This is a genomic window from Streptomyces antioxidans, from assembly GCF_000968685.2.
GTDB lineage: Bacteria > Actinomycetota > Actinomycetes > Streptomycetales > Streptomycetaceae > Streptomyces > Streptomyces antioxidans.
This window is the reverse complement of sequence record NZ_LAKD02000102.1, coordinates 1-115,343: the sequence shown is the minus strand read 5'-3', so window position 1 is coordinate 115,343 and position 115,343 is coordinate 1. Positions and strand designations below refer to the sequence as shown.

Below are 115,343 nucleotides of genomic sequence, written 5' to 3'. Positions count from 1 at the left end.
GATACGGCGGCTCCGGCCGCCGGTGCGCCTCGACGAAGGCCCGCGGCGAGCGGAAGCCGCGCGAGAGCACCGCGTGTCCGGCGGCCGACCAGCCCAGCCACCCGGTGACGGCGACGACGTCCCCGGGCTGGGCACCGGATCGGGTGACCGGCTCGTGGTTGCGCAGATCGCCCAGGGCGGTGATGGCGACGGTGATGGTGTCCCCGCGCACGACGTCACCGCCCACCACGGCCGCGCCCGCGACCTGGCATTCGTCCCGGATGCCGTCCATCAGCTCGGCCGGCCAGGTCACCGGCAGATCGGCGGGGACCACCAGACCGAGCAGCAGGGCGGTCGGCACGGCGCCCATGGCCGCGATGTCGGCCAGGTTCTGGGCCGCCGCCTTACGGCCGACGTCATAGGCGGTGGACCAGTCACGGCGAAAGTGCCTGCCCTCCAGCAGGACGTCCGTACTGGCCACGACCCTCCGGTCGGGCGCAGCCACGACCGCGGCGTCGTCACCGGGCCCCAACCTCACCGCCGGGGTGGTGGTGAGCCGGGAGGTGAGCTCTCTGATGAGCCCGAACTCCCCCAACTCGCCCACGGTGCCCTTCATCCCATCGCCCCTTCGTGCTCGTGAACACTTACCGCCGCGCCGCGCTCCCCGCGCGGGTCTCCCCGCGCCGCATGGCGACGCGGTACCGTGGCGTCCCTTCTTTCCACATGATCCTCGTAGCCGCCCTGGAGGTTCCGTGGTACAGGCGTACATCCTGATCCAGACCGAGGTCGGCAGGGCCTCGACCGTGGCCGACATCATCACCAAACTTCCCGGGGTGATACAGGCGGAGGACGTGACGGGTCCCTACGACGTGATCGTGCGGGCCCAGGCCGACACGGTCGATGAGCTCGGCCGCATGGTGGTCGCGAAAGTCCAGCAAGTGGAAGGGATCACCCGAACCCTGACCTGCCCGGTCGTCCATCTCTAGCTCCCCCGTATGATCGCCCGGTGAATTCCGCATACCGTAATCCCACTCGACGGCTCGTCCCGCTGTCCGCCGCGGCGGCCCTGGCCCTGATGCCGGTGGCCGGGTGTTCCTTCACCGGGGACTCCGACGACACCAAGGCGTCCGCGGTTCCCAGCCCGGCCCCACGAGCCGCCGCGATGTGCCGGACGCTGCACAAGGAACTGCCCGACGCCGTGAACGGGCTGAAGCGGGGCACCGCCGACCCCTCCTCGGACTACACGGCCGTGTGGGGGGACCCCGCCGTGCAGCTGCGCTGCGGGGTCCCCCGGCCGGAGGCGATGGGCTCCAAGACCGCGTCGGCCGAGGTGAACGGCGTCGAGTGGCTCCCGGAGAAGCGGGACGATGGCTACCGCTTCACCACCGTACTGCGCCGGGCCTATGTCGAGGTGACCGTGCCCCGGAAGTACTCCCCCGAGGTCAACCCCCTACTCGACCTCGCCCGCGCCGTCAAGAAGTCGGTCCCGAAGGGCGTGGCCTAGCGCAGCCCCGTACGGCTGGCGCCGCCGTACGACCGCCGCCGCCGTCCCGCTAGCGCAGCCCCGTCGAGCGGCGCAGCGCGGCCTCCAGCAGCCGGTCCACCAGCTCGGGGTAGCTCACACCGCTTTCCTGCCACATGCGCGGGTACATCGAGATCGGGGTGAAGCCGGGCATGGTGTTGATCTCGTTGATCACGAACTCACCGCTGTCCAGCAGGAAGAAGTCGGCCCGCACCAGCCCCTCGCAGGACGCCGCCTCGAAGGCGGCCACCGCGAGCTCCTGGACCCGTCGGGTCTGCTCCTCACTCAGCGGCGCGGGCACGATGCCGTCCGCCGCGTCGATGTACTTCGCCTCGAAGTCGTAGAAGGCGTGGGAGGAGACCGGCGGGATCTCGGCGGGCACGCTGGCGCGCGGCCCGTCCTCGTACTCCAGCACCCCGCACTCGATCTCGCGGCCGCGCAGCAGCGCCTCCACGATGACCTTCGGGTCGTGGCGCCGGGCCTCCTCGACGGCCGCGTCCAGGTCCGCCGGGCCCTCGACCTTGCTGATGCCGAAGGACGAGCCGGCGCGCGCGGGCTTCACGAAGAGCGGCCAGCCGTGCTCCTCGGCGAACTCCACGATCCTGCGGCGGGCGGCGGAAGGTTCCTGCTCCCAGGCGCGGGGGCGGATCACCTCGTACGGGCCGACGGGCAGCCCGAAGGAGATGAACACCCGCTTCATGTACTCCTTGTCCATGCCCACGGCGGAGGCGAGCACCCCGGCGCCCACGTACGGCACCCCGGAGAGCTCCAGCAGTCCCTGGAGGGTGCCGTCCTCGCCGTACGGGCCGTGCAGCATGGGGAAGACGACATCGACGTCGCCCAGCGCCTTGGGCACCGCCCCCGGCTCGCTGTAGACGACCTCGCGGTTCCCCGGGTCGACCGGGAGGACGACCGAGCCCTCGCTGGACTCGGCGAGCCGTTCGACGCTGGGCAGCTCGCGGTTGGCGATGGCCATCCGCTCGGGCTCGTCGGCGGTCAGCGCCCAACGGCCGTCCGTGGTGATGCCGATCGGCAGCACGTCGTACTTCTCGCGGTCGATGGCGCGCAGCACGGCGCCCGCGGTGACCACCGAGATGGCGTGCTCGGAGCTGCGGCCGCCGAACACGACGGCGACGCGCGGCTTCCGCCGCTCGCCTCCGGAGGAAGCCGGGACAGGGCCTGGGGAAGGGGTCTGGCTGCTCATATCGCGTTGAGGTTACCTTGCGGTCCGCATGGCGTCAGTGCCGCTCGGCCTTGGCACTGCGGGACATCAGCTCTTTGAGTGCGACGAGGGGCTGTTTGCCGTCGTGGACGATCTCGACGACGGTCTCGGTGATGGGCATGTCGACGTCGTGGCGGCGGGCGAGATCCAGCACCGACTCGCACGACTTGACGCCCTCCGCGGTCTGCTTGGTGACCCCGATGGTCTCCTCCAGTGTCATCCCGCGCCCCAGGTTGGTGCCGAAGGTGTGGTTGCGGGAGAGCGGTGAGGAGCAGGTGGCGACGAGGTCGCCCATGCCCGCCAGGCCCGCGAAGGTGTGCGCGTCGGCGCCCATCGCCAGGCCCAGCCGGGTCGTTTCGGCGAGGCCGCGGGTGATGAGCGACGCCTTGGTGTTGTCGCCGAGGCCCATGCCGTCGGCGATGCCGACGGCCAGCGCGATGACGTTCTTCACCGCGCCGCCCAGCTCGCAGCCGACCACATCGGTGTTGGTGTACGGGCGGAAGTACGGGGTGTGGCAGGCGGTCTGGAGGCGGCGGGCCACGCTCTCGTCGGGGCAGGCCACCACGGAGGCGGCGGGCTGCCGGGCGGCGATCTCCTTGGCGAGGTTGGGGCCGGTGAGCACCGCGACGCGCTCCGCGGGCGCCTTGGCGACCTCCTGGACGACCTCGCTCATCCGCTTCGCCGTGCCGAGTTCCACGCCCTTCATCAGGGAGACCAGCACGGTGTCGGCGGCCAGCAGCGGGGCCCAGTCGGAGAGGTTGCCGCGCAGCGTCTGGGAGGGCACGGAGAAGACGGTGAACTCCGCGCCGTCCGCGGCCTCGGCCGGGTCGGCGGTGGCGCGCACACCGTCGGGGAGCCGCACCCCGGGGAAGTAGTCGGGATTGGTGCGGCCGGTGTTGATGGCCTCCACGAGACCGGTCCGGCGCCCCCACAGCGTCACCTCGCACCCGGCGTCGGCGAGCACCATCGCGAAGGCGGTGCCCCAGGAGCCGGTGCCGAAGACGGCGCAGCGCGTCACTTGCTCTCCTCATCGGCCAGCGGGAGCGGCGGGCCGTCGGTGCTGGACCGGGTGGGCCGGTCATACCTCTGAACGGGCGCCTGCTCGCCGCGCACCTCGGAGAGGAGCTCGGTGATGGCGCCCATGATGGTGTCGGTGGCCGCCCTGAGGACCTCGGCGGTGGGCTCCTGGCCGTAGAACTCGGACAGGTCCACCGGCGGGCCGGCGTGCACCCTGAGCGTCTTACGGGGGAAGAGACGGACCCGCTTCTCCTTGGCGTACGGCGGCACGGCCTCGTTGGCGCCCCACTGGGCGACGGGGATCACCGGGGCCTTGGTGAGCAGCGCGACCCGCGCGGCGCCGGTCTTTCCGCGCATGGGCCACAGGTCGGGGTCGCGGGTGAGGGTGCCCTCGGGGTAGAAGGCCACGCACTCCCCCTTGTTGATGGCGTCCACGGCGGACCGGAACGCGTTGGCGGCGTCGGTGGACTCGCGGTAGACGGGGATCTGGCCGGTGCCGCGGAGCATCGCGCCCACGAAGCCGCCGCGGAAGAGGGCGGCCTTGGCGAGGAAGCGCGGCACCCTTCCGGTGTTGTACTGGAAGTGCGCGTAGGAGAGCGGGTCGAGATACGAGTTGTGATTGATCGCGGTGATAAATCCACCGTCGGCGGGAATGTGCTCCATTCCGTGCCAGTCCCGCTTGAACAGAACCACCAGCGGCGGTTTGCACAAGACCGCTGCCATGCGGTACCAGAAGCCGATTCTGCGGCCGGACACTCGGAACATCCTCTCTTGGACCCTGCTGACCTGCTGGTTGCTGCCGTCCCCTGCAGCCGCACAAGTGTCGCTCCAGGCACCCCGTCTGTCGAGGACACCGTAACCCCGCACGTCTTCGACGAGCCGGGCAGCGGGTCAGAATGAGGCCCGTGGGAAGAAACGGAGCCCCTGTGACCTGGACCCTCGTGGTGCCGCTGAAGCCCTTGGCACGGGCCAAGACCAGGCTCTCCGACGCCGCCGGGGACGGTCCCCGGGCCTCGCTCGCCCTCGCGTTCGCCCAGGACACGGTGGACGCGGCGCTGGCGAGCCGGTGGGTGCGGGGGGTGACCGTCGTCACCGACGACCCGCTCGCCGGACGTGAGCTGTCCGCCCTCGGCGCCCGGATCCTGCCCGACTCCCCGGGCCGCGGCCTGAACGCGGCGCTGGCGCACGGCGCCCGCGCGGTCCGCGGGGAGCGCCCGGAGGCCGCCGTGGCGGCACTGAACGCCGATCTCCCGGCGCTGCGGACCGTGGAGCTCGACCTGGTGCTCGAAGCCGCCACGGGCTTCTCACGCGCTTTCCTGGCGGATGCCGCGGGGGTGGGCACCACGCTGCTCTCGGCGGCGTCCGGCGCCGAGCTGGCGCCCGGCTTCGGGGGCCCGTCACGGGACCGGCACCGGGCCTCGGGGGCGCGGGAGATCGAGCTGGCCGGGGTGGACTCGGTGCGGCGCGACGTGGACACGGCCGGGGATCTGCGCGCCGCGGTGGCCCTGGGCGTGGGCGCCCACACCAGGGCTAGGCTGGCGGACATGCAGGGAACCGCCTATACGTACGACCCCGAGACCCGCGCCGGCAGCGTGCTGCTGGACGACGGCACCCCGCTGCCGTTCGACACCGCGGCCTTCGACGCCGGGGGGCTGCGGATGCTGCGCCCGGGGCAGCGGGTGCGGATCGAGGTGGCGGGCGAGGGCGAGCAGCGCCGGGTCGTCTTCGTCACGCTGCAGACGTTCTGAGCGCCGTAACACGGCGTTCTGAGCGCCGTAAGGCGGCGAGCCCCGCGGATGAACCCGGGCCTCGCGGAGGTCAGGCGCGCGAACTCCCGGGATACCGGGCGCCGGCAGCACCGCGGGCCGGGCTCCCTCGGGGAGCCCGGCCCGGCGCGGATGCGGTGGGGCGCCTGAGCGCCACCGGCTAGCGCTTCCTGGCGGTGGTCTTCTTCGCGGTGGTCTTGCGGGCGCTCGTCTTGCGGGCCGGGGCCTTCTTCGCCGTGGCCTTGGCGGGAGCCTTCTTCGCCGTGGTCTTCTTGGCGGGGGCCTTCTTGGCCGTCGTCTTCTTCGCGGTCGCCTTCTTGGCCGTCGTCTTCTTGGCCGGGGACTTCTTCGCCGTCGTCTTCTTCGCGGTCGCCTTCTTGGCCGCGGCCTTCTTCGCCGCCACCTGGAGGCTGCCCTTGGGGGCCTTCTTCACGGCGACCTCCCCGCCGCGCGGGAGCTTCTTGGAGCCGCTCACCAGATCCTTGAACCCCTGGCCGGGACGGAAGCGGGGCACCGAGGTCTTCTTGACCCGCACGCGCTCCCCGGTCTGTGGGTTACGGGCGTACCGGGCGGGCCGTTCCACCTTCTCGAACGAACCGAATCCAGTGACCGAAACTCGCTCCCCGGTGACGACCGCCCGGACGATGGCGTCCAGGACGGCGTCTACGGCATCGGCGGCCTGCTGACGGCCGCCGACCTTGTCGGCAATCGCTTCTACGAGCTGCGCCTTGTTCACGTCTTCCCCTTCGGAGGCATTACCGGAATCAATGTGTTCAAGCCTTTTCGCACGTTAGGCAGATATATACCGCAAATCAAACACGAAACGGGCTAATCACCCTTGTGCCGCAACGCACTCGATCGTCACGGACTTCCGTCGGTGTCGGGATCTTCGGGGAAACGCCCCTGGTCGAGGTCGTTCATGAACCGCTCCAGACGCGTTGCCGCATCTGCGAGATCGTGTTTGGCCGCTGAGGTCATGACCAGCAGCTTCCGGGACAGCGCCATCCGTACGCCCTCCGGGACTTGCAGTGTGCGCACTCTTGCGTGCGCTTCCTTGAGCCGGTCGGCGACGATGCCGTAGAGCTCGAGTTGGCCGTCGCGTTCCATGCACTGATTGTGCCATCTGAGGCGAGTTGTCGCTTCACGGGGCCTCAACATGCCGATGCGCCGCCGGTCCGAGGACCGGCGGCGCATCTTGCCAAACCCGCTCTGTGCAGGGAGAACCGGGGGGTCAGACCTCCGCGGTGCTGGGCTTGAAGGACGGACGACGCGCCTCGTACGAGGCGATCGAATCTTCCTCCCTGAGGGTGAGGCTGATGTCGTCCAGCCCCTCCAGGAGTCGCCACCGGGCGTTCTCGTCAAGCTCAAAATCAGCCGTGATGCCCTCGGCCCGTACCTGGCGCTCGACGAGGTCCACGGTGACCTCGGCGGTGGGGTCCGCCTCGACCAGCTTCCACAGCCGGTCCACCGTCTCCTGCGGCAGCACGACGGTCAGCAGCCCGTTCTTGAGGGAGTTGCCGCGGAAGATGTCGGCGAAGCGGTTGGAGATGACGGCCTTGAAGCCGTAGTTCTGCAGCGCCCACACCGCGTGCTCGCGCGAGGAGCCGGTGCCGAAGTCGGGACCGGCCACCAGAACCGTTCCGCCCTTGTGCTCGGCCTTGTTGAGCACGAACTCCGGGTCCTTGCGCCACGCCTCGAAGAGGCCGTCCTCGAAGCCGTCGCGGGTGACCTTCTTGAGCCAGTGCGCCGGGATGATCTGGTCCGTGTCCACATTGCTGCGGCGCAGCGGGACGGCCCGGCCGGTGTGCGTGGTGAATGCTTCCATGACTGCTCAGGCCCCCACGGGAGTCGATACGGCGGCGTCGGACAGGTCGGCGGGCGAGGCCAGATGGCCCAGCACCGCGGTGGCGGCGGCGACCTGCGGCGAGACCAGGTGGGTCCGGCCGCCCTTGCCCTGCCGGCCCTCGAAGTTGCGGTTGGAGGTGGACGCCGACCGCTCCCCGGGAGCGAGCTGGTCGGGGTTCATGCCCAGGCACATCGAGCAGCCGGCGTGCCGCCATTCGGCCCCCGCGGCGGTGAACACCTTGTCCAGCCCCTCCTCGACGGCCTGGAGGGCGACCCGGACCGAGCCGGGGACCACCAACATCCGTACGCCGTCGGCCACCGCACGGCCGGACAGCACCGAGGCGGCGGAGCGCAGGTCCTCGATCCGCCCGTTGGTGCAGGAGCCGACGAAGACCGTGTCCACCTTGATGTCGCGCAGCGGCTGACCGGCCGTCAGGCCCATGTACTCCAGGGCCTTCTCGGCGGCGTAGCTCTCGCTGGCGTCCTCGTAGGAGGCCGGGTCCGGGACCGACTCCGACAGCGGCGCGCCCTGGCCGGGGTTGGTGCCCCAGGTGACGAACGGGGCGAGCGCGGAGGCGTCGATGACCACCTCGCGGTCGAAGACCGCGTCGTCGTCGCTGCGCAGGGTGCGCCAGTACGCGACGGCGGCGTCCCAGTCGGCGCCCTGGGGGGCGTGCGGGCGGCCCTCCAGATAGCCGAAGGTGGTCTCGTCCGGCGCGATCATGCCCGCGCGGGCGCCCGCCTCGATGGACATGTTGCACACGGTCATCCGGGCCTCCATCGAGAGCTTCTCGATGGCGGGGCCGCGGTACTCGATCACATAGCCCTGGCCGCCGCCGGTGCCGATCTTCGCGATGATCGCCAGGATCAGGTCCTTGGCGGTGACGCTCTCGGGGAGCTCGCCCTCGACGGTGATCGCCATGGTCTTGAACGGCGCGAGCGGCAGCGTCTGGGTGGCCAGCACATGCTCGACCTGGCTGGTGCCGATACCGAACGCGAGCGCGCCGAAGGCGCCGTGGGTCGAGGTGTGGCTGTCACCGCAGACCACGGTCGTCCCCGGCTGGGTCAGTCCCAGCTGCGGTCCCACCACGTGGACGACGCCCTGCTCGACATCGCCGAGCGGATGCAGCCGGACGCCGAACTCCGCGCAGTTCTTGCGCAGCGTCTCCAACTGGGCGCGCGAGACGGGGTCCGCGATCGGCTTGTCGATGTCGAGGGTGGGGGTGTTGTGGTCCTCGGTCGCGAGGGTGAGATCGGTACGACGGACCGGGCGGCCGGCCTTGCGCAGGCCGTCGAACGCCTGGGGGCTGGTCACCTCGTGCAGCAGATGCAGATCGATGAAGAGCAGGTCAGGCTCGCCTTCGGCGCGCCGGACGACATGGTCGTCCCAGACCTTCTCCGCGAGTGTCCGTCCCATCGCTTTCCCTCCGGCCGGCGCCAGTGCCGGCCCAAACTCGAGTCGAGTGCGTGCCCTGGTCCGCGGGCCCGCCATTTACAGGGTGGCGGGTATCCCAGGAAATTGAACTTGCGTTTCACACTGTGAGACGTGAGTATCGTCCCATGGACAACACTAGTGGCGTCGGCGTTCTCGACAAGGCGGCTCTGGTTCTGAGCGCCCTGGAGTCCGGTCCGGCCACCCTCGCCGGGCTGGTCGGGGCGACCGGCCTCGCCCGCCCCACGGCACACCGGCTGGCGGTGGCACTCGAGCACCACCGGATGGTGGCACGCGATATGCAGGGGCGCTTCATCCTGGGACCCCGGCTGGCCGAGCTGGCGGCGGCCGCGGGCGAGGACCGGCTGCTCGCCACGGCCGGGCCCGTGCTCACCCACCTCCGGGACGTGACCGGCGAGAGCGCACAGCTCTACCGGCGCCAGGGAGACATGCGCATCTGCGTCGCGGCGGCCGAGCGGCTGTCCGGACTGCGGGACACCGTGCCGGTCGGCTCGACGCTCCCCATGAAGGCCGGGTCGGCCGCCCAGGTGCTGATGGCCTGGGAGGAGCCCGAGCGGCTGCACCGCGGACTCCAGGGGGCCCGCTTCACCGCCACGGCCCTGTCGGGCGTACGGCGGCGGGGCTGGGCCCAGTCGATCGGCGAGCGGGAGCCCGGCGTGGCGTCCGTCTCCGCGCCCGTGCGCGGCCCGTCCAACCGCGTGGTCGCCGCCGTCTCGGTCTCCGGACCGATCGAGCGGCTGACCCGCCACCCGGGCCGGATGCACGCCCAGGCGGTCATCGACGCGGCGGGGCGCCTCACGGACGCCCTGCGGCGAGGGAATTAGGCCGAGGGAACCAAGGCGAGGGAAGGCAGCAGGCCCGTGGCCGCGTTACGCCTCCTTCAGCGCCAGCCGGTCGGCCGCGCGGTCGCCGCGGCGGCCGACCGGGGCGACCCCCGTGGCCTTGCCCAGGCCGAACGCGGGCATGTTGATGTAGATCGCCTCGTGCGCACCGGCCGGTACGACATAGGTCTCGTGCCAGAAGCCGACCTTGCCCCGGCCCTCCCGCAGCCTGCGGTTGAACGCCGCCCAGGCGGGGCGGTGCTCCTTGTCCTGGGCCACCGAGTACTCCAGCAGCCGCTCGTGCGAGTCCCAGTACTGGACCACGTAGAGCACCCGCGGCGGGCCGAACAGCACCTGGTGGCCCAGCATCCCGCTCCCCTCGTCCCGCGACAGCTCGCGGAGCATCCGCGGCATCGCGCGGAAGACCGGCAGCCAGCTCCGCAGCGCACGGAAGCGGTTGATGCGCATGCCGATCAGGAAGACGGTGACCTCCCCCTCGGCCTCGGCGGTCATACGGCCGGCCAGCAGCTCGGCACCCATGGCGATCCCCTCGTTCCACACGTCCGGGATAGACTTGGATAGCGGCGCTATCCATTACTTAGATAGTGCCACTCTCCAATGGAAGGTGCAACAGGGATGCGACTGGCGGAGCTCAGCGAGCGCAGCGGAGTGCCCACCGCGACGATCAAGTACTACCTGCGCGAGCGGCTGCTGCCGCCGGGAGAGCGGATCACCGCCACCCAGGCCGAATACGGCGAGGAGCACCTGCGCAGACTGCGCCTTGTGCGCTCGCTGATCCAGGTCGGCCGGATGCCGGTGGCCACGGCGCGCGAGGTGCTGGCGGCGGCCGAGGACGAGTCGCTCAGCCAGAACACCCGGATGGGAGCCGCGGTCTGGGCGCTGCCGCACGGCCCCGAGCCCGACGAGGACGATCCGCACGCGGCGCGCGCCCGTGCGCAGGTGGACACCGTGGTGCGGCGGATGGGCTGGTCCCACGGCCAGGAGCTGGGCGACACCTCCCCCGCCTACCGGATGCTGGTGGCGGCCATCGCCTCCCTGGACCGCCTGGGGTATCCGCATGACACCGAGCACCTGCTGGTGCACGCCCGGCTGGCGGGCGAACTGGCCGTCGCCGACCTGGACCTGGTGGAGACCTACGACACCCCGCCGGAGCGGATCGAGGCGGTGGTGGCGCTGACGGTGCTCTATGAGCCGGTGCTGCTCAGCCTGCGGCGGCTCGCGCAAACCGAGGAATCCAGCCGTCGCTTCGGGAAGTGAGCAGGCGCCAGGGGCGCGAGCGGCAGACAAGAAGCCCCCCGCTGTCGCGGAGGGCTTCTCGCCGGTACCCCCGACCGGATTCGAACCGGCGCTACCGCCTTGAGAGGGCGGCGTGCTAGGCCGCTACACAACGGGGGCCTGAATCAGCACAAGTGCTGCGCTGGGCTACCAGGACTCGAACCTAGACTAAATGAACCAGAATCACTCGTGCTGCCAATTACACCATAGCCCATGGTATAGACCAGTACCCCCGACCGGATTCGAACCGGCGCTACCGCCTTGAGAGGGCGGCGTGCTAGGCCGCTACACAACGGGGGCCCTAGCGATCTCCGCGAAACGAAGAGATCCGTACCCCCGACCGGATTCGAACCGGCGCTACTGCCTTGAGAGGGCAGCGTGCTAGGCCGCTACACAACGGGGGCTTGGTCCTGCTTGGATCAAGAGATCCACCCGGCATCCAGGGAATCTCTTGCTGGGGTACCAGGACTCGAACCTAGACTAAGTGAACCAGAATCACTCGTGCTGCCAATTACACCATACCCCACCAAAACGCCACCCCCGTAAGGGGTTTTGTTTGGTTTACGCCTCCGGTCCGACCTCTCGGCGGCCCGTCCGGCGCAGGAAGAACATTACCCGATGGTGGACGGGCCACCAAAACGAGTATCACCGCGAGTGGCGCCGCCTCGCGGGCGCGGACGGCGCCTCACTCACCCATCCGGTCCGGCCACTCACCTAGCGGTCCGGCCACTCACCTACCCGGCCAGCTTGGCCAGCGCCGCGTCGACCCGGGCCAGCGTGCGCTCACGGCCCAGGACCTCCAGGGACTCGAACAGCGGCAGCCCGACCGTACGCCCGGTGACCGCGACGCGCAGCGGCGCCTGCGCCTTGCCCAGCTTCAGACCGTGCTCCTCACCGGCCGCGAGGACCGCGGCCTTCAGGGTCTCGGCGTCCCAGTCCGCCCCGGCGAGCCGGGTGCGTACCGAGGCCAGGAGCGCGTCCGCGCCCGGCTTCATCGCCTTGGTCCAGGACGCCTCGTCGGCCACCGGCTCGTCGAGGAAGAGGAAGTCCACGTTGGCGGTGATGTCGGACAGGACCGTCAGCCGGGTCTGGGCCAGCGGGGCCAGCGCCTCGAAGGCGGCCGGGTCGAAGGCCTCCGGGGCCCACGGTGCGTGCGGGGCCCGCAGCCAGGGCTCGCAACGCTCGATGAACGCCTTCAGATCCAGCATCCGGATGTGGTCCGCGTTGATCGCCTCGGCCTTCTTGAGGTCGAAGCGCGCCGGGTTGGCGTTCACCGCCGAGAGCTCGAACGCCTCGACCATCTCCGCCAGCGAGAAGACGTCCCGGTCGGAGGAGAGCGACCAGCCCAGCAGGGAGAGGTAGTTGAGCAGCCCCTCGGGGAGGAAGCCGCGCTCCCGGTAGAGGTTCAGCGAGGCCTGCGGATCGCGCTTGGAGAGCTTCTTGTTGCCCTCGCCCATGACATACGGGAGGTGGCCGAAGGCGGGCACCGTGCCGCCGCCCACACCGATCTCGGCGAGCGCGCGGTAGAGCGCGATCTGCCGCGGGGTGGAGGAGAGCAGGTCCTCACCGCGCAGTACGTGCGTGATCTCCATCAGCGCGTCGTCGACGGGGTTGACGAGCGTGTAGAGGGGGGCGCCGTTGGCCCGCACGATCCCGTAGTCCGTGACGTTCTCGGGGGCGAAGGTCAGCTCACCGCGCACCAGGTCGGTGAAGGTGATCGGCTCGTCCGGCATCCGGAAGCGCACGATCGAGGTGCGCCCTTCGGCCTCGTACGCCGAGATCTGCCCGTCGGTCAGGGTGCGGCACTTCCCGTCGTAGCCCGAGGGCCGGCCGGCCTTGCGGGCCGCCTCGCGGCGCTCCTCCAGCTCCTCGGCGGTGCAGTAGCAGCGGTAGGCGCGCCCCGTCTCCAGCAGCTTCTCCGCGACCTCGCGGTAGAGGTCCATCCGCTGCGACTGGCGGTAGGGCGCGTGCGGACCGCCGACCTCCGGGCCCTCGTCCCAGTCGAAGCCCAGCCAGCGCATGGCGTCCAGCAGCTGGGTGTAGGACTCCTCGGAGTCGCGCGCGGCGTCGGTGTCCTCGATGCGGAACACCAGGGTGCCGCCGTGGTGACGGGCGAAGGCCCAGTTGAACAGGGCCGTGCGGACCAGGCCGACATGGGGGTTGCCGGTCGGCGAGGGACAGAAACGAACCCGCACGGGGGCGGAGGAGGGTGCGCTAGCCACGCTTGATCACCTTGTTGGTGAGAGTGCCGATGCCTTCGATGGTGACGGCGACCTCGTCGCCGACGGAGAGCGGGCCGACGCCCGCCGGGGTGCCGGTGAGCACGACGTCGCCGGGGAGCAGCGTCATCGCCTCGGTGATGTGCACGATCAGGTCCTCGATCGGGCGCACCATCTCGCTCGTACGGCCGAGCTGGCGCTGTTCACCGTTGACGGTGCACATGATGCCGAGGTCGCCGGCGCGCGTCAGATCGATATCGGTCTCCACCCAGGGGCCCAGCGGGCAGGAGGTGTCAAAGCCCTTGGCCCGCGCCCACTGCTTCTCGCGCCGCTGGGCATCGCGGGCCGTGATGTCGTTGCCGCAGGTGTAGCCGAGGATGACGTCCTGGACGCGGTCACGCGGAACCTCGCGGCACATCCGTCCGATCACCACGGCCAGCTCGGCCTCGTAGTGCACCTCGGAGGAGAAGGAGGGGTACGCGACCGGGTCGCCGGGGCCGACCACGGAGGTGGACGGCTTGAAGAAGACGACCGGCACGTCGGGGACCTCGTTGCCCAGCTCCGTCGCGTGCTCGGCGTAGTTGCGCCCGATTCCGACGACCTTGTTCGGCAGGACGGGCGGCAGCAGCCGGACCTTGCTCAGCGGGACCTTCTGGCCCGAGCGCTCGAATTCGGCGAAGGGGTGACCCTTGATGATGTCGAGGACGGGGCCGTCCGGATCGGACGGTTCGCCCTCCACCACGCCGAAGGCGACGTTGCCGTCGATGGAGAATCTGGCGATGCGCACGGGAAGCCTTGGCTCCTGACTGAACTCGCTGGAGACTGACGCCCCAGGCTATCGCTCCGCGTCCCGCGCGCCGCCGCCCCGCCCGCCGCCGGTGGTGACGCCGCCCACCACCGCCCCGGGGGTCAGTTGCCCAGGGTCTCGGTCAGCACGGTGCGCCTGGGGTTCGCGGTCCGGTTGGGGAGCTCGACGCGGTGCTCCGGCTGCTCCTCGGGCGCGTCGGTGCTCTCGACCTCCTCGGCGATGTCCTTGGCGTCCTTGAGCTCTTGGACGTCCTTGACATGGGCCAGGGTGGTGCGCCGCGGGTTGGCTATGGAGCGGAACATCATCGTCGTCTTCACTGGGGTGTACGCCTCGCTCTTGTCGTTCGTTCCGGCTATGTAAAGCGTCAGGCTAGAGGCGGCCTTGCCCATCGATTCGCAGGAAAAGTCGCCACCAGCATGTGATATTGCTCACGGACGATCAGGCAAACGCGACATAGAAGACAGTTACCCAATCGCGCTAAACGGACATCGCATACCCGAACCTGACGTTCCGCTCTTGATCATCGCTAGCCGGACACTCGATTGTGGCCTTCGATTCGTACCCGAAAGTCCGTTATCGCCGACAAGGCTTTCTACGTCCCGTAATAAAGTCCGCACGGAGCGTCACACACATCACAGCCTTATCCATTGCCCTTGTTGCAGCATCCGGCACTGTGCTGGAATTCCCGGGACCGCCGCGGGAATCACCGGCGCGCACGGGGGCGCAAACTGCAGGAGGCGCCGAGCGGCGGGGGGCTCCTCTTGTCGACACGAAAGGATGCGCGCCGGTCACTCACGACCGACAGGGGGGATCGCGGTCCCCCACGACTCGACACCGCTCCGCCGCTCCGCCGGTGGGGCGCCTGGTCCAGAGGTTGCGACGCTAGTGCAGGGACGTATCAAGAGGGATGGTATGGGAGCTCCCCAGGCCCACCAGGGCCAAGGGGAAGCTTCGGCGGACCCGGAGCCGCGCGGCGCGACCGACCGCGGCGGCTCCTCGCCTCAGCGCGCCCAGGGGAGCAACGGCAGGACGCTGAGCGATCAGGGGCCCGAGGCCGGTTCCGGTGCGCAGAGCGCTACCCGGATCAGCGCGCCCAGCGGCGGTGGTGGCGGAGATGCCACGGCGCCGTCGGCCAAGGCGAAGCCCTCCGGCCCCAGCGGGCCCGGCAGTCGCATGGCCCTGCGCAACTGGCGCATCAGTACCCGCCTGGTCTCCCTGCTCGCGCTCCCGGTGGTCGCCGCGACCACGCTGGGGGCGCTGCGCATCGAGGGCTCGCTGGACAACATCCAGCAGCTGGACCAGATGAAGCTGCTCACCGAGATGACGCAGCAGGCCACCCAGCTGGCCAGCGCGCTCCAGGAGGAGCGCGACAAGTCGGCCAGCCCACTGGCGGGCAAGGGCAACGACAAGGACGACCGGGTCGTCTCCACCCGCGAGGACACCAACCGCGCGATCGCGGCGTTCCGCGAGGCCACCCACCAGGTCGACCCCGGTGACCAGTCGCTCGCGGGCGTGCAGTCCACGCTCGTCAACATCGACCGCCAGCTGGGCAAGATCAACGAAGTCCGGGACACGGCCTACGACAACAGCCAGTACTACTCGCTGACGGTCCAGAACTACAACGAGCTGATCAACTCGCTGCTGCTGCTGTCCCAGGACATGGCGCAGGCGACCAGCAACCGCGCGATGATCAACAATACCCGCGCGCTCGCCACCTTCTCCTCCGCGAAGGAGTACGCCTCCATCCAGCGCGCGCTCATCAGCGCCGCGCTCGCCGACCCGAAGGGCGCCGACTTCTCCGCCAACGACCGCCGGTTCGCCAGGACCGCGGTGGACAAGGAGAACGAAGCACTCGGCCGCTTCAAGCAGATCCGCCAGGGCAACTCCGAGGACCTGCTCGAACCGCTGGACAGCCGCCCCGACATCAAGGCGGCGACCATGTACGCCGACCGCGCGGTGCGCGACCCCGAGGGGCTCAAGGCGGAGAAGCGGACCGATCTCGACTGGTACGACCAGGACAGTATCAAGATCGAAGAGATGGGCAAGATCGAGGAGACGCTGCTCAGCGAGATGCAGCAGAAGGCTCGTGAGCTCCGCGACTCCGCCCAGCAGGACGCGATCCTCAACGGTGCGCTGATCCTGCTGGTCCTCGGCGTCTCCCTGGTCGGCGCCTTCGTCGTCGCCCGCTCCATGGTCCGCTCGCTGCGCCGTCTGCAGGACACCGCGCAGGAGGTCTCCCAGAAGCGGCTGCCCGAACTGGTCAAGCAGCTCTCCGAGTCCGATCCGCAGGACGTGGACACCTCGGTCGAGTCCGTCGGTGTGCACAGCCGGGACGAGATCGGAAAGGTGGCCGCGGCCTTCGACGACGTGCACCGCGAGGCGGTCCGGCTCGCCGCCGAGCAGGCGCTGCTGCGGGGCAACGTCAACGCGATGTTCACCAACCTCTCGCGCCGCAGCCAGGGCCTCATCCAGCGCCAGCTCTCGCTCATCTCCGAGCTGGAGAGCCGCGAGGCCGACCCGGACCAGCTCTCCTCGCTGTTCAAGCTGGACCACCTCGCCACCCGTATGCGCCGTAACGGCGAGAACCTCCTGGTCCTCGCGGGCGAGGAGCCCGGCCGCCGGTGGACCCGTCCGGTGCCGCTGGTGGACGTGCTCCGCGCGGCCGCCTCCGAGGTGGAGCAGTACGAGCGCATCGAGCTCAGCTCGGTCCCCGCGACCGAGGTCGCGGGCCGGGTCGTCAACGACCTCGTCCACCTGCTCGCCGAGCTGCTGGAGAACGCCACCTCCTTCTCCTCGCCACAGACCAAGGTCAAGGTCACCGGTCACGCACTGCCCGACGGGCGGGTGCTGGTCGAGATCCACGACACCGGTATCGGGCTCTCGCCCGAGGACCTGGCGGCGATCAACGAGCGGCTGGCCTCCCCGCCCACCGTCGATGTGTCGGTCTCCCGGCGCATGGGCCTGTTCGTGGTCGGCCGCCTCTCGCTGCGCCACGGCATCCGCATCCAGCTCAGGCCGTCCGACTCGGGCGGTACGACGGCGCTGGTCATGCTGCCGGTCGATGTCGCCCAGGGCGGCCGGAAGCCGGCGCCGCAGGCGGCGGGTGGCAAGCCGGGCCAGGGCGGTCAGGGCGTCGCCGGCGGTGGCGCGCAGGGCGAAGGCGCGGGGCTGCTCGGCTCGGCGCCCTCCCGGCGCCAGGTGCCGGGCTCCGGTTCGCGCGCCGCGCTGCCGGGCAACGGCACCATCGGCGGACTGCCGACCCGGCCGCTCGGCACGGGTGCGGGCTCCTCGGGCGGCGCTTCCTCCGGTGGCACCAACCTCTTCGAGAGCGGACGGCCTCCCGGCCCCCGGACCAACGCCCCCTCGGGCCCCGGCGGTCAGCAGGGCGGTCAGGGCGCCCCCTCCGGCCGTCCCCCGCTTCCGACCCGCGGCGAGAACCCGACCGTCGCCCCGCCGACCGGCGCCCCGGCCCGGGCCGACGGCGGCGACCAGGGCGGCCGTCCGCAGCTGCCCACACGCGGCCCCGCGCCCGAGCTTCCGGCCCCCGCGCAGCCCGGCACCAGCTGGGGGGCGCGCCGCGCGTCCGGCCAGGACGACTGGCCGAGCGCTCCGCGCGACGCCGGGGACACCCCGCGCGGGCACGAGGAGTACGAACCCACCGGCCAGTTCGCCCGTCCGGACCTCGGCGGCCCGGCGGGGCGGCGCGATCCGTTCGGCAACCGCGGCCCCGGCGACACCGGCGAGCTGCCGCAGGTGACCGACGGCCCCAGCATGTTCGAGCCGCGCCGCGCGCCCGGCGGGCCGCAGGCCGGGCAGGGGCCGTCCGACAGCGGCCAGTTCAACCGCCCCGACTACGGCCGGGGCCCGGGCGACACCGGCGAGTATGCCCGCCCGGACTTCGGCCAGGGCCCGGGCAGCACCGGTGAGTACGCCCAGCCCCGGTTCGAGGACGCCGCCCCGCGCGGTGGCCGCGGGCCCGGCGACACGGGCGAGTTCCCCCGCCCCGACTACGGCCGCGGCCCGGGCGACACCGGAGAGTTCCCCCGTCCGAACGTGGGCGGCCCCGGCGATACGGGCGAATTCCCGCGGCCCGACTACAGCCGCGGGCCCGGCGACACCGGAGAGTTCCCCCGCCCCGACTACGGCCGCGGCCCGGGCGACACGGGCGAGTTCCCGCGTCCGGACATGAGCGGCACCGGTGAGTACGCGCTGCCCCAGGACCCCCAGGGCGAGTCCGGCCGGCGTAGGAACGACCCGCTGCCGCCCGCCGCCGGTCCCGGCGACGGCCGTACCCCGATCTTCGACACCATCGAGTCGACCTGGCACCACCCACAGGTCGTGGACCCGGGCAACTCGGGCCCGCGGGACGGCGGCCGGTCGTTCCCGTCCGCGCCCTCCGCACCCGGGCCCTCCCCCAGCCGTCCCGCCTCGGCCGTACCGCCCCCCGCTCCCCGCGAGCCGCAGCCCGCGTCCCAGGGCGCGGGGGAATACTTCGCCGGATCGGGCGCCCCTGCGGGCCCGGGCGGGGCCGGACTCAACGGCCGGAGCACGGGGTCCCACTGGCGTACGTCGCCCCACAACGACGAGCGCTGGCGCCGCGCCGAGCAGATCCGCGAACCCGCGGCCGGGGGCATCACGTCATCCGGGTTGCCGCGGCGGGTGCCGCGCGCAAACCTCGTGGAGGGCGCAGCTCACCAGCAGCCGCAGCAGCCCGAAAGGACTGGGCCGCAGGTGTCTCGCGCACCGGATGACGTACGCGGAAGGCTGACCAACCTCCGCCGTGGGATCCAGCAGGGTCGCCGGGCCGGTACCGGACACGGCGACAACCATGATCGCGGCATTGGCCCGACTTACCAGCAGGAGCGTTAGTTGAGCCCGATGAGCCAGGCGGCGCAGAATCTGAACTGGTTGATCACCAACTTCGTGGACAACACCCCCGGGGTGTCCCACACCGTGGTGGTCTCCGCCGACGGACTCCTTCTGGCGATGTCCGAAGGCTTCCCCCGTGACCGAGCCGACCAGCTGGCGGCCGTGGCCTCCGGCCTGACCTCGCTCACCTCCGGAGCCTCCCGCATCTTCGAAGGCGGCGTGGTCAACCAGACCGTCGTCGAAATGGAACGAGGCTTCCTCTTCATCATGTCGATCTCCGACGGATCCTCCCTCGCCGTACTCGCCCACCCCGAGTGCGACATCGGCCTCGTCGGCTACGAGATGGCCCTCCTGGTCGATCGCGCGGGCAGCGTCCTCACCCCGGACCTGCGCGCCGAGCTCCAGGGCAGCCTGTTGAACTGATCCAACGACCATCCGACGCCAGCCCGCCCGGCCACCCGACCGGGCGGCCCTCACCGGCACCGACCGACGGCACCACCGTCACCTTGTTGTCCGACCGGAGGATCCATGACCCCGCCCCCCGCCTCGCCCGGCCCGTACGGCGGCCATCACCAAACGCCGTACGGGGGTGAAGGCGACCAGCCATTGGTGCGCCCCTATGCCATGACCGGTGGCCGGACCCGACCCCGCTACCAGCTCGCCATCGAGGCGCTGGTCAGCACCACGGCCGACCCCGTACATCTGCAGGGGCTCCTTCCCGAGCACCAGCGGATCTGCCATCTGTGCCAGGAGGTCAAGTCGGTCGCCGAGGTCTCGGCGCTGCTGAGCATCCCCCTGGGTGTGGCACGGATCCTGGTGGCGGACCTGGCGGAGGCCGGCATGGTGGCGATCCACCAGCCCGGGGGCGGTTCGGAAGCGGGCGGCACTCCGGATGTGACACTGCTCGAAAGGGTGCTCAGTGGACTTCGCAAGCTCTAGCGGCGCTCCCCCCGCCCGCGCGACCACCTCGGCGAAGATCGTGGTGGCGGGCGGCTTCGGCGTGGGCAAGACCACGTTCGTCGGCGCGGTCTCGGAGATCAATCCGCTGCGCACCGAAGCCGTGATGACATCGGCCTCGGCGGGGATCGACGATCTGAGCCACGTCCAGGACAAGACCACGACGACCGTGGCGATGGACTTCGGCCGCATCACGCTCGACGACGACCTGATCCTGTATCTGTTCGGCACCCCCGGCCAGGACCGCTTCTGGTTCATGTGGGACGACCTGGTGCGCGGCGCGATCGGCGCCGTGGTCCTGGTGGACACCCGGCGGCTGGCCGACTGCTTCCCCGCCGTCGACTACTTCGAGAACTCCGGGCTGCCCTTCGTCATCGCCCTCAACGGCTTCGAGGGCCAGCAGCCCTACAACCCCGAAGAGGTCCGCGAGGCGCTGCAGATCGGCCCGGACACCCCCATCATCACCACCGACGCCCGCCACCGCAGCGAGGCCAAGAGCGCGCTCATCACCCTGGTCGAGCACGCGCTGATGGCCCGGCTCAAGTAGGGGTCGGCGAAAGGGAAGTTGTCGGAAAACCGACGTAGGGCGGGCCGTGTCCAACGACACGGCCCGCTCGTCATTCATAACGTTTCGACAGAGATATGCACCGGCCCTCGATACGGAGTGCGATCGGGCAGCTCCGGTGCGCACTCAAATAGTTCGGTATTCGGCACGTCTCAGCCATAACGCCCCTTTTTTCTCTGGTCTAGACAACGCACTGAACGTTTTGCGCACTGTTTGGAAAGCACCCACGCGGCGTGCTGGAATTCGCTGAACTGGGCAGTCAGGGCTCAGCTGGGAGCGGCACGAATGAGGTGCCGATGCCGAGAGGTTGTTGGTCGAGTGAGGCGAAGCAAACCGGACCCCGCGCATGAGGCGCGCGGGAACTTCAGCCCGCCGCCGCGTACAGACACGGCGGCGCCGTCCGCCGTGGCAACGGAGCCGCCAGCACCCAGCGGTCGCCGGATCTCCCCTCGGAACTGGCGGGTGCGCCGCCGGCTGTACGCGATCCTGCTCATCCCCGTGCTCGTCGCCCTGGTCTTCGGTGGCTTCCAGGTCGCCGCATCGGTCTCCACCTGGAACGAGGCGCGGGACGCCGAGCGCACCGCCCGGGTCGTCCGGGCCGCCACCAGCTACGCCCACGCCCTGATCAACGAGCGCGACCTGACCGCGGGCCCGCTGCTCAGCGGCACCAACGAGGCCACGGTGGCCAAGGCCCGGGCCGCCAGCGACGCGGCGAAGAGGGATTTCGACGAGGCCGTCGCCGACATGCCGCAGACGGCGAGCCTGAAACGCCGCCTCAAGGCGTTCAGAGACAGCGAACCGCAGCTGGCCGCCCTGCGCCAGAGCGCCTACACCGACCGACTGAACGGTGTGAAGACCGAAGAGGGCTATGTCACCGTCGAGCACGGGCTGACCGAGTTCGCCAATGAACTGGGCCTGGGCACCGGCAACATCACGTCTTACGGACGTACCGTCTACGCGGTATCCCTGGCCAAGGGCGCGGAGTCGCTGCAGCGCTCCATCGGCACCCATCTGCTGGTGCGGCCCGGCCCGTCCGAGACCGACCGCAAGACCCAGCTCACCGCCTTCACCTCGTACGTCTACCTCGAGCGCATCGCGTTCGGGGAGTTCGAGGCCGCCGGGACCCCGCAGGACGTGACCCGGCTCGAGGACACCCTCGCCGCGGCGGAGAAGCGTGCGCAGACGCAAATCGCCGAGGCGAAGCGCAAGGCCGAGGCGGCCGGGAAGAAGTTCGTGGCGCCGCCCGACATGGACCAGATGCTCAAGGCCATCGGCAGCGGCGCGAGCCCCGCGGCGCTGGACACCCAGGGGATCACCCCGGACACCTGGTTCAACGCCTCCACGCTCAAGTTCAACGCCTACCGGGACGTCGAGCAGACCCTGGTGAACAAGGCCGTTGCCGAGGCGGCGCAGATCTCGTCGGACGCCCGGCGCGACGCGATCGTGAACGGCGCGATCGTGGTGCTGGCGCTCCTCGCCGCCTTCTTCGTGGCCGGGCGGATGGCCCGCTCGATGAGCCATTCGATGGGGCAACTGCGCAACGCCGCCTTCGACGTCGCCGAGAAGCGGCTGCCGGCGGTGGTCGACCAGCTCTCCCGCACCGACCCCGGACGGGTGGACACCCGGGTCAGCTCGATACCGATCAACACCCGGGACGAGATCGGCGAGGTGGCCCGCGCCTTCGACCAGGTGCACCGCGAGGCGATCCGGCTCGCGGCCGAGCAGGCGATGCTGCGCGGCGGCGTCAACGCGATCTTCACCAACCTTTCCAGTCGCAACCAGGGACTGATCGAGCGGCAGCTCACCCTGATCTCCGAGCTGGAGAGCCGGGAGGCCGATCCGGACCAGCTGGAGCACCTCTTCCGGCTGGACCACCTGGCCACCCGCATGCGGCGCAACGGCGAGAACCTGCTGATCCTCGCGGGCGAGGAGCCCGGCCGCCGCTGGAACCAGCCGGTGCCGCTGATCGACGTGTTGCGGGCCGCCTCCTCCGAGGTGGAGTCCTACGAGCGGATCGAGCTGGCCGGGATCTCCGAGGGCGAGATCCACGGCACCGCGGTGACCGACCTGGTGCACCTCCTGGCCGAGCTGCTGGAGAACGCCACCACCTTCTCCTCCCCGCACACCAAGGTGCGGGTCACCTCGACCCGGCTGCCCGATGGCCGGGTGGTGGTGGAGATCCACGACAAGGGCATCGGGCTGACCGCCGAGGACTTCGCCGACATCAACCACAAGCTGGCCCATCCGCCGACGGTGGACGCCTCGGTGTCCCAGCGCATGGGCCTCTTCGTGGTCGGCCGACTCGCCGACCGGCACGGCATCCGGGTCCAGCTGCGCCCCTCCGGGGAGCAGGCGGGCACCACCTCGCTGGTGATGCTGCCCGAGGCGATCACCCATGGCGGCGGCGGCGAGGAGCTGCCCCAGGACGACTTCACGGTCTCCCGGATCGTCCCCGAGCCGCGGCCCGAGCCCGCCTACGAGGACGTGGCCGAGCTGTCCTCGCGCACCGCCGCCGAGCTGGGCTTCGACGACTCCGCCTACGACCGGGACCAGGGGCAGAACCAGTTCCAGGGCCAGTACAGCGGAATGGGGGCCACCCCGGCCGAGCAGGACCCCCGGCAGGACCAGGCGGCCTCCGACCCGCTGGCGCAGTCCGGCTACCAAAATTCGGCCTTTGCGCAACCGGAAGCGGACTACACAACTCAAACGGAATCCGAACAGCAGCCGTACATCGGCTATAACTCACCCTCCCAGCAGGGAGAGTGGGGCGATTCCGGATCTTTCGAGATGCCCTTCGCGCCGCAGTTCGGGACCGAAGCGGAATCGGGACCCAGCGCTCCCGAAGTTTCTCGTGACCGCGTAGAGTTCCACCGTCCGGGCCCTTCCCCGAGTGGCATCCACTCCATGACCGACGCGGGGCTTCCGCGGCGTGACAAGCAGTGGCAGCCGTCCGGGGACACCGGGGCACAGGGGATGGTCGGGGACCCGGCGGCGCCCGCGGCGCCGGAGCGGCCCCAGCAGGCCCCCCAGCAGCAGGAGGACGGTGCCCCGTGGCAGTCGGAGAACGACCAGCGCTGGCACCGTGCCGAGCGGCTGCGCGAGCCGACGGCCGGCGGGGTCACATCGTCCGGCCTGCCCCGCCGGGTGCCCAAGGCCAATCTGGTCGAGGGCGCCGCGGAGCCGACCGGACAGGGCGGCCCCCAGGTCTCCCGCGCCCCGGAGGACGTCCGCGGCAGGCTGAGCAACCTGCGCCGCGGCGTCCAGCGGGGACGTGACGCGAGGCCCGGTACCCCCGGGCGTGACCAGCATGACCGACAGGGCTTCGGCCCCGGCAGCACCTACGATCAGGAGCGTTAGTGTGAGCCCGATGAGCCAGGCGGCGCAGAACCTGAACTGGTTGATCACCAACTTCGTGGACAACACCCCCGGGGTGTCCCACACCGTGGTGGTCTCCGCCGACGGACTCCTTCTGGCGATGTCCGAAGGCTTCCCCCGTGACCGAGCCGACCAACTGGCGGCCGTGGCCTCCGGTCTCACCTCGCTCACCTCCGGAGCCTCCCGCATCTTCGAAGGCGGCGTGGTCAACCAGACCGTCGTCGAAATGGAACGAGGCTTCCTCTTCATCATGTCGATCTCCGACGGATCCTCCCTCGCCGTACTCGCCCACCCCGAGTGCGACATCGGCCTCGTCGGCTACGAGATGGCCCTGCTCGTCGATCGCGCGGGCAACGTCCTGACCCCCGATCTGCGTGCGGAATTGCAGGGCAGTCTTCTCAACTAGCAAACATGGAGTGCGTTTCGCGCCACCGCGCCATAGGGTGCGGTGGCGCGACCGGCAAGACAGGCGAGTTGGAGGAGGACACGTGGCAACGCCCCCTAGCGGATATCCGTACGCCCACGGGCAGCCGTCCGAGCCGCGCGGAGAAGGCCCAGTCAAGCGCTACAACTTCCCCTCCGCACCCAGCCGCCAGGCCCGCTCCCCACAGCAGCCGGAGCCCCAGCGGGAGCAGCAGCCCCCGCGACGGCAGCAACAGCGGCCCCAGCAACAGCCGTACACGCCCTCCTACGCGCCTCCCGGGCCGTCGGAGGGGTCCTGGTACGACGCGCCGCCCGCGCCGCGTATCGAGCCCGTACAGCCGCCGGAGCACCCCGCCCCGGAGCCTTCCTCCCCCGCGGGCGGCACTCATAACCCTCTGGTGCGCCCGTACGCCATGACAGGGGGCCGGACCCGGCCCCGGTACCAGCTCGCCATCGAGGCGCTGGTACACACCACGGCCGATCCCGCCCAGCTCCAGGGCCAACTGCCCGAGCACCAGCGGATCTGCCATCTGTGCCGCGAGATCAAGTCGGTCGCCGAGATCTCCGCACTGCTCACCATTCCCCTCGGCGTAGCCCGCATCCTCGTAGCCGACCTGGCCGAGGCGGGGCTCGTCGCGATTCATCAGCCCGGCGGCGACGAGTCCGCCGGCGGTCAGCCTGACGTGACACTGCTCGAAAGGGTGCTCAGTGGACTTCGCAAGCTCTAGCGGTGCAGCCCGCTCCACCACCTCCGCGAAGATCGTGGTGGCGGGCGGCTTCGGCGTGGGCAAGACCACGTTCGTCGGCGCGGTCTCGGAGATCAACCCGCTGCGCACCGAAGCCGTGATGACCTCCGCCTCGGCGGGGATCGACGATCTCACCCACGCGCCGGACAAGACCACCACCACGGTGGCCATGGACTTCGGCCGCATCACGCTGGACCAGGACCTGATCCTGTATCTGTTCGGCACCCCCGGCCAGGACCGCTTCTGGTTCATGTGGGACGACCTGGTGCGCGGTGCCATCGGCGCGGTCGTCCTGGTGGACACCCGCCGCCTCGCCGACTGCTTCCCGGCGGTCGACTACTTCGAGAACTCCGGGCTGCCCTTCGTCATCGCCCTCAACGGCTTCGACGGGCACCAGCCCTACAACCCCGAAGAGGTCCGCGAGGCCCTGCAGATCGGCCCCGACGCGCCGATCATCACCACCGACGCCCGCCACCGCAGCGAGGCCAAGAGCGCGCTCATCACCCTGGTCGAGCACGCGCTGATGGCCCGGCTGCGCTAGCCGAGGCCGACGGCGGAAGCCAAAATCCCCTGCTCTCCGGAGGAGAACAGGGGATTTGTGCGTTTCGGCGGGCCCTCTCAGGCGTCCGGGCGGTGTGCGGCCTTCAGGTCCGGGCGGTGTGCGGCCGTCCGGGCACGGCTGCGCCCGCGGGCGCCCTGGCCGCTCAGCCCTGCCAGCTGTGCGGCGCGCTGAACGCCGGGCGGCGCTCCAGACGGCGCCAGCGGGCGGCACTGCGGCTGGGGCGGGTGGAGCCGGCGGCCCGGTGGGTGCCGGCGGCCGCGCGGGCGAGCAGCACCGCGGTGACCGCGGCCAGTTCCTCGGCGTCGGCGTGGCCCTTCTCGACCCGGACCAGGGTGGCCGCCGCCGCGGCGGCGGGATCGGCGATATCGCTGGATGTGCTCACGGTTGTCTCTTCTCCCTTGTCGCGCGGATCCCGCGCGAGGTCATGAACGTGAGGGTTACTGCGGCGGGTTGCCGTGCTTGCGGGACGGCAGGTCGGCGTGCTTGTCGCGCAGCATCGCCAGGGACCGGATCAGGACCTCACGGGTTTCGGCCGGGTCGACCACATCGTCGACCAGCCCCCGCTCGGCCGCGTAGTAAGGGTGCATCAGCTCGGACTTGTACTCCTTGACCATGCGGGCGCGCATGGCCTCGGGGTCGTCAGCGTCGGCGATCTGACGGCGGAAGATCACGTTGGCGGCGCCCTCGGCACCCATCACCGCGATCTCGTTGGTCGGCCAGGCGTAGGTCAGGTCGGCCCCGATGGACTGGGAGTCCATCACGATGTAGGCGCCGCCGTAGGCCTTGCGCAGGATCACGGAGATCCGCGGCACGGTCGCGTTGCAGTACGCGTACAGCATCTTGGCGCCGTGCCGGATGATCCCGCCGTGCTCCTGGTCCACACCGGGCAGGAAGCCGGGCACGTCGAGGAAGGTGACCAGCGGGATGTTGAAGGCGTCGCACATCTGGATGAAGCGCGCGGACTTCTCCGACGCCTCGATGTCCAGCACCCCGGCCAGCGACTGCGGCTGGTTGGCGATGATGCCGACCACCTGGCCGTCGAGCCGGGTCAGCGCGCAGATGATGTTGGTCGCCCAGCGCTCGTGGACCTCGAGGTACTCGCCGTCGTCGACGATCTCCTCGATGACCTTGCGCATGTCGTACGGCCGGTTGCCGTCGGCCGGGACGAGGTCGAGCAGCGAGTCGCCGCGCCGGGAGGCCGGGTCGTCGGACTCGACGGCCGGCGGGTTCTCGCGGTTGTTCTGCGGCAGCAGCGACAGGAGGTAGCGGACCTCCTCCAGGCAGGTCTCCTCGTCGTCATAGGCGAAGTGGCACACGCCCGAGGTCTCGGCGTGCACATCCGCGCCGCCCAGCCCGTTCTGGCTGACCTTCTCGCCCGTCACCGCCTGGACCACATCGGGTCCGGTGATGAACATCTGCGAGGTCTCCCGGACCATGAAGACGAAGTCCGTCAGCGCCGGGGAGTACGCCGCGCCGCCCGCGCACGGGCCGAGCATCACGCTGATCTGGGGGATGACACCGGACGCCTTGGTGTTCCGCTGGAAGATGCCCCCGTAGCCGGCGAGCGCCGAGACGCCCTCCTGGATGCGGGCACCGGCGCCGTCGTTGAGGGACACCAGCGGCGCCCCGGCCGAGATGGCCATGTCCATGATCTTGTGGATCTTGGTCGCGTGGGCCTCCCCCAGCGCCCCGCCGAAGATCCTGAAGTCGTGTGCGTAGACGAACACCGTCCGTCCGTGGACGGTCCCCCAGCCGGTGACGACACCGTCGGTGTAAGGCCTCTTGGCCTCGAGACCGAACCCGGTCGCACGATGCCGCCGCAGCGGCTCCACCTCGTTGAAGGACCCGTCGTCAAGCAGCAGATCGATCCGCTCGCGAGCCGTCAGCTTCCCCTTGGCCTTCTGGGCCTCGGTCGCCCGCTCGCTCGGGCCGCGCCGAGCCTGCTCGCGAATCGCGTGCAGCTCGGCGACGCGCCCGCGAACGTCACTCGCCTCAGCAGGCGCACCTTCGAGATTGGTCATGCAATGACGGTACGTTCCCGGACCCCCGGAAACGCATGTCAATTCCCTACAACGTCGGGGGCGTTTTGGTGGGCAGGCGGAACAGAACTGGACAGCGGCTTTCTCACTACCTGGTGTCCCAAAGGACTATCGGCCCTGTTGGCACCCCACAAACCTCCAGGCCGCGCCCGTGCGGGGGCCGCACGCGACCACCCGGATGGGCGGCGTCCGCCGGAGCGGCCGTGCGGCCGGACCGGGCAACGGAGCGGGTCCGCCCGCGCTCCGCTGCCCGCACCCTACTCCGGCGGCGGCCGGAGCCGCACCATCCGCATATCCCGCCGCCCGGCCGGCGTCACTCCCGGGGGTCCACCCCGGCCCGCAGCAGCCCGTAGGCGTAGGCGTCGTCCAGGGCCTGCCAGGACGCGGCGATCACGTTCTCCCCGACGCCCACGGTCGACCACTCCCCCTGGCCGTCCGCGGTGGAGACCAGTACCCGGGTCGTGGACTCGGTGCCGTGCTTGCCTTCCAGGATGCGGACCTTGTAGTCCACCAGCTCCATCGTCGCCAGCTGCGGGTAGATCCGCTCAAGGCCCACCCGCAGCGCCCGGTCCAGCGCGTTGACCGGACCGTTGCCCTCCGCCGTGGCGACGATCCGCTCGCCCTTGGCCCAGAGCTTCACGGTGGCCTCGTTGGCGTGGGTGCCGTCCGGGCGGTCCTCGACGATCGCCCGCCAGGACTCGACGCGGAAGAAGCGGCGGGGACGGCCCTCGACCTCCTGGCGCAGCAGCAGCTCGAAGGAGGCGTCGGCGGCCTCGTAGGTGTAGCCCGCGAGCTCCCGCTCCTTGACCCGCTCCACGATCCGGCCCACCAGCGCCCGGTCGTCGCCGAGGTCGATGCCCAGCTCCTTGCCCTTGAGCTCGATCGACGCCCGTCCGGCCATGTCGGAGACGAGCATCCGCATGGTGTTGCCGACCCGCTCGGGGTCGGTGTGCTGGTACAGATCCGGGTCGATCTTGATCGCGGAGGCGTGCAGTCCGGCCTTGTGGGCGAAGGCGGAAACACCCACATAGGGCTGGTGAGTGGACGGCGTCAGATTGACGACCTCGGCGATCGCGTGCGAGATCCGGGTCATCTCCTCCAGGGCGCCCTCCGGCAGCACCCGGCGGCCGTACTTGAGCTCCAGGGCCGCGACGACGGGGAAGAGGTTGGCGTTGCCCACCCGCTCGCCGTAGCCGTTGGCCGTGCACTGGACGTGGGTGGCGCCCGCGTCCACGGCGGCGAGGGTGTTGGCGACCGCGCAGCCGGTGTCGTCCTGGGCGTGGATGCCCAGCCGCGCCCCGGTGTCGGCCAGCACGGTGCGGACCACCGCGTCGATCTGGCCGGGGAGCATGCCGCCATTGGTGTCGCAGAGGATCACCACCTCGGCGCCCGCCTCATGGGCGGCGGAGACGACCTGCTTGGCGTAGGGGGCGTTGGCGCGGTAGCCGTCGAAGAAGTGCTCGCAGTCGAGGAAGACCCGGCGGCCCTGGGACCGCAGATGGGCGACGGTGTCGCGGACCATCGCGAGGTTCTCCTCGAGCGTGGTGCGCAGGGCCAGCTCCACATGGCGGTCGTGGGACTTCGCCACCAGGGTGATCACCGGCGCCCCGGACTCCAGCAACGCCCTGACCTGGGCGTCGTCCTCGGCGCGCACTCCCGCCTTGCGGGTGGCGCCGAACGCCACCAGCTGGGCGTGTTTGAAGTCGATCTCGGCGCGGGCCCGGGCGAAGAACTCCGTGTCGCGCGGGTTGGCGCCGGGCCAGCCGCCCTCGATGAAGCCCACGCCGAAGTCGTCCAGGTGACGGGCGATGGTCAGCTTGTCCGCGACCGTGAGGTTGATGCCCTCGCGCTGCGCTCCGTCGCGCAGGGTGGTGTCGAAGACATGGAAGCTGTCGTCGGGCAGATCCTTCATGGTTGGTCTGGCTCCTGTCGGATGGATCTCGGTCTACCGGAATATCCGGTTCCGCGCCCTCCTATGATCCCTCGCGCTTCGCCTCCGGCGGGATGGCCCGGAAAACGAAAAGACCCCTCGCGGGTGCGAGAGGTCTGCGCGCGGGTCTGGGGCACGATGGCCGCCCCGTACCGGGTCGTACGGGCGGTCACTGCGGACCGGCGCGCCTGCTGCCCATAATCATGGCGAACGAGAGCACGGGGGAAGTCTGGCACATTCCGACCCCCGCGCTCCCATCCGTCTCACCATGCGAACCTCCGGTGTCAACCAGGTGACGCCCGAAGGCGGCCCGGGGTCAGCCCAGGGGGTGCATCCAGCCGCGCGGGTCCGGCGCGGCGCCGGTCTGGATGTCCAGCAGCGCCCTGCGCAGCCGCATCGTCACCTCGCCCGGCTCCCCGTCGGCCACCGTCCAGCTCGCCCGGGTGGACTTGACCGAGCCGACCGGGGTGATCACGGCCGCCGTGCCACAGGCGAAGACCTCGGTGAGGGTCCCGTCGGCGTTGCCCTCGCGCCAGTCGTCGACGGAGATCCGGCCCTCGCCGACCTCGTAGCCGAGGTCGGCGGCGATCTCCAGCAGCGAGGCGCGGGTGATCCCCGGCAGCAGCGAACCGGACAGCTCGGGGGTCACGATGCGGTTCCCGTACACGAAGTACAGGTTCATCCCGCCCATCTCCTCGATCCAGCGGCGCTCGGTCGCGTCCAGCCAGACCACCTGGTCACAGCCCTGCTCGGCGGCCTGTGCCTGGGCGACCAGGGAGGCCGCGTAGTTGCCGCCGGTCTTGGCCGCGCCGGTGCCGCCGGGCGCGGCGCGGACGTACTCCTCCGAGAGCCAGACCGAGACCGGCTGCACACCGCCGGGGAAGTAGGCCCCGGCCGGGGAGGCGATCACCACGAAAAGGAACTCGTTCGCGGGCCGGACCCCGAGCCCGACCTCGGTGGCGAACATGAAGGGCCGCAGGTAGAGGGACTGCTCCCCGTGGCCAGGCACCCACGCCTTGTCCTGGGTGACCAGCGCGTCACACGCCGCGATGAAGGTCTCGACGGGGAGCTCCGGCATGCCCATGCGGCGCGCGGACGCCTGGAACCGCTCGGCGTTCTGGTCGGGGCGGAACGTGGCCACGCTGCCGTCCGGCCGGCGGTACGCCTTGAGCCCCTCGAAGATCGTCTGGGCGTAGTGCAGCGTCATGTTCGCCGGGTCGAGCGACAGCGGGGCGTACGGCACGAGCTGGGCCTCGTGCCAGCCACGGCCCTCCGTCCACTTGACCGTCACCATGTGATCGGTGAAGTGGCGGCCGAATCCGGGGTTGGCCAGGATCTTCTCCCGCTCGGCGGCGGGAAGGGGGTGGGAGGAGGGCTTGAGCTCGATCGTGGGCGTCGTCATGGCAGGTAGTCCTTCACCTTCGATTGTGGCGGACCGCGCTCGCACCATCCTGCCCGCAAGCGGTATGAGGACGTCCAAGCTCTTCTTCACACAGCGGCCCCACCGGGGATTATCTCCTAGGTGGGGCCGGGGAAGGAGCGTGGTGCAACGCGCGGCCCAAGGTCGATGGTCGCACCCAGCCGCGCGCTGGCACAGGCTGGGGTCAGCCGGATACTCGGGCGGCGAGCGCGTCGCCGATCTCGTCGGTGGTGCGCGGCCCGGCCGCGTCCCGCTCGGCGAGGTCCGATGCGACGGCGGCCTCGATACGGGCCGCCTCGTCCCCGTGGCCGAGGTGCGACAGCAGCAGGGCCACCGACAGCACGGTCGCCGTCGGGTCGGCCTTGCCGGTGCCCGCGATGTCCGGCGCGGAGCCGTGGACCGGCTCGAACATCGACGGGAAGGCGCCGGAGGGGTTGATGTTGCCGCTCGCGGCGAGCCCGATACCGCCGGTGACGGCGGCGGCGAGGTCGGTGAGGATGTCACCGAAGAGGTTGTCGGTGACGATCACGTCAAAACGCTCCGGCTGGGTGACGAAGAAGATCGTCGCGGCGTCGACGTGCAGATAGTCGGTGGTGACCTCGGGGTACTCCTGGCCGACCCGGTCGAAGGTGTTCTTCCACAGGTGGCCGGCGTGCACCAGGACGTTGTTCTTGTGCACGAGGGTCAGCTTCTTGCGCGGACGGGCGGCCGCGCGCTGGTAGGCGTCCCGTACCACCCGCTCGACCCCGTGGGCGGTGTTCAGGCTGACCTCGGTGGCGACCTCGTCCGGGGTGCCGGTGCGCATCGAGCCGCCGTTGCCCACGTACGGGCCCTCGGTGCCCTCGCGGACGACCACGAAGTCGATGTCGGGGCGGCCGGCCAGCGGGGTCGGGGTGTTCGGGAAGAGCTTGGACGGACGCAGGTTGACGTAGTGGTCGAAGGCGAAGCGCAGCTTGAGCAGCAGCCCGCGCTCGAGCACGCCCGAGGGCACCGACGGGTCGCCGATGGCGCCGAGCAGGATCGCGTCGTGGTCCTTCAGCGACTCCAGCTCCGCGTCCGGCAGGGTGTCGCCGGTGGCGTGCCAGCGCTGGGCGCCGAGATCATAACTCCGGGTCTCCAGCTTCACGTCCTGCGGAAGGGCGGCGGAGAGGACCTTCAGACCCTGTGCCACGACTTCCTGGCCGATACCGTCACCGGGGATCACTGCGAGGCGAATGCTGCGAGACATACCCGGACCCTACTCCTCGTCCCATGGGTTGACATAGGCATTCCATCATTCGGACGGCCGCCCAGCGGCAATCACCCGTTCACCCCCTGTATGGTGCGCCGTTGACCGCTCGGGGGACATTCCGGTCCATGGACACACCACGGTTCGGCGTACCGGAGCGGCTCGCCCAGCGGATGACCACGGCGGAGCAGCACGAGTATCTGCGGGCCCGGCTCTCCCGCCGCCGGGTGCTGCGCGGGGGCGCCGCCACGGCGGGCACGGCCGCGGGCGCGGGGCTGCTGGGCGGCGCGGCGTGCGCCGCCGACACCAGGAAGCCGGCGCCGGCCGCGAGCCCGAAGCCGGGGGCCGCCACGGTGAGCGGCGCGCTGGTCGCCCCGTTCGGCCGTCATCTGGCCTTCGGTGCCGAGCCGCGGACCCAGATGCGGATCTCCTGGCAGGTGCCGTTCGCGGTGCGCGAGCCGTACGTGCGGATCGGCACCAGCCCGCTGGAGCTCAGCCGCAAGGTCGAGGCCGAGGTCCGCCATCTGCACACCCCGTCGCTGGGCGACCGGCTGCCCGCGGTCGACCAGTTCTATCTGCACGCCGCGGTGGACGGTCTGCGCCCCGGGGTCACCTACTACTACGGCGTGGGCCACGCGGGCCGCGATCCGGCAGAGCCGCGTCACTTCGCGTCCGTGGGCACCTTCCGCACCGCGCCGGACCGGCCCGGGACGTTCGTCTTCACCGCCTTCGGGGACCAGGGGGTGAGCTATGACGCGCTCGCCAACGACCAGTTGATCCTCGGCCAGAACCCGGCGTTCCACCTGCACGCCGGGGATCTGTGCTACGCGGACACCACCGGCCACGGGAAGAAGTCCGACCTCTATGACGCCCGGGTCTGGGACTCCTTCCTCGCCCAGACCGACGCGGTCGCGGCGAGCGTGCCGTGGATGGTGACGACCGGCAACCACGACATGGAGGCGTGGTACTCCCCCGACGGCTACGGCGGCCAGCTGGCCCGCTGGTCGCTGCCCGGGAACGGCCCGGACCCGCGCAAGGCGCCCGGCGTCTACGCGTTCGTCTACGGGAACGTGGGCGTGGTCGCCCTGGACGCCAATGACGTGTCGTACGAGATCCCCGCCAACAAGGGGTACACCGGCGGTGCGCAGACCCGCTGGCTGGACCGGAAGCTGGGGCAGCTGCGCAACCGGCCAGGCGTCGACTTCCTGGTGGTTTTCTTCCACCACTGCGCCTACTCCACCACCAGCGCCCACGCCTCGGACGGCGGGGTGCGCGACGCATGGGTGCCGCTGTTCGACAAGCACCAGGTGGACCTGGTCATCAACGGCCACAACCACGTCTACGAACGGACCGACGCGATCCGGGGCGGCAAGGTCGCCCGCCGGGTCCCGGTGGACGGGAGCGCCGACGCGGTGCGCGACGGGATCGTCTACGTGACGGCGGGCGGGGCGGGCGCGAAGCTCTACGAGTTCCCGGTGCCCGACAGCCACCGGGGGCACATCAAGGACCTCGACGAGGTGAAGACCTACCACTGGAGCGAGGACGGCGGGAAGAACCGGGACAGCGCGGAGTGGTCCCGGGTCCGCTACACCGGCTTCTCGTTCCTCGCGGTGAAGGTGGAGCCGGGCCCCCGCCCCCGGCTCACGGTCACGGCCCTGGCGGAGTCGGGCGAGCGGGTGGACCGCTTCGAGGTCACCCGGCCCCGGCGCCCGTGAGAGGTCACCCGGCCCGGCGCCGCCGGTGCGGGGTCACCCCGCCCTGCGTCAGTGACCGGTCACGCCGCCGTTGTCCCGGCGGTCGAGGGCGCGCTGGAGCGCGGCGGCCGCCTTCTTGCGGTCGGTGTCGTCGGTCTTGCGGCGGAGCCTGCGGACAGTCGTCTCGGCCATGATCACATCTCCTCTGCTGAACCCGGTGGACGCCCGGGAGGAAGGAAAGCTCTCCGAGAAAGTGGCTGCCGGAAGGGGCGGGGGCCTGGGTGCGGCAGGGGTCACCTGCGCGATGTGCACCGGCCGCGGCCGCCATCGCTGGATGCAGCGAGACGTTCGGCTTCCACAAAAGTAAGGCAGCGGAGCGTCAGTGTCTGCACAATTAGTCGGACGTCCTACTATCTGAGACGCGAACAGCGTGACATCGGCCACTGACCCAGGGTGATCACCTATCGGCACCGGGCCGAGGGTCGAGGCCGACCCCCGTCCGACCTCGACCAACGGCGGTCGATCGCACGTCCGTGGGCGTCCCCGCGCCTGGTTACCCACGTAAACTGCGGTAAATAGTGCCTACTTGACTGCTTGACGCTAGCACCGCCGCACATCGGGCGTCCACAGATTTCCCCCTACGCGCCCCCGGACAGCGCCGCGCCCCCGGACCGCTTCGGTGCGGTACGGGGGCGCGGGTCACCAGGGCCCGAGGGTCAGCCCATGTGCGGGTAGCGGTACTCGGTCGGCGGGACCAGGGTCTCCTTGATGGAGCGGGTGGAGGTCCAGCGCATCAGGTTCTGCTTGGCGCCCGCCTTGTCGTTGGTGCCGGAGGCGCGGCCGCCGCCGAAGGGCTGCTGCCCGACGACGGCACCGGTCGGCTTGTCGTTGATGTAGAAGTTGCCGGCCGCGAACCGCAGCGCCTCGCAGGCGGCGGCCGCCGCCGCGCGGTCCTGGGCGATGACGGCGCCGGTCAGCCCGTACGGGGCGGCCGACTCCATCTGCCGGAGCATCGCGTCGTACTCCTCGTCCTCGTAGACCAGCACCCCGAGGATCGGGCCGAAGTACTCGTCCTTGAAGATCTCGTTCTCCGGGTCGGTGGAGACCAGCACGGTCGGGCGGACGAACCAGCCCTCGCCGTCGTCGTAGGAGCCGCCCGCGACGACCTCGATCGTGGGGTCGGACTTCGCCCGGTCGATCGCCGCCTTGTTCTTGGCGAAGGCGCGCTCGTCGATGACCGCGCCCATGAAGTTGCCGAGGTCGGCCACGTCGCCCATGGTCAGCCCGTTGACCTCGGTGGCGAACTCCTCCTTGAGGCCGTTCTCCCACAGGGAGCGCGGCACATAGGCGCGGGAGGCCGCGGAGCACTTCTGGCCCTGGAACTCGAAGGCGCCGCGGGTCATCGCCGTCTTGAGCACCGCCGGGTCGGCGGAGGGGTGGGCGACGATGAAGTCCTTGCCGCCGGTCTCACCGACCAGCCGCGGATAGGTCTTGTAGTTCTCGATGTTGTTGCCGACCGTCTTCCACAGGTACTGGAAGGTGCGGGTCGAACCGGTGAAGTGGATGCCCGCGAGGTCCGGGTGGGCCAGCGCCACCTCGGAGACCTCCTTGCCGTCGCCCGTGACCAGGTTGATCACACCCTTGGGCAGCCCGGCCTCCTCCAGCACCTCCATCAGCAGCACGGCGGCGTGGGTCTGGGTCGGGGACGGCTTCCAGACCACCACATTGCCCATCAGGGCGGGGGCGGTCGGGAGGTTGCCCGCGATCGCGGAGAAGTTGAAGGGGGTGATCGCATAGACGAACCCCTCCAGCGGCCGGTGGTCGGTGCGGTTCCAGACCCCGGGCGAGTTGGTCACCGGCTGCTCGGCCAGGATCTGGCGGGCGAAGTGGACGTTGAAGCGCCAGAAGTCGATCAGCTCACAGGGGGTGTCGATCTCCGCCTGCTGCGCGGTCTTCGACTGGCCCAGCATGGTGGACGCGGCCAGCGTCTCCCGCCAGGGGCCGGAGAGCAGATCGGCGGCCTTGAGGATGACCGCGGCACGGTCGTCGAAGCTGAGCGCGCGCCACGCCGGGGCAGCGGTCAGGGCGGCGTCGATCGCGTCCTGCGCGTCCGCCCGCGTGGCGTTGCCGTAGGTGCCCAGGCGGGCGGAGTGTTTGTGCGGCTGGACGACGTCGAAGCGCTCCCCCGCCCCCATCCGCTTCTGGCCGCCGATGGTCATCGGCAGATCGATGGGGTTCTCGCCGAGCTCCTTGAGCTTGGTCTCGAGGCGGGTGCGCTCCGGGGTGCCGGGGGCGTAGGTGTGCACCGGCTCGTTCACCGGCACGGGGACCTGGGTGACGGCGTCCATGATGGCCGTTGTCTCCTTCGATCGTCGGGGGCGTCGGGGGTTTACGAGGTCTGGATCCCGGAGCGGTCAGCGGCGGCCGACCAGCGAGCGCAGGAAGAAGGTGAGGTTGGCGGGGCGCTCCGCGAGGCGGCGCATGAAGTACCCATACCAGTCTGTGCCATACGGGACATAAACCCGCATACGGTGACCCTCCGCCACCAGCCGCTCCTGCTCGGCCGCACGGATCCCGTACAGCATCTGGAACTCGTACTCGTCCAGTTTGCGCCCGAGGCGGTGGGCCAGGTCCTGGGCGATGGCGACCATGCGCGGATCGTGCGAGCCGATCATGGGATAGCCCTCACCGGCCATCAGGATCTTCAGACAGCGCACATACGAGCGGTCCACCTCGCGCTTGTCCCGGAAGGCGACGCTCGCCGGTTCGTTGTACGCGCCCTTCACCAGCCGTACCCGGGAGCCTTCCCCGGCCAGCGCCCGGCAGTCGTCCTCGGTCCGGAAGAGATAGGACTGGAGGACCGCCCCGGTCTGCGGGAAGCGGGTGCGCAGCTCCCCGAGGATGGCGAGGGTGGAGTCCACCGTGGTGTGGTCCTCCATGTCGAGGGTGACCGTGGTGCCCGCCGCGGCGGCGGCCTCCACGACCGGGGTCACATTGGCCAGCGCCAGCTCGTGGCCCCCGGGCAGCGCCTGGCCGAAGGCGGAGAGCTTCACGGACATCTCCGCGCGCCCGCCCAGCCCCTCGGCGGCCAGCGCCTCGGTCAGCGCCAGATAGGCGTCACGGCTGCGCAGCGCCTCCGACCGGTCGGTCACGTCCTCGCCCAGATGGTCAAAAGTGACGTCCAGGCCGCGGGCGGTCAGCGCCCGCACCGCCGCCAGCGACTCGGCCAGCCGCTCCCCGGCGACGAAGCGGTCCACCATGGGGCGGGTGACCGGCGCGGCCGAGACGATACGGCGGATGGCGGCACTGCGCGAAGCGGCGAGCAGCACGGGTCCCAGCACGGGGCACCTCCACGATGACGGCCGATGAACGGCATCGACGACTCACCGTGAAACTTAAGGATGGCGCGGATTCCGGACCATCGACAGCTGTCACGCATCCGTGGCCGGGATCTCAGACATCTGTATGAGAATGTGGAGGGCAGAAGCGGGAAGAGGCGGGACCCATGCGCGACGACTACCAGCAGCTGGTGGACGAGATCACGGCGGTGCTCCGGGCACCCGCGACCCTGGAGAACCGCGACTTCGCACTGATCGCCTTCGGCGCCCAGGACAGCGAGGACAGCGATGGCACGGCGGAGCCCGCGCTGGACCCGGTGCGCACCCGCTCGATCCTCCAGCGCCGCTCGACGGCGGCGGTGCGGGCCTGGTTCGAGGCGTTCGGGATCGCCCGGGCGCAGGCGCCGCTGCGGATTCCGCCCGATCCGGCGGCCGGGGTGTTCATGGGCCGCATCTGTCTGCCGGTACGGCACCGCGGAGTGGTGCACGGCTATGTCTGGCTGCTGGACGACGGCCATCTCGCCGATCTGGAACTGGGCGGCCCGGCGGGCGCGCCGGACCCCCGGCTGGCCCGCGCGATGGAGACCGCGGACCGCATCGGGGCGCTGCTGGCGGCCGAGGCGCGGGCCGGGGAGGAGCTTGGTGAGCTGCTGCGCGAGGTGCTGACCGGACCTCCGGCCGGGCGGGACGCCGCCCGCTCGGGGCTGGGGGCCGCGCTGCGCGGAGCGGCCGACGGGCCGCTGGCGCTGGTGGCGGTGGTGCCGTGGACGCCGGGGACCGGCGAGGACGCGGACCATCCGGGCCTTCCGCATCTGCCGGGCATCGTGGCCGCGTGCGCGCTGCCGGGGGACGGGGTGCCCGCGGCCGGGGTGGCCGGATCCGTGGCGGCCGGGGTGTCCGGATCTGGAGCGGCTGGTTCCGGGGTTCCTGGGGCGCCCGGGGCGGGGCTGGCGGCGCTGGTCCGGCTGCGCGCGGCCTCCGCCCTGGACCCGGCCCGTGCGACGGCCGAGCAGCTGCTGCGCTCGCCCCGGGCCACGGCGAGCGGCGGGGGCCCGGGGCGGCCGGCGGGGGGAGGGCCGCCCAGGGCCGCCGCCGGGGTCAGCGCTCCCCGGCGCGGGCTCGAGGACCTGCCCGCCGCCTGGCAGGAGGCGCTGGCAGCGGCGCGGGCGGCGCACGCCGACACCCGCCTGGGCCCGGTCGCGGAGTGGTCGGCCATCGGCCCGTACCGGCTGCTGGCCGCGCTGCCCGCGCTGCCGCCCGACGCCGCCGTACGGCCGCTGCTGGAGCCCGCGCACGCCGAACTCGCCCGTACCGCCGAGACGTTCCTCGACTGCGCGGGCCAGGCCGGGCGCACCGCCCAGCAGCTGGGCATCCACCGGCAGACGCTGTACTACCGGCTCTCCCGGGTGCGGCAGCTGACCGGTCTCGACCTGGACGCGGGCGAGGACCGGCTGCTGCTCCATATGACGCTGAAGGCCGCACGCCTCGGGCCGTCGGGGCGCTGAGCCAGTCGGCGGGGCGTTGAGCCCGAACCCCGGGGCGGTCGGCGGGGCGCCGAGCCCCCGGGTCAGCCGACGGGGGCGTTGGGCGTCGCGGGGGCATCCGGGGCGTCGCCAACGATCCGGCGCATCGCCTCGACGAGGTCATGGGCGCTGGGCATGAGGTCGGGGTCGATGGCCATCTGGACGATCATCCCGCTCACGAGCGTCATATAGAACGAGCCCATGACCCGGGAGGTCTCCTCGTCCACATCGCGCTCGTCGATGCCGTGGATCAGCCCCACCATCCCCTGGCGCCCCTCCGGTTGGGCCCGGCCGAAGGCCGCGCGCAGCTCGGGGTCGTGCTGAACCTGGAGGATGGCCTCCAACTGGGAGCGCCACACCGCCTGGTGCTTGTCGAACAGCTCCAGCACCCGGGCCCACCGGGCCTCGAACCGCTCCCGCAGTCCGGTGTCCGGGCCCTCGCCCGCCGGGGCGTCCGCCTCGAAGGACCGCTGGACGTCATCGGCCCAGTCGCCCATGGAGGCGAAAAGCGCCTCCCGCATCAGGGCGTCCTTGGAGCCGTAGTGGTAGCCGATGGAGGCCAGATTGGCGCCCGAGGCGGCCACGATGTCCCGCGCGGTCGTACGGGACCAGCCCTTCTCCTCAAGGCAGCGCTTGGCCCCGGCCAGCAGATCCTCTCGATGTCCCATGCCGCCAGGGTATCCCGTCTCCATACGACCGTCCCAGACGACCGTTTTACACGGCCGTACTAGACGCTTGTTTAAGACGCCCGTATAGTCGCCGCCATGACCACGACTTCCACCGGCCCGCGCGCCGGACGCAGGGAATGGACCGCCTTCGTGGTCCTGATGCTTCCGCTCCTCCTGGTCTCCATGGACGTGTCGGTGCTGTACTTCGCGGTCCCGGCCATCAGCCGGGAGCTGCACCCGAGTTCCACCCAGCAGCTCTGGATCTTCGACATCTACGCCTTCGCCCTCGCCGGGCTGCTCATCACCATGGGGGCGCTGGGCGACCGCTTCGGGCGGCGGAAGCTGCTGCTGTTCGGGGCCGCGGCCTTCGGCGCCGCGTCCGTCGCAGCGGCGTACGCACAGAGCGCCGGGATGCTCATCGCCGCACGGGCGGTGCTCGGGATCGGCGGCGCCACGCTCATGCCCTCGACGATGGCGCTGGTCCGCAACCTCTTCCCGGAGGAGAAGCAGCGGGCCAAGGCGATCGCGATCTGGTCGTCGGCCATGGCGGGCGGTATCGCGCTGGGCTCGGTGCTGAGCGGGGTGATGATCGAGCACTTCTGGTGGGGCTCGGTCTTCCTGATCAACGTCCCGGCGATGGCGCTGCTGCTGGTGCTGGTGCCGCTCCTGGTACCGGAGTTCAAGGATCCCGCGCCCGGGGCGTTCGACCTGCCGAGCGTGCCGCTGTCGATGGCGGCGGTGCTGCCGGTGATCTACGGGCTGAAGAAGATCGCCGCCGACAACGGCATCGGCCTGATCCCGTCGCTGTCCATCGTGGCCGGTCTCGCCATCGGCGCCGTCTTCGTACGGCGCCAGCGCACCCGGCGGGACGCGATGATCAGCCCGGAGCTGTTCCGCCACCGCGGCTTCGGTCCGTCGATCGCGCTCAACGCGCTGGCCGCCTTCGCCATGATGGGCTCGGCCTACTTCACCACCCAGTACCTGCAGTCGGTGCTCGGCAAGGGCCCGTTGGAGGCGGCGCTGTGGAGCCTGGCCCCGTCCGTCTGCGTCGGCATCGCCGGACCGGCGGCGGCCGCGGCGGTCCAGCGCGGCGCCAACCGGGCGTACGTGATCGGCGCGGGCTTCGCGACCGCCGCCATCGGCTACGGGATTCTGGCCCTGGCCGGTACGGACGCGCTGTGGACCGTGCTGATCGGCGCCGCCGTGCTGGCCAGCGGAATCGTCACGGTGATGTCGCTGGTCACCGACCTGGCGATCGGCACCGTCCCGCCGGAGCGGGCGGGTTCGGCCGCCGCACTGCTGGAGACGGGCCAGGAGTTCGGCGGCGCGATGGGCATGGCGGTGCTCGGCAGCGTCGGCACCGCCGTCTACCGCGGCGACGTCAAGGACTCGCTGGGCGCCGGACCGCCCGCCGGCGCACTCGACCAGCTGCGCGAGACGCTGGGCGCGGCCGTGGCGATGGCGGGCTCGCTGAAGGGACGGGCCGGGGAACAGCTGCTGGACACGGCGCGCGAGGCGTTCACCCATGGAATGCGGATCGCCTGCGGGGCGGGGGCGGCGGCCCTGCTGGCGGGCGCTGTCCTGGCCCTGGCGGCGCTGCGCCGGGTCGGGCCCACCGGGCCCACGGCCGCGGCCACGCCCTCGACCGGTGGGGACGGGACGGCCGTGGACGGCGAGGAGACGGCGGACCGCGAGGCGGCGCCGAGCCACTGAGCGGAGGAACGCCGGGGCCGCCACCCACACGGGTGGGCGGCGGCCCCGGCGTTGACGCGTCCCGGCTACGCGCCCAGCCCGCGCAGGAACACCTCCAGGCCCCCGAAGAACTCCCGCTCCACCCCCACGCTCCGCGCCCGCCGTGCGGTGTCGGCCAGGTAGGGGAACTCGTCGGACGGCAGGCCGGAGAGCGTGACGGTGCCCGCGCCGGACAGCGGTCCCAGGTGTTCGAGCTGGATCGCGCCGATCACATAGCCGAGCAGGGCGCGCAGGGCGAGGACCCGGCGCTCGCCGTCCAGGCCCGCCTCGGTGAGGATCGCGAGCGCCGTCTCCGCCCACCGCAGTGAGCTCGGGGAACGGTGCCGGTGGGTGAGGGTCAGCGGGAGGGCCGCGGGGTGGGCGCTGACGCCGTCGCGCAGCCGACCGACCATGATCCGGAGCCGTTCCTCCCACGGGGCGCCTGGGTCGGGCGGCGTGGTGTCGACGGCGCCGAGGACCCGCTCGACCACCAGCCCTTCGAGCTCTTCGCGGTCGTCCACATAGCGGTAGAGCCCCATCGTGCTCATCCCGAGCTCCTTGGCGACGGCGCGCATCGAGAGTCCGGCGAGCCCGTCGCGGTCGAGGACGGCGAGGGCGGCCGAGGCCAGCTGATCCGGGGTGAGGGAGCGAGGTCGTGGCATGGCGGTTGACAGCGTACGGCATACGCTTACGCTGGTAGGCGTATGCCGTACGCTTACGAAAGGGGGCTCCCATGGAGCCCGGTTCCGCCGTCTCCGCCCGTACCCTCACCCCGGTGACCGGGCCCGCCGTCGCCGTGCCGGACTCCGGCCGGCTGGTCCACCTGCAGTTCCGGCGCTTCGCCGGATGCCCCGTCTGCAATCTCCATCTGCGGTCGATCGTGCGGCGCCACCAGGAGATCGAGGCGGCCGGAATCCGGGAGGTGGTGGTCTTCCATTCCCCCGTCGAGGAGTTGCGGAAGCACACCCACGACCTGCCGTTCGCCGTCGTCGCCGACCCCCGGAAGCGGCTGTACCGGGAGTTCGGGGTGGAGCAGTCGCGCAGGGCTCTGCTCAGTCCCCGCGCCTGGGGGCCGATCGCGTGGGCGCTGGTCACCGGGGGGTGGGCGGTTCTCCGCGGCCGGGAGAAGCTCCCCGAGCGCAGCCAGCCCACGGGCCGGCTCGGACTGCCCGCGGACTTCCTGATCCTCGGGGACGGCATCGGCGGGGACGGCCGCGTCATCGCCGCCAAGCACGGCGAGCACGCCTATGACCAGTGGTCGGTGGACGAACTGCTGGAGCTGGCCGCCCGCGCGCCGCGCCCCGACCCCACTCCCTGACCCACACCCCCTAATCCACCGCCCCCGGAAGGCCCTCCGCTCCGGCGGTGGAGCGAAGGGCCTCCCGGGGTGCGGGATATCCGGGACGCCCCGGACCCGAGGTGCCGTCAGCCCATGTGCGCGGGCAGCGGGGCGGCGCCCTCGGCACCGGGTTCGCGCACCGGGCGCGGGGTGTTCATCAGCAGGGCCACGACCACCGCGGCGCCCACGAGGATCGAGGACGAGACGACGAAGGCGTGCGAGAAGCCCTCGACCAGCCCCGTCTTGGCCGTTGCCTCGGCGGTCCGCGGCGTCATCCGCCGGGCGTGCGAGGCCATGTAGTCGGAGGTCGCACTGGTGGCGATGGTGTTGAGCATCGCCGTGCCGATCGAACCGCCGATCTGCTGGGCGGTGTTGACCGTGGCGGAGGCGACGCCCGCGTCCCCCGCCGCCACACCGTGGGTCGCGTAGTTCATCGAGGGCGCCATCACCAGGCCCATGCCGAAGCCGACCAGGAGCTCGGCGGGCAGCACCCCCGCCGCGTACGAGCTGTCCACGTCCAGGGGCACCAGCAGGGCGACACCGGCGGCCGCGATCAGCAGACCCGGGGCCACCAGCAGCCGCGGCGGCACCTTGGGGATGAGCCGGGAGGCGACGCCGCCCGCACCGATCAGCACCGCCCCGGTCATCGGCAGGAACGCCACACCGGTGAGCAGCGCCGAGTAGCCCTTGACGAGCTGCATGTAGTACGTGAGGAAGAGGAACATCGCGAACATGCCGACCACCGAGAGGCCGACCGCCAGATAGGCGCTGCCACGGGCGCGGTCCGCCACCACCCGGAGCGGCAGCAGCGGCCTCGCCACGCTCCGCTCCACCATGACGAAGGCGAAGAGCAGCACCCCGCCCACGATCAGCAGCCCGGTCACCAGCCGGGAGTCCCAGCCCTTGGACTCGGCCTCGCTGCACCCGTAGACCACGGCCACCAGTCCGCACACCGCCAGCAGCACCCCGGGGATGTCGAAGCGGACGCGGCCCTCGGCGCGGGTGTCGGGGGGCAGTACGGACCAGCTGATGGCGGCGGCGACGGCGATCGGCACATTGACGTACAGGCACCAGCGCCAGTCCAGGTACTCGGTCAGCAGCCCGCCGACGACCAGCCCGATCGCACCGCCGCCCGCCGCGATCGCGCCGAAGATGCCGAACGCCTTGGCGCGCTCCCGGGGCTCGGTGAAGTTCACCGCGAGCAGCGACAGCGCCGAGGGGGCGAGCAGCGCGGCGAAGGCGCCCTGCAGTGCGCGGGCCGCGAGCAGTACCTCGAAACCGGAGGCGGCGCCGCCGAGCGCGGAGGCCCCGGCAAACCCCAGCAGACCGATGAGGAAGGTGCGCTTACGGCCGGTGTAGTCCGCGATCCGGCCGCCGAGCAGCAGCAGACTGCCGAACGCCAGGGTGTAGGCGGTGATGACCCACTGCCGGTCGCCGTCGGAGATGCCGAGGTCCTTCTGGGCCGACGGCAGGGCGATGTTCACGATGGTGATATCGAGGACGATCATCAGCTGGGCCAGGCCGATGAAGACGAGGGCGAGCCAGCGCCGAGGGTTCGCCTCGGACCGCGCTTCTGAGGGCTGGGACATGACGGTGCCTTTCTGGTCTTGCGGAAGGCGAGCGGAGGGAGGAATGTCAGGCGGGGTCCGAGTCGGCTCCGGGACCGGGGCCGTCGTGGGCCTCGTGGGTCTCATGGGTCGTGTGGGCGTCGTCGATCACTCGCTCCCGGATGCGCTTGAACGCCTCCGTGTCGATGGCCGGGCCGCCGAGCGGGGTGGTGGGGCGCGGGGAGCCGGTGGGGCGCAACCCGTCGATGTAGACATCCAGTTGGCGATGGGCGAGGGTGTCATCGGGGGCGAACCGGCCGCCACCGGGCAGCGGCCGCGTCAGCCGGATGATCATCAGCGTGATGTCGCCGAAGACGACATCACGCCGGACCAGCCCCTGGGCCTGGGCGCGCAGGAGCATCGCGTCGATCGGGGCGATGGCGTCGCCGGGGACTCCGGCCAGGATCTCGTCCACGGTGAACCGGCCCAGCAGCGCGGGCATCACCGAGCCGATCTTGAGATCAAGGGCGGCATGCATAAAGCGGCGCAGCGCGAGACCGGGGTCGCCCTCCTCGGCGGCGGCCCGGCGCGCGGCCTCGTCCAGCGCGGTCAGCACCTCGATGGCGACCCCTCGGTGCAGCTCGGCGCGGTGCGGAAACCGCCGGTAGAGGGTCGCGATGCCGACCCCGGCGCGCCGGGCTATCTCGTCCAGCGGTGCGTCCGGCCCCTGGTCGGCGAAGACCTCACGGGCGGCGCGCAGGATCTGCTCGCGGTTGCGCCGCGCGTCGGCTCGCATGGGGGACGACGGGGCATCGGCAAGGGTCTCGGTGTCGGTCTCAGCGTCTGCGGACACGGGGCTCTCCTGACAGCACGGCACGGCGCATCAGCACATACCTACAGCTATGTGGAGAAAATTTCTCCACATAGCTGCGAGCGTAGCGAGCCCATCGCCATTATTCAACATGCGATGAAAAAGATCCGAAACCCCTCCGGCACGCGTTACCACCGTGGACGCGACAAAGACCTGGGCCCGGCCCCCGCCGAAGCGGGGGCCGGGCCCAGGTGGGTGATGCCTTGAAGGGCTCAGCCCAGATTGGTGGCTAAGACCAGATTGGCGACTCAGACCAGATTGACCGAACGCGCCGAGGTGGCGCCGATCTCCTCAGCGATCTCGGTGAGCACGGGCTGCGGAATGGTGTCGTCCACCGTGAGCGCCACCAGCGCGGCGCCGCCCGCCGCGGCCCGCGAGACCTGCATCCCCGCGATGTTGATCCCGGCCTCGCCCAGGATGCGGCCGAGCGTGCCGACCACACCCGGGCGGTCGGTGTAGCGGAGGAAGGCCATGTGGTCGGCGAGCGCCAGATCCACGTCGTACTCCCCCACCGCGACGATCTTCTGCTGGTGCTTGGGACCGGCCAGCGTGCCGGAGATCGAGACCTCCTCGCCGTCCGCCAGGGTGCCGCGCACGGTCACCACATTGCGGTGCTCGCTCGACTCCGAGCTGGTGGTCAGCCGCACCTCGACCCCGCGCTCCTGCGCGAACAGCGGTGCGTTCACATACGAGACGGTCTCGTCGACGATGTCCTCGAAGACGCCCTTGAGCGCCGACAGCTCCAGCACCTTGACGTCGTGCTGGGTGATCTCGCCGTACACCTCGACATCGAGGCGGACCGCGACCTCGCCCGCCAGCGCGGTGAAGATCCGCCCCAGCTTCTCGGCCAGCGGCAGCCCGGGCCGTACGTCCTCGGCGATGACGCCGCCCTGGACGTTCACCGCGTCCGGGACCAGCTCACCGGCCAGCGCCAGCCGCACCGAGCGGGCGACCGCGATGCCCGCCTTCTCCTGGGCCTCACCGGTGGAGGCGCCCAGATGCGGGGTGACCACCACATTGTCGAACTCGAACAGCGGGGACTCGGTGCACGGCTCCTGGGAGAAGACGTCCAGCCCGGCCCCGGCCACCCGGCCCTCCTTGAGGGCGGCGGCCAGCGCCACCTCGTCCACGATCCCGCCGCGCGCGGCGTTGACGATCCGGAGCTCCGGCTTGACCTTGTGCAGCGCCTCGTCGCCGATCAGGCCGAGCGTCTCGGGGGTCTTGGGGAGGTGGACCGTGATGAAGTCGGAGACCTCGAGCAGCTCGTCCAGCGAGAGCAGCTTCACCCCCATCTGCGCGGCCCGCGCGGGCTGCACATACGGGTCGTACGCGACGATCTTCATACCGAAGGCGGACATCCGCTGGGCCACCAGGACGCCGATGCGGCCGAGGCCGACCACGCCCAGGGTCTTCTCGCTCAGCTCCACACCGGTGTACTTGCTGCGCTTCCACTCGCCGTTCTTCAGCGCGCCATTGGCCTGCGGGATGTTCCGAGCCGTGGCCACCAGCAGACCGCAGGCGAGCTCGGCGGCGGTGACGATGTTGGACGTCGGCGCGTTGACGACCATGACGCCCGCCTTGGTGGCGGACGAGACGTCCACATTGTCCAGGCCGACGCCCGCGCGGGCGACCACCTTCAGCTTCTTCGCGGCGGCGATGGCCTCGGCGTCGACCTTGGTCGCGCTGCGGACGAGGATCGCGTCCACATCGGCGATGGCGGGAAGGAGCTCGGCTCGGTCCGCCCCGTTGCAGCTCCGGATCTCGAAGTCCGGGCCCAGGGCCTCGACCGTCGCCGGAGAGAGCTCTTCGGCGATGAGTACGACGGGTTTACCAGTGGAAGCAGTGCTCACGTGGTCTTCAGTCCTCACTAGTCCTCAGCGGACGGCCGTCCCGACGGCCGCTGGCGGTGAAGGGGTCAGCCGCGTGGGAGACACACGACGCTGTGAGCCTGACGCGCTTGCTGGTGATGAGTGTAGTGGCGGTCAGGCCTTCGTCATGTGCCGTTGCGGCAGGATCACCCGCACGTGGTGGTGCGCGACGGACACAACGCGAACCGGGTGCGGTGGGGGTCCCGCGGGACCCCCACCGCACCCGGGGCACGGCCCCCGCGCCACCAGGCGCGGTTACGCCTCCTCGTCGACCCAGCTCATGAGCTTGCGCAGCTCCTTGCCCGTGGTCTCCAGCAGGTGGTTCTCGTCGGCCTTCTTCAGCTCGTTGTACTTCGGCAGACCGGCGTTGTACTCCGCCATCCAGTTCTTGGCGAAGGTGCCGTCCTGGATGTCGCCGAGGATCTTCTTCATCTCGGCCTTGGTGGATTCGTTGATGATCCGCGGACCGGAGACGTAGTCGCCCCACTCGGCGGTCTCGGAGATCGACCAGCGCATCTTCTCCAGGCCGCCCTCGTACATCAGGTCCACGATCAGCTTGAGCTCGTGGAGGCACTCGAAGTACGCGATCTCCGGCTGGTAACCGGCCTCGACCAGGGTCTCGAACCCGGCCTTGACCAGCGCCGAGGTGCCGCCGCACAGCACCACCTGCTCACCGAAGAGGTCGGTCTCGGTCTCCTCGGTGAAGGTCGTCTTGATGACACCGGCGCGGGTGCCGCCGATGCCCTTGGCGTAGGACAGGGCCAGCTCGAAGGCGCCTCCGCTGGCGTCCTGCTCGACGGCCGCGATGCACGGCACGCCGCGCCCCTCCTCGTACTGGCGGCGGACCAGGTGGCCCGGGCCCTTGGGGGCGACCATGCAGACGTCCACATTGGCCGGGGGCTTGATGAAGTCGAACCGGATGTTGAGACCGTGCCCGAAGAACAGCGCGTCGCCGTCCATCAGGTTGTCCTTCACGGACTCCTCGTAGACCTTGGCCTGGATCGGGTCCGGGACCAGGATCATGATCACGTCGGCCTCGGCCGACGCCTCGGCCGGGGTGACCACGCGCAGGCCCTGCTCCTCGGCCTTGGCCTTGGACTTGGAGCCCTCGTGCAGGCCGACCCGGACGTCGACGCCCGAGTCGCGCAGCGACAGCGCATGGGCGTGGCCCTGGCTGCCGTAGCCGAGGATTGCGACCTTGCGGCCCTGGATGATGGACAGGTCGGCGTCGTCGTCGTAGAACAGCTCGGCCACTTCGGGAATCTCCTAGCGTGTGGGTTGTGCTTCCCACCGTATGACGGGCGGGCGGGTGAAGGTTTCACGGTCTCGCCATGCGGTCCGGCGCGACGGGTGGCGCCGGACCGTGGGTCCCGCTGGTCGGGCGGGGCCGGAGTCAGGCGGACCGGTCGAGCGCGCGCAGGCTCCGGTCGGTGATGGAGCGGGCGCCGCGCCCTATGGCGATGGTGCCGGACTGGACCAGCTCCTTGATGCCGTACGGTTCCAGCATCCTGAGCATGGCCTCGAGCTTGTCGCTGCTGCCGGTGGCCTCGATGGTCACGGCCTCCGGGGAGACGTCCACGGTCTTGGCGCGGAACAGCTGGACGATCTCGACGATCTGGGAGCGGGTCTCGTTGTCGGCGCGGACCTTGACCAGGACGAGCTCCCGCTGGATCGCCTGGCCGTCCTCCAGCTCGACGATCTTCAGCACATTGACCAGCTTGTTGAGCTGCTTGGTGACCTGCTCGAGCGGCAGCTCCTCGACATTGACCACGATGGTGATCCGGGAGATGTCGGGGTGCTCGGTGACGCCGACGGCGAGCGAGTCGATGTTGAAGCCGCGGCGGGAGAACAGGGCGGCGATCCGGGCCAGGATGCCGGGGGTGTTCTCCACCAGGACGGAGAGCGTGTGCTTGGACATGGGCTCGGTCTCTTCTCTCTCTGGGTCCTGGTCTCAGTCGTCCGCGCCGTCGCCGAAGTCCGGGCGGGTGTCGCGCGCCGCCAGGATCTCGTCGTTGGAGGTGCCGGCCGCGACCATCGGCCAGACCATGGCGTCCTCATGGACGATGAAGTCCACGACCACCGGGCGGTCGTTGATCGCGTTGGCCTTCTCGATCACGGCGTCGAGGTCGGCCGGGTCCTCGCAGCGCAGTCCGACGCAGCCCATGGCCTCGGAGAGCTTCACGAAGTCGGGGACGCGGGTGCCCAGGCTCGCCTGTGCGGGGGTGTCGGGGCCGGAGTGCAGGACCGTGTTGGAGTAGCGCTGGTTGTAGAAGAGGGTCTGCCACTGGCGGACCATGCCCAGCGCGCCGTTGTTGATGATCGCGACCTTGATCGGGATGTTGTTCAGCGCGCAGGTGGCCAGCTCCTGGTTGGTCATCTGGAAGCAGCCGTCCCCGTCGATCGCCCAGACCGTACGGCCCTCGCCGGCACCGGCCCTGGCGCCCATGGCGGCCGGGACGGCGTAGCCCATCGTCCCGGCGCCGCCGGAGTTCAGCCAGGTCGCGGGGGTCTCGTAGTCGATGAAGTGGGCGGCCCACATCTGGTGCTGGCCGACGCCCGCGGCGAAGATCGTGCCCTCCGGGGCCAGCTGCCCGATCCGCTGGATGACCTGCTGCGGGGAGAGGCTGCCGTCGGCGGGCTGGTCGTAGCCGAGCGGGTAGGTCTCGCGCCACCGGTTCAGGTCCTCCCACCAGCCGGTGTAGTCACCGGCGTGGCCCGCGTCGTGCTCGGCCTGGACGGCGACGACCAGGTCCGCGATGACCTCGCGGGCGTCCCCGACGATCGGCACGTCGGCGGCGCGGTTCTTACCGATCTCGGCCGGGTCGATATCCGCGTGGACGATCTTGGCGTACGGGGCGAAGGAGTCGAGCTTGCCGGTGACGCGGTCGTCGAAGCGGGCGCCGAGCGCCACGATCAGATCGGCCTTCTGCAGGGCGGTCACGGCGGCGACGGTGCCGTGCATGCCCGGCATGCCCAGGTGGAGGCGGTGGCTGTCGGGGAAGGCGCCCAGCGCCATCAGGGTGGTGGTGACCGGCGCGCCGGTCAGCTCTGCCAGCACCTTCAGCTCGGCGGTGGCCCCCGCCTTGAGCACACCGCCGCCGACGTACAGCACCGGGCGCTCGGCCTGGGTGATCAGGCGGGCGGCCTCGCGGATCTGCTTGGCGTGTGGCTTGGTGACCGGGCGGTAGCCGGGCAGATCGATCTGCGGCGGCCAGGAGAAGGTGGTCTGGGTCTGGAGCACGTCCTTGGGGATGTCGACCAGGACCGGGCCGGGACGGCCGGTGGAGGCGATGTGGAACGCCTCGGCGATCGTGCGGGGGATGTCCTCGGCCTTGGTGACCAGGAAGTTGTGCTTGGTGATCGGCATGGTGATGCCACAGATGTCCGCCTCCTGGAAGGCGTCCGTACCGATGGCCTTGGACGCCACCTGGCCGGTGATCGCGACGATCGGGACCGAGTCCATATGGGCGTCGCCGATGGGGGTGACCAGGTTGGTGGCCCCGGGGCCCGAGGTCGCCATGCAGACGCCGACCTTGCCGGTGGCCTGGGCGTAGCCGGTGGCCGCGTGGCCCGCGCCCTGCTCGTGGCGGACGAGCACATGCCGGACCTTCGAGGAGTCCATCATCGGGTCGTAGGCGGGCAGGATCGTGCCACCGGGGATGCCGAAGACGGTGTCGGCACCCACTTCCTCGAGGGAGCGGATGAGGGACTGCGCGCCCGTGACGTGCTCGACGGTGGCGGACTGCGGTCCGCCGCTACGGGGCCGAGGCTGGGGGTGATGGGACCCGGGGGCCTGCTCGGTCATCGGCATTCTCTTCTCGAAGATGAGGTTCGGTGCGGGAGGGAGAGGGCGGGCGGTGCACCGGACCCTGCCGGTGCAACAAAAAACCCCTCGTGCCGTAAGGCAAGCGAGGGGAGCGCGCCGGTGAGGGTCCGCAGGGCTTCGATGAGCCCTGCTCAGCCGACGCGCTGTCCAAGTACGAGAATTCGGGTGCGCATGGCTCCGACCCTCCCCCCGGCACATATCGGGTGTCAAGTGGGTGGGACGGGCGTCTCAGTATTTGAGCGGGTTGGCGGGTGGGTGTGCGGCTCCGGACGGCGCGGGCCGTGGGAGCCGCCGTGCCCGCCGTGACCGCCGTGCCGGATCGGCAGGGCGCCGCCGACCAGCAGCGGGGGCTCCGGGCGCGGCACCGGATAGCCGCCGCGCAGCAGCGCCCGGCGCAATCGGTGCTCGTCCAGCGGACCGCTGAAGGCCGCCCCTTGGGCGTGGGTGCATCCCATACCGCGCAGGGTGACAATCTGCTCGGGCAACTCCACCCCCTCTGCGATGGACTGCATTCCGAGGTCGCCGGCGATCCTCAGCAGCCCTGCGGTGATCTTGTGTAGGCGTGAGGACTCGACCACTCCCTCGACCAGTCCGGGGTCGAGTTTCAGCACATCGATGGGGAGCCTGCGGAGGGCCCTGATCGCGGCATAGCCGCTGCCGAAGCCGTCGAGGGCGATCCGCACCCCCAGGCGGCGCAGCGCGCCCAGGCGGTGCTCGAGCTCGTCCAGCGGCACCCGTGGATCGCTGTCGGTCAGCTCCAGGATCAGCGATCCGGACGGCAGCCCGTGGCGGGCCAGCAGGGTCTCCACGGCCTTGGGCGGCATCGACTTGTCCACCAGCCGGCTCGCGGGGAGCCGTACGCAGACCGGGACCGGATGGCCGTCGCGGCGCCGCTGGGCGGCCTGCTCGACGGCCGCCTCCAGCATCCAGTGGGACAGCTCGGCGGTGCGGGCCGTGTCCTCGCCGCTCCCCCGGCCGTTGTCGGCGACCCGGAGGAATTCGGCGGGGGTGAACAGGATGCCCTGGGCCGAGCGCCAGCGGGCCTGCGCCGCGACCGCGGTGATCCGGCCGCTGGTCAGCTCGACGACGGGCTGGTGCAGCAGCACGAACTCCCCGTCGTGCAGGGCGGCGCGCAGTCTGGTGGCGACCTCGGCGCGCCGCGCCACCTCGGCCTGCATCTGCGGTGCGTACAGCTCGACGCGGTTCTTGCCCGCGGCCTTGGCGCGGTACATCGCCAGGTCGGCGTTGCGCATCAGGGCGCCGGGGCTGGTGCCGGGCTCGGCGAAGGCGACGCCGATGCTGGCGGCCACCCGGACCTCGGTACCGCTTTCGACCCGGTAGGGCTGGGAGAGCCGGAGCCGCAGCCGGTCGGCGATCTCCATGATGCGCTGCTCACGGGTGCCCGCCTCCCCCTCGCCGTTGCCGAGGATGAGGGCGGCGAACTCATCGCCCCCGAGCCGGGCCGCGCAGTCGCCGGACCCGGACCGCACCGACTCCTGGAGCCGGCGGGCGGCCTGGACCAGCAGCTCGTCCCCGGCGTGGTGGCCGACGGTGTCGTTGACCGCCTTGAAGCCGTCGAGGTCGATGAAGAGCACGGCGGTGCCGGCGTCCGTACGGCGGCGGCCGGCGACGGCGTGCGCGACCCGCCGGGTGAACAGGGCCCGGTTGGGCAGATCGGTGAGCGGGTCGTGCTCGGCGTTGTGCTGGAGCTGGGCCTGGAGCCGGACCCGCTCGGTGACATCGCGGCTGTTGAAGATCAGCCCGCCGTGGTGGCGGTTGATCGTGGACTCCACGTTGAGCCAGTCGCCCGAGCCGGAGCGGAAGCGGCATTCGATCCGCGTGGTGGGCTCCTCGCCCGGTGAGGCGGCCAGGAACCGGCGGACCTCGTGGACCACCGAGCCGAGGTCCTCGGGGTGGATGAGGGAGGCCAGCTCGGAACCCTCCAGCTCCTCCGCGTCGCGGCCGTAGACCCCGGAGGCGGCCGGGCTGACGTAGCGCAGGATTCCGGTGGGCGCGGCGATCATGATCACATCGCTCGAGCTCTGCACCAGGGAGCGGAAGTGGCTCTCCTTCTGGGCGAGTTCCTGGGTGAGTCTGATGTTGTCCATCAGCATGATCGCCTGTCGGACGACGAGCGCGAGCACGACCGCGCAGGCGGTGAAGAGCACCACCCCGTCGATCGGCCGGCCGTCCATCACGTTGAACAGGACCCCCAAGGTGCAGACGGCGGCGGCGAGGTAGGGCGCGAGCGCGGCGAGCGAGCCCGCGATGGGGACGCTCTGCTGCTGCGGGGAGCGGCGCACCGGCGGCGGGTCCTGGGCTGCCTCGCGGCGGGCCACCCAGGGCGCGTACGCCAGCAGCGCGGAACCGGCGAACCACCCGGCGTCGAGTATCTGCCCGGAGCGGTAGTGCTCCCGCAGCAGCGGCGAGGTGAACAGCGCGTCGCACAGCACGGTGAACGCGAAGGCGGCGATGGCGGTGTTGATCGCGGAGCGGTTGCCGGAGGAGCGCCGGAAGTGGAGCACGATCACCATGCTCACCAGCACGATGTCCAGCAGCGGATAGGCGAGCGACAGGGCGCCACGGGCCACGGAGGCGCCGTCCGCGTCGAACTCCCCGGTGTGAGCGAGCGCGAGGCTCCAGGAGAGGGTGACCAGCGATCCGGCGATCAGCCAGGCGTCAAGGCCCAGACAGATCCACCGGGCCCGGCTCGTGGGGCGCTTGGCGAGCACCAGCATCCCGACGATGGCGGGCGGGGCGAAGAGCAGGAAGCAGAAGTCGGCGACCGAGGGGCTGGGCACGGGGCGGCCGAGCACCACCTCGTACCAGCCCCATACGGCGTTTCCCAGCCCGGCCATGGCCGAGGAGGCGGCGAACAGCAGCCACGCCGGGCGCAGCCGCCCGGCGTGCCGACGGCCGTGCCACAGACAGGAGGCCGCGGCGGCGAACGCGGCGGCGCTGAGCCCGAAGTCACCCATGATGAGGGCCAGTTGGGACGATCCCCAGCCGACGATCGCCCCCGCCGCGTAACCGCCGCAGACCAGGGCGAGGACCACTTGCGGCAACAGCCCGGACCCGCCGCCGGAGACCGACGGCCGGGCGAGCACCGCTCCCGTGGCGCTCACTGGACTGCCATCCACTGCGTGGCGGACCACTGGCGCCTCGGGGCTCCCGGAAGCGGTATCCCCGCGGGCCTCGTCGAGTTGGAGAACCGCGCGGCTGCGCGGAAAAGTCGCGGTCGACGCCTGAGCTGCGTCGGGTCGTCGGTCCATCGGCCATACATCGCCCGTCGCCCCCCTCGAGTTCCGGTCCATCGCTGACGCCGTCAGGTCAGTGGCGCAGCCCCCGCTCGGGACGATACACCAGACTGGTCACTCAGGGACATAGGTCATCTACGGTCCGTAACCGACTACGGCGTTGTATATACGGAGTGAAGTCAATCGGTGCCTGTATGTGGTGCCAGAGGCATGTCTACCCCGTCGTGGCGATGAGATGTGCCAGCGACTCGCCCCGCGCGTAACGATGCAGCTGATCCCTCAACAGCCGCTTGGCGCGCGGGAGGAAGGCCGACGTGGGGCCGCCCACATGCGGGGAGATGAGCACCCCTGGAGCGTGCCACAGCGGATGCCCGGCGGGCAGTGGTTCGGGGTCGGTCACATCGAGCGCGGCCCGCAGCCGGCCCGACTCCAGTTCCGTGAGCAGGGCCTTGGTGTCCACGACCCCGCCACGGGCGACATTCACCAGCAGCGCCCCGTCCTTCATCCGCGACAGGAACTCCGCCCCGGCCAGACCGCGGGTCGCCTCGGTGAGCGGGGTCACCAGCACCACCACATCGGCTTCCGGAAGCAGTCGGGGCAATGCGTCGATCGGATGCACCGGACCGCGCTCGGTCGTGCGCGGGGAGCGCGCGACGCGCGCCACCCGCTCGCACTCAAACGGCACGAGCCGATCCTCGATCGCGCTGCCGATGGCCCCGTAGCCGACGATCAGTACGGACTTGTCGGCGAGCGCGGGGCGGAAGCCGGAGCGCCACTCCTCGGCGTCCTGGCCCCGGACGAAGTCGGGGATGCCGCGCAGCGAGGCCAGGATGAGGGCGAGCGCGAGCTCGGCGGTGCTCGCGTCGTGCACCCCGCGCGCGTTGCACAGCCGCACCCCGGGCGCGAGATCGGCCAGCGCGGGCTTGATGTGGTCTATTCCGGCGGTCAGGGTCTGCACCACCCGCAGGCCGGTCATCGCGGACAGCGGGCGGGTGCACACCTGCGGCGGCTTCATATACGGGACGCAGTAGAACGCGCAGCGCGCCGGGTCGGTGGGGTAGTCGGGGCCGCCGTCCCAGAAGGCGTATTCGAGGGTGTCGGGAAGGCCATCGATCTCCTCGGGCGGGATGGGCAGCCACGCCAGTTCGCGCGCCCGGGAGGAACCGTCACTCGCTCGGGAAGAACCGTGAGTCGAATCGTGGTAGCGGAACGTATCGCTGTGATCTGCACTCATGCCAGGAGGCTATGCGATCACCGGCCGCCGGCAGAGGTTAGTTTGGGGTCCGAGGAACGGGAGGGGTCAGGCCAGGTGGAGCGCAGGAGAATCGGCGCGGCGGCGCTCGAAGTGGGGGCCGTCGGCCTTGGATGCATGCCGATGAGCTGGGCGTACACCGCTTCGCGGCGCAGTGGCGAGCACTCGGTGCGCGCCGTGCACACCGCGCTCGACTCGGGGGCGAGCCTGCTGGACACCGCCGATATGTACGGCCCCTTCACCAATGAGCTGCTGGTGGGGCGGGTGCTCAAGGAGCGGCGGGCGGACGCCTTCGTGTCCACCAAATGCGGACTGCTGGTGGGCGACCAGCACATCGTGGCCAATGGGCGGCCCGGCTATGTGAAGCGGGCCTGCGACGCCTCGCTGCGGCGGCTGCAGACCGATGTGATCGACCTCTACCAGCTGCACCGGGCCGACCCCGAGGTCCCCATAGAGGAGACCTGGGGCGCGATGGCGGAGTTGGTCGCGGCCGGGAAGGTACGGGCGCTCGGGCTGTGCGCCGTGGGCGCGCGGGCGCAGCGGAGGGCGGGCGCCGGGATGCACGACGCCACGGTGCGCCAGCTGGAGCGGGTCCAGCAGGTCTTTCCGGTCAGCTGTGTGCAGGCGGAGCTGTCGGTGTGGTCGCCCGAGGCGCTGGAGGCGCTGGTGCCGTGGTGCGCCTCGCGCGGAGTGGGCTTCCTGGCGGCGATGCCGCTGGGCAACGGCTTCCTCAGCGGGACGCTGACCCCGGGGCAGGGCTTCGAGCCGGATGACGTGCGGGCTCGGCATCCGCGGTTCACCGCGGAGATGATGGCCGCGAACCAGCCGATCGTGGCCGGTCTGCGACGGGTCGCCCGGCGGCACGGGGACGGGGTGACCCCGGCGCAGGTGGCCCTGGCCTGGCTGCTGGCGCAGGGGCCGCAGGTGGTGCCGGTGCCGGGCACGAAGCGGGAGCGGTGGGTGGCGGAGAACTGCGCGGCGGCCGGTCTGCCGCTTTCCCCCGGGGACCTCGCGGAGATCGCGGGGCTGCCTCCGGCGCGGGGGTCGTGGGACTGAGCGCGGGGCGGCGGGGTGCCCGGCGCGGGGCGCGGGTGTGCGTTGTGCGTTGTGCGTACGGCCCGGGTCCGGGTCCGGTGCGGGGCTCGGTCCGGGTCCGGTGCGGGTTCGGTTTGGGGATGGGAACCCGGCGTGGGTCCGCGGTGTATAAGAATCAGTGCCGTGCCGCGGCACACGTGCCCATGGAGAGGAACCCGACCGTGCGACGTCCTCGCGTCACCGCTGTTCTCGCCGCCGCTGCCGCTGCCGCCGTGGTGCTCATGACGGGCTGCTCGTCCGACGGCGACAGCATCACCAGACCGGGCGGCCGGTCGTCCGCGCCCACAGAGCCGGGCGGCGGGGGTTCCTCCTCTGGCGAGCCCTCGCCGACGGAGTCCGCCGCGCCCGCGAAGGGCTCGGTGAAGGTGGAGCGCACGCTCACCACGAAGCTGAACTCCCCGTGGGGGCTCGCACCGCTGCCCGGCGGGGATCTGCTGGTCTCCTCGCGGGACACCGGGAAGATCTTCAAGATCTCGGCGGACTCGGGGAAGAAGACGGAGCTGGGGTCCGTCCCGGGCGTCTCCGCGGCCGGTGAGGGCGGGCTGCTGGGGCTGGCCGTCTCCTCCGACTTCGGCTCGGACCATATGGTCTATGCGTACTTCACCACCGATTCGGACAACCGCATCGTCCGGATGGTGTACGACGCCAAGCGCCCCGCCGGCAATCAGCTCGGCGCCCCGGACACGATCTTCAAGGGCATCCCCAAGGGCGCGATCCACAACGGGGGCCGGATCGCCTTCGGCCCGGACAAGATGCTCTACGCGGGCACCGGAGAGAGCGGTGACCGCGGGCTCGCCCAGGACATGGACTCCTTCGGCGGCAAGATCCTTCGGATGACCCCGGAGGGCGAGCCCGCGCCCCGCAATCCGGACGCCCGCTCGGTCGTCTACTCCCCGGGTCACCGCAATGTGCAGGGGCTGGCCTGGGATGCGGACAAGCGGCTGTGGGCCTCCGAGTTCGGCCAGGACACCTGGGACGAGCTCAATCTGATCGAGCCGGGCAAGAACTACGGCTGGCCGGAGGTGGAGGGCAAGGCCGGGAAGAAGGGCTTCGCCGATCCGCTCGAGCAGTGGAGGCCCAAGGACGCCTCGCCGAGCGGAATCGCCTTCGCCAAGGGCTCGATCTGGATGGCGGGGCTGCGCGGTGAGCGGCTGTGGCGCATTCCGCTGAAGGGCGCCAAGGCGGCGGCGAAGCCACAGTCATTCCTGGACGGGAAGTACGGACGGCTGCGCAGTGTGGTGGCGACGGACGACGGGGGGCTGTGGCTGACGACGAGCAATACGGATGGGCGTGGCAAGCCTGGCCGGGAGGACGACCGGATCCTGCGGCTGGAGGTCCGCTGAGGGGAGCTGGACTGAGGGGAGCTCGGCTGAGGGGGCCGCTGAGGGGACTCACTGAGGGGGCGAATCGGCTGGTCGTGGCGTTGAGTTTGGCCGACATGGTGCGGCGTGCCCGTTCTGTGACGAGTCTGCCTACACTGGCAGCAGTCGCACGCCTACGGGGGTCGTCATGTTCAACCTCATCGAGGAGCTGTTCGCGCCCGGGCGCAAGCACACCGAAGAAGAGCGCAACCGGCTGGAGTTCACGCTCGACGAGACGCGCAGCAGCGACCCGGGGAAGGGCCCTATAGACCTTGACTCGGGGCGAGTGGTGATCCGCCCCCGCGAAGGGGATTGATCCGGCGGGCGGCGGTCGGCGTACCGGGCGTCTTGCTCCCCCCTGTCCCCCGGCGCGCTGTGCGCACCCCGGCGTGCTGACGGTGCGCACCGCGCACACCACGCATACCGTCAGCGGGCCGCCGCGCACACTGTCAGCGGGCCGCCGCCGCGTCATCGGCCAGGCCGTCCACCAGGCGCAGGCGGTGGGCCACGGCGGCTGCCTCAACCCGGCCCGAGACGCCCAGCTTGGCCAGGATGTTGGAGACATGGACGCTGGCCGTCTTGGGTGAGATGAAAAGCTCCTCGGCGATCTGGCGATTGCTGCGACCATCGGCGACCAGCCGCAGCACATCCCGCTCCCGGGGCGTCAGCCCCAGCTCCTCGGCCGGATCGACGGGTTCGGCGGGCTCGGCGGCCGGGGCCGGGGAGCCCGGGGCCGGGGGCAGCGCGGGGGTGCGGCCCAGGGACACATCCAGCGCGGCGCGAGTCGCGGCGGATGCCAAGGGCAGCCGGGCGCGCCGGGCCAGCAGCTCGATCTCCTCGCGCAGCGGACGGGCACCCAACCGGTCGGCCACGGCATGCGCCTGGACAAGCAGCTCAGCGGCACGATCACGGTCGGCCCGCGCCAAAGCGCCCTGGCTGGGGGCGTCCTGGCCGGAGGCTGCGTCCTGGTCGGGGCCCTGGCCAGAAGGGTTGCGGTTGGGGGTGAGAAGGGCCTCGGCCCAGCGGTGGCGGGCGCGGGCCAGGGGATGGGGGCGGTCAAGCGGGGTGAAGGCGGCCGTGGCCTCGGCCCAGAGGTCGGGGCGGTTCCTGCCCTCGGCGCGGGCCAGTTCGGCCTGGACCATCGCGGCGTAGGCCCGCCACACCGGCACGGGCTGCGACACTCGCTTCACCGCCGCCCGGAGGCGGGCCAGCGCCTCGCCCCGGCCCGGCTCGGCCGTGGGCAGTCCGCGCGCTGCCGACTCGGCCGCGGTGGCCGCGTACAGCAACGGCCAGGCGTAGCGCTGCATCCCGGGCGGGAAACCGGCCTCCACGACCTGTTGCAGCAGGGCCCGGACCTCCAGGATCCGGCCGCGGGCCGCCGCGAGTTCGATGGCGTGCGCCGCGACCTGGAGGGTGTACTGCGGTTCGGTGTTCTGGGCGCCGTAGTGCTCCCGGGCGGCGGCCAGCTCGCGCTCCGCCGTGTCCCACTGCCCGCGTGCCAGCGCCAGCTGGACGAGCCGGTTGGCGGCGGTGCCGCGCGGCCTGGTGCCGAGGGCGAGCCGCCGGGTCTCCAGGGCCGCCGCCTCCGCCTCGTCCCAGCGGCCCAGGAAGAACAGCGACTCGCCCAGATTCCCGTAGACCCAGGCCCGGGAGTCCACCAGGCCGACCTGGTCCAGGATCCGCGCGCCCTCCTCGGCGGTCTCCACCGCCTCGGCGGACCGGCCGACCCCCTCCAGCGCGGAGGCCAGATTGACGTAGCAGCGCCCCAGGACGCTGATGTCACCGAGGTCCAGGGCCCGCTCGCAGACCTCGCGCATCGCGGCCAGCCCGCGCTCGACGTCGCCCGAGTCACCGGTGAAGTAGCCCAGCGTCAGGCGGGCGTTCAGCTCCGTGCTCTCCGCGCCGACCAGCCGGGCCAGCTCCACCGCCCGTTGGGCGGCTGCCAAGCCCTCGGCACCCGGCCGGTGGGTCATCGTCCAGCCCGCCACCTGCGCCATGATCTCGGCGTGCACGGCGGACGGGGGCAGCCCGCGCACCAGTTCCTGGGCGCGGCTCAGCTCCTCCCAGCCGTCGCCGCGGGCCAGGCCCTCCATCAGCTTGGATCGCTGGGTCCAGAACCAGGCGGCCCGCAGCGGGTCGTCACCGCCGCGGTCCAGCGCCCGCAGGGCCCGCTTGCTGACGGCCAGCGCGCGCTCCCGCTGCCCGGACATGTGCGCGGCCACCACCACCTCCGCGAGCAGATCGAGATGGTGCAGCGCCTGGTCCTCACAGCCGCAGGCGGGGTACACCTCCGCGTAGTCCAGGGGCCGCTGTGCCTGCCGTATCTCCTTGGGGGCGTCTTCCCACAGCTCCATGGCCCGCTCCAGCAGCCGCAGCTGCTCCGCGTGGGCGTACCGCCGCCGCGCCGCGACGGACGCCTGGAGCACGGCGGGCAGGGCCTTGGCGGGGTCGTGGGCGTGGTACCAGTAGCTGGCCAGCCGGGCGGCCACCTCATCGGCCCGCACCAGCGCGGGCTCGGCCTCCAGGGCCTCCGCGAAGCGCCGGTTGAGCCGGGAGCGCTCCCCGGGCAGCAGATCGTCGCGCACGGCCTCGCGCACCAGCGAATGCCGGAAGCGGTAGCCGCTGTCGTCGGCCGTGGGGCGCAGGATGTTCGCGCCGACGGCGGCCCGCAGCGCGTTGATCAGCTCGTCCTCGCCCAGCCGGGCGACCGCGCGCAGCAGTTCGTACTCCACCGAGGAGCCGCCCTCGGCGAGGATCCGCACCACCCGCTGGGCCTCCTCGGGCAGCGCCTCGACCCGCACCAGCAGCAGATCGCGCAGCGATTCGCTGAGCCCGGTGGCGCAGCCCTCGCTGAGGGAGCGGGCGATCTCCTCCACGAAGAAGGCGTTGCCGTCGCTGCGCTTGAAGATCCGGTCGACCAGCTCGCGCCCCGGCTCTGCCCCGTTGATCCCGGTCAGCTGGGCGTGCACCTCACCGCGGGTGAAGCGGGAGAGCTCGATGCGCCGCACCTCGCGCATCCGGTCCACCTCGGCGAGGAACGGGCGCAGTGGATGACGGCGGTGGATGTCGTCGGAGCGGTAGGTGGCCACGACCAGCAGCCGGGCGCTGAGCAGCGAGCGGAAGAGATAGCCCAGCAGTTCGCGGGTGGAGCGGTCGGCCCAGTGCAGATCCTCGATGGCGACGACAAGGGTGCGCTCGGCGGCCAGCCGCTCCAGCAGCCGGACCGTGAGCTCGAACAGCCTGGCCCGGCCGTCCCCGTCGTGGGAGGCGCGGGAGGTCTCGCCCAGCTCGGGCAGCAGCCGGGCCAGCTCGCCCTCCTGCCCTGCGGCGGCACCGTCCAGCTCGGTGCCCAGCTTGCGGCGCAGTGAGCGCAATACGGTGGACACGGGCGCGAACGGCAGCCCGTCGGCGCCCATTTCCACACAGCCGCCGACCGCGGCGACAGCCCCCGCGGCCACGGCCGAGGCCAGGAACTCGTCGATGAGCCGGGTCTTGCCGACCCCCGCCTCTCCCCCCACCAGCAGCACCTGCGGCTCGCCCGCGGTGGCGCGGGCGAGCGCGTCGTCGAGGGTGGCCAGTTCCTGGGCGCGACCGATGAACACCGGGCTGACGGACGTGGTGTGCACATCGTCGAGCATCGCACAGGGGTCCGACACCGCGGCACCGGCTTCTCCGGCCCCCGCCGCTTCGGCGCCCGCTGCTTCGGCCCCCATGGCGAGTGCCACGGCCCGGCCGCCGTCAGGCCGCCGTCCGGTACGACCGCGGTGAGCGGTCGCCGCGCCACCGCCGGGCCGGTCTCATCCGCCCTCCGCCCTCCGGCCCGGCCGACCCGCCGAGGGGCCCTTCCGCCGCCTCCCGGACCAGCCGCTGGTGGTCTGCCTCGTGCAGCAGCTCGGCTTCGCGGATGCGGTGCAACTCATGGTGCAGCATGCGTTCTCCCTGGTGACGAGGGTTTGTGGAACGCGTCCACTCTCGTCGCCCAGGAGGGTCCGGCACATCGGGAGGCTGCCCGATCTTCGCTCGGGCCAGAGCCTTAGGCGCCCCGCCCGTACGGCCGAGAAAGCCTGAGGAGGGCCCTTAGGAGTCCTCAGGGGCCTTAGGAGCCTCAGGGGCCTTAGGGCACCGACGACCGTGCCGTACCGGCCCGCGCCCCGCCGTCCGCGGGCTGCCCCGGCAGTGGCGCGGGCAGCCCCACCGGCCCGGAGGACGGCCCCTTGCGGTCACCCTGGCCCTCGCCCTTGCCCTCGCCAACGCCATCGGCGTCGCCCGCACCCTCGCCGCCGCCCGCGCCATCGCGCTCGCCCGCGCCGCCCTCACCCTCCGCCTCGATGCTGATCCTCGGCAGCAGCCGCTCCAGCCAGCCCGGCAGCCACCAGTTGGCGCCCCCGAGCAGATGCATCAGCGCGGGCACCAGGAGGGTACGGAGGACGAAGGCGTCCAGGGCGACCGCGGCCGCCAGTCCGATGCCGAACATCGCGATGATCCGGTCGCCGCTGAGCACGAACGCCGAGAAGACCGCGATCATGATGACGGCCGCGGAGTTGATGACCCGGCTGGTCTCGGCGAGCCCCACCCGGACCGCGGTGCGGTTGTCGCGGGTGCGCCGCCACTCCTCGTACATCCGGCTGACCAGGAAGACCTGGTAGTCCATGGAGAGTCCGAAGAGCACCGACACCATGATCACCGGCAGGAAGGGCTCGATCGGACCCGCCCTGCCGAGACCCAGCAGTTCGCTCCCCCAGCCCCATTGGAAGATCGCGACCACCACGCCGAAGGACGACGCGACGGCGGCCACGTTCATGACCGCCGCCTTGATCGGGATGCCGATGCTGCGGAACGCGAGCAGCAGCAGCACACACCCCAGGGCCACCACCACCCCCACGAACAGCGGCAGCTTGCTCACGATCACCGCGGCGAAGTCGTCGTAGCCCGCGGTCAGTCCGCCCACGTAGACCCGCAGCGAGCTGCCCTCCTCGGCCCGGGGCAGCACCTCGGCGCGCAGCCGTCCGACGAGGTCGGAGGTGTCCCGGGACTGCGGTGCCGTCGTGGGGACGACCGTGATGACACCGGTGTCGCCGCCCCCGCCCAGGTCCGCGGCGCTCACCGAGGCCACCCCGTGGATGGTGCGCAGGGTCTCGGACAGCTGGGTGAAGGCCATACGGTCGTCGGCCCCGTCCATGGTGCCTATGAGCGTCAACGGGCCGTTGAAACCTGGTCCGAACCCCTCGGCCAGCAGGTCATAGGCGCGTCGTGTGGTGGACGCCGAGGAGCCGTTGCCCTGGTCCGAGGTGCCCAGGTGGAGCGAGAAGGTGGGGAGGGCGAGCACCGCGATGAGGGCGGTGGCGACCGCCCCGAGGAGTTTGGGGCGCCGCTCGACGTAACGGGCCCAGCGCGCGCACAGGCCCTGGGACGCCGTGGCCTCCGGCCCTCGCTCGGCCAGCCGTCCGCGCTCCTTCCTGCTCAGGGCCCGCATGCCGATCAGGCCGAGCAGCGCGGGCAGCAGGGTGAGCGAGGCGGCGACCGTAAGGGCGACGGTGAGCGCCGCCGCGACCGCCACCCCGTTGAGGAAGGACAGCCTCAGGACGAGCATGCCGAGGAGCGCGAGACAGACGGTCGCGCCCGCGAAGACCACCGCGCGCCCCGAGGTGGCCACCGCGCGCTGGGCGGCCCGTTCCACCGAAAGCCCCCGCCGCAGCCCCCTGCGGTGCCGGGTGACGATGAACAGCGCGTAGTCGATCCCCACGCCGAGGCCGATCAGCATGCCGAGCATGGGTGCGAAGTCGGCGATGGTCATGGCGTGGCCGAGCAGCCCGATGGCCGCGTACGCGGTGCCGACGCCGATGAGCGCGGTGGCGATCGGCAGCAGCGTCGCCGCGAGTGAGCCGAAGGCGAGGAAGAGCACTACGGCGGCCACCCCGACCCCGATGGCCTCGCTCAGGTGGGCGGGCCCGGTCCGCTCGGTGAGCTCGGCGCCCGCACCGCCCATCTCGACCTGCAGGCCCCTGGCGCCGGAGGCAGCGGAGCGCACCGTGTCGAGCACCTGGCGCACCTCCGCCTCGCCCAGGTCGGCGGCCGGTTCACGGAAGACCACGGTGGCGTAGGCGGTGTGCCCGTCGGCGCTGATCCGGCCGTTGTCACCGGCCTCGCCGAGCCCGCCGGAGCCGCCCAGCCGGTTGGTGTCTCCGGCGCCGTGCGGACCGCTCGCGCCGTACGGACCGGAAGCGGGGACGGCTCCGTACGGGCCGGTCACGGAGGCGACGCCGGGCAGCTCCGCGACCTGCCGCAGCGCCGCCGCCATCCGCCGCTCGACCCCTGGGGCGCGTACGGTGCCCGCGCCGTCCGCCGTATGCCAGACGACGGTGTCGCTGTCCCCCGCCCGGTCCGGCAGCCGCCGCTCCATCAGGGCGGAGACCCTGGAGGAGTCGGTGCCCGGGATGTCGTAGTTATTGGAGTACGCCGAACCCGTCACGGCCGCCGCCGCGGCGACCCCGGCGAACGCGGCCAGCCACAGCACGATGACGATGGCGCGGCGCCTGAGACACCAGCGGGCGAGTACGGCCATGGCTGCTTTCCGGGTATTGCGCCGAACGCGCGACATGGTTGAGACCAGTGCACTGTGTCAGCCTGAAAAGATCCTTTGTCTCCTTTGTGGTTTTCCCCACATCCGGGAGTGATCGCCGGCTCCGTCTCCGGCCGAGGGAGTCGGCCGGAGACGGCCGAAGTAGTCGGCCGTGGCCGGGCCGTCACCGTCCGGCCGCGGCGACCAGCGGAAAGTGGCAGGCCACCCGGTGTCCCGGCGCGGCCGGCTCGGCGGGGGCTGGCTCGATCCGGGCGCAGATCTCCTGAGCGGCCGGACAGCGGGTACGGAACCGGCAGCCCGAGGGCGGGTGGGCGGCCGAGGGGGTCTCGCCGCCCAGCGGCGCCCCGGCGGCCTCGGCCGCCGGGTCGGGCTGTTCGGCGGTGTCCAGCAGTCCGCGGGTGTAGGGATGCAGCGGCGCGTCGAACACCGACGCCGCTGGCCCCGTTTCGACCAGCTTGCCCAGATACATCACGCCGACCGTGTCCGCGAGATGGCGCACCACGGCCAGGTCGTGCGAGATGAACAGATAGGCCAGCCCCTTCTCGCGCTGCAGGTCCCGCATCAGATTGAGGATCTGGGCCTGTACGGAGACGTCGAGGGCCGAGACGGGTTCGTCGGCGACCACCAGCGACGGTGACAGCGCGAGCGCGCGGGCCAGCCCGAGGCGCTGGCGCTGGCCGCCGGAGAACTCGTGCGGATAGCGGTCCACGGCGCCGCGCGGCAGCCCGACGTCGTCCAGCAGCCCGGCGATCCGCGCGTTCTGCCCGGCACGGTCGCCGATGCCCTGGATGACCAGCGGCTCCCGCAGGATCGCGCCGACCCGCATCCGCGGGTCCATGGACGCGTACGAGTCCTGGAACATCAGCTGCACCTCGCGCCGGTGGGCGCGCAGCGCGCGCCGGTCCAGCGCGGCGATGTCGCGGTCCGCGAAGCGGACGGTGCCTCGGGTCGGCTCCTCCATGCCGACGACCAGCCGTCCGAGCGTGGACTTGCCGCAGCCGGACTCCCCCACGATGCCGAAGGTCTCGCCACGCCTGACGGTCAGCGACACCCCGGCGACGGCGCTCACGACGGCGGCCGCGGAGCGCCCGCGGAGCGCGAAGGGGTTGCTGTGCAGGGGGTAGTCCTTGGTGACGTCGGTGAGCGCGAGCAGGGTCTCGTCGGCGCGGGACGGGGGCGCGGCGGGGGCGGCGGGGACGACTTCGGCGATGGGATCGACGGCGGGGTCGACGGGGTGGAAGCAGGCGAAGGCGTGGGCACCGCGACGGGCGGCTCCCGCCCGCCCCTCGGGCGTGTCCCCGGTCGCCGGACCGTGCGGCGCCGTCCTCGGACCGGGGGCCGGGGCGGAGTCCCCGTTCCGGGAGGCGGCGGGCAGCGGCGGCACCACCTCGGACAGCGCTGGCTCCGTCTCCCGGCACTCCCCGGTGGCGAAGCCGCACCGCGGCGCGAACCGGCACCCCGCGGGCCGCGTGACGAGGGACGGCGGCAGGCCCGGAATCGTGGCGAGCGGCTGCGACTCGTCCGCCGCCCGCTCCGGCAGCGCGGCGAACAACGCCTGGGTATACCGATGGCGCGGGGCCGCGAACAGGGTGCGCACGCCCGCCCGTTCCACCGTCTTGCCCGCGTACATCACCGCCACCCGGTCCACCCGTCTGGCGATCACCCCCAAGTCGTGGGTGACCAGGATCAACGCCATGCCCAGACGCGACCGCAGATCGTCGATGAGCTCCAGGATCTGGGCCTGGGTGGTGACGTCGAGCGCGGTCGTCGGCTCGTCGGCGATCAGCAACTGGGGCTCGCAGATCAGCGCCATGGCGATGGCGACGCGCTGCCGCATGCCGCCGCTGAGCTGGTGCGGGTAGTTCTTCAGCCGCTCGCCGGGGGTCGGCAGGCCCACCAGCCTCAGCATCTCCTCGGCCCGCTGCCACGCCTCCGCCTTGCCCAGGCCCTTGTGCAGCAGCAGCGGCTCCGCGACCTGGGCGCCAATGGTCATGGTCGGGTTGAGGGAGGTGAGCGGGTCCTGGAAGACCATGCCGATGGAGTTGCCGCGAACGCCCCGGAGCACCGGCTCGACCGCGGTCGCCAGGTCCGTACCGCCGAAGTCGATGGAACCGCCGGTGATCCGGCCGCCGCCCGGCAGCAGGCCGAGCACGCTCAGCGCGGTCATGGTCTTCCCGCAGCCGGACTCGCCGACGATGCCCAGCGCCTCGCCCGGGGCGAGGTCCAGGGAGACTCCGTCGAGGGCGTGCACGGTGCGGTCGCGGCCCGCGATCTCGACATGGAGGTCGTCGACCCGCAGCAGGAGGGATCCGGTGGACGCGGTGGGATCGGTCATCAGCGGTTGCCTCCGCTCTTCTGGAGCCGCACGTCGAAGGCGTCCCGCAGCCCGTCCCCGATGAAGTTGAAGGCGGCGACGACGAGTACGATCGCGATGCCCGGCGGGAAGATCAGCCACCAGTAGCCGACCTGGGTGTAGGTGATACCGGCGCTGAGCATGGAGCCCCAGTCGGCGGCGGGCGGCGGGATGGACAGGCCGAGGAACGACAGGTACGCGACGTAGAGGATCGCGTCGGCGATCTGGAAGGTGGCGTTGACGACGACGGTGCCGATCGCGTTCGGCACGATGTGCCGGAAGACGGCGCGCGCCCCGCCACCGCCCATGAGCCGCATGGCGTGGATGTAGTCCCTGCTGCGCAGGGCGAGGGCTTCACCGCGGATGAGGCGGGCCGGGGACAGCCAGGCGACCGAGGCGATGATGAGGATCAGCACCGGTTTGCTGGGCGTGACGATCGCGGCGACGACGACCAGCAGGAAGAGGGCGGGGATGGCGAGCGCGGCGTCGGTGATCCGCATCATGGCGGCGTCCAGCCAGCCACCGAAGTAGCCCGCGACCGAGCCGTAGACCGTGCCGATGAACGTGGCGAGGAGCCCCGCCGCGAGGCCCACTTCCAGGGAGGTCCGGCCGCCGGTCATCAGCCGGCCGAGCATGTCGTAGCCGAGGTCCGTGGTGCCCAGCGGGTGGCCGGGGCTGCCGGGCGCGAGGTTGGCCTGGCCCAGATCGGTGTGCACCTGGTCGGTGGGGTGGAACAGCGGGCCGAGGAAGCAGAAGGCGCTCAGCGCCACCAGCACCACCGCCCCGGCCAGGGCCAGTTTGTTGCGGGTGAAGACGGCGAGGGTGCGGCGGGCGAGGCTCGGGGTGGGGACGGCCGTCTCGTCGGCGGCGGGGGCCCCGGCGGCTGTGGCGGTCACGAGACGCTCCTGATCCGGGGGTCGAGGACGGCGTACGCGATATCGGTGATCAGCGAGCCGATGACGGTGGCGACGCCGACGACGAGGGTCACCCCGAGCAGCACCGGGAAGTCGGAGCCCTGGGCGGCGTTCCAGAACAGCAGCCCCATCCCCGGGTAGTTGAACATCGACTCCACGACGAGCGCGCCGCTGAAGAGGGTCGGGAGATAGAGGCCGAGGAGGGTGGCGAGCGGAATGAGCGCGTTGCGCAGCACGTGCCGGGCCATGATCCGCGCGCTGGACTGGCCCTTGGCCCGCGCGGTGCGGACGTATTCCTCGCCCAGGTTGTCCAGCACCGCCGAGCGCATGTAGCGGCTGAAGGCGGCGATGACGCCGAGCGCCATGGTCACCACGGGCAGCACCAGCCCGGGAAGGTCGCCCAGGATGCCGCCGACGGTGTCCGCCTGCGGCGCCTCGGCCGGGAAGAGCTGGAGCCGCTGGCTGAAGACGAGGATCAGGACCAGGCCGAGGAAGAAGACGGGGGTGGCGTAGGCGAGGAAGGCCAGCCCGGTGAGGAGGTAGTCCGCGGCCCTGCCCCGGCGTACGGCCTGGAGGATGCCCAGCGGAATCGCGAGGACGGCGGCGAGGGCGATGGCCAGCCCGGTCAGTACGAGGGTCTTGGGCAGCCGGTCGGACAGCAGCGAGGAGACCGTCTGGTTGAGCTTGTACGACTCGCCGAGGTCGCCGGTGAGCAGCCGCCCGAGGTACTGCACGTACTGGAGGGGGAGCGAGCGGTCGTAGCCCTGCTGGTGGTTGAAGTGCTCGACCGCCTGCGGGGTGGCCTTGGGGCCGAGGATGGCGCGGGCGGGGCCCCCGGGGAGCTGGTGCAGCAGCACGAAGACGATGACGGAGACGAGCAGCAGGACGACGGCGGCCTGCGCGGTGCGCTTGATCAGAAAGCGGATCACTTCCGGCCCGCCCCCTTCTTGACGAAGTACCAGTCCTGGGGGGCGAGGCTCAGGGTCGGGTTCTGGTCGACGCCGCGCAGGTCGTTGCGGATGACGGAGACCTGGTAGGCGGGGTTGGGGGTCCACAGGACGGGGACCTTGCGGGCGACGTACTCGCCGTAGCGGCGCATCGCGGCCGGGTCGCCGGAGTACTCGGTGTCCTTGATCAGCTCATCGGTGCGCGGATCGGACCAGTTGCCCATGTTGGAGGGGGCGCCGGTGGCGAAGAGCTGTTCTCCGCTGGGGTCGGGCGGGAAGTACCAGCTGCCCGCCGTGCCGAAGAACCCCAACTGCCACGCCTTGCACAGCGGTTCGGTCCGTTCGCAGGGGACGGTGGTGCCGAGCACCGTGTTCAGCGGTTGCTGCCGTACGTCGAGGGTGATCCCGGCCTTGTCGTACGAGGACTTGATCTCCTGCATCTGGTTGGAGCTCTCGGTCGAGCCGGACTGCGACAGCAGCGAGAGCTTCAGCGGCTGCCCCTCCTCGATGCCCTTGCCGCACGCGTCGCCGCCGGTCCCGGGCCGCACACAGCGCAGCGTCCCGCCGTCCCGCGCCTTCCAGCCGTGGGCGGCCAGCAGCCGCTTCGCCGCGGCCGGGTCGTACGGATAGGGGTCCTTCGCGAGCAGGCTCGCGGGGACCGGGCCGCGGGTGGGGTCGGCGCTGCCGTGCCAGATCACCTTGGAGATGGCGCGCTGGTCGATGAGGAGCTGGAGGGCCTGGCGGAGATAGGTCTGGCGGAGCAGCGGGCCCGCGGTGGGGTGGTTGAAGTTGAGCACGAGATAGGTGATCGCCCAGCCCTCCCACGGGTCGACGCGATAGCCCATCTCCTGGAACTTCTTGGACTGGGCCATCACCGACGGCGGGATGTAGCCGTAGTCGACGCCGCCGGAGCGCAGCACGTTGAATTCGGAGTCGGCGGTGGTGAAGGGCTTGAAGACGACGCGGTCGAGGTGGGGCCTGTCCGGGCCTGAGTAGCGGGTGTTGGGTTCGAGCGCGACCTGTCCCGAGGTGGCCCACTGACGGATCTTCCACGGCCCGTTGACGGTCTTCCACAGCGGGTCGGTGGCGAAGGCCGAGAGCTTCTTGGCGTGCTGGGTCAGCCGCGCGAAGACCTTCTTGGGGTCCTCGTCGTCCGGGTTCCAGGCGTGCCGGGGCAGCGGGGTGAAGTAGAGGAGCTGGTTAGCGGTGAACCAGGCGGGGTTGTACGCGCGGTCGAGCCGGAGCCGGAAGGTGCGGTCGTCGAGCGTCTGGAACCGCTTGACGTTGTCCGGCAGCAGCTTCGGCGAATAGCCGCCCCACTCCGCCTTGTTGTGCTTGATCAGGTCGAACCAGAATTCCACGTCGCGGGTGGTGACGGGCTTTCCGTCGGACCAGCGGTAGCCCTGCTTCAGCGTGACGGTCACGGTCTTGTTGCCGTCGCTGTAGCGGGGCTGCTCGGCGAGGTTGCGCGGGCTGTCCAGGCTGAGCTCGTCGCCCTTCTGCTCGGGCTGGTAGAGCGGCAGGTAGAGCAGGCTCTGGATGGAGCTGTTGTACGTGGCCAGATAGCCGGGCGCGCCGATCGGGAAGATCCAGTTGGGGGTGGCCGCGGGCGGCAGCGCCATGGTCGCCGTGCCGCCCTCGACCCTGGTGCCGCCCGTCGCGCCGACATCGGTGATCCGGTCAGCCCGGGGTCCACAGCCGGTGGCCAGGCCCGTGCCGCCGAGGACGAGGGCCGCGACAAGTCCCGCGAGGGGCCCGCGTATTCGTGTACTGCGCAGACCCATGCCGCCTCCGCGGGGTCGTCGGGATCGTCGGGGTGGTTCGAGGGCGTCGGGGTGGTTCGGGGGCGTCGGCCGAACGAAGATAGCGAGCAAAGTACGGACGGTCGCGAAAAGAAGTCAAGAGCCTGGCGCGCGAAGCCGGGAATGCTATCTACTGAAAGCCCGTTGCGACCTGGACTTCGTTCGAATATCGAATAAAGTCCAGGCGATACAGGAAAGACCGACCGACGGAAAGGGCGCCACATGACCGCCGCCGAGGAGCAGCCCGGCTCCGCCGCGCACGTCCTCGAACTCGTCGCGAGCGGCACCGCGGCCTCCCGCGCCGATCTCGTACGGGAGTTGGGGCTCGCCGCCTCCACCGTCTCCGCACGGGTGCAGGAGCTGGTGGACGCCGGACTGCTCACCGAATACGGCGAGGGCGCCTCGCGCGGCGGCCGCCGGCCCCGCCTGCTGCGGATACCGGACAGCGGGGGCATCGCGCTCGCCGCCGACCTCGGCAGTCATCACGCCCGCGTCGGCGCGGTCGGCCGCACGGGCGCCACCTTCGACGTGACCGAGTACTCCTTCGACCTGACGGCCGGTCCCGACCGGGCCCTGGAGCCGCTGGTGGGGCGGCTCGCCGAGCTCGCGGACCGCCAGTGCGCGGCGGGCCGCACGGTGCGGGCCGTCGGCGTCGGCTTCCCCGGCCCGGTGGACACGGGCACGGGCCAGGTCATCGCCCCGTCCCGGATGCCCGGCTGGCATCTGTACGAACTGCGCGACCGGCTCGCCAAGCGGCTCGGACTGCCCGTCCTCGTCGACAACGACGCCAACATGATGGCCCTCGGCGAGCACCGGGCCGCCCACTCCGGGCTGCGCCACCTCGTCGTCGTCAAGGCGGGCCGCGGCATCGGCTCCGGCGTGATCAGCGACGGCCGCCTCTACCGGGGGGCGCGCGGCTCGGCGGGCGACATCAGCCATGTGCGCGTCGACGCGGCCGCGGAACGCCCCTGCTCCTGCGGCAACATCGGCTGCCTGGAGACCGTCGCCAGCGGCGCCGCGATCGCCGCCGAGCTGCGCACGCTCGGCATCGGCGTCGACGGGTCGGCGGATGTGCTGCGCCTGGTGACGGACGGCGAGCCGAACGCGACCACCCTGGTACGCCAGGCCGGCCGGCACATCGGGACCGTCCTGTCCGTCGTCGTCAACTTCTTCAACCCGGAGGCGGTGGTCCTCGCGGGGGCACTCGCCGAGGCCGAGCCGCTGGTCGCCGCCGTCCGCGGAATGCTGTACGAGCGGTGCCTGCCGATGGCGACGAGCGAGCTGACGATCACGGCGGCCACGAGCGGCGCCGACGCGGGGCTGCTCGGGGCGGGTCACGCGGCGCTGCGCGAACTCGCCCCGGGCAGCAGGCCGGTGCCCATGGCCCGGGCCGCCCGATGACGCCCGTGCCGCACCGGCCGTACGACACCGGCCCGCGCGGCCGGTCCGCCCACCCCTGGACACCGCCCCCGACGCCCCCGACGCATCCGACCGGCGCGACCGGACGCACCCGTACGCATCCGGACGCACCCCGGCGCATCTGAAAGCGAGACAGCATGGCTTCCACCGCACCCCGCCCGGCCGACGGTCCGGCGGCAGGACCGGCCCCGGACGGCGCGGCGGCGCCCCCGGGCCGTCGTCGCCCGCGCATCGGCATCGGCGGCATGTCCATCGAGTCCAGCACCTTCTGCCCGCACCGCACGACGTACGACGACTTCCGGATCACCCGCGGCGCCGAGCTGCTGAACCGCTACACCTGGACGGCGTCCGACGGCGACCTCGCGGAGCGCGTCGAGTGGGTGCCCCTGGTGCACGCCGTCTCGCTGCCCGGCGGCCCGGTCGAGCGCGGGACCTACGACCGGATCAAGGAGGAGCTGATCGAGCGGCTGCGGCGGGCCGGTCCGCTCGACGGGCTGGTGTACGACATCCACGGCGCGATGAGCGTGGTGGGCCTGGAGGACGCCGAAGGCGATCTGACCGACGCCGTACGGGAGGCGATCGGGCCCGACGCGCTGATCTCCGCCGCCATGGACCTCCACGGCAATGTCTCCCGGCGCTTCGCGGAGCGGCTTGACCTGATCACCGCCCATCGGCTGGCCCCGCACGAGGACGCCTGGGAGACCCGCGAGCGCGCCGCCCGCAAGCTGGTGGAGCGGCTGGCATCCGGCCGGGGCCGTCCGCATCTGGCCTGGGTGCATATCCCGGTACTGCTGCCCGGGGAGCGCACCAGCACCCGTCTGGAGCCCGCCAAGTCGCTGTACGGGCGGCTGGCCGCCGTGGAGGCGATGGACGGTGTCGTGGACGCGGCGATCTGGGTGGGCTACGCCTGGGCCGACGAGCCGCGCTGCCGGGCGGCCGTGGTGGTGACCGGCGACGACCCCGTGCTCGCCGTCGAGCAGGCCCGCTCCCTCGCCCGCGAGTACTGGGAGGTGCGCCGCGACTTCGCCTTCGTCGGCCCCACCGGCGGCGCCGACGAGTGCGTCGCCGAGGCCGTCGCCTCCTCCGCCCGCCCCTTCCTGATCAGCGACTCCGGCGACAACCCCACCGCCGGGGGCGCCGGGGACCTCGCCTATATGCTCGGGCGGCTGCTGGCCAACGAGGACCTGGCCGCCGGGCGCGCCACCGCCCTGCACCCCGGGATCACCGATCCGGCGGCGGTCGCGGAGTGCTTCGCCGCCGGGCCGGGCGCCACGGTCCGGCTGTCCGTCGGCGGCGAGATCAGCCGGGGGACGGCGGACCACGCCGCGCCCTGCGAGCTGACCGGCGAGGTGGTCGCCCTGCGCCGGGACGACCCGGTCGGCGGGGACCTCGCTGCGGTGCGGCGCGGGGGCGTCACGGTGATCCTGGTCAGCCGCCGCAAGCCGTTCCACACCCTGGCCGACTTCGGCGAGCTGGACCCGCGCGGCTATGACCTCGTCGTCGTCAAGATCGGCTATCTGGAGCCCGAGCTGTACGCCCTGGCGGCGGACTGGCGGCTCGCGCTCACCCCCGGCGGGGTCGACCAGGATCTGTTGCGGCTGGGCCACCGGCGCCTCGTACGGCCGCTGTACCCCTTCGACGACGAGGGGTTCGAGGTGCCGCATCTGGAGCCGATGCTGCTCTAGGGGGTGTCCGGGCCGCTCTGGGGGTTCGGTGGGTCGTGGCGCCTGCGGCGGGCCGCGTGGCGGAGCCGCATATCGATGCTTTCCCCTCCCCGCCCCTTCCCACAACTGGGGCTCCGCCCCAGACCCCGTGGCCTGGCACCCCGGAGGTGCGGCGGGCATCCGCCGCGTCGGCGTGCCGACCGATCAGCCCGCCCGTGCGGATGTGCACGGCGGTCGAGCCGCGCCCGTCGGGGTCCAGGGGCGGAGCCCCTGGTAGCGGGAAGGGACGGGGAGGGGAACGAGCCGCCGGGCACCGCGTAGGAGCGCGGAAGCGCAGACGACGGTGGCGGGGCGCGCCCTCGCGCGCCCCGCCACCGTCACACAGGGACGAATCCCGGGCCGCTCAGCCCTCGACGCCCAGCTTCTCCAGGATCAGCTCGCGCACCCGCGCCGCGTCCGCCTGGCCGCGCGTGGCCTTCATGACCGCGCCGACCAGCGCGCCCGCCGCCGCGACCTTGCCGCCGCGGATCTTGTCGGCGATGGCCGCGTTGGCCGCGATCGCCTCGTCCACGGCGGTGCCCAGCGCACCCTCGTCCGAGACGACCTTCAGCCCGCGCTGGGCGACGACCTCGTCCGGGCCGCCCTCGCCCGCGAGGACGCCCTCGATGGTCTGGCGGGCCAGCTTGTCGTTGAGCGAACCCTCCTTGACCAGCACGCACACCCGGGCCACCTGTGCCGGGGTGATCGGCAGCGCGGCGAGCTCCACACCGTCCTCGTTGGCACGGCGGGCCAGCTCGCCCATCCACCACTTACGGGCCTGGTCGGCCGGGGCGCCCTCGTCCATCGTGGCCGTGATCAGGTCGATCGCGCCCGCGTTGAGCACCGACTGCATCTCGTGCCGGGACAGGCCCCACTCCTCGCGGAGCCGGTTGCGGCGCACCCGCGGCAGCTCCGGAAGCCCGCCGCGCAGCTCCTCCACCCACGCCCGGGCGGGGGCGACCGGCACCAGGTCGGGCTCGGGGAAGTAGCGGTAGTCCTCGGCCTCCTCCTTGACCCGGCCGGAGGTCGTGGAGCCGTCCTCCTCGTGGAAGTGGCGGGTCTCCTGGACGATCGTGCCGCCGTCGTCCAGCACCGCGGCGTGGCGCTGGATCTCGAAGCGGACCGCGCGCTCGACCGACCGCAGCGAGTTGACGTTCTTGGTCTCGGAGCGGGTGCCGAACTTGTCGGCGCCCTGCGGACGCAGCGACAGGTTCACATCGCAGCGCATCTGGCCCATCTCCATGCGCGCCTCGGAGACCCCGAGCGACTTGATGAGCTCGCGCAGCTCGGTCACATACGCCTTGGCGACCTCCGGGGCCTTCTCCCCGGCGCCGACGATCGGCTTGGTGACGATCTCGATCAGCGGGATCCCGGCCCGGTTGTAGTCCAGGAGGGAGTGCTGGGCGCCGTGGATGCGGCCGGTCGCGCCACCCACATGGGTGGACTTGCCGGTGTCCTCCTCCATATGGGCGCGCTCGATCTCGACGCGGAAGACCTCACCGTCGACGTCGACGTCCAGATAGCCGTTGAAGGCGATCGGCTCGTCGTACTGCGACGTCTGGAAGTTCTTCGGCATGTCCGGATAGAAGTAGTTCTTCCGGGCGAAGCGGCACCATTCGGCGATCTCACAGTGGAGCGCGAGCCCGATCTTGATGGCGGACTCGACGCCGGTCGCGTTGACCACCGGGAGCGAGCCGGGCAGGCCGAGACAGGTGGGGCAGGTCTGCGTGTTGGGCTCGGCGCCCAGCGCCGTGGAGCAGCCGCAGAACATCTTGGTCTTGGTGCCGAGCTCGACATGCACCTCGAGCCCCATCACGGGGTCGTAGGTGGCGAGGGCGTCCTCGTACGACACCAGTTCAGTGACGGTCACGGAAAACTAACCTCTCAGTCCGCGAGGACGTCGTCGTCGCCCATGCGCTTGAGCTCGCGGATGAGCAGGGCGACGCCGGTGACGATGGCGGCGGCCGAGACCACCGCGTCGGCCAGTTGCAGCCTGTCGTTCTCGAATCGGGCCTTCTTGGCCTGCTTCGCCACCCCCACCGCGCCGAACAGCGAGGTCGCGATGGACAGGTAGGTGCCGGGCCTGGACTTCTTGAAGCCCTTCGCCTTCTTGATCGCACTCATAGTGACGGTGCCTCCTCGATGAGCGGGTGGCCCCAACGGTCGATGAGCGCGGCCTCGACCGCGGCACCGACCTTGTAAAGCCGGTCGTCGGCCATGGCGGGGGCGATGATCTGCAGTCCGACCGGCAGACCGTCCTCCGGCGCCAGACCGCAGGGCAGTGACATGGCCGCGTTCCCCGCGAGGTTGGTGGGAATCGTGCAGAGGTCGGCCAGATACATCGCCATCGGGTCGTCGGCGCGCTCGCCGATCGGGAAGGCGGTGGTCGGGGTGGTCGGCGAGACCAGCACGTCGACCCGCTCGAACGCCTTCTCGAAGTCGCGCTTGATCAGCGTACGGACCTTCTGCGCGGAGCCGTAGTACGCGTCGTAGTAGCCGGAGCTGAGCGCGTAGGTGCCCAGCATGATCCGGCGCTTGACCTCGGCGCCGAAGCCCTCCGCGCGGGTGAGCGCGGTGACGTCCTCGGCGGAGTGGCTGCCGTCGTCGCCCACCCGCAGGCCGTACCGCATGGCGTCGAAGCGGGCCAGGTTGGACGAGCACTCGGACGGCGCGATCAGGTAGTACGCGGCCAGCGCCTTGTCGAAGGACGGACAGGAGATCTCCTCGATCTCGGCGCCCAGCTCCCGCAGCAGCTCCACCGACTCGTTGAAGCGCTGCATGACACCGGCCTGGTAGCCCTCGCCAGCGAACTCCTTGACGACGCCGATCCGCATGCCCCGCACGCTTCCGCTGCGGGCGGCCTCGACGACGGCGGGAACCGGCTCGTCGATGGAGGTCGAGTCCATCGGGTCGTGCCCGGCGATGACCTCGTGCAGCAGCGCCGCGTCCAGCACGGTGCGGGCGCAGGGTCCGCCCTGGTCGAGCGAGGACGAGAACGCCACCATGCCGTAGCGGGAGACCCCGCCGTACGTCGGCTTGACCCCGACCGTGCCGGTGACGGCGGCGGGCTGGCGGATCGAGCCGCCGGTGTCGGTGCCGATGGCGAGCGGGGACTGGAAGGAGGCCAGCGAGGCGGACGAGCCACCGCCGGAGCCGCCGGGGACCCGGGTGAGGTCCCAGGGGTTGCGGGTGGGGCCGAAGGCGCTGTTCTCGGTCGAGGACCCCATGGCGAACTCGTCCATGTTGGTCTTGCCGAGGACGATCACGTCCGCGTCCCGCAGCCGCTGGGTGACCGTCGCGTCGTACGGCGGGATCCACCCGTCGAGGATCTTGGAACCGACCGTGGTCGGGATCCCCTTGGTGGTGAAGATGTCCTTGAGCGCGAGCGGAACACCGGCCAGCGGGCCCAGCTCCTCGCCGCGCTCCCGCTTGGCGTCGACGGCGCGCGCCTGGGCGAGCGCCCCCTCGCGGTCCACGTGCAGGAAGGCGTGCACCTTCTCGTCGACGGCCTCGATACGGGCCAGGTGGGCCTCGGTCACCTCGACGGCGGTGACCTCGCCGGAGGCGATCCTGGCGGCGATCTCGGCCGCGGTGAGCCTGGTCAGGTCGGTCACGGTGGTCACTCCTCCCCCAGGATCTGCGGCACCTTGAAACGCTGCTGCTCCTGGGCCGGGGCGCAGGCCAGCGCCTGCTGCGGGGGCAGGGACGGACGGACCTCGTCCGGGCGCATGACATTGGTCAGCGGCAGCGGGTGAGAGGTCGGCGGAACGTCTTGGTCGGCGACCTCGGAGACGCGGGCGACCGCGCCGATGATGTCGTCGAGCTGTCCGGCGAAGTGGTCGAGCTCTTCGGCCTTCAGCTCCAGACGCGCCAGCCGGGCGAGGTGGGCGACCTCCTCGCGCGTGATGCCAGGCATGCAGCGATCCTCTGGGTGTGTGTGGAGTGTTTCGGCCCCAATCCTATGGCTCCCCGCACACAGCGCGCGAAAGGCATTGGGTGCGCCCAGTGGGCAATCGTTCCGCCGGGGGCACCCCCAGCGGTAGCTGGGGGAGGAACGGGTGGGCACAACGCCACCCACCGGCCCGCACCGAGCAACGAAACGCAGGGGGCAGCGCCCTCAGGTCACCGGCTGGTCCGCGTCCTCGTCCGCGGAAGCGTCTTCGCTCGACGGCTCCGCCGTCTCGCGGTGCCAGCCCCCCTCGCCCCGGGCCCGCAGCCACGCCGTCATCTCGTCCGGCGGCATCGCCGCGGCCACCAGCCAGCCCTGGACCGCGTCACAGCCCAGGTCCCGCAGCCGCTCCCAGGTCTCGTCGTCCTCGACGCCCTCCGCCACCACCAGCAGGCCCAGCGAGTGGGCGAGGTCGACCGTACAGCGGACGATCTCCGCGTCCTCGTTGTCCACCGCGAGCCGCGCCACGAAGGAACGGTCGATCTTGAGCTCGCTCACCGGCAGCCGCCGCAGGTGGACCAGCGACGAATAGCCCGTGCCGAAGTCGTCGAGCGACATCTTCACCCCGTGGCCGGTGAGCCCGGCCAGGGTGTCCGCGGCCCGCTGCGGGTCCTCCAGCAGGACGTGCTCGGTTATCTCCAGCTGCAGGGCGCCCGCCGGGACCCCGTGCCGGGCCAGCCGCCCGGCGACCGCGCCCGCGAAGCCGGGGGTGTGGACATCGCGCGGCGAGACATTGACCGCGACGGGCACCTCGAGGCCGTCGGCGCGCCACCGCGCGACCTGGCCCAGTGCCGTCTCCAGGACGTACTCGGTCAGCCGGGGCATCAGCCCGGAGCTCTCGGCCATGGAGATGAACTCGTCCGGCGGCACCCTCCCCCGGTCCGGGTGCACCCAGCGCACCAGGGCCTCCAGGCCCGCCACATGCCCGTCGAAGCCGACCTTGGGCTGGTAGTGCAGCTCGACGTCGCCCGCGTCCAGGGCGCGCCGCAGATCGCCGAGCAGACCGAGCCGGTCGGGGGTGTTGCCGTCCCGGCGCGCCTCGTACAGCTCGACTCCGCTGCGGTCCCGCTTGGCCTGGTACATCGCGACGTCGGCGCGGCGCAGCAGCCCCTCGGCGTCCAGGGCGTGGTCGGGGTAGACGGCGACGCCCGCGCTGGCCTCGAGCACCAGGGTCAGCCCGTCCAGGTCGAGCGGGGAGCCGAGGTCGCCGACGAGGACGCGGGCGCTGCGCTGGGCGCTGGTGAGCGAGTCGGTGGTGGGCAGCAGCACCGCGAACTCATCGCCGCCGAGCCTGGCCACCTCGGCCCCGCGCGGCAGGGCGAGCCGCAGCCGCTCGGCGATCTGGAGCAGCAGCCGGTCACCGGCCAGATGGCCCAGGGTGTCGTTGACCGAGCGGAAGCGGTCGAGGTCCAGCAGCACCAGCGCGCTCCGGGTGCCGGCCCGCTCGGACTCGTCCAGCGCGGTCCAGGTGCGCTCCAACAGCCACTGGCGGTTGGGCAGCCCGGTGAGCGGATCGCGCAGCTGCTCCTCGGCGCGGACCCGGGCGATCCACAGCGTGGAGTCCAGGGCGACCAGCGGCACCGCGAACAGCGGGAGCAGCAGCGGGGTGTCCCCGGCGACGACCACGATGAGGGGGGCGATGCCGAGGAGCGCGATGCCGACGAGGGCCTGCCGGACGAGGGCGGTGCGGGCGACGGTGGGCAGTCCGGCGCCGGGCGGGGCGAGGGAGCACCACAGCAGGGCGCGGGTCACCGCGAGATAGACCAAGGCGGCCAGCGCCGTCTGGGGGATGGCGGACACCTGCCAGGTGTCGGTGCGCCAGGGGTGTTCGACGGAGGGGATGGTGCCGAAGGCGGCGAGGGTGAGGGCGGCCGCGCCGACCCCGAGGATGTCGACCGCGCCGTGCAGGGCGGCCTGCCGCCATCGGTGCCGGCGGGCGGCGCCGACCAGGACGACCACGGCGAGGCTGACCAGCACGGCCGGAATCCAGCCGTAGAGCAGCAGCGCCGCCAGGGTTAACGCGGCCCCGGAGCCGGTGCCGCCCCACCACCGGTCACGGCCGAGGGCGACCAGATGACCGACGATGATTCCGGTGAGCACGGCGAGCGACCAGCCCACGGTTCCATCGGGAAAGAGCGCATTGCCCGCGTCGAGCACTCGGAACACTCCGATACCGAGTGCGAAAGCCGCCATGGCGACCGCAGCGGCCGGCAGCGCGGGCAGCACGGGCAGCACGGCCCGGGGCAGCCGCGACGCCGGGGCGGCGCTTTCGGTCGGTTTCATACCCGTCCCTCTCACAGCCGGCGGTGCCAGCGCCACGGCGGGCGCACACCTCAACAGTAGGCGGCAGAAGGGAAAGACGGGCGGCGATCGGCGACGGTTCCCCGAATGCCGCCCGACGATCCATGGCCTTCTGCTATGCGCTGTAAGGGTGATGCCCTCCGGCTGTACCCGGGAAGTGCTCCCAGTCGTAATCCGGCCAGGTTTGAACCCATTGAGCGGACAAGATGGCCGGAGCGCTGCGCCGGATGGGTGGAGCGGCTACTTCAGGGGCCACTCCAGCGACTGCTCCAACCCCCGTTCCACCGGCCATCCGTGCTACTCCGCGGACTCTTCCCCGGACTCTTCCCCGCCGTCTTCCGCGGGCTCTTCCGCAGGCTCTTCCGGGGGCGTCAGCGCGACCTCTCTCGCCGCATCAGGACCCCGTTCGAGCAGGACGCCAAATCCGTCCTCATCCAGCACGGGAACCTTCACCTGCATCGCCTTGTCATACTTCGAGCCCGGATTGTCGCCGACTACCACGAAATCGGTCTTTTTCGAAACCGATCCGGTGACTTTGGCACCATGACTCTGCAGCGCCTCTTTGGCCCCATCCCGGGTGTACGACTGCAGCGTTCCGGTGACGACGACGGTGAGGCCCGCCAGCGGACGGGGGCCCTCGTCCTCGCCGCCCTCCTCCTCCAGCCGGACCCCGGCGCGCCGCCATTTCTCGACGATCTCGCGGTGCCAGTCGACCGTGAACCACTCCTTGAGCGAGGCGGCGATGGTGGGTCCGACCCCCTCCACGGCCGCCAGCTCCCCCTCATCCGCCTCGGCGATCCGGTCCAGCGAGCGGAATTCCCGGGCCAGCGCGGTGGCGGCCACGGGGCCGACATGACGGATCGAAAGGCCGGTGATGATCCGGGCCAGCGGACGCTCCTTGGCCGCCTCGATATTGGCCAGCATCGCCAGGGCGTTCTTCTTCGCCTCGCCCTTCTGGGTGGCGAAGAAGGTGACGACCTTCTCCTCACCGGTCTCCGGATCACGCTTGGGCAGTCCGCTGTCCGGGTCCAGTACATACGACCGAATGGGCAGCAATTGTTCGATCTTCAGGTCGAACAGATCGCCCTCGTCCTTCAGCGGCGGTTCGGCGGGTTCCAGCGGCTGGGTGAGGGCGGCGGCGGCGACATAGCCGAGGTTCTCGATGTCCAGGGATTTCCGCCCGGCGAGATAGAAAATCCGCTCGCGCAGCTGCGCCGGGCAGGACCGGCCGTTGGGACACCGCAGATCGACATCGCCCTCCTTGGCGGGCTGCAGCGGTGTACCGCACTCGGGGCAGGCGTCCGGCATCACGAATTCCCGCTCGCTGCCGTCCCGCAGATCGACGACCGGGCCCAAGATTTCCGGAATGACGTCGCCCGCTTTTCGAAGCACCACGGTGTCACCGATCAGCACGCCTTTGGCCTTGACCACATCCTGGTTGTGCAGTGTCGCGAATTCGACCTCCGAGCCCGCGACGGTGATCGGCTCGACCACCGCATAAGGCGTCACCCGCCCCGTGCGCCCCACGCCCACCCGGATGTCCACCAGCTTGGTGTTGACCTCCTCGGGCGCGAACTTCCAGGCGATCGCCCAGCGCGGCGCCCGCGAGGTGGAGCCCAGCCGTCCCTGGAGCGGGATCTCGTCCAGCTTGACGACCGCGCCGTCGATCTCGTGCTCCACCGAGTGCCGGTGCTCGCCGTCGCCGTAGTACGCGATGTACTCGCGCACGCCCTCGATCGAGTCCACCACCGAGAAGTGGGCGGCGGTGGGGAGCCCCCACTCGTGCAGCAGCTCGTACGCCTGCGACAGCCGGTCGATGTCGAAGCCCTCGCGCGCCCCGATGCCGTGCACCACCATGTCCAGCGGCCGGGACGCGGTGATCTTCGGGTCCTTCTGGCGCAGCGAACCCGCCGCCGCGTTCCGGGGGTTGGCGAAGGGCGGCTTGCCCGCCTCCACCAGCCGCCGGTTCAGCTCCTCGAACCGCTCGCGGGGCAGGAAGACTTCGCCGCGCACCTCCACCAGCGCCGGGATGCGCTCGCCCTCGAGCCGGTTGGGGATCTTGGCGATCGTCCGCACATTGGGCGTGATGTCCTCACCGGTGCGGCCGTCGCCACGGGTGGCGGCGCGGGTCAGCCGACCGTGCTCATAGGTGAGGTTGACCGCGAGGCCGTCCACCTTCAGCTCGCACAGGAAGTGGTACGCACCACCGCTCAGCTCCTTGGCGATGCGGTCCGCCCAGCTGGCCAGCTCCTCGTCGTCAAAGGCGTTGTCCAGGCTGAGCATCCGCTCGCGGTGCTCGACCTCGGTGAACTCCGTCTCGTACGCCCCCGCGACCTTCTGGGTCGGCGAGTCCGGCGTGCGGAGCGTGGGGTGCTCATCCTCCAGCGCCTCAAGCTCGCGCATGAGCCTGTCGAACTCGGCGTCACTGACGACCGGCGCATCCTTCACGTAGTACCGGAAGCGGTGCTCCTCGATCTGCTCAGCGAGCCTGGCGTGCCTCTCCCGCACCTCGGCGGGGACCTTCGACTGCTGTTCGCCGGCCACCGTGTCGTCCTCCCGTTACTCAGGGTTGTCCGCGAGCGATCTCGCCGCCCGGACACAGTGGGCCAGCGCGGCCCGGGCGTACCCGGGCGAGGCGCCCGCGAGCCCGCACGACGGGGTGACCACCACCGACTCCGCGAGAGTCGCCGGTGCCAGCCCCAGCCTGCGCCACAGCGTCCTGACACCCCCGACGCTACCGGGAGGGTCCGACAACGGGGTGTCGGTGCCGGGTACCGCGCCGACGAAGAGCGCCGTACCCCCTTCCACGGCCTCCCCGACCGCCTCCTCCTCACCCTCCGTGAGCAGCGACAGATCGAAGGAGACCCCCGCGACGCCCGCGCGCCGCAGCAGCCCGAACGGCACGCCCGGAGCGCATGAGTGCACCACCACCGGCCCGTCCGCCGCCTCCACCAGCGTCCGCAGCGCGCCCTCGGCCACGCCCCGGTCCACGGCGGCGTGGGTGCGGTAGCCGCTCGCCGTACGGACGCTCCCGCGCAGCACCGACGTCAGCGACGGCTCATCGAGCTGGAGCACCACCTCCGCGCCCGGCACCCGGCGGCGCACCTGAGCCAGCTGGGCGCGCACGCCCTCGGCGAGCGAGGCCGTGAGGTCACGGCAGGCGCCCGGGTCGCTGAGCGCGGCCTCGCCGCCGCGCAGTTCGAGGGAGGCGGCCAGGGTCCAGGGCCCCACGGCCGACACCTTGAGCGCGCCCTGGTGCCCCTGGGTGAACTCCTCCAGCGCGTCCAGGTCCTCGCCCAGCCAGGAGCGGGCCCGCCGGGTGTCCCGGCCCGGCCGGTCGCTGATCCGCCAGCCGCTGGGCTCGACATGCGCGTACAGCTCGGCCAGCATTCCCGCGGTGCGTCCGATCATGTCCGCGCCGGGCCCGCGCGCGGGCAGCTCAGGAAGGTACGGCAGGGCCTCCAGCGAGCCGGTGACGGTCTTCGCGGCCTCCCGCGCGTCGGCGCCCGGCATCGATCCGACGCCGGTCGCGGCTCCGGGGGGCCATGGGTGGGTGGTGGTCTTCTCGCTCACGTAAGCGCTCCGCTGAAAGCGTTGTTGTGCCGTCGGTCGTCTGCGGCACCATTGTGGCTGGTCGCGCCCGCGCGGCGGAGCCGCACATCGACACAGCCCCGCGCCCCTGCAGGGCGCCTCCCGAACCGCGGCCGAACTCCGCCGCCGAGGCAGCTCAGCCGCGGGGGCGGACCTGGAGGTCGGTGATCTCCGCGTCGCGCGGCAGGTCGAGCGCGGTCAGGATGGTCGTCGCCACGGTCCCGGGCGCCATCCAGCGCTCCGCGTCGTAGTCCTTGCCCTCCTGCTGGTGCACCTTCACCTGCATCGGGGTGGCCGTGCGCCCCGGGTAGACCGTGGTCACCCGGACGCCGTTGCCGCTCTCCTCCCAGCGCAGCGCGTCGGCCAGCGCCTTGAGGCCGTGCTTGCTCGCTGCGTACGCGGCCCACTGGGCGTTGGCGCGCAGCCCGGCGCCGGAGTTGACGAAGATGACGTGCCCCTGGGCCAGCCGCAGCTGCGGCAGCAGCAACCGGGTCAGCTCGGCGGGTGCCACGAGGTTGGCGGCGAGCTGGCGGTTCCACGCCTTCGGGGTCAGCTCCCCGACCTCACCCAGGTCGACCACTCCGGCGATGTGCAGTAGCGAGTCCAGCCGGTCGGGCAGCGTCTGGTGGCCCAGCGCCCAGGACAGCCGCTCTGGGTCGGCCAGATCACCGACGACCGTCCGCACCCCCGGGAACCGCTCGGCCAACTCCTTCGCCCGCCCGGCGTCCCGCGCGAGCAGCCACAGCTCGTCGCCGCGCTCGGCCAGCCGCTCGGTGACCGCCGCGCCGATGCCCGAGCCTGCCCCAGTGATCAGATGCGTTCCCATGCCCCCAGCTTGCCTCACCAGGGGACGCGCCCCCGACGGCTGTCCCGGCTTGGCGCGATCCCATGCCAGAAACCCGCGCGGCCTTCCCGCTGAGCGCTGCCATCCTGTAACGGGCCCGGTAAGGGACCACGGCTCAGACGGACTCCAGGTACGTCATGGCCTCCACCCCGTTCTCCGCGAAGAAGACCAGCTCGCTCAGCGGCCGGGGCAGGAACCCCTCCTGCTCCATCCGCTGGAACTGCTGCTTCAGCCCGTCGTAGAACCCCGCCGCGTTCAGCAGCACCACCGGCTTGATGTGCAGCCCGTGCTTCTTCAGCTCCAGGATCTCGGTGGCCTCGTCCAGCGTCCCGGTGCCGCCGACCATGATCACGACGGCGTCGGCGCGGGCGAGCAGCTGTGCCTTGCGCTCGGCGAGGTCCTTGGCGATCACCATCTCGTCGGCGCTCCCCCGGGCCTTGGCGGCGAGGAACTCCACCGAGATGCCGACCAGCCGTCCGCCGTGCTCCTGCACCCCGTCCGCCATCACCTTCATCAGCCCGACGTCGGACCCGCCCCAGACCAGTGTGTGGCCGCCCTTGCCGATCAGCTCGGCGAACTCACGGGCGGGCGCGGTGTAACGGTCGTCGAGATCGGCGGCGGAGCAGAAGACGCAGACATTCATGCGCGTCACTGTACATTTATATGTTTCGCCGAGATCACATTCCCGCCATGAACTCGGCGCATACGCAGTGCGTATGGCACCGTCCCGGCTTTCGTATCGCCCCGTCCGGTTTGCACGAGCGATACCGCTGATAGAAACCCTCGCATCCCCGCCAGCCATCCCGGGAGGGTCGATGGAGTACACCCCATGGTCATTGCTCAGCGACGCGGGACTCATCGCCGTGCTCCTCGTCGTGGGCGCGCTCGCCCGCGCCCACCTGCGCATCGTTCAGCGGCTCATGCTTCCCGCCAGTGTGCTGGCCGGATTCCTGGGACTGCTGCTCGGCCCCAACGCACTTGATCTGCTGCCCTTCTCGGACCAGCTGGAGACCTATTCCGCGGTGCTCATCGTCGTCGTCTTCGCCTGTCTCGCCATGACCGACGGTGCGGGAATCCGGAATTTCGGGAGTGCGACCGGGGCCTTCTCCCTCTACTCCATCGGCATGTACGTCATCCAGGTCGGCCTCGGCGTGCTCTTCGCCCTCCTGGTGCTCGGTCCGGTCTGGGGCACTCCCGCCGGTTTCGGGGTACTGCTGTTCGGCGGCTGGGCCGGTGGGTTCGGGTCCGCCGCGGCGATCGGCACGACCTTTCAGGACTCCGGCTGGCAGGAGGCGAGTTCACTCGGCTTCACCTCCGCCACGGTGGGCACGCTCGTCGGCATCGTCGGGGGCGTCATCATCAACAACTGGGGTGCCAGGCGCGGTCACTGCAGAAGGGTCGGGCGCTTCGCCGACCTGCCCGAGGAGTTGCGTTCGGGGCTGCTGAAGGACCCGGCCGAGCGGGCGCCGACCGGCACCGCGACCACCTCTCCCGCGTCGATAGAGCCGTTCGCCCTCCAGGTGTGCGTGGTGAGCGCGGTGGCCGCCGCCGCGTACGGGCTCTCGGAGTGGGTCACCGGCCTGTTCCCGTCCATCACGGTGCCGGTGTTCGCGCTCGCCTTCGTCGTGGGGCTGCTCGTCCGCACGCTGGTCGGCCGCACACCCGCATGGGGCTATGTCGACTCCACCACGCTCAAGAGCCTTTCCGGCGGCGCCACCGACGTCCTCATCGTGTGCGGGATCGCCTCCATCGTGCCGAACGTGGTCGGGGACTACTGGCTGCCCCTGCTGCTGCTCTTCGCGCTCGGGCTGGCGATCTGTCTGGTGCTGTTCCTGGTGGTGGCCCCGGCGACGTTCCGCCAGGACTGGTTCGAGAAGGCCGTGTTCACCTGGGGCTGGGCCACCGGGGCCGTCGCGACGGGCATCGCCCTGCTCCGGATGACCGACCCCAAGCTGGAGAGCCGGACGCTCGAGGAATTCGGTCTGGCCTATCTGCCGCTCGCGCCGATCGAGACGGCGAGCGTGACCTTCGCGCCCGTCATCGTCACGGCGGGCGCCGCCTGGGCGCTGGGCGCGGGCTGGACGGTGGCCGGGCTGATCGCGCTCTCCCTGCCGACCCTGCTGGGCCGCCGGACCCGGAAGTCGGCACAGGATCCACCGGGGGCCCAGGAGCGGCGCGCGGCGGTGCCCACGACGTCCGCTGCGGAGACGTCCACTACGGAAGGGAAGTGAGCAGTGACCGTGGACGCGGACACGGCGGTCATCGGGCTGGGAGCCATGGGCTCCATGGCGGCCTGGCAGCTGGCGCGGGCCGGAGCCTCCGTCATCGGGTTCGAGCAGTACGGGCTGGCGCACGACCGGGGCGCGTCGGGCGGTGAGTCCCGGCTGTTCCGCATGGCCTACCACGAGGGCTCCGCCTACGTACCGCTGCTGCGCGGCGCCCGCGAGCTGTGGCGCGAGCTCGCGGAGCTGTCCGGACTGCCGCTCCTCCTGCCCACCGGCTGCCTCTCCATCGGGCTGCCGGACATCCCGCCCATGCGCAACGTCCGGGCGTCGGTCGAGGAGCACGGTCTGGACCATGAGTACCTGGCCCCCGACGAGCTCGCCGCGCGGTTCCCCCAGCACCGGGCCGCCGACGGTGAGATCGGCATCCTGGACGTCCAGGGCGCCGTGCTGCGGCCGGAACTCGCCGTGCTGGCGGCGAACCAGCAGGCCCGCCGCCACGGGGCGCGGCTCCTGGAACGCACCAGGGTGGATTCCGTGCGCTTCGAGGACGACCGGGTGCGGATAGGCGCGGGCGGGACCGAGTACGCGGTGCGGACCGTGGTTCTCGCGGCCGGTCCGTGGTCCGCGTCGCTGGTGCCGCCGCTGGACGGCCACCTCACGGTGCGTCCTCTGGTGCTGACCTGGTTCGCCCCCGGCGACGCGGGGCGTTACGCACCCGAGCGGTTCCCCGCCTTCATCCGGGACACGGACGGGGTGCATCTGTTCGGGGTGCCGATGGTGGACGGGATGTCGGTCAAGACCGGGTTCGCCGACGCCTGGGGGGACATCGCCGGTCCCACCGCGTTCACCAGGGACTTCGACGAGTCCCGGCTGTGGCCGGTCACCGAGGCGGTGCGGCGCTTCCTCCCCGGGCTGCACCCCGACCCGATCCGGTACTCGGTCTATCTGGACGCCTACACCTCCGACCGCACCGCGATGGTGGGCGGACTGCCGGGCACGGACCGCGCCGTACTGCTGGCGGGATTCTCGGGGCACGGCTTCAAGATGGCCCCGGTCTTCGGCCGCATCGCCGCCGACCTGGCGCTGGAGAGGGGCACCGGCTACGACATCGGGGCCTTTGCCCCCTCGCGGTTCATCCCCAGGTGACCGCGGTCCCGCCCCCGGGCGGGACCGGGCCCGGCGCGGGCGGCCGGGCGGCGATGAGGGCTTCCCTGAAGCGCAGCCCCGCCTCCGCCGGGTCGCCGGCCCGCACGATCGCCGACAGGGACGTCACCGCGTCCGGATCGGCGATCGGCACATAGACCACCCCCTCGACGCTGATCCGGGTCGTCATGTCGGGGACCAGCGCCAGGGCCACCCCGCAGGCCACCACCCCGAGGATGGCCTGGTCGTTCCTGGCCTCCTGGCTGAAGCGCGGCGAGAAGCCCGCGCGCACGCACGCGTGGACGATCGTGTCGTAGGCCACCGGCGCCATGGCCCGGGGGAAGCCGACCAGGTTCTCGTCGGCGAGCGCCGCGAGCGGGACCGCCTCCGCCGCGGCCAGGGGGTGGCCCGCCGGCACCGCACAGCGCAGCGGCTCGTCACCGAGCCGGCTGAGGCCCACCTCGCCGTCCCCGGCCCGTTCCATCCGGCAGACACCGACGTCGATGTCCCCGGCGCGCACCGCCTCCACCTGGTCGCGCTGTGCCATCTCGTAGACGCGGGGCAGGACCCACGGATGGTCGTCCAGGAAGCCCGGCAGCACATCGGGCAGCAGCCCGGAGACGGCGGAGGCGATGGCGCCGATCCGCAGCACGGTCCGCTGCGGGCCGCCGACCCGCGACGTCAGCTCGGTGATCTCCCGGGCGCGCTCGATCAGCGCCCGCGCCTCGGGGAACAGCAGCCGTCCGGCGGCGGTCAGGCGGAGCCTGCCGCCCACCCGGTCGAACAGCGGGGTGCCGAGCTGCCGCTCCATCTTGTGCACCGCCTGGCTCAGCGCGGGCTGCGCCATCCGCAGACGGCGGGCGGCCGCGGTGACGTTCAGGTCCTCGGCCACCGCGAGGAAGTAGTTCAGCTGACGCAACTCCAACACGGAAGGGCCTTTCGTAGCGAGCGGCCCCAGCGTACGGCGGCCGCCCCGGCCGGGCCGGACGGGGCACAACCACCGCCGACGGGTCCTGTCACGGCCGTCCGCGCCGCGGATTCGCCCCGCGGGCGCCGCACCCGGCCTCAGCCCTCGCGCACCGCCGCCCTAGCGCACCGCGCCGATGTGGGCGAGCACAGCCGCGGCGCCGTCCTCCCCGGCGATGGCATCGGCGAGCTCGGCCGCCCGGCGGCGGAGGGCTGGCTCGGTCAGGCAGGTCGTGATCGCCGTGGCGAGGGATTCGGCGGTGAGGTCGGCGAGGGGCAGCGGCCCGGGGGCTACGCCGAGTCGGTGGAGGCGCGTCGCCCAGAACGGCTGGTCGGCCATGGCGGGCACCGGCACCGCGGGGACCCCCGCGCGCAGTCCGGCCGCGGTGGTGCCCGCCCCGGCGTGGTGGACGACGGCGGCCGTACGGGGGAACAGCCAGTCGTGCGGGAGGTCGCCGACCGCCAGGACGTCGTCCCCGGCCGCGGTCAGCCCGGCCCACCCCGCCTGGACCACCGCGCGCACCCGCGCCCGGGCCACCGCCGCGGTCACCAGCTCGCCCAGCCGCTCCCCCTCGCCCGGCGCCATGCTGCCGAACCCGATGAACACCGGCGGCGGGCCGGACGTGAGGAAGTCGGCCAGCTCGGCCGGGGGCCGCCAGCCGTGCGGGCGGGCGGGCCACCAGTAGCCCGCCACCTCGACCCCGGACGGCCAGTCGGCCGGCCGCGGTACGACCAGCGGGCTGAAGCCGTGGAAGACCGGCCGGACGTCGGCCCCCGTCGTCCGCGAGGCGGCGGGCGGCAGCCCGAGCCGGGTGCGCAGCCCGGCCACGGCGTCCGCCTGGAGCGCTCCGGCATCCGCCAACAGCCGCTGCCCCGCCGCCAGATTGCCGTCGGGCCCCAGGTCCTCGGCGTCCGTGGCACCGGCCAGCGGGAACTCGCGCGTGGCACAGGCCGGTGCGAGAAAGGTGCCGATGACGGGGATGCCGGACGCCTCGCCCGCCGCCCGGCTGAGCGCCGCCGGGCCGAACGCGGTGAGCACCAGGTCGGCCCCGTCCGCCACCGCCGCCGCCACTCCGTCGGCGAGCCGGTCCAGGAACGCCGCCATCACCGCGCGCGCCTCCTCCCACGAGGCGGCCCGCGCCCTGGCGCGGATCAACTCCCGTGGATCGCCCGACAGCGGCCGGTGGTCCAGTCCGCACCCGTCGATGAGCCCGGCGAAGGGCGGATGCGCGGCCACGGCCACCTCGTGACCGGCCTCCTGCAGCCGCCGCCCCAGACCCGTGTACGGGGCGACGTCCCCGCGCGAACCGGCAGTCACGATCAGAATCCGCATACGCCGATCCTCCACGCCCCAATACCACGCGAGAAAGCCCCCAACCACCCCCGCAGCACGCCACAAGTCGGCCGGGTAACCCGCGCACCCCACATGGCCCGCGCGTGCCGGTGGCCGGTGGCGGGTGTTGGGGCCGCCACCGGCCACCTCACGGGGTCAGGCGTCGGGGATCAGCGGGTGAAGTGGAAGATGCCCCAGGTCACATGGCGGTTTCTGCCGCCCTCGACCCAGTTGCTCAGCCCCTTCTTCATATGGGTGAGGTAGTCGGCGCTGACCTGTTCCGTCAGGCCGTTCGCCTCCTGGCGCCGGGTTTCCTCCAGGACCCGGGCGTAGTGGGTGATCAGCTGCTCGCGGTGCTCCTGGAAGCCGCCGCCGACCTCGATGAAGCCGAGCCGCGCCAGTTCATGGCGGTAGAACTCGGGCGACCCCATGGTCTCCAGATGGATCCGGTCCAGGATGGGACGGAGGGTTTCGGCGGGGCAGCCGTCGGCCGCCATGGGGTCGGTGAAGATGAGGTGGCCGCCGGGGCGCAGCACACGGGCCGCCTCCGCCAGGGGGCGGGCGCGGTTGCCGCTGTGCAGGAACGCGTCCTGGGACCAGACGACGTCCACGCTGTTGTCCGGCAGCGGGATGGACTCGAAGGAGCCGTCCATCACCTCGATGACATCGGTCAGCCCGCGCTCGGCGTTGAGCGCGCGATGCCGCTCGTTCTCCACCTCGCTGAGGTTGAGCGCCATGACGCGGCAGCCGTACGTCTCGGCCAGATAGCGCGCCGAGCCGCCGAAGCCCGCCCCGAGGTCGAGGACGACGGAGGACTCCGTCAGGTCCAGCTGCCCGGCCATCCGTGCCACGGTGCGCCTGCTGGCCTCGGCGATCGGCTCGTCGGGCCGGTCGTAGATGCCGATGTGGATGTCCTCGCCGCCCCAGACGCTCCAGTAGAAGGCGTCGGCGTCCGCGGAGTTGTAGTAGTCGCGGGCGGTGCCCACGGCTCCCGAATACTCCCCGTTCGCCGTGGCCGGACCGGCCTGCTCGGCCGGCTCATCCGTCGTGCGGTATTCCTTCTCCGCGACGTGGATGAAGAAGTCGGGCCGCTCCTCCCGGTAGGTGTGCTGGAAGTCGCCGTAGGTCTCGATCCGCTGGAAGCCGACCTCCTCCATCAGCCTGCGCGTGTAGTCCTTGCGCAGCGGAAACATGTTGAGGTGGTAGACGGACTCGTCGGGGAAGCTGTAGCGCATGCGCACCAGCCCCTCGTCCACGTACTCCGGCTCGACGGCGACGTCTTCTCCGCAGTAGTAGTACACATGCTTGCTGCTGAAGCCGCGATCGAGGATCGCGTCGTAGTTGCGCTGGTCCAGGACCAGGATTCCGTCGTGCTTGAGCATGGCGTAGAACTCCGCGAGCGCCTTGCGCCGGTCGCGCTCGGAGAACAGATGGGTGAAGGAGTTCCCGAGACAGACGATGGCGTCGTACTGGCCGTGCGCGTCGCGGTTGAGCCAGCGCCAGTCGGCCTGGACGACGCGGAGGATGTGGTCACCGTGCTTGAGGCCGTTGGAGAACGCCTGGGCGAGCATCTCGGCGCTGCCGTCGGCGCTCACGGTCTCGAATCCGGCCTCGAGCAGCCGGACCGAATGGAACCCGGTTCCGGTGGCCACGTCGAGGATCTTCTTGACGCCGCGCTCCCGCAGCAGGTCGATGAAGAATGTGCCCTCGCTCTCCGCCCTCCGATCCCAGTCGATCAGCGAGTCCCACTTTTCGACGAAGCTGGGTACGTACTCCTCTGTGTAGTGATCAGTGTCCCTGACATCAACTGGATTGTCGCCAAATTTCTGTACAGGTTGCGCAGAAATAACGGAACCTCCGGTGCTGAGACAGCGGACCACGGCACCCGTGTCCGCCGGGCGCATTCCCAGATTCACGTGACGCATGCCACTGGAATGGCCGGACGCACGTTAATTTCAGAAAAATTGAACGCGCCAAACGGAGTTCAACCACTCAATCCCGACTTTCAGCTTCTTTCTCGCCAAAAGCGGATATTCTTCCGGAGACCCGAAGGTCTACGAGGCGACCGCCCGGGCCCGCTCGGTCGCGGCGATGGTCGCGGAGCCGACCACCCGGGCGCCGTCGTAGAGCACGATCGCCTGTCCCGGCGCCACGCCCCGCACCGGCTCGGCGAAGGTCACCCGCAGCTCGGTTTCCCCGATCCGCTCGGCCATCACCTCGGTTTCGCCGCCATGTGCGCGCAGCTGCGCGGTGTACGTGCCCGGGCCCACCGGAGGGGCCCCGCACCAGCGCGGCTTGATGGCGGTCAGGGCGGCGATGTCCAGGGCCTCGGCGGGACCGACCGTGACCGTGTTGTTCACCGGGGAGATGTCCAGGACGTAGCGCGGCTTGCCGTCGGGCGCCGGATGGCCGATGCGCAGCCCCTTGCGCTGGCCGATGGTGAAGCCGTGCGCGCCCTCGTGGGTGCCCAGCCGGCGCCCGTCCTCGTCGACGATGTCGCCCTCGGAGCTACCGAGGTGCCGGGCCAGGAAGCCCTGGGTGTCGCCGTCGGCGATGAAGCAGATGTCATGGCTGTCGGGCTTCTTGGCCACGGCCAGGCCCCGCCGCTCCGCCTCCGCGCGGATCTCGTCCTTGGTGGTCAGGGTGTCGCCGAGCGGAAACATCGCGTGGGCGAGCTGGCGCTCGTCGAGCACACCGAGGACATACGACTGGTCCTTGGCCATGTCGCTGGCGCGGTGCAGCTCGCGCGAGCCGTCCGCGCGCTCCACGACCGTGGCGTAGTGCCCGGTGCAGACGGCGTCGAAGCCGAGGGCGAGCGCCTTGTCCAGCAGCGCGGCGAACTTGATCTTCTCGTTGCAGCGCAGGCAAGGATTGGGGGTGCGGCCCGCCTCGTACTCGGCGATGAAGTCCTCGACCACGTCCTCGCGGAAGCGCTCGGCGAGGTCCCACACGTAGAAGGGGATCCCGATCACATCGGCGGCCCGCCGGGCGTCCCGCGAGTCCTCGATGGTGCAACAGCCGCGGGCGCCGGTGCGGAACGACCGCGGGTTGGCGGAGAGCGCGAGATGGACGCCGGTCACATCGTGGCCCGCCTCGGCCGCCCGCGCGGCGGCGACCGCGGAGTCCACTCCGCCGGACATGGCAGCGAGGACGCGCAGCCGGCGGCCGTCGCGGGGACCTGTGGGCGCACCGGGGAAGTCAGTCATAACCCGACCAGAATAGTCGCTACGTACGCGACGGCGTCCTGGGTACCCCGTGGACCCCGCTCAGCTCGCCCGCGCCCGCTCCAGCACCCGCTGGACGAGGTCCAGGGCCTGGTCCGCGTCCTTGCCGAGGTACATCAGGTCGACGAAGGCGTGCTGGACGCCCGCCTCCCGCCCGGCCCGGACCAGGGTCGTCACGATGTCGTCCACGGAGGCGTCGGCGCTCGGGTTGACCCGCAGGATCGCGTCGAACGCCGCCGGGTCCCGGCCCTCCCGCGCGACCGCTTCCCGCACCCCGGGCAGCCGCTCGGCGAGGGCCGCGACGGGGTCGGGCGCTCCGGGCGCGGCGGGGACGACCGCGACGGGCAGCCAGCCGTCGGCGCGCCGGGCCGCCCGGCGCACGGCCGTGGGCGCGAAGGCGCCGAGGTAGACGGGCGGGCGGGGGCGCGAGACGGGTTTGAGGTCGACGTGGGAGGCGGGCACGGTCCAGTGGTCCCCGCGGTACTCGACCGGGTTACGGGTCCACCAGGCGTCCAGGGCGTCCAGGCATTCGTCGAGGCGGCGGCCGCGCTCGGCCATGGGGATGTCCACGGCCTCGTACTCCTCGGGCGACCAGCCGGTGCCGAGCCCGACCAGCAGCCGCCCCGCGCTCAGCAGATCAATGGTGGTGAGGGAGCGGGCGAGCAGCGCGGGCGGGTACCAGGGGGCGTTGATGACATTGGTGCCGAGCTCGACCCGCTCGGTGGCCGCGGCGGCGGTGGCCAGCACGGTGAAGGGGTCGAGCGCGGCGCGGAATTCGGGCGGGATCACATCGGTGCCCGCGTAGCCGACGACCGGGTCGACCGGGGCGAGCAGCCGGTCCCCGACCCACAGGCTGTCGGCGCCGAGCTCCTCGGCCCGGCGCGCGAACCGCGCGATGTCCCCGGGGTGGTGGGCGAGCGGACCGAACTGGGGGAGGGCGAATCCGATGCGCATACCGTCAGCTCCTCGTCGAGTCCCCATCGAGCGGGTGGACACATTCCGGCGGACAGGTCCCACGGTACGGAGGGGTACCGGGAAGTACGGGGAGGCGCCGAGAGGTACTGGACGGCACGGGCCCCCGTGACAATTCAACGTTCATCTAACCGGACGGCCAGCGGGCCACCACCCGGAGCGATCGGTTCTCGCCATGATCCCGGCGGCCGGAACCCGATGCCCTCCCCCGCGCGTTGAGCGTTCCGTGAGCGAGACCACGACCGGCGGTGGACGCCGCATCAGCAGGCGCACCCTCCTGATCGGCGGCTCGGCGGCCGGTCTGGGCGCGGGCGTCGCGGCCTTTGCCGCGCGGGACGAGCTGGCCCGGATGTGGTGGCGGCTGCCCGGAGTCGACAAGCCCCGTGAGGCGGGGGTGGTCGATCAGCCGGGCGCGGAGTGGATCGCGGCCTCGGGCGCGAACTGGCGGCGGGCGGACCGCCCGGATGACTACGTCATCGACCGGGTGGTGATCCATGTGGTCCAGGGCGGCTACGACGACGCGGTGCGGGTCTTCCGTGACCCCGAACACGGCGCCGCGGCGCACTATGTGGTGCGCCGCGACGGGCATATCGCGCAGCTGGTCCGGGAGCTGGACGTGGCGTTCCACGCGGGCAACCGCGCGTACAACGAGCGCAGCGTCGGCATCGAGCACGAGGGGTTCGTGAGCGAGCCGCGCTCCTTCACGGACCCGATGTACCGCGCCTCGGCCCGGCTGACCGCGTCGATCTGCGAGCGGTACGGCATCCCCCGGGACCGCGAGCACATCGTCGGCCATGTGGAGGTGCCGGGCACCGATCACACCGACCCCGGCCGTCACTGGGACTGGGACCGGTACATACGGCTGGTGCGAGCGGTGCGCGTGGCACGGACGGCGAAGTGACCCGTCCCGGCCCAGGGGCCGGAACGGACCCGGCTCAGGGGCCGAAGACGACGGCGAGCGGACGGGCCTTGCTGTCGGCGGTGGGCCTGGTGGCCGTGTTGTCGCCGATGTAGAGCTTCTTGCCGGTGTAGATCATGGTGCAGTCCCCGTAGGTGTCCATGTCGGACTCCACGTTCTTCATGTCGTCCGGGTGGGTCTGGAGCGTCTCCATCCCGAAGTCCTTGGGGTCGATGCGCACGACCCCGCCCGGGTCACTGTACGTGGAGCCCTGGTAGGCCACGAGCGAGCCGTCGTCATCGGTCTGGACGGGGATCAGCGACCGGCTCTCCGCCATCTTCGTCTTCCCGGTCTCCTTGCCGGTCTTCAGATTCAGGCCGGTGATCCGGTCCCCCGGGCCGCCGTCGTCCACGTCCACCTCGGAGGAGAGGTAGAGGGTGCTGCTCGCCTTGTCGAGGGCGAGGTCGTTGCAGCCCTCCACGTTCACGGCCGGGCAATCGGGCTGGAACCCCTTGGCCAGGACGTCGATCGTGCTGAGCAGCTTGCCCTGCTTGCCGCTGTCGTCGATGGTCAGGATGTCCGTGACGCCGGACCCGCCGTCCGAGTCGCCGGTGTCGGCGGCCACGACGAGCGGCGCGGTGGAAATCACATGCGCGTGCTCGAACTTCCCGTCCAGCTTGTACGACGACTTCACATCGCGGGTCTTGGGGTCGACGGTCTGGACCTCCAGCCGCTTGGTGCTGGAGTTCTCCTCGCTTTCGCAGCCGCGGATCGCGACGAGCTTGTCATCGCCGCCCGCGTAGCCTTCATCGTTGCAGTCCGCGACGTACGGGGGCTTCCACAGCGGCTTGCCGTCGAGCGACCAGGCTCCCCCGCCCTCGGTGCCGCCAGCGGCCACGGTGCCACCGCCGATGGTGACCTCGTCGAACTCCACCCCGGCGTTGCCCTCGTTGTCCGACCCCTCCTTCTGCCAGACCAGCTTGCCCTTGTTCAGGTCGAGCAGCCCGACCTTGGTGCACTCGGCGTCGTCGCCCGCGCCGTCCTGGAACAGGATCGCGGTCAGACCGTCCTTGGTCATATGCGGTGAGGCCCAGCAGAGCGACCCGCCGAGCGGTAGCTTCCACTTGGACTTGGCGCCGTCGAGTGAGTAGCCGACGAGCTTGTTGACCTCGGACTTCACAAAGGTCGAGTCGGTCACCCAGGTGCCCCTGCTGTCGGTGTCCTCACCGACCTTCGGCATGGAGATCTTGCCCAGCGTCTTCGCCTGGGCGCCCTTGTCCGAGCCCCCGCTCTCACCGCCATCGTCATCGGACCCGCAGCCGCTCACCAGGGCGGCCGCGAGGACCCCGCCCACGATCAGCTTCAGGGCGGGCTTGGAACGCGATCCCCGGGACGGCGACCGCCGCGTGTCCTGCGGGGGCTGGTGCGAGGTCTGGTGGTGCGGCGGCAGCGAAGGCTGCGACATCGATGAACTCCTGGATTTTCCCCGTGAAGAAAACCTGTGCGCTTTTCGCGCATGACAGGTCTCGTTGACGGGTAGATCCTTTCCCACGCCTCTCCGTCTTTTCAAGCGGAGATTAATGTTCCGTAGGTTATGTGAAATGGCCGCCGGAATAATTCGAAATCCGTGGTTATGATGAACCGCTCCGGGCGGGCCGTCGACGCGCGCGTCAGCTGAGCCCCGCCCCGCGCGCCCGTTCCACCGCCGGGCCGATCGCCTCCGCGACGGCCTCCACATCGGCCTTCGTCGAGGTGTGGCCGAACGAGAAGCGCAGGGTGCCCCGGGCCAGTCCGGGGTCGCTGCCGGTGGCCAGGACCACATGGCTGGGCTGGGCGACACCGGCCGTGCAGGCCGAGCCCGTCGAGCATTCGATGCCCTGCGCGTCCAGCAGCAGAAGCAGCGAATCGCCCTCGCAGCCGGGAAAGGAGAAGTGGGCATTGGCGGGGAGCCGCCCCGCCGGGTCGGGGTCGCCGCCGAGGACCGCGTCGGGCACGGCGGTACGCACGGCGGTGATCAGCGCGTCGCGCAGGGCTCCGATCTCGCGGGCGAACTCCTCACGGTGCCCGGTGGCATGCGCACCGGCCACCGCGAAGGCGGCGATCGCCGGGGTGTCGAGCGTCCCGGAGCGCACCTGGCGCTCCTGGCCGCCGCCGTGCAGCACGGGCACGGGGGTGTGCTCACGGCCGAGCAGCAGCGCGCCGATGCCGTAGGGGCCGCCTATCTTGTGGCCGCTGACGGTCATCGCGGCCAGCCCCGAGGCGGCGAAGTCGACCTCGAGCTGGCCGAACGCCTGGACCGCGTCGGCATGCAGCGGAACGCCGAATTCGGCGGCCGTGGCGGCGAGTTCGCGGACCGGCTGGACCGTGCCGATCTCGTTGTTGGCCCACATCACGGTGGCCAGGGCGACGTCCGAGGGGTCGCGGGCGATCGCCTCGCGCAGCGCCTCGGGCTGGACCCGGCCGAGGGAGTCGACCGGCAGCCATTCGACCCGCGCGCCCTCGTGCTCGGCGAGCCAGTCGACCGCGTCGAGCACGGCGTGGTGCTCCACGGGGCTGGCGAGCAGCCGGACGCGGGCCGGGTCGGCGTCCCTGCGGGACCAGTAGAGCCCCTTGACCGCGAGATTGTCGGCCTCGGTCCCCCCGGCGGTGAAGACGACCTCGCTCGGGCGGGCGCCCAGCGAGGCGGCCAGGGATTCGCGGGACTCCTCGACGGTACGGCGGGCACGCCGGCCGGCGGCGTGCAGCGAGGAGGCGTTGCCCGGGACGGCGAGCTGGGCGGTCATCGCCTGCACCGCCTCCGGGAGCATCGGGGTGGTGGCGGCGTGGTCGAGGTAAACCATGGTGGCCTCGATTCTACGAGGCGTTGCGGGGGCGCGTACCGGGCGCGCGGGGGTGTGGCCTTCTCATCGGTTCGCGAAGCCCCCTCGACAGGAGCGGTAAGGAGTGTCTACGGTTTTACTCATGACAAGCACTGAGTGGAAGACCGAATGGAACCTTGACCGCACCTACCTCAGCTCGTCCGGCGAGGTCCGCTGGGCCGAGTTCGGTGCGCCGGACGCGCCGCCGGTCGTGCTGCTGCACGGCACGCCGTTCTCGTCGTACGTATGGCGGGGCGTCGCCCGCGGGCTGGCCGACCGGTACCGGGTGTTCGTCTGGGACATGCCGGGCTATGGGGCCTCGGAGAAGCGGGCCGACCAGGACGTCTCGCTGGCCGCCCAGGGCCGGGTCTTCGGTGAGCTGCTGAAGGAGTGGGGGCTGACCGGGGAGGGGGCGGAACCTGCCGTGGTCGCCCATGACTTCGGCGGATGTGTCGCCCTGCGCGCGCAGCTGCTGCACGGTGCGGGGTATCGCCGGCTGGCCCTGGTCAACGCCCTCGCGCTGTCCCCGTGGGGCTCCCCCACGTACCGCCTGATCGGCGCCCACCACGAGGTCTTCGGGCAGTTGTCGCCCGAGGTGCACCGGGGGCTGGTGCGGGAGTACGTCCGCTCGGGGAGCGCCGCGGGGCTGCATCCGCGGGTGCTGGAGCGGATCGTGGACGGATGGTGCGGCGACGCCGGGGACCAGGCCGCGTTCTACCGGCAGATCGCGCAGAACGACCGGCGCTACACCGATGAGATCGAGGGGCGCTATGGGGAGATCCAGGTGCCGGTGCTGGTCTGCTGGGGTGCGGACGATGCGTGGATTCCGCTGGAGCGGGGGCGGGAGCTCGCCTCCCGGATTCCGGGGGCGGGGTTCCGAGTGATCGAGGGGGCGGGGCATCTGGTGCAGGAGGATGCGCCCGCGGAGCTCACGGCTGTGCTGAGCGGGTTCCTGGGCTGAGGTTTCGTCGGCGTGCGCCTACGGCGTTTGCTCCCCCACCCCGCCCCTTCCCGAAACTGTGGCTCCGCCCCGGACCCCGGTCCTCAAACACCGGACGGGCTGAATGGGCCAAACGCCGTTAGCCCTTGATCCGGAGAAGTTCGGCCGCGAAGAGGGCGATGTGGCGACGCCAGGCCTTTTGGGCTTCGGCGCGTTCCGTATCGGACCCCGCCGGGCCCGTCTGGGTGAGGATCAGGCGGGCGCCGTGGCCGGTTCCCCTGGTGAGCTCCCAGCGGACCGTTCCAGCGGGGCGGCCGTCGCGCTCCCAGTCATAGCTGAGGACCCGGGGCGGGCGCGCGTCGGTGATCGGGCCCGCCGGGACCGCGTCCGTACGGAAGCCCGGGGGGACCGGCGCCCCGGCCGTCGGTTCGGTGGCCGGTCCGGCGGTGGTGCCGGCGGCCGGGCCGGTCAGCGCCCGCCATGCCGTCTCGGCGGGGCGGACCAGCTGGCGCTCGAAGCGCAACCGCCAGCCGCCGTCCTCCGTGGTCTTCACCGTGCCCTCGGCGAGCCCGAACGCCTCGATGTACCGCTCGTGCAGCTCGGCCATGTCGCCGTGGGCGGCGTCCTCGCCGTCGAGCAGGGCCGCGAGACCCGTGATGCAGGCGTGCCAGCCGGAGGCGAAGCTGGCCGCGCCGAACCGGTCGCCGAAGGTGTGGGTGAGGGTCAGCACGCTGCCCTCGCCCTCGGGGCGCAGCTCCCAGCGGAGCTCGTCCTCGCCCCAGGTGAAGGCGAAGACATGGGGCGGGTCGAGCTCGGTGACCACCCCGTCCATGTCCGGGCCCTCGCGCCCGGGGAAGACGAAGCCCATCCGGCCCCCGACCTCCAGCTCGACCTGGACCTCTGAGGGGAACCAATGGGCCAGCTGGGCGGGCTCGGTGAGCGCCCGCCACACCTTCTCCGGGGGATGGGCGAGCCGACGCTCGAGGCGCAGGGCCGAGCGGCCGCCGCCGTCGGACTGGGCGAGGGTGTCCTTCATGGCGCTTCTCCGTCGGTCGCGTCGGGGGGTACGTCGCGCGCGTCAGGCACGTCTGCGTCGCCCGCGCCGCGCGGCCCGGGTTCGCCGGCCGCCCCCGGGAGACCCGCCCCCGGGAGCTCCGGCATCGTGTCCAAGTGTCGTTCGAGCGCGTCGAGGCGGTCGGTCCACAGCCGACGGTACGGCGCCAGCCAGGCGTCCGCCTCGGCGAGCGGCTCCGGGCAGAGCTCGTACCAGCGGCGCTGGGCGTCCCGGCGGACCCGCACCAGACCGGCCTCGCGCAGCACCCGCAGATGCTTGGAGGTGCCCGGCTGGGTGAGCCCCAGGTGTTCGGTCAGCTCACCGACCAGGCGCGGCCGCTCCAGCAGGAGGTCCAGGATCTGCCGTCGGCTCGGCTCGGCGAGCACATCGAACGGTATGGCCATGGCCTCAACATAACGACCCAGCTATATAACCGCAAGGGAATGAAAGCCGGAGCGCCCGCGCCCGCCCCTCAGTGCTCCTCCGTCGCCGTACTGCGCCGGTTCCACGCCCTCGGGGCCCGCCAGCCGAACCGCATCGCCGCCAGCCGCACCACGAACGCCACGGCGGCCGCGAGCGCGCTCGTGGCCGCCGTAAGGGCGTCGAAATGGATCAGCAGCGCCGCTATCGAGGAGCCGACGATGGCCGGGACCGCGTACAGGTCCCGGTCCCAGCGCAGCAGCGAGGGCGCCTCATGGGCGAGGAGGTCGCGGAGCACACCACCGCCGACGGCCGTGGCCATGCCGAGGGTGACGGACGAGGTGAGGCCGAGGCCGAAGTCATGCGCCTTCATCGTGCCCTCGACGCAGAACAGCCCCAGCCCGGCCGCGTCGAAGACCCCGACCGCCGCCGTGATCCGCTCGACCTCGGGATGGAGGAAGAAGACGATGCCGGTGGCGATGAGCGGGGTGAGGAAGTAGCCGAGGTCGGTGAAGGCGATGGGCGGCACCGCGCCGATCACCAGATCGCGGAAGACACCGCCGCCCAGCGCGGTGACCTCGGCGAGCACGGCCATGCCGAAGACATCGAAGTTCTTCCGCACGGCGAGCAGCGCGCCGGATATCGCGAAGACGAAGATTCCGGCGACTTCCAGGGCGTGCTGGACGGAGGGGGTGAACAGTTCGGTGGGCACCCGCCATTGTTATCCGCGGAGGCCCACCGGTCCCGTCCGGACCCCGTCCCGTCTCAGCTGCCGGTCTTCTTCGTCACCTTCTGTGCCGACTCGGCACCGGGCTTCTCCTCCGGCGCCTGGTCCTGCGCGTTCTCCGGGTGGTGGCAGGCCACCTGGTGGCCGGTGGCCAGCGTCACCAGCGGCGGCTCCTGGCTCTTGCACACCTCGGTCGCCTTCCAGCACCGGGTGTGGAAGCGGCAGCCGGACGGCGGGGAGATCGGCGAGGGCACGTCGCCCTTGAGCAGGATCCGCTCCCGCTTGGCGCGCCGCCTGGGGTCCGGCACCGGCACCGCGGAGAGCAGCGCCTTGGTGTACGGGTGCATGGGGCGCTCGTAGAGGTCCTTGCGGTCCGCCAGCTCGACGATCTTCCCCAGGTACATCACCGCGATCCGGTCCGAGACATGGCGGATGACCGACAGGTCGTGCGCGATGATCACATACGTCAGGCCCAGCTCGTCCTGGAGGTCGTCCAGCAGATTGACCACCTGCGCCTGGATCGACACGTCCAGCGCCGAGACCGGCTCGTCGGCCACGACCAGCTTGGGCTTGAGGGCCAGCGCCCGGGCGATGCCGATGCGCTGCCGCTGGCCGCCGGAGAACTCGTGCGGATAGCGGTTGTAGTGCTCGGGGTTGAGCCCGACCAGCGCCAGCAGCCGCTGGACCTCCGCCTTGATCCCGCCCTCGGGGGTGACGCCCTGGAGCCGGAAGGGCGCGCCGACGATCGCGCCCACGGTGTGCCGGGGGTTCAGCGAGGAGTACGGGTCCTGGAAGATCATCTGGACGTCGCGCCGCATCGGCCGCATCTGGGCCGTATTGAGGTGCGAGATGTCCTTGCCCTCGAACTCGATCGTGCCCGAGGTGGGTTCGAGCAGCCGGGTGACCAGCCGCCCCATGGTGGACTTGCCGCAGCCGGACTCCCCCACCACGCCCAGGGTCTCCCCCGGCCGGACGTCGAAGTCAAGCCCGTCGACCGCCTGGACCGCACCGGACTGCCGCTGGAGCAGGCCCTTCTTGAGGGGGAAGTGCTTGACCAGACCCGACACCTTGAGCAGGGGCTCGGGCGACGTCGTCGCCTTCTCCGGGACCGTCATCTTCGGATCCTTCGTGTCGGTCACAGCTTCGGCGCAATCTCTTCGGTCCAGATCCGGGTGCGCTCCTCCTGCGTCATATGGCACGCGGAGAAGTGCCCGCCGTCCCCGGCCTCGGTCAGCTCCGGCCGCTCGGTGCGGGTGAGGTTGTCCTTCGGCACATCGGCGTACGGGCAGCGCGGGTGGAAGGCGCAGCCGGACGGCACGTTGATGAGGCTGGGCGGGGAGCCCTTGACCGGGATGAGCCGCTCGGTCTGGTCGCGGTCGATGCGGGGCATCGAGCCCAGCAGCCCCCAGGTGTACGGGTGCTGGGGCTCGTAGAAGACCTTCTCGGCCGGGCCGCGCTCGACACAGCGGCCGCCGTACATCACCAGCAGGTCGTCGGCGAGCTCGGCGACCACGCCCAGGTCATGGGTGATGATGATGACCGCGGAGCCGAACTCCTTCTGCAGGTCCCGGATGAGGTCGAGGATCTGCGCCTGGACGGTGACGTCCAGGGCGGTGGTCGGCTCGTCGGCGATCAGCAGCTCGGGGTTGTTGACCAGCGCCATCGCGATCATGGCGCGCTGGCGCATCCCGCCGGAGAACTCATGGGGATAGCTGTCCACGCGCTTGTCGGGCTGCGGGATGCCGACGCGGTCCAGCAGCTCGACCGCGCGCTTGCGGGCCACCTCCTTGGTGACCCCGTGGTGCACCCGGTACGCCTCGATGATCTGGCGGCCGATGGTGTAGTACGGATGCAGCGCGGACAGCGGATCCTGGAAGATCATCGACATCTCGCGGCCGCGCAGCTTGCGCACCTCATCGGGGTCCGCGCCCAGCAGCTCCTGGCCGTTGAGCCAGATCTCGCCGGAGATCCGCGCCTTGCGGCGGCCGTACTGGCCCGCGGTGTGCAGCCCCATGATGCCGAGCGAGGTGACGGACTTGCCGGAGCCGGACTCGCCGACGATGCCGAGCGTCTTGCCCTTCTCCAGCCGGAAGCTGAGCCCGTCCACGGACTTCACGAGGCCGTCGTCGGTCGGGAAGTGCACATACAGGTCGCGCACCTCGAGGAACGCGGTGGGGGCGGGCGAGCCCGCCGCGGCCACCTCGCCCACGGCGGCGGTCCCGGTGCCCGGCAGTTCACCGTCCCCTGGCTGTTCGGAGGACTTGGTCAGATCGGTCATCCGAGCCTCACTCGCGGGTCGATGACGGCGTACAGGAGGTCCACGACGAGGTTGGCGACCACGATGAAGACGGCCGCGATCAGGGTGACGCCGAGGATGATCGGCAGGTCCTTCTCGGTGATCGCGTTCACCGCGAGCCGCCCGAGGCCGGGCAGGTTGTAGGTGGTCTCGGTGAGGACCGCGCCGCCCAGCAGCGCGCCCAGGTCGAGGCCGAGCAGGGTGAGGACCGGGGTCCAGGTCGAGCGCATCGCGTGCCGGCCGATGACCACCCGCTCCCGCAGACCCTTGGCGCGGGCGGTACGGATGTAGTCCTCGCCCATGATCTCCAGCATGGTGGCCCGGGTGAGCCGGGCGTACATCGCCGCGTAGAGGAAGGCGAGCGTGATCCACGGGAGGATCAGGCTCTCGAACCACATCGCCGGATCGTCACCGAACCCCTTGTAGTCCACGTTGACCCACTTCAGCGAGTAGCTGAAGATCGCCAGTGAGAGCAGACCGGTGAAGTAGATCGGCAGCGAGACACCGGCCAGCGCGACCGTCATCGCCGAGCGGTCCCACAGGGTGCCCCGGCGCAGCGCCGAGACGACACCGGTGGTGATGCCGCCGACCAGCCACAGCAGACAGGCGCCGGCGGCGAGCGAGAGGGTGACCGGCATGGCGTCGGTGAGCTGCGGCCACACCGCCTGCTCGGTGCGGAAGGAGTAGCCGAAGCAGGGTGCCGGGCAGTGGGTGACGTCCGTGCCGCTGGCGTAGTCCCGGCCGACGAAGAGGCCCTGGACGAAGTGCCAGAACTGCACCAGGACCGGATCACCGAGGCTGAGCTTCTGCCGGATGCCCTCGATGGCCGCGGGGTCGGCCTGCTTGCCGACGAACAGCAGCGCGGGATCGGCACCGGCCCACTTCGGGATCACGAAGAAGATGGCGAAGGTCGCAAGGGTGACGACCAACAGCATCACGACGACGGCGAACAAGCGCCGGATGAGATAAGCAAGCACTGTGCGCGGCCCGGGGGTGGCCCGTGAACCCCCGATCGAGGGGTTCACGGGCCACCGCCCGTGGCCATCACCTGCCCTTCGGGCCTATCGGGTGCGGCGACGGTTAACGTGAGCGGCGGATCGGGTGACCGGCCGTCACTTGACGACACCCAGCTGGGAGTAGTCGTAGCGGCCGTTGTAGGCCGCAGAAGAGAAGACGTTCGTCAGCCGCGAGCTGCGCCAGGAGATGTTCTTCTCGTAGATGAACGGCATCTGCACGGCCAGATCGCTGACCTTGTGGTTCATCTTCTGGTAGATCGCCCCGGCCTTGTTGGGGTCGGTCTCCTTGAGCGCGTCGTCGAAGTACTTGTTGATCTCCGCGTTGTTGGTCTCGGAGACGTTGTAGTTCCCGGTCTGCTCGATGAAGCGGCCGTCGATCAGCGGCTGGGAGAAGCCCTGGCCGGTGGGGAAGTCGGGGCCCCAGCCGGTCATGGACAGCCCGTAGCCGTGCTTCTTCATCACCGACGGCGAACCGGTGATGCTGGCGGAGGTGCTGCCCTGGAACGGCTCCACATTGAGGTTGATGCCGACCTTCTTCAGCGACGCCTGCAGCGCCTCGGCGGCCTCGACCTCGGCGGGCTGGTCGGTGCGGGCCACGATGCTGGTGGAGAAGCCGCCCGGCTTGCCGCACTGCTTGAGCTCGTCCTTGGCCTTGGCCACGTCCGCCTTGCCGCCGCGCTTCAGGATGCCGTACGGGTCGTAGTTGTCCGAGCCCTTGACGCTCTTGGGGAGCATGTTGGTGGCGATGTCACCACCGGCCTGCGGGCCACCGCGGGTGGTCTGGAGCGACTTGTAGTCGGTGCCGTAGATGACCGCCTTGCGGCAGTGGATGTCGTCCAACGGCTTGACCTTGGTGGTGAAGTCGACGTACCGGACGAAGCTGGTGATGATGTTGTCGACGTTGCCCTTGTTGTGCTTGAGGGCGTCGTTACGGCCCGAGGGGGTCATTCCGGTGGCGCTGAGGAAGACGTCGTAGTCGCCCTTGATCAGCAGCCGGTCGATCGCCTCGAGGTTGGAGTTGAAGGTGACCGAGATCTTGTCCGGCAGGGCCGGGCGGATCGGGTCGGACGCCTTCTTCCAGCTGGTGTTGCGGACCAGCGACAGGCTCTTGCCGGGGGTGTACGACTGGACCTTGTACGGACCGGAGGAGAACGGCCGGTTGGTGTACTTGGCGCCGGTGTCCTTGTCCGCCTTCACCGGGGAGCCGACCGGCATCGCGAGCATCTGCTCGAAGTCACCGTTGGGCTTGGCGAGGTGGAAGACGACCGTCTTGTCGTTCGGCGTCTCGATCGCCTTCAGGCCCAGCTTGTCCTTGGACTTGTCCTTGTACGGGCCCTTGTACTCGCCCTTGGGGTCCAGGACCTGGCGCAGATAGCCGGGGCCGCCGGAGACGACGTCCTTGGCCCAGATGCGCTCGATGCCGTACTTGACGTCCTTGGACGTGATCGGGGAGCCGTCCTCCCAGGTGATCCCGTCGCGCAGGGTGTAGGAGTAGGTCTTGCCGCCGTCCGAGATCTTGGCGGTGGAGGTGGCGAGGTCCGGGGTCAGCTCGTTCGCGGCGTTGCCCGGCTTCGGCGTGTAGGAGATCAGTTGGCGCGCGTAGAAGCGGGAGAAATCCCAGGCGAACCCGTAGTACTGACGCTGCGGGTCGAGGGAGTCGAACTCCTGCTTGTTGATGAACTTGAGGGTGCCGCCCTTCTTGGCGGACTTGTTGGCGACACCCTTCACCGCGGCGTTGAACCCGGCACCCGAGCCCTCGTCGTCGGAACTGCCACCGCCACAGGCGGCGGTGGTCAGCAGAGCGCCGACGACGGCCGCCGCTCCGGCGATCCGCCTGCTTCTCGAGAGCCGTTTCATAGTTGCTGCAACCTCCGGGTTAGCGGTCCTAGGCATGGCGCCGCGGAATTCCTTGGGTAGCCGTCTGCCGGATGCGGCAGGGGCTGATGCGTTCGAGTACGACCGGGCGGCCGTGTGCCGCGCCGTCATCGGGTGCCCTTCGGATCCAGGGCGTCGCGGACGCCGTCGCCGAAGAGGTTGAAGGCCAGCACCGTGATGAAGATCGCCACACCCGGGATGATCATGAACATCGGGTCGTCCTCATAGGTGCCGACCGCCTTGGAGAGCATCTGCCCCCAGGAGGCGGTGGGCGGCTTCACACCCGCGCCGAGGAAGCTGAGCGCGGCCTCGGTGAGGATGTTGGTGGGGATCATCAGCGTCGTGTAGACGGTGATCGGCGCCACCAGGTTGGGCAGCAGCTCACGGAAGAGGATGTAGCGCCGGCCGGCACCCAGGCTCCGTGCGGCCTCGATGTACTCCTTCTCGCGCAGCGACAGCGTCTGACCGCGCACGATGCGGCCGACGTACGGCCAGCCGAAGAAGCCGATGACCGAGACCAGGATGGCGATGCGCACTCCGCTGCCGGTCAGTCCCAGCAGATCGTTGGGGAGCACCGAGACCAGGGAGATGATGAAGAGCAGCTGCGGGAAGGCCAGCAGCATGTCCATCACCCGGCTGATCACCGAGTCCACCCAGCCGCCGAAGTACCCGGCGATGATGCCGAAGATGGTGCCGAGCACCACCGCGACCACCGCCGCGAGGAAGGCCACCAGCAGCGAGATCCGGGCGCCGTAGACGACCCGGCTGAACACGTCGCGGCCGTTGGACGGCTCCACACCGAACAGGAAGTCCGAGCTGATGCCGCCCATGGACCCCTTCGGGGTGCCGAACAGCGGGTCGATCTGCTCCTGGTGGAACTCATTGGGCGGATGCCCGAGCAGACTCACGATCAGCGGAGCGAAGATCGCCACCAGTACGAGGAAGACGACAACGATGCCACCCGACAGGGCGAGCTTGTCCCGCTTCAGGCGTGACCAGGCGATCTGCCGCAGCGACCTGCCTTCGACGGACGCTTTGACCACATCCGCCGCTACATCGGCAGTCGCGACCGGATCGCTGTCCGTGCTCGTGCCGTGCAATGGTGCCGTCATCGTGGTGGAGACCCCTCTCGGCCGGTGGTGACCGGCCCACGACTCGCCGCTGTAGCGGCTTCGTTCACAACCCGGGTGAAAGTCGCGTTCTGGTACGGAACCTTTCTGGAAGGGGTCGCACGCAGGAACCGCACCCCTTGGAGCGGGAGTCTTCAACGCGTTTGTGATCACCCGCCAGTACTCCCGGGCAATGGATGCCTAACCGTGATGTGAGGAGCACCGCTCCGCTATACGGACGGTCGCGACACGAGAACGCAGCAGTAACCTCGCGCCCGTAATGAGGCGTTCGGCCCGATAGGGGCGGAAGGCCGGTCGGGCAATCCCGTCAATCGGTACGCGGTGTCACCGGACGCGCGGTGTCACCGGACGCGCGGATCGGTGCGCGGCGGGACGCGGCGGCTCAGTACGCCGGGCGCGGGGGCGGATAGCCGTAGCCGTACGACGGCGGCGCGGCGGGCGCGGCGCCATAGGCGTCACGGTCGAAGAACGGGCGGGCGTTGGCCCGCATCCACATGGCGACGGGGTCGTACTCGTCCGAGAGCGCGACCGTGGAGACCGGCAGCCCGTCCGGCACGGCGGTGATCGACTGCTCCATCATCACCCGCACCGACTGCACCGACGCCGCACCGGTGTCATACAGATCCAGGCCGATCGCCAGGTACGGAGCGCCCAGCGCGGGCTGCACCCAGGCGCGCCGCAGCGAGCGCACCGCGGCGGTGCGATGCGCGTTCTGCCCCAACAGGGCGTAGAACTGGGGGATGTCGATGGCCGGCTCCGACAGCCGCAGCGGCCCGGCGGGGAGCCGGTCGAGACCGCCCGCGATCCGGCGCAGATCCGGCCAGGGGATGCCCACTCCGCCACCGCGGGCGTGGGGGTTGAGCCAGAGGCCGTAGCGGTCGCGGTAGAGCGAGTCGGCGATGAGGCGTCCGTCGACCACCTCGTGCGCGCGGTTCCAGCCACTGGCGGCCAGTTCCTGCGCGGAGGTCACACACGGGGCGTAACCGAGGCCGTCCACGTCCATGTTTCCGTACTGGGCGTCGGGCGCGCCGGGCGCGCCGTGCCACAGCAGCATCCAGACCTGGCCCTCGCCGATGGCGTGCAGCAGCGCCTCGTAGGCGTCGTACCGGCCGGGAGCGACCTGCTGCAGCGCCCGCTCGACCTGGCCGGCCGCCGCCCCCCAATCCGCGCCCGCGCTCACCTGGGTCCGCCCCTTCTCATCGACTTGCCCGCACCTCACCGGGGAGCGTGCCCGCACCCCTCCTGGTCATCAAACCAGCTTACGGGCCCGCACAGCGGACCCAGGGGTGAGTCAGAGGTCACGGTCGTAGAACGGCCGCACCCGTCCCAGCATCCAGTCGGCCACCGGATCGCCCTGCGCCACGTCCAGCATCACCAGCTGGACCTTCCACGGCACCGGCACCGCGCCGAGGGCGCGGCCCAGCGCCTCCACCGCGCGCCCCTGCCCCTCGGGGCCGGGCTCGTCGAGCTGCACCCCGACGAAGAGCGCGGGCTCGTCGCCCTCGACGCTGGCCAGGGCGCGCCGGGCGGTCCGCACCCCGGTGCCCTTGGCGAACTCGATCCCGGCGGCGGCCAGGAAGTCCACCGGCTCGTCCTGCCAGTCCGGTTCGAAGAGCCGCACCCGGCCGCCGGGGGCCGGGCCGTCGAGCTCGGTGCGCCCGCCGCGGCACAACTCCCGGACGGCGGGCGGGGGCAGCGGCACGACCACCGCGCCACCGGGGTTCACCGCGATGCCGAGCTGGGGCGGCAGCCCACGGGCGAACTCCACGGCCGGGGCGACGGTGAAGGACATATGGGAGCCGACGAGCTGGAGGAACTGCTGCTCGGAGCTGAACACCGGGACGTACGCGCCGCCGTCGACCTCCATCGTGGGCAGATCGAGGCTCGGGCTGCCCGGGCCCCCGCCGTTGGGCAGCGGAATCCAGAGGTGGCTGCGGGAGAGCGTCTCGACGATGCGCGCTCCGGCCCCGGGGACGTCGACCGAGGCGGCCATCACCTCTTCGAGCTCATTGCCGGGAAACGCCGGATGCGCGGCATACCCGCCGTCCGGGATTCCTCCGTGCGCCGGGGCCGCTCCGTACTGCTCCGGGAAGCTCATCTTCGTCCAACCGCCATCTCGTCCGACCTGCCCGAAGCACCCTAACCGCTGGGCGGCCCGGGTCCCGAGGGGCGGTGGCGATCTCCACAGCACTTCCCCACCTCGCCCGGGCTCGCCCTCGTCACACTGTGTGCCGCCGATGGTCGATTTCCGGCCACCCACAGATCACTCGCAGATCACCCCCAGATCGACCCCCAGATCGCCCGCGATCATTCGAAGGAGATACAGCGCAGCGCGCTCGCGGTCGGCCGGTCCAGCAGCACCGCAGAGGCGCACCCCCGCGGCGGCCGCCCCTCCTCCACCCCGGCGATCAGCCGCCGCATCGCCCGCAGATGGCGTCCGAAGGCGTACGCGGAGACCCCGCGGCCACGGGCGGCCTGGCCCTCAAGCGCCTCCGTGGCGCCCACGTCCAGCAGCACCATATGGAGGCTGCGGCCCCGGCGCCGCACGTCCCGGGCCAGCCAGCGGCGGACCCACGGCAGCGCGCCGCAGTCGTGCACCACGACGCTCACGCCCGAGCGCAGCGCCCGGCGCAGCCCGGCGTAGTGGGCGTAGCGGACCAGCGGGCGGTAGAGCGCGTACGGCAGCCAGCCGGGCAGCCTGTGCTCCCACGCCTCCCGGGTGTTCTGCGAGTCCACCCTGATCACGACCGCGCCCGTCTCGTCCAGGAGCGACACCGTCCGGTTGATCAGCGTGCTCTTGCCACTGCCCGGCAGCCCCGAGGCGACCAGCACGTCCCCCGCCGGAAAGCAGAGCTCGTGCGGGTCCGCGCCACGGCCCGCCGCCCCTGCCCGCAAATCGTGCACCGCGCTCTTCCCGTGCGCCGTCCCTCTTCGGCCGGGGCGGGCCGTCGGCCCGGAGGGGGTGCGCCCACGCCGCGTCGGCAGGAGCCTCTGTGTGGTCGCGTACGTTCCCTGCCCATGCACCGTGATCGTCCTCCCAGGTCGGTCAACGCTGCTCGTACCCGCAGAGTGTCAAGAAAAGGTAATGTCGGGCAAGGCGGCCCCTGACCGGCCGACCGGAGCCCGCCCGGATCGGGGCTTCCCTTCTCGGCCATACATGCGATGATGTCCGCGCAACTCCATACCGGCCGCTTGAATCCACGCGGGAGAGTCCTTGGGTCTCGGCAATTCGTGCCGGGCGTCCAGGGCGCCGAAGGAGCAAGTCCTCCCTTGAATCTCTCAGGCCCCGATACCGCGCGGACGAGGCAGATCTGAAAAGCGGGCCGCGCGGGCGCGGCCCCACCCAAGGTGCAAGCCGGGCCCCTTACGGGCGTCGCGGCGAACCTCTCAGGTTCCGATGACAGATGGGGAGGACGCACGCGTCCTTGTCGTCCGTCCTCACCGTCGCGCGACCCCGACCCCTGGAGCCTGAACCGTGACCGACGCCCCGCCCACCCCACGCCGTACCGCGCTGGACGCGCGGCACCGCGCGCTCGGCGCCACCATGACCGACTTCGCCGGCTGGGACATGCCGCTGCGCTACGGCAGCGAGCGCGACGAGCACACCGCGGTGCGCACCCGCGCCGGGCTCTTCGACCTCTCCCACATGGGCGAGATCGCATTGACCGGTCCGCAGGCCGCGGACGCCCTGGACCACGCCCTGGTCGGTCGGCTGTCCGCGCTCGCCGTGGGCCGCGCCCGCTACACCATGATCTGCGATGACGAGGGCGGCATCCTGGACGACCTGATCGTCTACCGCCTCGGGGACGAGGACTTCCTGGTGGTGGCCAACGCCGCCAACGCCCAGGTGGTGCTGGACGCGCTGACCGAGCGGGCGAGCGGTTTCGAGGCGACCGTAAGGGACGACCGGGACGCCTACGCGCTGCTCGCCGTCCAGGGGCCGGAGTCCGCCGGGATCCTGAAGAGCCTGACCGACGCCGACCTGGACGGGCTGAAGTACTACGCCGGGCTGCCCGGCACCGTCGCGGGTGTCCCCGCCATGATCGCCCGCACCGGCTACACCGGCGAGGACGGCTTCGAGCTGTTCCTGGCGCCGGACGACGCCGAGCGGGTCTGGGAGGCGCTGACCGAGGCCGGGGCCCCGGTGGGCCTGGTGCCCTGCGGTCTCTCCTGCCGGGACACCCTCCGTCTCGAGGCGGGCATGCCGCTGTACGGGCACGAGCTGACCACCGACACCACCCCCTTCGACGCGGGGCTCGGCCGGGTGGTGAAGTTCGACAAGCCGGGCGGCTTCGTCGGCCGCGAGGCCCTGGAGGCCGCGTCCCGCCGGGCGGACACCGTCACCCCGCGCACCCTGGTCGGCCTGGTCGCTTCGGGCCGCCGGGTGCCGCGCGCCGGATACTCCGTGGTGACCGCCGACGGCTCATCGATCGGCCAGGTCACCTCGGGCGCGCCCGCCCCGACGCTGGGCAGGCCCATCGCGATGGCGTACGTGGACCCGGCGTACGCGGCGCCCGGCACCGAGGGGGTCTTCGTGGACATCCGCGGCACCCGGGAGCCGTACGAGGTCGTGGCGCTCCCCTTCTACAAGCGCGAGCGCTGAGCTCCCGCGAGCGGGTGCGGGCCCCCGGCGCGTCGCGCCCCGCCCCGGCGCCCCGGCCATCGGCCCGCTCGGCGCCCCGTCCCACCAGCCAAGACCCGTTTCCCAAACACTCCCCCGCATCCAGGAGAATCGGACCATGAGCAACCCCCAGCAGCTGCGGTACAGCAAGGAGCACGAGTGGCTGTCGGCCGCCGGCGAGGACGGCGTGTCGACGATCGGCATCACCGAATTCGCGGCCAACGCGCTCGGCGATGTCGTCTATGTCCAGCTCCCGGACGTCGGCTCCACGGTCTCCGCCGGTGACACCTGCGGTGAGCTGGAGTCCACCAAGTCGGTCAGCGATCTGTACGCGCCGGTCTCCGGTGAGGTCACCGAGATCAACGAGGACGTGGTGAACGATCCGGCGCTGGTGAACTCCGCCCCCTTCGAGGGCGGCTGGCTGTTCAAGGTGCGGGTGACGAGCGAGCCGGAGGACCTGCTCTCCGCCGACGAGTACACCGCCTTCGCCGAAAACTGACCCTCCCTATTCGATCGGGACCCTCGATGTCGCTTCTCAACAGCTCCCTGCACGAGCTCGACCCGGACGTCGCCGCCGCTGTCGACGCCGAACTCCACCGCCAGCAGTCCACCCTGGAGATGATCGCCTCGGAGAACTTCGCTCCGTCGGCGGTCATGGAGGCCCAGGGCTCGGTCCTGACCAACAAGTACGCCGAGGGCTACCCCGGCCGCCGCTACTACGGGGGCTGTGAGCACGTCGACGTGGTCGAGCAGATCGCCATCGACCGGGTCAAGGAGCTCTTCGGCGCCGAGGCCGCGAACGTCCAGCCGCACTCGGGCGCCCAGGCCAACGCCGCCGCCATGTTCGCCCTGCTCTCCCCCGGCGACACCATCCTGGGGCTGAACCTGGCGCACGGCGGCCATCTGACCCACGGCATGAAGATCAACTTCTCCGGCAAGCTCTACAACGTGGTGCCCTACCACGTGGACGCCGAGACCGGTGTGGTCGACATGGACGAGGTCGAGCGGCTGGCCAAGGAGCACCGTCCCAAGCTGGTGATCGCGGGCTGGTCGGCGTACCCGCGCCAGCTGGACTTCGCCGCCTTCCGCCGGATCGCGGACGAGGTCGGCGCGTATCTGATGGTCGACATGGCCCACTTCGCGGGTCTGGTGGCGGCCGGGCTGCATCCCTCGCCCGTACCGCACGCCCATGTGGTGACCACCACCACGCACAAGACCCTGGGCGGTCCGCGCGGTGGTGTGATCCTCTCCACCGCCGACCTGGCCAAGAAGATCAACTCGGCGGTCTTCCCCGGCCAGCAGGGCGGTCCGCTGGAGCATGTGGTCGCGGCGAAGGCGGTGTCCTTCAAGGTGGCGGCGAGCTCGGCGTTCAAGGAGCGCCAGGAGCGCACGCTGGAGGGCGCCAGGATCCTCGCCGAGCGCCTGACCGAGGCCGATGTGCGGGAGGTGGGCGTCTCCGTGCTCTCCGGCGGCACCGACGTCCATCTGGTCCTGGTCGATCTGCGCGACTCCGCACTCGACGGGCGGCAGGCCGAGGACCGGCTGCACGAGGTCGGCATCACGGTCAACCGCAACGCGATCCCGAACGACCCCCGGCCCCCGATGGTCACCTCGGGTCTGCGGATCGGCACCCCGGCGCTGGCCACGCGCGGCTTCACCACGGAGGACTTCCGCGAGGTCGCCGATGTGATCGCGGAGACGCTCAAGGCGCCCTCTCCGTTCGGGGCGGCCGACGCGGAGGCGCTGAAGGCCCGGGTCACCGCCCTGGCCGACAAGCACCCGCTGTACGCGCACCTGTCCAAGTAACCCGAGCCCGGGGGCGCGTCGCCCTGGCGCGCCCCCGCCACACCACCCGCACCGAACCGCACCACCCGCACCGAACCGCACCGACCCACGCACGGCCCGCACCGACCCGCGACAACCCGCACCACCCCATGCACGGCCCGCACGCTTCCCCCGCGGGCACACGCTTCCCCCGGCGTGCCGACGAAGGAGTCCCCCGGTGGCCATTTCCGTATTCGACCTCTTCTCGATCGGCATCGGCCCGTCCAGTTCGCACACGGTCGGCCCGATGCGGGCCGCGCGGATGTTCGTCCGCCGGCTGAAGAACGAGGGCCTGCTGGCCCACACCGCGTCCGTCCGGGCCGAGCTCTTCGGCTCGCTGGGTGCCACCGGTCATGGCCACGGCACCCCGAAGGCCGTGCTGCTGGGGCTCGAGGGCCACTCCCCGCGCACCGTGGACGTCGAGGCGGCCGACGGCGAGGTGGAGCGCATCCGCACCACCAAGCGGCTGCGGCTGCTGGACGCCGAGATCGGCCCCGGCCACGAGATCGACTTCGATGACTCGGCCCAGCTGATCCTGCACCGCCGCCGCTCCCTGCCGTACCACGCCAACGGCATGACGCTGTGCGCGTACGACGCCGAGGGCCATCCGCTGCTGGAGAAGACGTACTACTCGGTCGGCGGCGGCTTCGTGGTGGACGAGGACGCGGTCGGCGAGGACCGCATCAAGCTCGACGACACCGTCCTCACCCACCCCTTCCGCACCGGGGACGAGTTGCTGCGGCTCTCCCAGGAGACGGGCCTGTCCATCTCGGCCCTGATGCTGGAGAACGAGAAGGCGTGGCGCACGGAGCAGGAGATCCGGGACGGGCTGCTGGAGATCTGGCACGTCATGGAGGCGTGCGTAGCCCGCGGCATGTCCCAGGAGGGCATCCTGCCCGGCGGCCTCAAGGTCCGCCGCCGCGCCGCCACCGCCGCCCGCGCCCTGCGCTCCGAGGGCGACCCGGTCGCCCGCGCCATGGAGTGGATCACCCTCTACGCCATGGCGGTCAACGAGGAGAACGCGGCGGGCGGCCGGGTGGTCACCGCCCCCACCAACGGCGCGGCGGGCATCATCCCCGCCGTCCTGCACTACTACACCCGGTTCGTCCCGGGCGCCGACGAGGAGGGCGTCATCCGCTTCCTCCTCGCCGCGGGCGCCATCGGCATGCTCTTCAAGGAGAACGCCTCGATCTCCGGCGCGGAGGTCGGCTGCCAGGGCGAGGTGGGCTCCGCCTGCTCGATGGCCGCCGGTGGCCTCGCCGAGGTCCTCGGCGGCTCCCCGGAGCAGGTGGAGAACGCCGCCGAGATCGGCATGGAACACAATCTCGGCCTCACCTGCGACCCCGTCGGCGGCCTTGTCCAGATCCCCTGCATCGAGCGCAACGGCATGGCCTCGGTCAAGGCCGTCACCGCCGCGAGGATGGCCCTGCGGGGCGACGGCCGCCACCATGTCTCGCTCGACAAGGCCATCAAGACGATGAAACAGACGGGCGCGGATATGAAGGTCAAGTACAAGGAGACGGCGCGGGGCGGGCTCGCGGTCAACGTCATCGAATGCTGACGGAGGGAACGGCGAGTGGGATCGGCTGATGCCCCGGCGATACGGGTGCCGGTAGGAGCGGACTCGGAACTCTGGGCCAGCCGGGCGACGAGCCGACGGGTGCTGCTGGTGGTGCACAACGTCACCTCCGCGGGCCGCCTGCTGGATGTGCTGCCGCTGTTCCACGACGACTTCCGGGTGCAGCTCCTGGTCACCTCGACCGGGTCATCCGCGTTCCAGGCCGGAATCGGCGAGCTGTTCGCGGAGTTGGGGCTCCCGGTGCTGCCCTGGGAGCAGGCACTGGCGACACCGGTGGCCTTGGCGATCGCCGCGAGTTTCGGCGGCCAACTCCAGGACATAAAAGGCAAATTGGCCGTCTTGTCGCATGGAGTGGGATATACTAAGAAGCTGGGCGAGCCGCGAGCCGCGAGCCGCGAGCCGCGAGC

General features: G+C 71.2%; 92 protein-coding genes, 5 tRNA genes, 3 pseudogenes and 1 riboswitch (1 of these 101 running past the window's edge). Of the genes and pseudogenes, 31 read left to right on the top strand and 69 right to left on the bottom strand.

Annotation, left to right across the window (positions count from 1 at the left end):
- A protein-coding gene (locus VT50_RS30720; RefSeq protein WP_046087440.1) for a thiamine-phosphate kinase crosses the window boundary here: on the bottom strand, positions 1–595 show its 5' portion. Its footprint begins 374 nt before the window's first position; 595 of the gene's 969 nt are visible here — the first part of the coding sequence; the start codon lies at positions 593–595; the stop codon falls past the left edge of the window.
- Positions 596–731: 136 nt separating this feature from the next.
- Between VT50_RS30720 and VT50_RS30715 the strand changes: the two genes are divergently transcribed.
- Together VT50_RS30715 and VT50_RS30710 are read left to right on the top strand one after the other, a co-directional pair.
- On the top strand, positions 732–965 hold the full coding sequence (locus VT50_RS30715; RefSeq protein ID WP_046087441.1) for an Lrp/AsnC family transcriptional regulator: 234 nt from the start codon (positions 732–734) through the stop codon (positions 963–965).
- A 20-nt stretch (positions 966–985) separates the two neighbouring features.
- The gene (locus VT50_RS30710) at positions 986–1,483 is read left to right on the top strand and encodes a DUF3515 domain-containing protein (RefSeq protein ID WP_338058356.1); all 498 of its coding nucleotides are present in this window, start codon (positions 986–988) and stop codon (positions 1,481–1,483) included.
- Between the two features lie 49 nt (positions 1,484–1,532).
- Here VT50_RS30710 and VT50_RS30705 read toward each other — a convergent pair whose 3' ends face one another.
- From VT50_RS30705 to VT50_RS30695, 3 genes are read right to left on the bottom strand one after another with little or no spacing between them, the layout of a single operon-like run.
- Complete coding sequence (locus VT50_RS30705) at positions 1,533–2,705, bottom strand: D-alanine--D-alanine ligase family protein (RefSeq protein WP_046087442.1); 1,173 nt, start codon at positions 2,703–2,705, stop codon at positions 1,533–1,535.
- A gap of 34 nt (positions 2,706–2,739) precedes the next feature.
- Entirely contained in the window at positions 2,740–3,741 is a 1,002-nt protein-coding gene (locus VT50_RS30700; protein ID WP_046087443.1) for an NAD(P)H-dependent glycerol-3-phosphate dehydrogenase, read from the bottom strand.
- Complete coding sequence (locus VT50_RS30695) at positions 3,738–4,496, bottom strand: lysophospholipid acyltransferase family protein (RefSeq protein ID WP_046087444.1); 759 nt, start codon at positions 4,494–4,496, stop codon at positions 3,738–3,740. The genes VT50_RS30700 and VT50_RS30695 overlap by 4 nt, the downstream gene beginning before the upstream one ends.
- Positions 4,497–4,666: 170 nt before the next feature.
- Between VT50_RS30695 and cofC the strand changes: the two are divergent.
- Positions 4,667–5,281: pseudogene (gene cofC, locus VT50_RS30690) on the top strand (2-phospho-L-lactate guanylyltransferase); the annotation flags it as partial.
- Between the two features lie 385 nt (positions 5,282–5,666).
- On the opposite strand, the gene VT50_RS30685 reads toward cofC, so the two are convergent.
- From VT50_RS30685 to leuC, 4 genes are all read right to left on the bottom strand, one after another.
- Positions 5,667–6,242, bottom strand: coding sequence for an HU family DNA-binding protein (locus VT50_RS30685; protein WP_046087445.1), 576 nt, complete (start codon positions 6,240–6,242; stop codon positions 5,667–5,669).
- A gap of 125 nt (positions 6,243–6,367) precedes the next feature.
- Positions 6,368–6,613, bottom strand: a complete 246-nt coding sequence (locus VT50_RS30680; RefSeq protein WP_046087446.1) for an SCO5555 family protein — start codon at positions 6,611–6,613, stop codon at positions 6,368–6,370.
- A 124-nt stretch (positions 6,614–6,737) separates the two neighbouring features.
- Complete coding sequence (gene leuD, locus VT50_RS30675; RefSeq protein ID WP_046087447.1) at positions 6,738–7,331, bottom strand: 3-isopropylmalate dehydratase small subunit; 594 nt, start codon at positions 7,329–7,331, stop codon at positions 6,738–6,740.
- Positions 7,332–7,337: 6 nt separating this feature from the next.
- Positions 7,338–8,768: a 3-isopropylmalate dehydratase large subunit gene (leuC, locus tag VT50_RS30670; protein WP_046087448.1), complete on the bottom strand. Its 1,431-nt coding sequence runs from the start codon at positions 8,766–8,768 to the stop codon at positions 7,338–7,340.
- Between the two features lie 143 nt (positions 8,769–8,911).
- Between leuC and ndgR the strand changes: the two genes are divergently transcribed.
- Entirely contained in the window at positions 8,912–9,628 is a 717-nt protein-coding gene (ndgR, locus tag VT50_RS30665) for an IclR family transcriptional regulator NdgR (RefSeq protein WP_046087449.1), read from the top strand.
- Between the two features lie 45 nt (positions 9,629–9,673).
- On the opposite strand, the gene VT50_RS30660 is transcribed toward ndgR, so the two are convergent.
- Complete coding sequence (locus VT50_RS30660) at positions 9,674–10,165, bottom strand: DUF4188 domain-containing protein (RefSeq protein WP_206269507.1); 492 nt, start codon at positions 10,163–10,165, stop codon at positions 9,674–9,676.
- Positions 10,166–10,261: 96 nt separating this feature from the next.
- Here VT50_RS30660 and VT50_RS30655 point away from each other — a divergent pair, with 96 nt between their 5' ends.
- On the top strand, positions 10,262–10,903 hold the full coding sequence (locus tag VT50_RS30655; protein ID WP_046087450.1) for a MerR family transcriptional regulator: 642 nt from the start codon (positions 10,262–10,264) through the stop codon (positions 10,901–10,903).
- A gap of 65 nt (positions 10,904–10,968) precedes the next feature.
- On the opposite strand, the gene VT50_RS30650 is transcribed toward VT50_RS30655, so the two are convergent.
- From VT50_RS30650 to VT50_RS30615, 8 genes are all read right to left on the bottom strand, one after another.
- Positions 10,969–11,041, bottom strand: a tRNA-Glu gene (locus tag VT50_RS30650).
- Between the two features lie 22 nt (positions 11,042–11,063).
- Positions 11,064–11,135, bottom strand: a tRNA-Gln gene (locus tag VT50_RS30645).
- Positions 11,136–11,148: 13 nt separating this feature from the next.
- Positions 11,149–11,221: transfer RNA gene (locus VT50_RS30640), tRNA-Glu, on the bottom strand.
- Positions 11,222–11,252: 31 nt separating this feature from the next.
- Positions 11,253–11,325: transfer RNA gene (locus tag VT50_RS30635), tRNA-Glu, on the bottom strand.
- A gap of 50 nt (positions 11,326–11,375) precedes the next feature.
- Positions 11,376–11,447: transfer RNA gene (locus tag VT50_RS30630), tRNA-Gln, on the bottom strand.
- Between the two features lie 208 nt (positions 11,448–11,655).
- The gene (gltX, locus tag VT50_RS30625; protein WP_046087451.1) at positions 11,656–13,143 is read right to left on the bottom strand and encodes a glutamate--tRNA ligase; all 1,488 of its coding nucleotides are present in this window, start codon (positions 13,141–13,143) and stop codon (positions 11,656–11,658) included.
- Positions 13,136–13,927 carry a fumarylacetoacetate hydrolase family protein gene (locus tag VT50_RS30620; protein WP_046087452.1) on the bottom strand — a complete coding sequence of 264 codons (792 nt, stop codon included), beginning with the start codon at positions 13,925–13,927 and terminating at the stop codon, positions 13,136–13,138. Before VT50_RS30620 ends, gltX begins: the two co-directional genes overlap by 8 nt.
- 122 nt (positions 13,928–14,049) lie before the next feature.
- On the bottom strand, positions 14,050–14,265 hold the full coding sequence (locus tag VT50_RS30615; protein ID WP_075200407.1) for a hypothetical protein: 216 nt from the start codon (positions 14,263–14,265) through the stop codon (positions 14,050–14,052).
- Positions 14,266–14,860: 595 nt separating this feature from the next.
- On the opposite strand from VT50_RS30615, the gene VT50_RS30610 reads away from it, so the two are divergent.
- The 8 genes from VT50_RS30610 to VT50_RS30575 all read left to right on the top strand — a co-directional run bounded on the left by VT50_RS30610 (position 14,861) and on the right by VT50_RS30575 (position 25,424).
- Positions 14,861–18,817 (top strand): sensor histidine kinase, encoded by a 3,957-nt coding sequence (locus VT50_RS30610; protein ID WP_046087454.1) that lies wholly within the window; start codon positions 14,861–14,863, stop codon positions 18,815–18,817.
- Positions 18,818–19,240, top strand: a complete 423-nt coding sequence (locus VT50_RS30605) for a roadblock/LC7 domain-containing protein (protein WP_075200408.1) — start codon at positions 18,818–18,820, stop codon at positions 19,238–19,240.
- Positions 19,241–19,345: 105 nt separating this feature from the next.
- Positions 19,346–19,756 carry a DUF742 domain-containing protein gene (locus tag VT50_RS30600; protein WP_046087456.1) on the top strand — a complete coding sequence of 137 codons (411 nt, stop codon included), beginning with the start codon at positions 19,346–19,348 and terminating at the stop codon, positions 19,754–19,756.
- Positions 19,737–20,321 (top strand): GTP-binding protein, encoded by a 585-nt coding sequence (locus VT50_RS30595; protein WP_075200409.1) that lies wholly within the window; start codon positions 19,737–19,739, stop codon positions 20,319–20,321. Before VT50_RS30600 ends, VT50_RS30595 begins: the two co-directional genes overlap by 20 nt.
- A 303-nt stretch (positions 20,322–20,624) precedes the next feature.
- Positions 20,625–23,696 carry a sensor histidine kinase gene (locus VT50_RS30590; protein WP_240529375.1) on the top strand — a complete coding sequence of 1,024 codons (3,072 nt, stop codon included), beginning with the start codon at positions 20,625–20,627 and terminating at the stop codon, positions 23,694–23,696.
- Between the two features lie 10 nt (positions 23,697–23,706).
- Positions 23,707–24,120, top strand: a complete 414-nt coding sequence (locus tag VT50_RS30585) for a roadblock/LC7 domain-containing protein (protein WP_020868201.1) — start codon at positions 23,707–23,709, stop codon at positions 24,118–24,120.
- 82 nt (positions 24,121–24,202) lie between these two features.
- Positions 24,203–24,865 (top strand): DUF742 domain-containing protein, encoded by a 663-nt coding sequence (locus tag VT50_RS30580; RefSeq protein WP_063893228.1) that lies wholly within the window; start codon positions 24,203–24,205, stop codon positions 24,863–24,865.
- Complete coding sequence (locus VT50_RS30575; RefSeq protein WP_075200410.1) at positions 24,846–25,424, top strand: GTP-binding protein; 579 nt, start codon at positions 24,846–24,848, stop codon at positions 25,422–25,424. Before VT50_RS30580 ends, VT50_RS30575 begins: the two co-directional genes overlap by 20 nt.
- A 163-nt stretch (positions 25,425–25,587) precedes the next feature.
- Here the strand turns inward: VT50_RS30575 and VT50_RS30570 are convergent, their stop codons facing one another.
- From VT50_RS30570 to VT50_RS30550, 5 genes are all read right to left on the bottom strand, one after another.
- The gene (locus VT50_RS30570) at positions 25,588–25,827 is read right to left on the bottom strand and encodes an acyl-CoA carboxylase subunit epsilon (protein WP_078840793.1); all 240 of its coding nucleotides are present in this window, start codon (positions 25,825–25,827) and stop codon (positions 25,588–25,590) included.
- Positions 25,828–25,882: 55 nt separating this feature from the next.
- Positions 25,883–27,466, bottom strand: a complete 1,584-nt coding sequence (locus VT50_RS30565; protein ID WP_046087459.1) for an acyl-CoA carboxylase subunit beta — start codon at positions 27,464–27,466, stop codon at positions 25,883–25,885.
- 331 nt (positions 27,467–27,797) lie between these two features.
- Complete coding sequence (gene cimA / locus VT50_RS30560; protein WP_046087460.1) at positions 27,798–29,396, bottom strand: citramalate synthase; 1,599 nt, start codon at positions 29,394–29,396, stop codon at positions 27,798–27,800.
- A gap of 334 nt (positions 29,397–29,730) precedes the next feature.
- Complete coding sequence (locus VT50_RS30555; RefSeq protein ID WP_046087461.1) at positions 29,731–30,816, bottom strand: branched-chain amino acid aminotransferase; 1,086 nt, start codon at positions 30,814–30,816, stop codon at positions 29,731–29,733.
- A 202-nt stretch (positions 30,817–31,018) separates the two neighbouring features.
- Positions 31,019–32,062 (bottom strand): 3-isopropylmalate dehydrogenase, encoded by a 1,044-nt coding sequence (locus tag VT50_RS30550; protein WP_046087462.1) that lies wholly within the window; start codon positions 32,060–32,062, stop codon positions 31,019–31,021.
- A gap of 128 nt (positions 32,063–32,190) precedes the next feature.
- Between VT50_RS30550 and VT50_RS30545 the strand changes: the two genes are divergently transcribed.
- Positions 32,191–33,777: a purple acid phosphatase family protein gene (locus VT50_RS30545; protein ID WP_046087463.1), complete on the top strand. Its 1,587-nt coding sequence runs from the start codon at positions 32,191–32,193 to the stop codon at positions 33,775–33,777.
- 48 nt (positions 33,778–33,825) lie between these two features.
- On the opposite strand, the gene VT50_RS41080 is transcribed toward VT50_RS30545, so the two are convergent.
- From VT50_RS41080 to VT50_RS30535, 3 genes are all read right to left on the bottom strand, one after another.
- Positions 33,826–33,948 (bottom strand): hypothetical protein, encoded by a 123-nt coding sequence (locus VT50_RS41080; protein ID WP_107424927.1) that lies wholly within the window; start codon positions 33,946–33,948, stop codon positions 33,826–33,828.
- A gap of 524 nt (positions 33,949–34,472) precedes the next feature.
- Positions 34,473–36,104 (bottom strand): L-glutamate gamma-semialdehyde dehydrogenase, encoded by a 1,632-nt coding sequence (gene pruA / locus VT50_RS30540; protein ID WP_046087464.1) that lies wholly within the window; start codon positions 36,102–36,104, stop codon positions 34,473–34,475.
- 66 nt (positions 36,105–36,170) lie between these two features.
- Complete coding sequence (locus VT50_RS30535; RefSeq protein WP_046087465.1) at positions 36,171–37,097, bottom strand: proline dehydrogenase family protein; 927 nt, start codon at positions 37,095–37,097, stop codon at positions 36,171–36,173.
- 164 nt (positions 37,098–37,261) lie between these two features.
- On the opposite strand from VT50_RS30535, the gene VT50_RS30530 reads away from it, so the two are divergent.
- Complete coding sequence (locus VT50_RS30530; protein ID WP_079343927.1) at positions 37,262–38,599, top strand: PucR family transcriptional regulator; 1,338 nt, start codon at positions 37,262–37,264, stop codon at positions 38,597–38,599.
- Between the two features lie 62 nt (positions 38,600–38,661).
- On the opposite strand, the gene VT50_RS30525 is transcribed toward VT50_RS30530, so the two are convergent.
- On the bottom strand, positions 38,662–39,285 hold the full coding sequence (locus tag VT50_RS30525; RefSeq protein ID WP_046087962.1) for a TetR/AcrR family transcriptional regulator: 624 nt from the start codon (positions 39,283–39,285) through the stop codon (positions 38,662–38,664).
- Positions 39,286–39,381: 96 nt separating this feature from the next.
- On the opposite strand from VT50_RS30525, the gene VT50_RS30520 reads away from it, so the two are divergent.
- Entirely contained in the window at positions 39,382–40,998 is a 1,617-nt protein-coding gene (locus tag VT50_RS30520; RefSeq protein ID WP_046087961.1) for an MFS transporter, read from the top strand.
- Positions 40,999–41,063: 65 nt separating this feature from the next.
- Here VT50_RS30520 and VT50_RS30515 read toward each other — a convergent pair whose 3' ends face one another.
- Positions 41,064–41,678, bottom strand: coding sequence for a TetR/AcrR family transcriptional regulator (locus VT50_RS30515; RefSeq protein ID WP_046087960.1), 615 nt, complete (start codon positions 41,676–41,678; stop codon positions 41,064–41,066).
- A gap of 71 nt (positions 41,679–41,749) precedes the next feature.
- Here VT50_RS30515 and VT50_RS30510 point away from each other — a divergent pair, with 71 nt between their 5' ends.
- Positions 41,750–42,334 (top strand): peroxiredoxin-like family protein, encoded by a 585-nt coding sequence (locus tag VT50_RS30510; RefSeq protein ID WP_046087959.1) that lies wholly within the window; start codon positions 41,750–41,752, stop codon positions 42,332–42,334.
- A 107-nt stretch (positions 42,335–42,441) separates the two neighbouring features.
- Here the strand turns inward: VT50_RS30510 and VT50_RS30505 are convergent, their stop codons facing one another.
- From VT50_RS30505 to VT50_RS30470, 8 genes are all read right to left on the bottom strand, one after another.
- On the bottom strand, positions 42,442–43,944 hold the full coding sequence (locus VT50_RS30505) for an MFS transporter (RefSeq protein ID WP_046087958.1): 1,503 nt from the start codon (positions 43,942–43,944) through the stop codon (positions 42,442–42,444).
- 46 nt (positions 43,945–43,990) lie between these two features.
- Positions 43,991–44,755: a TetR/AcrR family transcriptional regulator gene (locus VT50_RS30500; protein ID WP_240529374.1), complete on the bottom strand. Its 765-nt coding sequence runs from the start codon at positions 44,753–44,755 to the stop codon at positions 43,991–43,993.
- 266 nt (positions 44,756–45,021) lie between these two features.
- Complete coding sequence (gene serA, locus VT50_RS30495) at positions 45,022–46,623, bottom strand: phosphoglycerate dehydrogenase (RefSeq protein ID WP_046087957.1); 1,602 nt, start codon at positions 46,621–46,623, stop codon at positions 45,022–45,024.
- A gap of 273 nt (positions 46,624–46,896) precedes the next feature.
- Entirely contained in the window at positions 46,897–47,895 is a 999-nt protein-coding gene (gene ilvC, locus VT50_RS30490) for a ketol-acid reductoisomerase (protein WP_046087956.1), read from the bottom strand.
- Between the two features lie 139 nt (positions 47,896–48,034).
- Complete coding sequence (ilvN, locus tag VT50_RS30485) at positions 48,035–48,559, bottom strand: acetolactate synthase small subunit (protein WP_037948468.1); 525 nt, start codon at positions 48,557–48,559, stop codon at positions 48,035–48,037.
- A 33-nt stretch (positions 48,560–48,592) separates the two neighbouring features.
- Positions 48,593–50,446: an acetolactate synthase large subunit gene (locus tag VT50_RS30480; RefSeq protein ID WP_046087955.1), complete on the bottom strand. Its 1,854-nt coding sequence runs from the start codon at positions 50,444–50,446 to the stop codon at positions 48,593–48,595.
- A 227-nt stretch (positions 50,447–50,673) separates the two neighbouring features.
- Positions 50,674–53,592, bottom strand: coding sequence for a putative bifunctional diguanylate cyclase/phosphodiesterase (locus VT50_RS30475; protein ID WP_046087954.1), 2,919 nt, complete (start codon positions 53,590–53,592; stop codon positions 50,674–50,676).
- A 346-nt stretch (positions 53,593–53,938) separates the two neighbouring features.
- Entirely contained in the window at positions 53,939–54,958 is a 1,020-nt protein-coding gene (locus VT50_RS30470) for a 2-hydroxyacid dehydrogenase (protein WP_240529373.1), read from the bottom strand.
- A gap of 75 nt (positions 54,959–55,033) precedes the next feature.
- Here VT50_RS30470 and VT50_RS30465 point away from each other — a divergent pair, with 75 nt between their 5' ends.
- The 3 genes from VT50_RS30465 (at position 55,034) to VT50_RS39790 (ending at position 57,748) form a co-directional block, all read left to right on the top strand.
- Positions 55,034–56,032 (top strand): aldo/keto reductase, encoded by a 999-nt coding sequence (locus tag VT50_RS30465; protein WP_075200436.1) that lies wholly within the window; start codon positions 55,034–55,036, stop codon positions 56,030–56,032.
- Between the two features lie 200 nt (positions 56,033–56,232).
- Positions 56,233–57,414: a PQQ-dependent sugar dehydrogenase gene (locus VT50_RS30460; protein ID WP_107424924.1), complete on the top strand. Its 1,182-nt coding sequence runs from the start codon at positions 56,233–56,235 to the stop codon at positions 57,412–57,414.
- A gap of 166 nt (positions 57,415–57,580) precedes the next feature.
- Positions 57,581–57,748, top strand: coding sequence for a DUF6191 domain-containing protein (locus tag VT50_RS39790; protein ID WP_167396640.1), 168 nt, complete (start codon positions 57,581–57,583; stop codon positions 57,746–57,748).
- A gap of 133 nt (positions 57,749–57,881) precedes the next feature.
- Here VT50_RS39790 and VT50_RS30455 read toward each other — a convergent pair whose 3' ends face one another.
- The 7 genes from VT50_RS30455 to VT50_RS30425 form a co-directional block, all read right to left on the bottom strand.
- The gene (locus tag VT50_RS30455) at positions 57,882–61,070 is read right to left on the bottom strand and encodes a helix-turn-helix transcriptional regulator (protein WP_046087951.1); all 3,189 of its coding nucleotides are present in this window, start codon (positions 61,068–61,070) and stop codon (positions 57,882–57,884) included.
- Between the two features lie 100 nt (positions 61,071–61,170).
- Positions 61,171–61,362, bottom strand: a complete 192-nt coding sequence (locus VT50_RS30450) for a hypothetical protein (RefSeq protein WP_046087950.1) — start codon at positions 61,360–61,362, stop codon at positions 61,171–61,173.
- Between the two features lie 184 nt (positions 61,363–61,546).
- Positions 61,547–63,994 (bottom strand): MMPL family transporter, encoded by a 2,448-nt coding sequence (locus tag VT50_RS30445; RefSeq protein WP_046087949.1) that lies wholly within the window; start codon positions 63,992–63,994, stop codon positions 61,547–61,549.
- A gap of 181 nt (positions 63,995–64,175) precedes the next feature.
- Entirely contained in the window at positions 64,176–66,347 is a 2,172-nt protein-coding gene (locus VT50_RS30440) for an ABC transporter ATP-binding protein (RefSeq protein WP_079343926.1), read from the bottom strand.
- On the bottom strand, positions 66,347–67,261 hold the full coding sequence (locus VT50_RS30435; protein WP_046090293.1) for an ABC transporter permease: 915 nt from the start codon (positions 67,259–67,261) through the stop codon (positions 66,347–66,349). Before VT50_RS30435 ends, VT50_RS30440 begins: the two co-directional genes overlap by 1 nt.
- Positions 67,258–68,208 (bottom strand): ABC transporter permease, encoded by a 951-nt coding sequence (locus VT50_RS30430; protein WP_078841000.1) that lies wholly within the window; start codon positions 68,206–68,208, stop codon positions 67,258–67,260. Before VT50_RS30430 ends, VT50_RS30435 begins: the two co-directional genes overlap by 4 nt.
- Entirely contained in the window at positions 68,205–70,010 is a 1,806-nt protein-coding gene (locus VT50_RS30425; RefSeq protein WP_046090292.1) for a peptide ABC transporter substrate-binding protein, read from the bottom strand. The genes VT50_RS30430 and VT50_RS30425 overlap by 4 nt, the downstream gene beginning before the upstream one ends.
- A gap of 240 nt (positions 70,011–70,250) precedes the next feature.
- Between VT50_RS30425 and VT50_RS30420 the strand changes: the two genes are divergently transcribed.
- Together VT50_RS30420 and VT50_RS30415 are read left to right on the top strand one after the other, a co-directional pair.
- Positions 70,251–71,429, top strand: coding sequence for an ROK family transcriptional regulator (locus tag VT50_RS30420; protein ID WP_046090291.1), 1,179 nt, complete (start codon positions 70,251–70,253; stop codon positions 71,427–71,429).
- 155 nt (positions 71,430–71,584) lie between these two features.
- On the top strand, positions 71,585–73,132 hold the full coding sequence (locus VT50_RS30415) for a M81 family metallopeptidase (protein ID WP_276207346.1): 1,548 nt from the start codon (positions 71,585–71,587) through the stop codon (positions 73,130–73,132).
- Between the two features lie 382 nt (positions 73,133–73,514).
- On the opposite strand, the gene gatB is transcribed toward VT50_RS30415, so the two are convergent.
- From gatB to VT50_RS30370, 9 genes are all read right to left on the bottom strand, one after another.
- Positions 73,515–75,020, bottom strand: a complete 1,506-nt coding sequence (gatB, locus tag VT50_RS30410; RefSeq protein WP_046090290.1) for an Asp-tRNA(Asn)/Glu-tRNA(Gln) amidotransferase subunit GatB — start codon at positions 75,018–75,020, stop codon at positions 73,515–73,517.
- A 14-nt stretch (positions 75,021–75,034) separates the two neighbouring features.
- Positions 75,035–75,274 (bottom strand): hypothetical protein, encoded by a 240-nt coding sequence (locus VT50_RS30405; RefSeq protein ID WP_046090289.1) that lies wholly within the window; start codon positions 75,272–75,274, stop codon positions 75,035–75,037.
- On the bottom strand, positions 75,271–76,764 hold the full coding sequence (gatA, locus tag VT50_RS30400) for an Asp-tRNA(Asn)/Glu-tRNA(Gln) amidotransferase subunit GatA (RefSeq protein WP_046090301.1): 1,494 nt from the start codon (positions 76,762–76,764) through the stop codon (positions 75,271–75,273). Before gatA ends, VT50_RS30405 begins: the two co-directional genes overlap by 4 nt.
- A 5-nt stretch (positions 76,765–76,769) precedes the next feature.
- On the bottom strand, positions 76,770–77,066 hold the full coding sequence (gene gatC / locus VT50_RS30395) for an Asp-tRNA(Asn)/Glu-tRNA(Gln) amidotransferase subunit GatC (RefSeq protein ID WP_046090288.1): 297 nt from the start codon (positions 77,064–77,066) through the stop codon (positions 76,770–76,772).
- Between the two features lie 201 nt (positions 77,067–77,267).
- Complete coding sequence (locus VT50_RS30390) at positions 77,268–79,382, bottom strand: putative bifunctional diguanylate cyclase/phosphodiesterase (protein WP_046090287.1); 2,115 nt, start codon at positions 79,380–79,382, stop codon at positions 77,268–77,270.
- A 315-nt stretch (positions 79,383–79,697) separates the two neighbouring features.
- Positions 79,698–81,944 carry an NAD-dependent DNA ligase LigA gene (ligA, locus tag VT50_RS30385; RefSeq protein WP_046090286.1) on the bottom strand — a complete coding sequence of 749 codons (2,247 nt, stop codon included), beginning with the start codon at positions 81,942–81,944 and terminating at the stop codon, positions 79,698–79,700.
- Between the two features lie 15 nt (positions 81,945–81,959).
- Positions 81,960–82,973, bottom strand: a complete 1,014-nt coding sequence (locus tag VT50_RS30380; protein ID WP_075200560.1) for a methionine synthase — start codon at positions 82,971–82,973, stop codon at positions 81,960–81,962.
- Between the two features lie 154 nt (positions 82,974–83,127).
- Positions 83,128–83,817, bottom strand: a complete 690-nt coding sequence (locus VT50_RS30375) for an SDR family oxidoreductase (RefSeq protein ID WP_046090285.1) — start codon at positions 83,815–83,817, stop codon at positions 83,128–83,130.
- A gap of 133 nt (positions 83,818–83,950) precedes the next feature.
- A complete protein-coding gene (locus VT50_RS30370) occupies positions 83,951–84,478 on the bottom strand; it encodes an LOG family protein (protein WP_046090284.1) in 528 nt (175 codons plus the stop codon).
- Positions 84,479–84,650: 172 nt separating this feature from the next.
- Here VT50_RS30370 and VT50_RS30365 point away from each other — a divergent pair, with 172 nt between their 5' ends.
- Both VT50_RS30365 and solA read left to right on the top strand, forming a co-directional pair.
- Positions 84,651–86,066 (top strand): sodium/glutamate symporter, encoded by a 1,416-nt coding sequence (locus tag VT50_RS30365; RefSeq protein WP_046090283.1) that lies wholly within the window; start codon positions 84,651–84,653, stop codon positions 86,064–86,066.
- A gap of 3 nt (positions 86,067–86,069) precedes the next feature.
- Entirely contained in the window at positions 86,070–87,206 is a 1,137-nt protein-coding gene (solA, locus tag VT50_RS30360) for an N-methyl-L-tryptophan oxidase (protein ID WP_053048832.1), read from the top strand.
- On the opposite strand, the gene VT50_RS30355 is transcribed toward solA, so the two are convergent.
- The 5 genes from VT50_RS30355 to VT50_RS30335 all read right to left on the bottom strand — a co-directional run bounded on the left by VT50_RS30355 (position 87,193) and on the right by VT50_RS30335 (position 93,680).
- A complete protein-coding gene (locus tag VT50_RS30355; protein WP_143645300.1) occupies positions 87,193–88,131 on the bottom strand; it encodes a LysR family transcriptional regulator in 939 nt (312 codons plus the stop codon). The genes solA and VT50_RS30355 overlap by 14 nt on opposite strands.
- Before the next feature lie 159 nt (positions 88,132–88,290).
- Positions 88,291–89,502 (bottom strand): glycosyltransferase, encoded by a 1,212-nt coding sequence (locus VT50_RS30350; RefSeq protein ID WP_046090281.1) that lies wholly within the window; start codon positions 89,500–89,502, stop codon positions 88,291–88,293.
- Between the two features lie 170 nt (positions 89,503–89,672).
- A complete protein-coding gene (locus VT50_RS30345) occupies positions 89,673–91,427 on the bottom strand; it encodes a glycine/sarcosine N-methyltransferase (RefSeq protein ID WP_078840998.1) in 1,755 nt (584 codons plus the stop codon).
- Between the two features lie 129 nt (positions 91,428–91,556).
- Positions 91,557–92,708, bottom strand: coding sequence for a tRNA 2-thiouridine(34) synthase MnmA (mnmA, locus tag VT50_RS30340; protein ID WP_075200559.1), 1,152 nt, complete (start codon positions 92,706–92,708; stop codon positions 91,557–91,559).
- Between the two features lie 60 nt (positions 92,709–92,768).
- On the bottom strand, positions 92,769–93,680 hold the full coding sequence (locus tag VT50_RS30335) for a TIGR03619 family F420-dependent LLM class oxidoreductase (RefSeq protein ID WP_046090278.1): 912 nt from the start codon (positions 93,678–93,680) through the stop codon (positions 92,769–92,771).
- Positions 93,681–93,924: 244 nt separating this feature from the next.
- Between VT50_RS30335 and VT50_RS30330 the strand changes: the two genes are divergently transcribed.
- Complete coding sequence (locus tag VT50_RS30330) at positions 93,925–94,599, top strand: N-acetylmuramoyl-L-alanine amidase (RefSeq protein WP_046090277.1); 675 nt, start codon at positions 93,925–93,927, stop codon at positions 94,597–94,599.
- Between the two features lie 34 nt (positions 94,600–94,633).
- On the opposite strand, the gene VT50_RS30325 is transcribed toward VT50_RS30330, so the two are convergent.
- Both VT50_RS30325 and VT50_RS30320 read right to left on the bottom strand, forming a co-directional pair.
- A complete protein-coding gene (locus tag VT50_RS30325) occupies positions 94,634–96,061 on the bottom strand; it encodes a hypothetical protein (protein ID WP_240529372.1) in 1,428 nt (475 codons plus the stop codon).
- A 205-nt stretch (positions 96,062–96,266) separates the two neighbouring features.
- Positions 96,267–97,436, bottom strand: a complete 1,170-nt coding sequence (locus VT50_RS30320; protein ID WP_046090276.1) for a cysteine desulfurase family protein — start codon at positions 97,434–97,436, stop codon at positions 96,267–96,269.
- 121 nt (positions 97,437–97,557) lie between these two features.
- Between VT50_RS30320 and VT50_RS30315 the strand changes: the two genes are divergently transcribed.
- Complete coding sequence (locus VT50_RS30315) at positions 97,558–98,415, top strand: alpha/beta fold hydrolase (RefSeq protein WP_046090275.1); 858 nt, start codon at positions 97,558–97,560, stop codon at positions 98,413–98,415.
- A gap of 118 nt (positions 98,416–98,533) precedes the next feature.
- Here the strand turns inward: VT50_RS30315 and VT50_RS30310 are convergent, their stop codons facing one another.
- From VT50_RS30310 to VT50_RS30260, 11 genes and pseudogenes are all read right to left on the bottom strand, one after another.
- The gene (locus VT50_RS30310) at positions 98,534–99,430 is read right to left on the bottom strand and encodes an SRPBCC family protein (protein WP_046090274.1); all 897 of its coding nucleotides are present in this window, start codon (positions 99,428–99,430) and stop codon (positions 98,534–98,536) included.
- A gap of 110 nt (positions 99,431–99,540) precedes the next feature.
- A pseudogene (locus VT50_RS30305) lies at positions 99,541–99,852 on the bottom strand (ArsR/SmtB family transcription factor); the annotation flags it as partial.
- Between the two features lie 68 nt (positions 99,853–99,920).
- Positions 99,921–100,580 carry a trimeric intracellular cation channel family protein gene (locus VT50_RS30300; RefSeq protein ID WP_107424923.1) on the bottom strand — a complete coding sequence of 220 codons (660 nt, stop codon included), beginning with the start codon at positions 100,578–100,580 and terminating at the stop codon, positions 99,921–99,923.
- 53 nt (positions 100,581–100,633) lie between these two features.
- Positions 100,634–101,710, bottom strand: coding sequence for an ABC transporter ATP-binding protein (locus VT50_RS30295; protein ID WP_046090296.1), 1,077 nt, complete (start codon positions 101,708–101,710; stop codon positions 100,634–100,636).
- A 20-nt stretch (positions 101,711–101,730) separates the two neighbouring features.
- Complete coding sequence (locus VT50_RS30290) at positions 101,731–102,873, bottom strand: ABC transporter ATP-binding protein (RefSeq protein WP_046090272.1); 1,143 nt, start codon at positions 102,871–102,873, stop codon at positions 101,731–101,733.
- Positions 102,870–103,868: an ABC transporter permease gene (locus VT50_RS30285; RefSeq protein ID WP_046090295.1), complete on the bottom strand. Its 999-nt coding sequence runs from the start codon at positions 103,866–103,868 to the stop codon at positions 102,870–102,872. Before VT50_RS30285 ends, VT50_RS30290 begins: the two co-directional genes overlap by 4 nt.
- 135 nt (positions 103,869–104,003) lie before the next feature.
- Positions 104,004–105,764: an ABC transporter substrate-binding protein gene (locus tag VT50_RS30280; RefSeq protein ID WP_078840997.1), complete on the bottom strand. Its 1,761-nt coding sequence runs from the start codon at positions 105,762–105,764 to the stop codon at positions 104,004–104,006.
- Positions 105,765–105,889: 125 nt separating this feature from the next.
- Positions 105,890–106,894: an ABC transporter permease gene (locus VT50_RS30275; RefSeq protein WP_046090270.1), complete on the bottom strand. Its 1,005-nt coding sequence runs from the start codon at positions 106,892–106,894 to the stop codon at positions 105,890–105,892.
- A 400-nt stretch (positions 106,895–107,294) separates the two neighbouring features.
- A complete protein-coding gene (locus VT50_RS30270) occupies positions 107,295–108,092 on the bottom strand; it encodes an enhanced serine sensitivity protein SseB C-terminal domain-containing protein (RefSeq protein WP_046090269.1) in 798 nt (265 codons plus the stop codon).
- Between the two features lie 111 nt (positions 108,093–108,203).
- Entirely contained in the window at positions 108,204–109,010 is an 807-nt protein-coding gene (locus VT50_RS30265; RefSeq protein ID WP_046090268.1) for an enhanced serine sensitivity protein SseB, read from the bottom strand.
- A 209-nt stretch (positions 109,011–109,219) separates the two neighbouring features.
- Positions 109,220–109,936: an AAA family ATPase gene (locus VT50_RS30260; protein WP_046090267.1), complete on the bottom strand. Its 717-nt coding sequence runs from the start codon at positions 109,934–109,936 to the stop codon at positions 109,220–109,222.
- Between the two features lie 169 nt (positions 109,937–110,105).
- A riboswitch (glycine riboswitch) is annotated at positions 110,106–110,217 on the top strand.
- 170 nt (positions 110,218–110,387) lie between these two features.
- Here VT50_RS30260 and gcvT point away from each other — a divergent pair.
- The 5 genes and pseudogenes from gcvT to VT50_RS30235 form a co-directional block, all read left to right on the top strand.
- Positions 110,388–111,515, top strand: a complete 1,128-nt coding sequence (gene gcvT, locus VT50_RS30255) for a glycine cleavage system aminomethyltransferase GcvT (protein WP_046090266.1) — start codon at positions 110,388–110,390, stop codon at positions 111,513–111,515.
- 136 nt (positions 111,516–111,651) lie between these two features.
- Positions 111,652–112,032: a glycine cleavage system protein GcvH gene (gcvH, locus tag VT50_RS30250; protein ID WP_046090265.1), complete on the top strand. Its 381-nt coding sequence runs from the start codon at positions 111,652–111,654 to the stop codon at positions 112,030–112,032.
- A gap of 26 nt (positions 112,033–112,058) precedes the next feature.
- Positions 112,059–113,339, top strand: a complete 1,281-nt coding sequence (glyA, locus tag VT50_RS30245) for a serine hydroxymethyltransferase (RefSeq protein ID WP_046090264.1) — start codon at positions 112,059–112,061, stop codon at positions 113,337–113,339.
- A gap of 196 nt (positions 113,340–113,535) precedes the next feature.
- Positions 113,536–114,918 carry an L-serine ammonia-lyase gene (locus VT50_RS30240; RefSeq protein ID WP_046090263.1) on the top strand — a complete coding sequence of 461 codons (1,383 nt, stop codon included), beginning with the start codon at positions 113,536–113,538 and terminating at the stop codon, positions 114,916–114,918.
- 15 nt (positions 114,919–114,933) lie between these two features.
- Positions 114,934–115,343, top strand: a pseudogene (locus VT50_RS30235) (hypothetical protein); the annotation flags it as partial.

Bases quoted from the DNA above. Each gene is read 5' to 3' on its own strand.
- VT50_RS30660 (WP_206269507.1), bottom strand. From the start codon at position 10,165: ATGGGTGCCGAGCTGCTGGCCGGCCGTATGACCGCCGAGGCCGAGGGG.
- VT50_RS30295 (WP_046090296.1), bottom strand. From the start codon at position 101,710: ATGACGGTCCCGGAGAAGGCGACGACGTCGCCCGAGCCCCTGCTCAAG.
- VT50_RS30610 (WP_046087454.1), top strand. From the start codon at position 14,861: ATGGGAGCTCCCCAGGCCCACCAGGGCCAAGGGGAAGCTTCGGCGGAC.
- VT50_RS30455 (WP_046087951.1), bottom strand. From the start codon at position 61,070: ATGCTCGACGATGTGCACACCACGTCCGTCAGCCCGGTGTTCATCGGT.
- VT50_RS30590 (WP_240529375.1), top strand. From the start codon at position 20,625: ATGAGGTGCCGATGCCGAGAGGTTGTTGGTCGAGTGAGGCGAAGCAAA.
- VT50_RS30350 (WP_046090281.1), bottom strand. From the start codon at position 89,502: ATGCGGATTCTGATCGTGACTGCCGGTTCGCGCGGGGACGTCGCCCCG.
- VT50_RS30655 (WP_046087450.1), top strand. From the start codon at position 10,262: ATGCGACTGGCGGAGCTCAGCGAGCGCAGCGGAGTGCCCACCGCGACG.
- VT50_RS30370 (WP_046090284.1), bottom strand. From the start codon at position 84,478: ATGAATGTCTGCGTCTTCTGCTCCGCCGCCGATCTCGACGACCGTTAC.
- gatC (WP_046090288.1), bottom strand. From the start codon at position 77,066: ATGCCTGGCATCACGCGCGAGGAGGTCGCCCACCTCGCCCGGCTGGCG.
- VT50_RS30520 (WP_046087961.1), top strand. From the start codon at position 39,382: ATGACCACGACTTCCACCGGCCCGCGCGCCGGACGCAGGGAATGGACC.
- mnmA (WP_075200559.1), bottom strand. From the start codon at position 92,708: ATGACTGACTTCCCCGGTGCGCCCACAGGTCCCCGCGACGGCCGCCGG.
- VT50_RS30265 (WP_046090268.1), bottom strand. From the start codon at position 109,010: ATGAGCTTCCCGGAGCAGTACGGAGCGGCCCCGGCGCACGGAGGAATC.
- VT50_RS30405 (WP_046090289.1), bottom strand. From the start codon at position 75,274: ATGAGTGCGATCAAGAAGGCGAAGGGCTTCAAGAAGTCCAGGCCCGGC.
- VT50_RS30420 (WP_046090291.1), top strand. From the start codon at position 70,251: ATGACCGCCGCCGAGGAGCAGCCCGGCTCCGCCGCGCACGTCCTCGAA.
- cimA (WP_046087460.1), bottom strand. From the start codon at position 29,396: ATGAAGGATCTGCCCGACGACAGCTTCCATGTCTTCGACACCACCCTG.
- VT50_RS30335 (WP_046090278.1), bottom strand. From the start codon at position 93,680: ATGCGCATCGGATTCGCCCTCCCCCAGTTCGGTCCGCTCGCCCACCAC.
- VT50_RS30290 (WP_046090272.1), bottom strand. From the start codon at position 102,873: ATGACCGATCTGACCAAGTCCTCCGAACAGCCAGGGGACGGTGAACTG.
- glyA (WP_046090264.1), top strand. From the start codon at position 112,059: ATGTCGCTTCTCAACAGCTCCCTGCACGAGCTCGACCCGGACGTCGCC.
- VT50_RS30545 (WP_046087463.1), top strand. From the start codon at position 32,191: ATGGACACACCACGGTTCGGCGTACCGGAGCGGCTCGCCCAGCGGATG.
- VT50_RS30445 (WP_046087949.1), bottom strand. From the start codon at position 63,994: ATGGCCGTACTCGCCCGCTGGTGTCTCAGGCGCCGCGCCATCGTCATC.
- VT50_RS30515 (WP_046087960.1), bottom strand. From the start codon at position 41,678: ATGCCACGACCTCGCTCCCTCACCCCGGATCAGCTGGCCTCGGCCGCC.
- VT50_RS30470 (WP_240529373.1), bottom strand. From the start codon at position 54,958: ATGAGTGCAGATCACAGCGATACGTTCCGCTACCACGATTCGACTCAC.
- VT50_RS30365 (WP_046090283.1), top strand. From the start codon at position 84,651: ATGGAGTACACCCCATGGTCATTGCTCAGCGACGCGGGACTCATCGCC.
- VT50_RS30345 (WP_078840998.1), bottom strand. From the start codon at position 91,427: ATGCGTCACGTGAATCTGGGAATGCGCCCGGCGGACACGGGTGCCGTG.
- VT50_RS30440 (WP_079343926.1), bottom strand. From the start codon at position 66,347: ATGACCGATCCCACCGCGTCCACCGGATCCCTCCTGCTGCGGGTCGAC.
- VT50_RS30390 (WP_046090287.1), bottom strand. From the start codon at position 79,382: ATGAAACCGACCGAAAGCGCCGCCCCGGCGTCGCGGCTGCCCCGGGCC.
- VT50_RS30310 (WP_046090274.1), bottom strand. From the start codon at position 99,430: ATGAAGGACACCCTCGCCCAGTCCGACGGCGGCGGCCGCTCGGCCCTG.
- VT50_RS30425 (WP_046090292.1), bottom strand. From the start codon at position 70,010: ATGGGTCTGCGCAGTACACGAATACGCGGGCCCCTCGCGGGACTTGTC.
- VT50_RS41080 (WP_107424927.1), bottom strand. From the start codon at position 33,948: ATGGCCGAGACGACTGTCCGCAGGCTCCGCCGCAAGACCGACGACACC.
- leuD (WP_046087447.1), bottom strand. From the start codon at position 7,331: ATGGAAGCATTCACCACGCACACCGGCCGGGCCGTCCCGCTGCGCCGC.
- VT50_RS30550 (WP_046087462.1), bottom strand. From the start codon at position 32,062: ATGTCTCGCAGCATTCGCCTCGCAGTGATCCCCGGTGACGGTATCGGC.
- gcvH (WP_046090265.1), top strand. From the start codon at position 111,652: ATGAGCAACCCCCAGCAGCTGCGGTACAGCAAGGAGCACGAGTGGCTG.
- VT50_RS30415 (WP_276207346.1), top strand. From the start codon at position 71,585: ATGGCTTCCACCGCACCCCGCCCGGCCGACGGTCCGGCGGCAGGACCG.
- VT50_RS30565 (WP_046087459.1), bottom strand. From the start codon at position 27,466: ATGACCAATCTCGAAGGTGCGCCTGCTGAGGCGAGTGACGTTCGCGGG.
- VT50_RS30505 (WP_046087958.1), bottom strand. From the start codon at position 43,944: ATGTCCCAGCCCTCAGAAGCGCGGTCCGAGGCGAACCCTCGGCGCTGG.
- VT50_RS30325 (WP_240529372.1), bottom strand. From the start codon at position 96,061: ATGTCGCAGCCTTCGCTGCCGCCGCACCACCAGACCTCGCACCAGCCC.
- VT50_RS30600 (WP_046087456.1), top strand. From the start codon at position 19,346: ATGACCCCGCCCCCCGCCTCGCCCGGCCCGTACGGCGGCCATCACCAA.
- VT50_RS30585 (WP_020868201.1), top strand. From the start codon at position 23,707: ATGAGCCAGGCGGCGCAGAACCTGAACTGGTTGATCACCAACTTCGTG.
- VT50_RS30375 (WP_046090285.1), bottom strand. From the start codon at position 83,817: ATGGGAACGCATCTGATCACTGGGGCAGGCTCGGGCATCGGCGCGGCG.
- VT50_RS30315 (WP_046090275.1), top strand. From the start codon at position 97,558: ATGACAAGCACTGAGTGGAAGACCGAATGGAACCTTGACCGCACCTAC.
- pruA (WP_046087464.1), bottom strand. From the start codon at position 36,104: ATGGACGCCGTCACCCAGGTCCCCGTGCCGGTGAACGAGCCGGTGCAC.
- VT50_RS30450 (WP_046087950.1), bottom strand. From the start codon at position 61,362: ATGCTGCACCATGAGTTGCACCGCATCCGCGAAGCCGAGCTGCTGCAC.
- VT50_RS30320 (WP_046090276.1), bottom strand. From the start codon at position 97,436: ATGGTTTACCTCGACCACGCCGCCACCACCCCGATGCTCCCGGAGGCG.
- VT50_RS30275 (WP_046090270.1), bottom strand. From the start codon at position 106,894: ATGACGGCACCATTGCACGGCACGAGCACGGACAGCGATCCGGTCGCG.
- VT50_RS30510 (WP_046087959.1), top strand. From the start codon at position 41,750: ATGGAGCCCGGTTCCGCCGTCTCCGCCCGTACCCTCACCCCGGTGACC.
- VT50_RS30530 (WP_079343927.1), top strand. From the start codon at position 37,262: ATGCGCGACGACTACCAGCAGCTGGTGGACGAGATCACGGCGGTGCTC.
- leuC (WP_046087448.1), bottom strand. From the start codon at position 8,768: ATGGGACGGACACTCGCGGAGAAGGTCTGGGACGACCATGTCGTCCGG.
- VT50_RS30280 (WP_078840997.1), bottom strand. From the start codon at position 105,764: ATGAAACGGCTCTCGAGAAGCAGGCGGATCGCCGGAGCGGCGGCCGTC.
- VT50_RS30555 (WP_046087461.1), bottom strand. From the start codon at position 30,816: ATGACGACGCCCACGATCGAGCTCAAGCCCTCCTCCCACCCCCTTCCC.
- VT50_RS30480 (WP_046087955.1), bottom strand. From the start codon at position 50,446: ATGACCGAGCAGGCCCCCGGGTCCCATCACCCCCAGCCTCGGCCCCGT.
- ndgR (WP_046087449.1), top strand. From the start codon at position 8,912: ATGGACAACACTAGTGGCGTCGGCGTTCTCGACAAGGCGGCTCTGGTT.
- ilvN (WP_037948468.1), bottom strand. From the start codon at position 48,559: ATGTCCAAGCACACGCTCTCCGTCCTGGTGGAGAACACCCCCGGCATC.
- VT50_RS30680 (WP_046087446.1), bottom strand. From the start codon at position 6,613: ATGGAACGCGACGGCCAACTCGAGCTCTACGGCATCGTCGCCGACCGG.
- VT50_RS30705 (WP_046087442.1), bottom strand. From the start codon at position 2,705: ATGAGCAGCCAGACCCCTTCCCCAGGCCCTGTCCCGGCTTCCTCCGGA.
- VT50_RS39790 (WP_167396640.1), top strand. From the start codon at position 57,581: ATGTTCAACCTCATCGAGGAGCTGTTCGCGCCCGGGCGCAAGCACACC.
- VT50_RS30525 (WP_046087962.1), bottom strand. From the start codon at position 39,285: ATGGGACATCGAGAGGATCTGCTGGCCGGGGCCAAGCGCTGCCTTGAG.